The organism is Actinocorallia sp. API 0066 (assembly GCF_020991275.1).
GTDB lineage: Bacteria > Actinomycetota > Actinomycetes > Streptosporangiales > Streptosporangiaceae > Actinocorallia.
In genome coordinates, this window is record NZ_JAJLQY010000003.1 from 574949 (window position 1) to 679204 (window position 104256).

96 protein-coding genes, 1 pseudogene and 1 riboswitch (1 of these 98 running past the window's edge) are annotated in these 104256 nt (G+C 72.4%); of the genes and pseudogenes, 43 read left to right on the plus strand and 54 right to left on the minus strand.

Annotated elements, in window-relative coordinates:
• The 4 genes in view from LO762_RS10475 to LO762_RS10490 are tightly spaced (at most 10 nt apart) and all read right to left on the minus strand, a layout consistent with a single transcriptional unit that may run on beyond the window.
• Window positions 1-945, minus strand: the 5' portion of a protein-coding gene (locus LO762_RS10475) for an ABC transporter ATP-binding protein (protein ID WP_230614371.1). It extends 90 nt beyond the left edge of the window; 945 of the gene's 1035 nt are visible here — the first part of the coding sequence; the start codon lies at window positions 943-945; its stop codon lies beyond the left edge, outside the window.
• Between the two features lie 10 nt (window positions 946-955).
• Window positions 956-1726 carry an ABC transporter permease gene (locus tag LO762_RS10480; protein ID WP_230614372.1) on the minus strand — a complete coding sequence of 257 codons (771 nt, stop codon included), beginning with the start codon at window positions 1724-1726 and terminating at the stop codon, window positions 956-958.
• A complete protein-coding gene (locus LO762_RS10485) occupies window positions 1719-2591 on the minus strand; it encodes an ABC transporter permease (protein WP_230614373.1) in 873 nt (290 codons plus the stop codon). Before LO762_RS10485 ends, LO762_RS10480 begins: the two co-directional genes overlap by 8 nt.
• Window positions 2588-3679 carry a spermidine/putrescine ABC transporter substrate-binding protein gene (locus LO762_RS10490; RefSeq protein WP_230614374.1) on the minus strand — a complete coding sequence of 364 codons (1092 nt, stop codon included), beginning with the start codon at window positions 3677-3679 and terminating at the stop codon, window positions 2588-2590. Before LO762_RS10490 ends, LO762_RS10485 begins: the two co-directional genes overlap by 4 nt.
• A gap of 134 nt (window positions 3680-3813) precedes the next feature.
• Here LO762_RS10490 and LO762_RS10495 point away from each other — a divergent pair, with 134 nt between their 5' ends.
• Together LO762_RS10495 and LO762_RS10500 are read left to right on the plus strand one after the other, a co-directional pair.
• Window positions 3814-4803 (plus strand): hypothetical protein, encoded by a 990-nt coding sequence (locus LO762_RS10495; protein WP_230614375.1) that lies wholly within the window; start codon window positions 3814-3816, stop codon window positions 4801-4803.
• Window positions 4803-5732 (plus strand): SIS domain-containing protein, encoded by a 930-nt coding sequence (locus LO762_RS10500; protein ID WP_230614376.1) that lies wholly within the window; start codon window positions 4803-4805, stop codon window positions 5730-5732. Before LO762_RS10495 ends, LO762_RS10500 begins: the two co-directional genes overlap by 1 nt.
• 80 nt (window positions 5733-5812) lie before the next feature.
• Here LO762_RS10500 and LO762_RS10505 read toward each other — a convergent pair whose 3' ends face one another.
• Window positions 5813-6484: a TetR/AcrR family transcriptional regulator gene (locus tag LO762_RS10505; RefSeq protein ID WP_230614377.1), complete on the minus strand. Its 672-nt coding sequence runs from the start codon at window positions 6482-6484 to the stop codon at window positions 5813-5815.
• 97 nt (window positions 6485-6581) lie between these two features.
• Here LO762_RS10505 and LO762_RS10510 point away from each other — a divergent pair, with 97 nt between their 5' ends.
• Genes LO762_RS10510 through LO762_RS10520 form a run of 3 tightly spaced genes read left to right on the plus strand, consistent with a single transcriptional unit; the run spans window position 6582 to window position 10683 of the window.
• Window positions 6582-7880, plus strand: a complete 1299-nt coding sequence (locus LO762_RS10510; protein ID WP_230614378.1) for a glycosyltransferase — start codon at window positions 6582-6584, stop codon at window positions 7878-7880.
• Window positions 7877-9259, plus strand: coding sequence for an FAD-binding oxidoreductase (locus tag LO762_RS10515; RefSeq protein ID WP_230614379.1), 1383 nt, complete (start codon window positions 7877-7879; stop codon window positions 9257-9259). The genes LO762_RS10510 and LO762_RS10515 overlap by 4 nt, the downstream gene beginning before the upstream one ends.
• Window positions 9260-9276: 17 nt before the next feature.
• Window positions 9277-10683 (plus strand): aminobutyraldehyde dehydrogenase, encoded by a 1407-nt coding sequence (locus LO762_RS10520; RefSeq protein ID WP_230614380.1) that lies wholly within the window; start codon window positions 9277-9279, stop codon window positions 10681-10683.
• Between the two features lie 26 nt (window positions 10684-10709).
• Here LO762_RS10520 and LO762_RS10525 read toward each other — a convergent pair whose 3' ends face one another.
• On the minus strand, window positions 10710-13364 hold the full coding sequence (locus LO762_RS10525; RefSeq protein WP_230614381.1) for an HAD-IC family P-type ATPase: 2655 nt from the start codon (window positions 13362-13364) through the stop codon (window positions 10710-10712).
• A gap of 96 nt (window positions 13365-13460) precedes the next feature.
• Window positions 13461-13979: a gluconokinase gene (locus tag LO762_RS10530; protein ID WP_230614382.1), complete on the minus strand. Its 519-nt coding sequence runs from the start codon at window positions 13977-13979 to the stop codon at window positions 13461-13463.
• A gap of 272 nt (window positions 13980-14251) precedes the next feature.
• Here LO762_RS10530 and LO762_RS10535 point away from each other — a divergent pair, with 272 nt between their 5' ends.
• The gene (locus LO762_RS10535) at window positions 14252-15094 is read left to right on the plus strand and encodes an undecaprenyl-diphosphate phosphatase (RefSeq protein WP_230614383.1); all 843 of its coding nucleotides are present in this window, start codon (window positions 14252-14254) and stop codon (window positions 15092-15094) included.
• Window positions 15095-15208: 114 nt separating this feature from the next.
• Here the strand turns inward: LO762_RS10535 and LO762_RS10540 are convergent, their stop codons facing one another.
• The 3 genes from LO762_RS10540 to LO762_RS10550 all read right to left on the minus strand — a co-directional run bounded on the left by LO762_RS10540 (window position 15209) and on the right by LO762_RS10550 (window position 16704).
• Window positions 15209-15745: a TetR/AcrR family transcriptional regulator gene (locus tag LO762_RS10540; protein ID WP_230614384.1), complete on the minus strand. Its 537-nt coding sequence runs from the start codon at window positions 15743-15745 to the stop codon at window positions 15209-15211.
• Window positions 15742-16068: a multidrug efflux SMR transporter gene (locus LO762_RS10545; protein ID WP_255685334.1), complete on the minus strand. Its 327-nt coding sequence runs from the start codon at window positions 16066-16068 to the stop codon at window positions 15742-15744. Before LO762_RS10545 ends, LO762_RS10540 begins: the two co-directional genes overlap by 4 nt.
• A gap of 114 nt (window positions 16069-16182) precedes the next feature.
• Window positions 16183-16704 carry a TetR/AcrR family transcriptional regulator gene (locus LO762_RS10550; RefSeq protein WP_230614385.1) on the minus strand — a complete coding sequence of 174 codons (522 nt, stop codon included), beginning with the start codon at window positions 16702-16704 and terminating at the stop codon, window positions 16183-16185.
• A gap of 52 nt (window positions 16705-16756) precedes the next feature.
• On the opposite strand from LO762_RS10550, the gene LO762_RS10555 reads away from it, so the two are divergent.
• From LO762_RS10555 to LO762_RS10580, 6 genes are all read left to right on the plus strand, one after another.
• Complete coding sequence (locus LO762_RS10555; protein WP_230614386.1) at window positions 16757-19096, plus strand: beta-glucosidase; 2340 nt, start codon at window positions 16757-16759, stop codon at window positions 19094-19096.
• Window positions 19097-19293: 197 nt separating this feature from the next.
• A complete protein-coding gene (locus LO762_RS10560) occupies window positions 19294-19887 on the plus strand; it encodes a histidine phosphatase family protein (protein WP_230614387.1) in 594 nt (197 codons plus the stop codon).
• Between the two features lie 244 nt (window positions 19888-20131).
• On the plus strand, window positions 20132-20656 hold the full coding sequence (locus LO762_RS10565; RefSeq protein ID WP_230614388.1) for a copper chaperone PCu(A)C: 525 nt from the start codon (window positions 20132-20134) through the stop codon (window positions 20654-20656).
• A gap of 61 nt (window positions 20657-20717) precedes the next feature.
• Window positions 20718-21323 (plus strand): TetR/AcrR family transcriptional regulator, encoded by a 606-nt coding sequence (locus LO762_RS10570; protein WP_230614389.1) that lies wholly within the window; start codon window positions 20718-20720, stop codon window positions 21321-21323.
• Window positions 21298-21855: a TetR/AcrR family transcriptional regulator gene (locus LO762_RS10575; protein ID WP_230614390.1), complete on the plus strand. Its 558-nt coding sequence runs from the start codon at window positions 21298-21300 to the stop codon at window positions 21853-21855. The genes LO762_RS10570 and LO762_RS10575 overlap by 26 nt, the downstream gene beginning before the upstream one ends.
• Before the next feature lie 80 nt (window positions 21856-21935).
• On the plus strand, window positions 21936-23315 hold the full coding sequence (locus LO762_RS10580) for an FAD-binding oxidoreductase (protein WP_230614391.1): 1380 nt from the start codon (window positions 21936-21938) through the stop codon (window positions 23313-23315).
• Window positions 23316-23386: 71 nt separating this feature from the next.
• Here LO762_RS10580 and LO762_RS10585 read toward each other — a convergent pair whose 3' ends face one another.
• On the minus strand, window positions 23387-23599 hold the full coding sequence (locus LO762_RS10585) for a hypothetical protein (RefSeq protein WP_230614392.1): 213 nt from the start codon (window positions 23597-23599) through the stop codon (window positions 23387-23389).
• A 225-nt stretch (window positions 23600-23824) separates the two neighbouring features.
• Here LO762_RS10585 and LO762_RS10590 point away from each other — a divergent pair, with 225 nt between their 5' ends.
• Window positions 23825-25078, plus strand: coding sequence for a cytochrome P450 (locus LO762_RS10590; RefSeq protein ID WP_230614393.1), 1254 nt, complete (start codon window positions 23825-23827; stop codon window positions 25076-25078).
• On the opposite strand, the gene LO762_RS10595 is transcribed toward LO762_RS10590, so the two are convergent.
• Window positions 25063-25290, minus strand: a complete 228-nt coding sequence (locus LO762_RS10595) for a hypothetical protein (RefSeq protein WP_374201545.1) — start codon at window positions 25288-25290, stop codon at window positions 25063-25065. The genes LO762_RS10590 and LO762_RS10595 overlap by 16 nt on opposite strands.
• Window positions 25291-25330: 40 nt before the next feature.
• On the opposite strand from LO762_RS10595, the gene LO762_RS10600 reads away from it, so the two are divergent.
• The 4 genes from LO762_RS10600 to LO762_RS10610 all read left to right on the plus strand — a co-directional run bounded on the left by LO762_RS10600 (window position 25331) and on the right by LO762_RS10610 (window position 27725).
• Window positions 25331-25627, plus strand: a complete 297-nt coding sequence (locus LO762_RS10600; RefSeq protein ID WP_230614394.1) for a hypothetical protein — start codon at window positions 25331-25333, stop codon at window positions 25625-25627.
• A gap of 37 nt (window positions 25628-25664) precedes the next feature.
• The gene (locus tag LO762_RS33425; protein ID WP_308103671.1) at window positions 25665-25868 is read left to right on the plus strand and encodes a hypothetical protein; all 204 of its coding nucleotides are present in this window, start codon (window positions 25665-25667) and stop codon (window positions 25866-25868) included.
• A 62-nt stretch (window positions 25869-25930) separates the two neighbouring features.
• Window positions 25931-26887: a hypothetical protein gene (locus tag LO762_RS33430; protein WP_308103673.1), complete on the plus strand. Its 957-nt coding sequence runs from the start codon at window positions 25931-25933 to the stop codon at window positions 26885-26887.
• Between the two features lie 37 nt (window positions 26888-26924).
• Window positions 26925-27725 (plus strand): MBL fold metallo-hydrolase, encoded by an 801-nt coding sequence (locus tag LO762_RS10610; protein WP_230614395.1) that lies wholly within the window; start codon window positions 26925-26927, stop codon window positions 27723-27725.
• Here the strand turns inward: LO762_RS10610 and LO762_RS10615 are convergent.
• A complete protein-coding gene (locus LO762_RS10615) occupies window positions 27701-28873 on the minus strand; it encodes an alkane 1-monooxygenase (RefSeq protein WP_230614396.1) in 1173 nt (390 codons plus the stop codon). The genes LO762_RS10610 and LO762_RS10615 overlap by 25 nt on opposite strands.
• Window positions 28874-29001: 128 nt before the next feature.
• On the opposite strand from LO762_RS10615, the gene LO762_RS10620 reads away from it, so the two are divergent.
• Entirely contained in the window at window positions 29002-29886 is an 885-nt protein-coding gene (locus tag LO762_RS10620) for a LysR family transcriptional regulator (RefSeq protein ID WP_230614397.1), read from the plus strand.
• On the opposite strand, the gene LO762_RS10625 is transcribed toward LO762_RS10620, so the two are convergent.
• Entirely contained in the window at window positions 29883-30758 is an 876-nt protein-coding gene (locus LO762_RS10625; protein ID WP_230614398.1) for a LysR family transcriptional regulator, read from the minus strand. The genes LO762_RS10620 and LO762_RS10625 overlap by 4 nt on opposite strands.
• Before the next feature lie 87 nt (window positions 30759-30845).
• On the opposite strand from LO762_RS10625, the gene LO762_RS10630 reads away from it, so the two are divergent.
• Window positions 30846-31937 carry an aromatic acid exporter family protein gene (locus tag LO762_RS10630; protein ID WP_230614399.1) on the plus strand — a complete coding sequence of 364 codons (1092 nt, stop codon included), beginning with the start codon at window positions 30846-30848 and terminating at the stop codon, window positions 31935-31937.
• Between the two features lie 168 nt (window positions 31938-32105).
• Window positions 32106-32711 (plus strand): annotated as a pseudogene (locus tag LO762_RS10635) (MBL fold metallo-hydrolase); the annotation flags it as partial.
• Window positions 32712-33124: 413 nt separating this feature from the next.
• On the opposite strand, the gene LO762_RS10640 reads toward LO762_RS10635, so the two are convergent.
• From LO762_RS10640 to LO762_RS10650, 3 genes are all read right to left on the minus strand, one after another.
• Window positions 33125-34120 carry an LLM class flavin-dependent oxidoreductase gene (locus tag LO762_RS10640; protein ID WP_230614400.1) on the minus strand — a complete coding sequence of 332 codons (996 nt, stop codon included), beginning with the start codon at window positions 34118-34120 and terminating at the stop codon, window positions 33125-33127.
• A gap of 170 nt (window positions 34121-34290) precedes the next feature.
• Window positions 34291-36426 carry an ABC transporter permease gene (locus LO762_RS33435; protein ID WP_230614401.1) on the minus strand — a complete coding sequence of 712 codons (2136 nt, stop codon included), beginning with the start codon at window positions 36424-36426 and terminating at the stop codon, window positions 34291-34293.
• Window positions 36423-37025, minus strand: a complete 603-nt coding sequence (locus LO762_RS10650) for an ABC transporter ATP-binding protein (RefSeq protein ID WP_308103702.1) — start codon at window positions 37023-37025, stop codon at window positions 36423-36425. The genes LO762_RS33435 and LO762_RS10650 overlap by 4 nt, the downstream gene beginning before the upstream one ends.
• 5 nt (window positions 37026-37030) lie before the next feature.
• On the opposite strand from LO762_RS10650, the gene LO762_RS10655 reads away from it, so the two are divergent.
• Window positions 37031-38794 carry a recombinase family protein gene (locus LO762_RS10655; protein WP_230614403.1) on the plus strand — a complete coding sequence of 588 codons (1764 nt, stop codon included), beginning with the start codon at window positions 37031-37033 and terminating at the stop codon, window positions 38792-38794.
• A gap of 52 nt (window positions 38795-38846) precedes the next feature.
• On the opposite strand, the gene LO762_RS10660 is transcribed toward LO762_RS10655, so the two are convergent.
• The 8 genes from LO762_RS10660 to LO762_RS10690 form a co-directional block, all read right to left on the minus strand.
• Window positions 38847-39065, minus strand: coding sequence for a hypothetical protein (locus LO762_RS10660; RefSeq protein WP_230614404.1), 219 nt, complete (start codon window positions 39063-39065; stop codon window positions 38847-38849).
• Complete coding sequence (locus LO762_RS33885; RefSeq protein ID WP_374201546.1) at window positions 39056-39724, minus strand: DUF4282 domain-containing protein; 669 nt, start codon at window positions 39722-39724, stop codon at window positions 39056-39058. The genes LO762_RS10660 and LO762_RS33885 overlap by 10 nt, the downstream gene beginning before the upstream one ends.
• Window positions 39718-39912, minus strand: coding sequence for a hypothetical protein (locus LO762_RS10665; RefSeq protein ID WP_230614405.1), 195 nt, complete (start codon window positions 39910-39912; stop codon window positions 39718-39720). The genes LO762_RS33885 and LO762_RS10665 overlap by 7 nt, the downstream gene beginning before the upstream one ends.
• Window positions 39906-41315, minus strand: coding sequence for a replication initiator (locus tag LO762_RS10670; protein ID WP_308103703.1), 1410 nt, complete (start codon window positions 41313-41315; stop codon window positions 39906-39908). Before LO762_RS10670 ends, LO762_RS10665 begins: the two co-directional genes overlap by 7 nt.
• Window positions 41316-41344: 29 nt before the next feature.
• Window positions 41345-41608 (minus strand): hypothetical protein, encoded by a 264-nt coding sequence (locus LO762_RS10675; protein WP_230614407.1) that lies wholly within the window; start codon window positions 41606-41608, stop codon window positions 41345-41347.
• Between the two features lie 200 nt (window positions 41609-41808).
• Window positions 41809-43182, minus strand: a complete 1374-nt coding sequence (locus tag LO762_RS33440; RefSeq protein WP_230614408.1) for an FtsK/SpoIIIE domain-containing protein — start codon at window positions 43180-43182, stop codon at window positions 41809-41811.
• On the minus strand, window positions 43179-43640 hold the full coding sequence (locus tag LO762_RS10685) for a hypothetical protein (protein ID WP_230614409.1): 462 nt from the start codon (window positions 43638-43640) through the stop codon (window positions 43179-43181). The genes LO762_RS33440 and LO762_RS10685 overlap by 4 nt, the downstream gene beginning before the upstream one ends.
• Entirely contained in the window at window positions 43640-44005 is a 366-nt protein-coding gene (locus LO762_RS10690; RefSeq protein ID WP_230614410.1) for a hypothetical protein, read from the minus strand. Before LO762_RS10690 ends, LO762_RS10685 begins: the two co-directional genes overlap by 1 nt.
• A 351-nt stretch (window positions 44006-44356) precedes the next feature.
• On the opposite strand from LO762_RS10690, the gene LO762_RS10695 reads away from it, so the two are divergent.
• On the plus strand, window positions 44357-44812 hold the full coding sequence (locus LO762_RS10695) for a hypothetical protein (protein WP_230614411.1): 456 nt from the start codon (window positions 44357-44359) through the stop codon (window positions 44810-44812).
• A complete protein-coding gene (locus LO762_RS10700; protein WP_230614412.1) occupies window positions 44809-46749 on the plus strand; it encodes a serine/threonine-protein kinase in 1941 nt (646 codons plus the stop codon). Before LO762_RS10695 ends, LO762_RS10700 begins: the two co-directional genes overlap by 4 nt.
• A 107-nt stretch (window positions 46750-46856) precedes the next feature.
• On the opposite strand, the gene LO762_RS32465 is transcribed toward LO762_RS10700, so the two are convergent.
• From LO762_RS32465 to LO762_RS10710, 3 genes are all read right to left on the minus strand, one after another.
• Window positions 46857-46979 (minus strand): hypothetical protein, encoded by a 123-nt coding sequence (locus LO762_RS32465; protein ID WP_255685338.1) that lies wholly within the window; start codon window positions 46977-46979, stop codon window positions 46857-46859.
• A gap of 50 nt (window positions 46980-47029) precedes the next feature.
• Window positions 47030-48004, minus strand: coding sequence for a helix-turn-helix domain-containing protein (locus tag LO762_RS10705; protein ID WP_230614413.1), 975 nt, complete (start codon window positions 48002-48004; stop codon window positions 47030-47032).
• A gap of 182 nt (window positions 48005-48186) precedes the next feature.
• A complete protein-coding gene (locus tag LO762_RS10710) occupies window positions 48187-48525 on the minus strand; it encodes a hypothetical protein (protein ID WP_230614414.1) in 339 nt (112 codons plus the stop codon).
• A gap of 352 nt (window positions 48526-48877) precedes the next feature.
• Between LO762_RS10710 and LO762_RS10715 the strand changes: the two genes are divergently transcribed.
• The gene (locus LO762_RS10715) at window positions 48878-49729 is read left to right on the plus strand and encodes a helix-turn-helix transcriptional regulator (protein ID WP_230614415.1); all 852 of its coding nucleotides are present in this window, start codon (window positions 48878-48880) and stop codon (window positions 49727-49729) included.
• 14 nt (window positions 49730-49743) lie between these two features.
• Entirely contained in the window at window positions 49744-49938 is a 195-nt protein-coding gene (locus tag LO762_RS10720; RefSeq protein ID WP_230614416.1) for a DUF397 domain-containing protein, read from the plus strand.
• A gap of 223 nt (window positions 49939-50161) precedes the next feature.
• Here the strand turns inward: LO762_RS10720 and LO762_RS10725 are convergent, their stop codons facing one another.
• The 7 genes from LO762_RS10725 to LO762_RS10755 all read right to left on the minus strand — a co-directional run bounded on the left by LO762_RS10725 (window position 50162) and on the right by LO762_RS10755 (window position 54994).
• Window positions 50162-50524, minus strand: a complete 363-nt coding sequence (locus LO762_RS10725; protein ID WP_230614417.1) for a hypothetical protein — start codon at window positions 50522-50524, stop codon at window positions 50162-50164.
• Between the two features lie 687 nt (window positions 50525-51211).
• On the minus strand, window positions 51212-51379 hold the full coding sequence (locus tag LO762_RS10730; RefSeq protein ID WP_230614418.1) for a hypothetical protein: 168 nt from the start codon (window positions 51377-51379) through the stop codon (window positions 51212-51214).
• Entirely contained in the window at window positions 51376-51903 is a 528-nt protein-coding gene (locus tag LO762_RS10735; protein ID WP_230614419.1) for a PadR family transcriptional regulator, read from the minus strand. The genes LO762_RS10730 and LO762_RS10735 overlap by 4 nt, the downstream gene beginning before the upstream one ends.
• 122 nt (window positions 51904-52025) lie before the next feature.
• Complete coding sequence (locus tag LO762_RS10740; protein ID WP_230614420.1) at window positions 52026-52400, minus strand: hypothetical protein; 375 nt, start codon at window positions 52398-52400, stop codon at window positions 52026-52028.
• Between the two features lie 62 nt (window positions 52401-52462).
• Complete coding sequence (locus LO762_RS10745; RefSeq protein ID WP_230614421.1) at window positions 52463-53227, minus strand: sulfite exporter TauE/SafE family protein; 765 nt, start codon at window positions 53225-53227, stop codon at window positions 52463-52465.
• Between the two features lie 112 nt (window positions 53228-53339).
• Window positions 53340-54653 carry an MBL fold metallo-hydrolase gene (locus LO762_RS10750; protein ID WP_230614422.1) on the minus strand — a complete coding sequence of 438 codons (1314 nt, stop codon included), beginning with the start codon at window positions 54651-54653 and terminating at the stop codon, window positions 53340-53342.
• Between the two features lie 71 nt (window positions 54654-54724).
• Window positions 54725-54994, minus strand: a complete 270-nt coding sequence (locus LO762_RS10755; RefSeq protein WP_230614423.1) for a metal-sensitive transcriptional regulator — start codon at window positions 54992-54994, stop codon at window positions 54725-54727.
• A gap of 303 nt (window positions 54995-55297) precedes the next feature.
• Here LO762_RS10755 and LO762_RS33445 point away from each other — a divergent pair, with 303 nt between their 5' ends.
• The 3 genes from LO762_RS33445 to LO762_RS10770 are packed head-to-tail and all read left to right on the plus strand — an operon-like array spanning window position 55298 to window position 57591.
• Window positions 55298-55753, plus strand: coding sequence for a hypothetical protein (locus tag LO762_RS33445; RefSeq protein ID WP_230614424.1), 456 nt, complete (start codon window positions 55298-55300; stop codon window positions 55751-55753).
• A complete protein-coding gene (locus tag LO762_RS10765) occupies window positions 55750-56916 on the plus strand; it encodes a PrsW family intramembrane metalloprotease (protein ID WP_230614425.1) in 1167 nt (388 codons plus the stop codon). Before LO762_RS33445 ends, LO762_RS10765 begins: the two co-directional genes overlap by 4 nt.
• Window positions 56917-56955: 39 nt before the next feature.
• Window positions 56956-57591 carry a TetR/AcrR family transcriptional regulator gene (locus LO762_RS10770; RefSeq protein ID WP_230614426.1) on the plus strand — a complete coding sequence of 212 codons (636 nt, stop codon included), beginning with the start codon at window positions 56956-56958 and terminating at the stop codon, window positions 57589-57591.
• Window positions 57592-57600: 9 nt separating this feature from the next.
• Here LO762_RS10770 and LO762_RS10775 read toward each other — a convergent pair whose 3' ends face one another.
• From LO762_RS10775 to LO762_RS10795, 5 genes are all read right to left on the minus strand, one after another.
• Window positions 57601-59220: a bifunctional 3-(3-hydroxy-phenyl)propionate/3-hydroxycinnamic acid hydroxylase gene (locus tag LO762_RS10775; protein WP_230614427.1), complete on the minus strand. Its 1620-nt coding sequence runs from the start codon at window positions 59218-59220 to the stop codon at window positions 57601-57603.
• Complete coding sequence (locus LO762_RS10780; RefSeq protein ID WP_230614428.1) at window positions 59217-61094, minus strand: acyl-CoA synthetase; 1878 nt, start codon at window positions 61092-61094, stop codon at window positions 59217-59219. Before LO762_RS10780 ends, LO762_RS10775 begins: the two co-directional genes overlap by 4 nt.
• An 18-nt stretch (window positions 61095-61112) precedes the next feature.
• The gene (locus tag LO762_RS10785; RefSeq protein ID WP_230614429.1) at window positions 61113-62225 is read right to left on the minus strand and encodes a VOC family protein; all 1113 of its coding nucleotides are present in this window, start codon (window positions 62223-62225) and stop codon (window positions 61113-61115) included.
• Between the two features lie 18 nt (window positions 62226-62243).
• Window positions 62244-63149 carry a fumarylacetoacetate hydrolase family protein gene (locus LO762_RS10790; protein WP_230614430.1) on the minus strand — a complete coding sequence of 302 codons (906 nt, stop codon included), beginning with the start codon at window positions 63147-63149 and terminating at the stop codon, window positions 62244-62246.
• A 229-nt stretch (window positions 63150-63378) separates the two neighbouring features.
• Window positions 63379-64638 carry an ABC transporter ATP-binding protein gene (locus tag LO762_RS10795; RefSeq protein ID WP_230614431.1) on the minus strand — a complete coding sequence of 420 codons (1260 nt, stop codon included), beginning with the start codon at window positions 64636-64638 and terminating at the stop codon, window positions 63379-63381.
• 258 nt (window positions 64639-64896) lie between these two features.
• On the opposite strand from LO762_RS10795, the gene LO762_RS10800 reads away from it, so the two are divergent.
• From LO762_RS10800 to LO762_RS10835, 8 genes are all read left to right on the plus strand, one after another.
• Entirely contained in the window at window positions 64897-65526 is a 630-nt protein-coding gene (locus LO762_RS10800; protein ID WP_230614432.1) for a class II aldolase/adducin family protein, read from the plus strand.
• The gene (locus LO762_RS10805) at window positions 65523-66461 is read left to right on the plus strand and encodes a carbohydrate kinase family protein (RefSeq protein WP_230614433.1); all 939 of its coding nucleotides are present in this window, start codon (window positions 65523-65525) and stop codon (window positions 66459-66461) included. Before LO762_RS10800 ends, LO762_RS10805 begins: the two co-directional genes overlap by 4 nt.
• A 46-nt stretch (window positions 66462-66507) precedes the next feature.
• Window positions 66508-67095 (plus strand): GNAT family N-acetyltransferase, encoded by a 588-nt coding sequence (locus LO762_RS10810; RefSeq protein ID WP_230614434.1) that lies wholly within the window; start codon window positions 66508-66510, stop codon window positions 67093-67095.
• A 109-nt stretch (window positions 67096-67204) separates the two neighbouring features.
• Complete coding sequence (locus LO762_RS10815; protein ID WP_230614435.1) at window positions 67205-68248, plus strand: LacI family DNA-binding transcriptional regulator; 1044 nt, start codon at window positions 67205-67207, stop codon at window positions 68246-68248.
• A 191-nt stretch (window positions 68249-68439) separates the two neighbouring features.
• Complete coding sequence (locus LO762_RS10820; protein ID WP_230614436.1) at window positions 68440-69837, plus strand: ABC transporter substrate-binding protein; 1398 nt, start codon at window positions 68440-68442, stop codon at window positions 69835-69837.
• 66 nt (window positions 69838-69903) lie between these two features.
• Window positions 69904-70818 carry a carbohydrate ABC transporter permease gene (locus tag LO762_RS10825; protein ID WP_230614437.1) on the plus strand — a complete coding sequence of 305 codons (915 nt, stop codon included), beginning with the start codon at window positions 69904-69906 and terminating at the stop codon, window positions 70816-70818.
• Complete coding sequence (locus tag LO762_RS10830; RefSeq protein ID WP_230614438.1) at window positions 70815-71774, plus strand: carbohydrate ABC transporter permease; 960 nt, start codon at window positions 70815-70817, stop codon at window positions 71772-71774. The genes LO762_RS10825 and LO762_RS10830 overlap by 4 nt, the downstream gene beginning before the upstream one ends.
• Before the next feature lie 55 nt (window positions 71775-71829).
• A complete protein-coding gene (locus LO762_RS10835) occupies window positions 71830-73374 on the plus strand; it encodes a glycoside hydrolase family 13 protein (RefSeq protein WP_230614439.1) in 1545 nt (514 codons plus the stop codon).
• Between the two features lie 51 nt (window positions 73375-73425).
• On the opposite strand, the gene LO762_RS10840 is transcribed toward LO762_RS10835, so the two are convergent.
• Window positions 73426-74256 carry an SAM-dependent methyltransferase gene (locus tag LO762_RS10840; RefSeq protein WP_230614440.1) on the minus strand — a complete coding sequence of 277 codons (831 nt, stop codon included), beginning with the start codon at window positions 74254-74256 and terminating at the stop codon, window positions 73426-73428.
• Between the two features lie 260 nt (window positions 74257-74516).
• A complete protein-coding gene (locus tag LO762_RS10845) occupies window positions 74517-75710 on the minus strand; it encodes a cytochrome P450 (RefSeq protein ID WP_230614441.1) in 1194 nt (397 codons plus the stop codon).
• A gap of 231 nt (window positions 75711-75941) precedes the next feature.
• Between LO762_RS10845 and mftR the strand changes: the two genes are divergently transcribed.
• On the plus strand, window positions 75942-76553 hold the full coding sequence (gene mftR / locus LO762_RS10850; protein ID WP_230614442.1) for a mycofactocin system transcriptional regulator: 612 nt from the start codon (window positions 75942-75944) through the stop codon (window positions 76551-76553).
• A gap of 21 nt (window positions 76554-76574) precedes the next feature.
• Here mftR and LO762_RS10855 read toward each other — a convergent pair whose 3' ends face one another.
• The gene (locus LO762_RS10855; RefSeq protein ID WP_230614443.1) at window positions 76575-77381 is read right to left on the minus strand and encodes a mycofactocin-coupled SDR family oxidoreductase; all 807 of its coding nucleotides are present in this window, start codon (window positions 77379-77381) and stop codon (window positions 76575-76577) included.
• Between the two features lie 156 nt (window positions 77382-77537).
• On the opposite strand from LO762_RS10855, the gene LO762_RS10860 reads away from it, so the two are divergent.
• Both LO762_RS10860 and LO762_RS10865 read left to right on the plus strand, forming a co-directional pair.
• Window positions 77538-77858, plus strand: coding sequence for a CATRA system-associated protein (locus LO762_RS10860; RefSeq protein WP_230614444.1), 321 nt, complete (start codon window positions 77538-77540; stop codon window positions 77856-77858).
• Entirely contained in the window at window positions 77848-79347 is a 1500-nt protein-coding gene (locus LO762_RS10865; RefSeq protein WP_230614445.1) for a CATRA conflict system CASPASE/TPR repeat-associated protein, read from the plus strand. Before LO762_RS10860 ends, LO762_RS10865 begins: the two co-directional genes overlap by 11 nt.
• Here LO762_RS10865 and LO762_RS10870 read toward each other — a convergent pair.
• The 4 genes from LO762_RS10870 to LO762_RS10885 form a co-directional block, all read right to left on the minus strand.
• A complete protein-coding gene (locus tag LO762_RS10870; RefSeq protein WP_230614446.1) occupies window positions 79313-83740 on the minus strand; it encodes a CHAT domain-containing protein in 4428 nt (1475 codons plus the stop codon). The genes LO762_RS10865 and LO762_RS10870 overlap by 35 nt on opposite strands.
• Before the next feature lie 100 nt (window positions 83741-83840).
• Window positions 83841-85259 (minus strand): NAD(P)/FAD-dependent oxidoreductase, encoded by a 1419-nt coding sequence (locus LO762_RS10875; protein ID WP_230614447.1) that lies wholly within the window; start codon window positions 85257-85259, stop codon window positions 83841-83843.
• A 25-nt stretch (window positions 85260-85284) separates the two neighbouring features.
• Window positions 85285-87069, minus strand: a complete 1785-nt coding sequence (locus tag LO762_RS10880) for a DUF3556 domain-containing protein (RefSeq protein WP_230614448.1) — start codon at window positions 87067-87069, stop codon at window positions 85285-85287.
• A gap of 41 nt (window positions 87070-87110) precedes the next feature.
• Entirely contained in the window at window positions 87111-88556 is a 1446-nt protein-coding gene (locus LO762_RS10885; RefSeq protein ID WP_230614449.1) for a class I adenylate-forming enzyme family protein, read from the minus strand.
• A gap of 151 nt (window positions 88557-88707) precedes the next feature.
• Between LO762_RS10885 and LO762_RS10890 the strand changes: the two genes are divergently transcribed.
• Window positions 88708-89919 (plus strand): CdaR family transcriptional regulator, encoded by a 1212-nt coding sequence (locus LO762_RS10890; protein WP_230614450.1) that lies wholly within the window; start codon window positions 88708-88710, stop codon window positions 89917-89919.
• 118 nt (window positions 89920-90037) lie between these two features.
• Here the strand turns inward: LO762_RS10890 and LO762_RS10895 are convergent, their stop codons facing one another.
• The 3 genes from LO762_RS10895 to metE all read right to left on the minus strand — a co-directional run bounded on the left by LO762_RS10895 (window position 90038) and on the right by metE (window position 93854).
• Window positions 90038-90634, minus strand: coding sequence for a superoxide dismutase (locus tag LO762_RS10895; protein WP_230614451.1), 597 nt, complete (start codon window positions 90632-90634; stop codon window positions 90038-90040).
• 91 nt (window positions 90635-90725) lie between these two features.
• Complete coding sequence (locus tag LO762_RS10900) at window positions 90726-91478, minus strand: (2Fe-2S)-binding protein (protein ID WP_230614452.1); 753 nt, start codon at window positions 91476-91478, stop codon at window positions 90726-90728.
• Window positions 91479-91616: 138 nt separating this feature from the next.
• On the minus strand, window positions 91617-93854 hold the full coding sequence (gene metE, locus LO762_RS10905; protein ID WP_230614453.1) for a 5-methyltetrahydropteroyltriglutamate--homocysteine S-methyltransferase: 2238 nt from the start codon (window positions 93852-93854) through the stop codon (window positions 91617-91619).
• A 142-nt stretch (window positions 93855-93996) separates the two neighbouring features.
• A riboswitch (cobalamin riboswitch) is annotated at window positions 93997-94177 on the minus strand.
• A gap of 177 nt (window positions 94178-94354) precedes the next feature.
• On the opposite strand from metE, the gene LO762_RS10910 reads away from it, so the two are divergent.
• Complete coding sequence (locus LO762_RS10910; RefSeq protein ID WP_230614454.1) at window positions 94355-96004, plus strand: hypothetical protein; 1650 nt, start codon at window positions 94355-94357, stop codon at window positions 96002-96004.
• Window position 96005: 1 nt separating this feature from the next.
• Here LO762_RS10910 and LO762_RS10915 read toward each other — a convergent pair whose 3' ends face one another.
• Window positions 96006-97193: an MFS transporter gene (locus tag LO762_RS10915; protein WP_230614455.1), complete on the minus strand. Its 1188-nt coding sequence runs from the start codon at window positions 97191-97193 to the stop codon at window positions 96006-96008.
• 41 nt (window positions 97194-97234) lie between these two features.
• Entirely contained in the window at window positions 97235-97687 is a 453-nt protein-coding gene (locus LO762_RS10920; RefSeq protein WP_230614456.1) for a carboxymuconolactone decarboxylase family protein, read from the minus strand.
• A gap of 46 nt (window positions 97688-97733) precedes the next feature.
• Here LO762_RS10920 and LO762_RS10925 point away from each other — a divergent pair, with 46 nt between their 5' ends.
• The gene (locus tag LO762_RS10925; protein ID WP_230614457.1) at window positions 97734-99161 is read left to right on the plus strand and encodes a PLP-dependent aminotransferase family protein; all 1428 of its coding nucleotides are present in this window, start codon (window positions 97734-97736) and stop codon (window positions 99159-99161) included.
• Window positions 99162-99355: 194 nt separating this feature from the next.
• Here LO762_RS10925 and LO762_RS10930 read toward each other — a convergent pair whose 3' ends face one another.
• Entirely contained in the window at window positions 99356-101443 is a 2088-nt protein-coding gene (locus LO762_RS10930) for an NB-ARC domain-containing protein (RefSeq protein ID WP_230614458.1), read from the minus strand.
• 276 nt (window positions 101444-101719) lie between these two features.
• Window positions 101720-103774, minus strand: coding sequence for a tetratricopeptide repeat protein (locus tag LO762_RS10935; protein ID WP_230614459.1), 2055 nt, complete (start codon window positions 103772-103774; stop codon window positions 101720-101722).
• Between the two features lie 107 nt (window positions 103775-103881).
• On the opposite strand from LO762_RS10935, the gene LO762_RS10940 reads away from it, so the two are divergent.
• Window positions 103882-104199 (plus strand): hypothetical protein, encoded by a 318-nt coding sequence (locus tag LO762_RS10940; protein ID WP_230614460.1) that lies wholly within the window; start codon window positions 103882-103884, stop codon window positions 104197-104199.
• Window positions 104200-104256: the final 57 nt, after the last annotated feature.

The following is a 104256-nucleotide window of genomic DNA, read 5'->3' on the forward strand; positions in this document are numbered from 1 at the left end:
GACGGGCTGGGCGACGCCGGGGACGGCGATCGAGACACGGGACTGGCCGCCGTAGAAGCTGGTGTCCAGGACGGTGCCGCGCAGCACCCCGGCGTCGGTGAAGGCGATGTTCTCGGGCCGGACCGCGAGATCGACGGCGGTGCCGAGCGCGGCGTCCGCCGGGACGTCGCAGGGCAGCAGCCCGACGCCCGCGACCTCGACGCCCTGGGCCCGCAGGGTGCCGTGGAACAGGTTGTTCGCGCCCACGAAGTCGGCGGTGAACCGGGTCCTGGGCCGCTCGTAGAGGGCGACGGGCGGGTCGACCTGCTCGACGCCGCCGCCGTGCAGCACGGCGATCCGGTCGGCGAGCGACATCGCCTCCTCCTGGTCGTGGGTGACCACCACAAAGGTGATCCCGACCTCGTGCTGGAGCCGCTTCAGTTCGAGCTGCATCTCGGCGCGCACCTTCTTGTCGAGCGCGGACAGCGGCTCGTCCAGCAGGAGCAGGCGGGGCCGCTTGACGATCGCGCGGGCCAGCGCGACCCGCTGCCGCTGCCCGCCCGAAAGCTGGTCGGGACGGCGTCGCGCGGCGCCGCCCAGCCCGATCGTCTCCAGCACCTCGGCGACCCGCTCGCGGATCTCGGCCTTGGCCAGCCGTTCCCGCTCCAGCCCGTAGGCGATGTTCTTCTCGACGCTCAGGTGCGGGAACAGGGCGTAGCTCTGGAACATCAGGTTGACGGGCCTGCGGTGCGGGGGCAGCGCGAGCAGGTCGGCGCCGTCCAGCAGCACCTCGCCGGAGTCGGGCCGCTCGAACCCGGCGAGGATGCGCAGGAGCGTCGTCTTGCCGCACCCGGACGGGCCGAGCAGCGCGAAGAACTCGCCCTGCTCGATGTCGAGGGAGACGTCGTCGAGCGCGGTGACCTCACCGAACCGGCGGGTCACGCCGCGGACGCTGACGAGGGTCATCGTGGCTCCTTTAGCGCAGGGAATCGGTGAGGCGGGTGACCCGCTGGACGAGGATCACCGCGGTGAAGCTGACCGCGAGCAGCACGGTGGCGAGCGCGTTGATCTCGGGCGTGACGCCGAAGCGGACCATCGAGTAGATGACGATCGGCAGCGTCGGGTCCTTGGGGCCCGCGGTGAAGAAGGCGATCACAAATTCGTCGATCGAGAGGGTGAAGGCCAGGAGGGCGCCCGCGACGATGCCCGGCATCAGGCCGGGGAGGGTGATCCGCACGAACGTGGTGAAGGCGCCCGCTCCCAGGTCGCGTGACGCCTCCTCCAGGGAGAGGTCGGCGTGGGTGAGCCGGGTGCGGACGACGGTCGCGACGAACGCCATGCCGAAGACGGTGTGCGCGGCCAGCACCGAGTGGAGGCCGAGCGTCGCCTGGATCGCCGAGTAGAACGCCAGCAGGCCGATCGCGAGGACGAGGTCGGGCAGGATCGCGGGGAGCGTCGCGAGGGCGCCGAGCACCTTGGAGCGGGTGTACCGGGCCATGCCGACGGCGAGCAGCGTCCCGAGCACGGTGGCCAGGACCGTCGAGCCGGTCGCGACGATCAGCGTGTTGACGAGCCCCTCGCGGATCTTCGTGTCGGACGCCAGCTCGCCGTACCAGTGGGTGGAGAACCCGCCCCAGGTGTAGGGGGTGTCGGCGGCGTTGAACGACATGACGACGAGCACCGCGATCGGCGCGTACAGGAACAGGTAGGTCAGCCAGAACGGCGCGAACGCCCAGCGGCTACGCACGGTCGCCCTCCCCGGAGAAGCGGCGCGCGGCCCACGCCTGCGCCATGAGCAGCAGCACCAGCACCGCGATGAGGGTGAGCGCGAGGACGGAGCCGAAAGGCCAGTCGCGCGCCTTGAGGAACTGGTCGCGGACGAGGTTGCCGACCATCACCGAGTGGCCGCCGCCGAGCAGCTCGGGGATGACGAAGTTGCCGAGGCTCGGCACGAACACGAACACGCAGCCGGTGAGGACGCCGGGCAGCGTCAGCGGCAGGGTGACCGACAGGAACGTCCGGACCGGCCCCGCGCCGAGGTTCGCGGACGCCTCGCCCAGCTGCGGGTCGAGGCGCTCGATCGCCGAGTACAGCGGCAGGACCATGAGCGGCAGGTAGGCGTACAGCAGGCCGATGACGATGGCGCCGTCGGTGTACAGCAGTTGGAGTGGCTCGTCGATGAGGCCGAGGTCGCCGAGCGCGGAGTTGACGACGCCCTGGGAGTTGAGCAGGACGATCCACGCGTAGGTCCGGATGAGGAAGTTCGTCCAGAACGGGAGGACGACGGCGATGAGCGCCAGGGTCTTCCACTTCGCCGGGAGTTTGGCGATCACGTAGGCCGTCGGGTAGCCGAGGGCGAGCGCGAGCAGTGTGGTGATCCCGGCGATCTTGACCGAGTGGAGGAGGACGTCGAGGTAGAGGGGGTCGGCGACGCGTGTGAAGTTCTCCGCTGTCGCCTCGTAGACGATCCCGCCGAACCGTCCCCGCTGGAAGACCGTGTAGCTGAGGACCAGGCCGAGCGGGACCACCAGGAAGACGAGCAGGTAGGCCAGCCCGGGGCCGAGCAGCACGAGCGGCTCGACCCGGAGACGGCGTCGGCGGGTGGTTCTCACTGCGCGGTGACCTCGGTGACGATCCGGGTGTAGGCCGGGGCGGCTTCTCCCAGATCGACCAGGCTCTCCTGCTTGAGCAGGTCGGCCGGGCTCATCCCCAGGTGCGGGTAGTCCTTGACGAGCGCGGCGTCGAGCGACTCCATCGCCGCCTGGTTCGGGACCTTGTACATGATGTTCTGCGCCGCCCAGGCGTGCACCTCGGGGTCGAGGATGTAGTTGATCAGGGCGTGCGCGGCCTCCTTGTTCTTGGAGGACTTGAGGACGACCATCGTGTCCACCCAGAGGTCGCTGCCCTCCTTCGGCACGGTGAAGGCGATGTTCTTCTCGGTGGTCGGGCACCAGCCGTCCCACGCCTCCACCAGCGCCGCCTCGCCGGACTTCAGGCGGTCGCCGAAGGTGGTGTCGTCGAAGGCGAGCAGGTTCGGCTTGGCCTTGACCAGGGCTTCCTTGGCCTTGGCCAGTTCGCCCTCATCCTGGGTGTTGGCGGAGAAGCCGAGCGCCTTCTGGGCCGGGAGCAGCATCCAGCGCTCGGTGCCCAGCATGGTGATCTTCTTCTTGAGCGCGGGCCTCGGGGTGAGGATGTCGTTCCAGCTGTCGGGCTCGTAGCCGGTGAGGTCCTTGCGGTAGCACAGGCCGGTGGTGCCCCAGGTGTAGGGCACGGAGACCTTGTTGCCCGGGTCGTAGGCGAGTTCGGTCGCCTCGGGGTAGAGGTTCTTGAGGTTCGGGACCAGGTCCGCGTGGACGGGTTCCAGCAGGCCCTGCTCGCCGAGCGCCTGGGCGAACTGGCCGGACACGAACGCGACGTCGATGCCGCTGTCGCCGCCCGCGGTGAGCTTGGCGATGATCTCCTCGTTGGTGGCGTGCTCGGTGATCGTCACCGCGGCGCCGGTCCGCGCCTTGAACTTCGCGGGCAGGTCCTCGGGCATGTAGCCCGCCCAGTTGGAGAGGGTGAGGGTCTGCTTGCTCAGGTCCGCTGCCGGATCGAGGGTGTCGGGTTCGGCCTTTCCGTCGGCGGCGCCGCCACCGCAGGCGGCCAGGGAGAACAGGGCGAGGGCGGCGGAGACCGCCACGGCCGACATGCGCAGCATGCCGCACCACCTTCCGGTCGGGGGCATCGGATGGGCGCCGAGTCTTGCATCTGAACTCAACATGGACAAGACTCAAAGTCGCCAGATGACGTTTAATTCTTGTTACGGATCTGAAGTTGGATTCAGTAGAACTGATGAAGCGGCTCGGCCTCACCGGGCCCTTCACGACCACCGACTTCGCCGCGCTGCCCACGCTCGCGGACCTCACCGAGCGGGCGATCACCGTCGACCAGACCAACCGCTCGGTCGTGGTGGGCGAGCGGCTCGTCGTCAAGTGGTTCACGCCGCCCGCGCCGCCGCCGCAGCGCGGGCTTGAGGTGCTGCGCCAACTCGCTGAGGCGGGGTTCACCGAGACGGCACGGCCCTACACCGCCGTGTTCGACGGCGCCGGGGCGCTGCTCGCCCTGGTCATGGACTACCTGCCGGACGCCCTGGACGGCTGGGACTGGTGTGTGGACGCGGCCGTCGCCGGGGAGCCCGTCGGGGCCCTGCTGGGCGGGCTGGTCGCCGACCTGCACGCCGCGCTGGCCACCCCCACCGCCTCGATGCCGGAGCCGCTCACCGTCGGCGTCCCTGCGGGCCTGCACGCGCGCGCGCTCGCGGCGCTGGAGGAGGCCCGCTCGCTGACGGGCGAAGACTGGCCGTCGTCTTGGACGTCGCGCCTTCGGGCCGCCTTTGAGCCGCTGGCCTCACCGGGCGAGACGGTGCTCATGAGGGTGCACGGCGACCTGCACGTCGGGCAGGTGCTGCGCTGGCGGGACGGGCACGCGGTGATCGACTTCGACGGCAACCCCGTCGTCGCGCCGGACGGCGGAATCGGACATCCCGTCGCCCGGGACGTCGCCCAGTTCCTCATGAGCCTCGAACACGTCGGGCAGGTCGCCTCCTATCGGCGTGGGCACGACGCCTCGGCCTGGGTACGGGACGCCGTACGGGACTTCCGCGCCGCATACACCGCCCGCCTTGCCTCGCTCGGCAAGGCGGAGATCTTCGACGAGCGGCTGGTCGCGCCGTTCGCCGCCGAGCAGGAGTGCCGCGAGCTCGTCTACGCGGCGCGGTTCCTGCCCCGCTGGCGGTACGCCCCGATGGGCGTGCTGCGTTCCTGGTTTTCCGAAGGAGACTGATGTACCCCGACAGGTTCCGCGCCGACCTTGAGGCCAAGCCCGCCGCGCTGGCCGGGCTCGCCGCGGCGCTGCGGAAGGAGAACCCCTTCGCGGGCCTGCCCGACGTGCGCCGCGTCGTCTTCCTCGGCATGGGCAGCTCGCGGTACGCGGCCGGGGTGGCGGCGCTGCGGCTGCGCGGGCAGGGCATCGACGCGGTGGCCGAGTACGCCTCGGCCGTCCCCTACCGGCCCGCGCCGGGCACGCTCGTCGTGGCGATCTCGGCGACGGGCGGCAGCCGGGAGGTGATCGACGCGCTCGCCTCGCACGAGGGGCACATCGCGCTGACGAACGTGGAGGGCTCCCCGGTGACGGAGGGGGCGGGCCTCGTCGTGCCGATGCTGGCGGGTCCGGAGGAGGGCGGGGTGGCGTGCCGGTCGTTCCAGCACACCCTCGCCCTGCTGCTGAGCCTTGAGGAACACCTGACGGGACGGCCCCTGGGCGTCCCCGAGCTGGTGCTGCGGGCCGCGGACGCCTCGGCCGCGCTGCTGGCGCGGCGCTGGCTGGACGGCGCCCTGGAGCTCCTGGACGGCCCGGACGGGCTGTACACGATCGCGCCCGCCGAGCGGCTGTCGTCGGCCGAGCAGTCGGCGCTGATGGTCAGGGAGGGGCCGCGCCGGGTCGCGGACGCCTGCGAGACGGGCGACTGGGCCCACGTGGACGTCTACCTGACCAAGACGCGGGACTACCGGGCGCTGCTGTTCCCCGGCTCGCGGTACGACGCGCAGGCGATGGAGTGGGTCGTGCGGCGGGGTTCGACGGTGCTGGCGGTCGGCGGGGAGGTCGAGGGGGCCAGGGCGTCGGTGCGGTATCCGGGCGATTCCGACCCGGACGTGGCGCTGCTGACCGAGACGCTCGTGGCGGAGCTCGTCGCGTCCTCCTGGTGGACGTGACGTCAGCTCCGAGCGGAAACACCGCGGCCCGCCCCTTGTCCGGGGGCGGGCCGTTAAGTTCTCGTTAATTGAATTTGCCTTCAGACAGTGTCCGGTTTGGCTTTCGGGGCCGGGCGGCGGCGCCGGGGCGCGGGGGCGGCGCCCAGGGACGTCGGCAGGGGGTGCCCGGTCACTTTGCGCGCGTAGTCGAGGATCAGCTCGATGGCCTCGTCCGTCCCGATCATGGGGTGGCGGGCCACGATCCGGTAGCCGTAGGCGTCCTCCAGGGCCACCAGGTTGCGCGAGATGGTCTGGGAGTCGCCGTCCAGGGTGAAGACGCCCTGGGCCGCGCCCGTCTCCAGGATGAGCTGGTACATCGTCACCTGGCGGTCGAACAGCGTGGTCAGCAGCGTGGCGTAGACGCGGTTGCGGCCCGCGGAGCCGCCCAGTTCGCACAGGAGCCGCACGTCGGCGTCGTCCGGGCCGGACGGCAGCCCCGAGCGCACCGTGACGACGAGTTTCTCGGCCGGGTCGGCGATCCCGGCGATCTTCCGCATGCGCTGGTCGTAGAAGCGCTCCATGCCCGCGTGGTGCGCCTCCAGGAGCAGATCGCTCAACTCCGGGTAGTGGTAGAGCACGGCGCCCGACGTCAGGCCGGCCTCCTCGGCCACCTGGCTGAGGTGGACCGCGTCGGTGCCGTACTGGACCATCGCCCTCCTGGCGGCCTCGATGAGGTCCAGCCGGCGCTCGGTCTTCCTCTTACGCGTGACCATGGTCCTCATTCTGGGTCGTCCCGGGTGTTGACGGACTACCCCGAATGCTATTTGAATCGTCCTTCAGAAAACACCCTCCGTCTCCCAGGGAGTCGCCATGGCCGAGAACACCGGGACAGCGAAGAAGCTAACGGTCCTGTTCATGCCGGAGAGCGCCTACGGGCCCACCAACAACTGCATCGGCATCGGCGACGTGCTGCGCGGGCGGGGCCACCGCGTGGTCTTCGCCGCCGAGGCGTCCTGGCGCGGCAAGCTGACCCCGCTCGGCTTCGAGGAGGACCTCGTGGACCTCGCGCCCCCGCCGGAGGAGGAGGTCGAGCTGGACGCCGGGCAGTTCTGGAAGGACTTCATCCGCGCCTCCGCGCCCGAGTTCCGCAAGAGCACCCTGGAGCAGCTCGACACGTCCGTCAGGCCCATCTGGGAGGAGCTGATCGCGGGCGTCAGGTACTGCGAGCCGCAGCTCAGGGAGATCATCGCCCGGGTCAGGCCGGACATCATCGTGGAGGACAACGTGATCACGTTCCCCGCGTTGGAGACCGCGGGCGTCCCCTTCATCAGGATCGTGTCGTGCAACCCGCTGGAGATCCCCGACGCGGGGATCGCGCCGGTCTTCTCCGGCCTCCCCCAGGACGACAGCTCCGAGTGGGCGGCCTTCCGCGCCGAGTACGACCGCACCCACCGGGCCGTGTGGGAGGAGTTCAACGCCTGGGTGGTCGAGCAGGGCGCCGCGCCGCTGCCGGACCTGGAGTTCGTCCACGAGGGCGCGCTGAACCTGTACGTCTACCCGGAGATCGCCGACTACCCGCGCGCGCTCGGCCCGACGTGGCACCGCCTGGACTCGTCCGTCCGGGGCACCGACGAGCCCTTCGAGCTGCCGGAGACCCTGAGGGACGGCGAAGGCTCCCTGATCTACTTCTCGCTCGGCTCGCTCGGCAGCGCCGACGTGGAGCTGATGCGCCGGGTGATCTCCGTGCTGGGGCGGACCCCGCACCGCTACATCGTCTCCAAGGGCCCGCTGCACGCCGAGATCGAACTCGCCGACAACATGTGGGGCGCGGAGTTCGTCCCGCAGACCAAGGTCATCCCCTTGGTCGACCTGGTGATCACGCATGGCGGCAACAACACCACGACCGAAAGCCTTCACTTCGGCAAGCCGATGATCCTGCTGCCGCTGTTCTGGGACCAGTACGACAACGCCCAGCGCGTCCACGAGCTCGGCCTCGGCGTCCGGCTGGACACCTACCGGTTCACCGACGCGGAGCTGACCGGCGCGATCGAGCGGCTGCTGGGCGACGCCGCGCTGCGCGCCCGCCTCGACGCCGCGGGCGCGGAGATCCGCCGCCGCGACGGCCTCACCCTCGCCGCCGACCTCATCGAACGCACGGCCCTGGCATGACCGTCACCGACCTCGCCCCCGCCGTCTTCTGGACCGACCGCCCGGGACGTCCAGGGCCGTTCCCCGCCCTGTCCGGGCCCGTCTCCGCCGACCTGGTGATCGTCGGAGGCGGGTACACCGGCCTGTGGGCGGCGATCCTGGCCAAGGAGGAGAACCCCGGCTGCGACGTCCTCCTCCTGGAGGCCGCCTCGATCGGCTTCGGCGGCAGCGGCCGCAACGGCGGCTTCATCTCCGACTCCTTGACGCACGGGCTGTCACACGGCGTCTCCCTGTGGGAGAAGGAGATGCCGGAACTCGTGCGCCTGGGCCGGGAGAACCTGCGGGACTTCGCTTCCACGCTGGAGCGGCACAAGATAGACGCGGGCCTCCAACTCAACGGGAAGACGACGATCGCGCTCGCCCCGCACCAGGTGCGCGAACTACGGGAGCTGGAGAAGCTGCACCTGGAGTTCGGCGACGACGCCTGCTGGCTCGACGCCGACGAGATGCGCGCCGACGTCGACTCCCCCACCTACCTGGGCGGGCTGCGGGTCCGCTCCACCGGCGGGATCGTCGACCCCGGGCTGCTCGTGGACGGGCTCACCGAGATCGCCTTCCGGCTCGGCGTCCGGATCCACGAGGGAACGGCCGTAAGCGGCTTCACCCGGACGCCGTACGGGGTGGCCGTCACAACGTCCGGGGGCGAGGTGATGGCCGGACAGGCGCTCATCGCCACCAACGCCTACCCCGCGCCACTGCGCAGGCTCCGCCACCTGGTCCTGCCCGTCTGGGACTACGTGCTCGTCACCGAGCCTCTGACGGCGTCGCAACTGGCGTCCCTGGGCTGGCGTGAGCGGCAGGGCCTCACCGACGCGGGCAACCAGTTCCACTACTACCGGCTCACCTCCGACGACCGGATACTTTGGGGCGGGTACGACGCCATCTACTACCGAGGCGGCGGCACCGGAGACGAACTCGTCCGGCGGGACTCCTCCCACGCGCTGCTCGCGCGGCAGTTCCACACGACCTTCCCCCAGCTCGACGGGCTCCGGTTCACCCACCGCTGGGGCGGCGCGATCGACTCCACCAGCCGGTTCACCGCCACGTTCGGCACCGCGTTGGGCGGACGGGTCGGCTACGCGGTCGGGTACACCGGCCTCGGCGTCGGCGCGTCGCGGTTCGGCGCGGCCACCGCCCTGGACCTGCTGGCCCGCCGCGACACACCGCGGACCCGGCTGGAGATGGTGCGCCGCCCGCCCCTCCCGTTCCCGCCCGAACCGCTGCGCTGGCCCGTCGTGGAGTTCACCCGGCGGCAGATCGCCAAGGCCGACGACCGGGAGGGCAGGCGCGGCCCGTGGCTCGCGCTGCTCGACCGGTTCGGCGTCGGCTTCAACTCCTGACCTGAGAGACATCCACTGTGCGTACCCTGATCAACCCCGCGACCGGCAAGGCCGTCGCCGAACTCGCCGACACCCCCGTCGCGGACGTCCCCGCGATCGTCCGCCGCGCGCGGGCCGCCTTCGAGGTGTGGCGGGACAAGACGCCCGGAGAGCGGGCGCTCGTCCTCCTTCGCCTGGCGGACCTGCTGGAGGCCGACGCGGAAGAGCTGACGCGGCTGGAGGTGGAGGACACCGGCAAGCCCTCCCCCGTCTTCGGCGAGGGCGAGCTGCCGTTCGCCGCCGACAACCTGCGGTTCTTCGCCGGGGCCGCCCGCTCGCTCGACGGCACCGGCGCGGGCGTGTTCAGCGCGGGCTACACCTCGATGCTGGTCCGGCGGCCGGTCGGCGTCGTCGCGTCGATCTCGCCGTGGAACTTCCCGCTGGTCATGGCGGTGTGGAAGCTCGGCCCGGCGCTCGCCGCGGGCAACGCGGTGGTCATCAAGCCCGCGCCCGCGACACCCCGAAGCACGCTGCGGCTCGCTGAGCTGGTCGCTCGGGCGGGCGCGCCCGCGGACCTGGTCCAGGTGGTGCTGGGCGACGCCGAGGTCGGCACGGCGCTCGTCAGCGACGCGGGCGTGGACATGGTGAGCGTCACCGGCTCGACCGCGACCGGCAAGGCCGTCATGCGCGGGGCCGTGGAGGGCGTCAAGCGGGTCCACCTGGAACTCGGCGGCAAGGCCCCCGGCCTGGTCTTCCCCGACGCCGACCTCACCCAGATGGCGCACGGGCTCGCGATGGGCACCACGTACAACACCGGGCAGGACTGCACGGCGGCCACCCGCGTGTACGCGCACCGCGACGTCTACGACCAGGCCGTGGACGCGCTGCGGGCCGCGATGGAGTCGGTGCGTCCCGGCGACCCGTGGGACCCCTCGACCGACATCGGGCCGCTCATCTCCGGCGAACACCGGGACCGGGTGCACGGGTTCGTCACGCGGGCCGTGGCGGAGGGCGCGCAGGTGCTCACCGGAGGCACGCCGCTGGACGGGCCCGGATTCTTCTACCGGCCCACCCTCGTCGTCGGGGCTGAGCAGTCGAGCGAACTCGTGCAGGGCGAGGTCTTCGGCCCGGTGCTCGTCGTGCTGCCCTTCGACGACGAGGACCACGCCGTCCGCCTCGCCAACGACACCCCCTACGGCCTCGCCTCGTCGGTGTGGACCGGCGACGTCTCCCGCGCCCTCCGCGTCTCCCACCGCCTCGACGTCGGCGTCACCTGGATCAACGACCACCTCCCGATCGCCTCGGAGGCCCCCCACGGCGGCGTCAAGGCCAGCGGCTTCGGCAAGGACATGAGCCAGGAGTCCCTGGCCGACTACGCCGTCACCCGCCACATCATGATCAAACACACACCTCCCGAACCCCACACCTCCTTCCGCCCAGCCTGACCCCTCCGCGTTCGGCGTGAAGCCCCTCAGTCTCCCGGCTCGTCGGGGACGGACGGCTTCGGCCGTTGGAAGACCTTGAGGAGTTCCACGGTGGTGTAGGCGGCGAGGGACACGATGACGGCGTGGAGCCATTGGTCGGGGGTCAGGGGGGCGGAGTCGAAGAGGGTGTTCATGAAGGGGGTGTAGGTGTAGAAGAGCTGGATCGCGATGAGGGAGAGGGCGCCTACGCCGACCCAGGGGTTGCGGCGGACGCCCTGCCAGAGGACGGGGTGGGTCAGGGACAGGCAGGTGAAGAGGTAGGTCAGGAGCGTCAGGGCGAAGACGTTCACGACGACCGTCTGGGCGACGGCGGTGGCGGCGCCCTGGGCGCGCTCGTAGTGGAAGAGGCCGTAGGAGCCCGCGAGCAGGATCAGGGAGACGAGGAGGATCCGGAGGACGTACGGGCGGGCGATGAGCGGGGCCGTCGGAGGGCGCGGAGGGCGGCGCATCACGTCGGGGTCGCGGGGCTCGACCGCGAAGGGCAGGCCGAGGATCAGGACGGCCGTCATGTTCAGCCAGAGCACCTGGAGGGGCTGGATAGGGAGGCCGGTGCCCAGGAGGACCGCCGCGACGAGGAGGAGGCCGAGCCCCAGATTGGCGGGCAGCGCCCAGATGATGAACTTCACGAGGTTGTCGAAGACGCCCCTGCCCTCCTCCACCGCCGCCTCGACCGTCGCGAAGTCGTCGTCGGTGAGGATCATGTCGGCCGCCTCCTTGGCCACCTCCGTCCCGGTGATCCCCATCGCGACGCCGATGTCGGCCTGCTTCAGCGCGGGCGCGTCGTTGACGCCGTCGCCCGTCATGGCCACCACGTGGTCCCCGGCGCGCAGCGCGTTGACGAGGCGGAGCTTGTCCTCTGGCGAGACCCTGGCGAACACCGAGGCGTGCTCGGCCAGGCGGGGCAGGTCGGTGTCGGCGCAGGCGGCGAGTTCGGCGCCGCGCACGGCCGGGCCGCCGCCCAGGCCGATCTCGCCGCCGATGGCGCGGGCCGTCGCCAGATGGTCGCCGGTGATCATCTTCACCGCGACACCCGCCGTCTGGCAGGCCGCGACCGCCTGGACGGCCTCCGGGCGCGGCGGGTCCTGCATGCCCTGGACGCCGAGGAACGTCAGCGGGGGCAGTTCCTCGAGCGGGCCCTGGACGTCCTCCGCGCGAGCGAAAGCAAGGACACGCAGGGCCCGTTCACCCAGGCGGGCCGCGAGTTCCTCCAGGGCTTCGCGATCGAGGGGAAGGGGCTTGCCTTCGGTGTCGAGGGCGTCGGCGCAGCGGTCGAGGACGCGTTCGGCGGAGCCCTTCACGTAGAGGGTGCCGTCGGCGTGGAGGGTGGCCATGTACTGGGCGCGGGAGGAGAACGGGATGACGTCGGTGCGTTCGGCGGCCTCCGGGACGCCCGCCTTGGCGGCGCTCACCAGGAGGGCGCCTTCGGTGGGGTCGCCTAGGACGTGCCAGACCCCGTCGTCGTCCTGTACCAGGCCCGCGTCGTTGCAGGCGGCGCCCGCCGTGAAGACCGCTTGGAGGGCGGGGAGGGCTGCCGCTTCTACCGGGTCGCCTGCCTCGTCGAGGACCCTTCCGTCAGGGTCGTAGCCGCCGCCGGTGAGCGTGTAAGCGGCACCACCCGCGACGGCGGTGACGACCGTCATCTCGTTGCGGGTGAGGGTTCCCGTCTTGTCCGTGCAGATGACGGTGGTGCCGCCCAGGGTCTCCACGGCGGGGAGCCTGCGCACGATCGCGCCGCGCGCCGCCATCCGCGACACGCCGAACGCGAGCGTCACCGTGACGATGGCGGGCAGGCCCTCGGGGATCGCGCCGACCGCGAGCGCGACGGCCGTCGTCACCATCTCCGCGACGCTCTGGCCGCGCAGCACGCCGACGGCGAAGGTGAGGACGGCAAGGGCGAGGATCGCGACCGTCACCACCTTGGTGAACCTGTCGATCTTGCGCGTGAGCGGAGTGCGGACGGCGGTCGCGGCGCCGACGAGCCGGTTGACCCGGCCGAGCTCGGTGGCGTCGCCGGTGGCGGTGACGACCCCGCCGCCGCTGCCCGCCGTCACCAGGGTGCCGGAGTAGGCCATGTTCCTGCGGTCGCCGAGCGCCTCGCCGGGAGGCGCGTCCCTGTCCTTGGTGACGGGCACGGACTCTCCGGTGAGCGCGGATTCGTCGATGGCCAGGCGGCGGGCTTCCACCAGGCGGAGGTCGGCGGGGACCTTGTCGCCCTCGCCGAGCACCACGAGGTCGCCGCGCACCAGCGCCGCGGCCGTGACGCGCAGCCGCTCGCCGTCGCGGACCACCACCGCCTCGTCGGCCGCCATCGCGGCGAGCGCGGCCAGCGCCCGCTCCGCGCGTGACTCCTGGAGGTAGCCGACGACCGCGTTGGCCAGCACCACGGCGCAGATCACCGCGGTGTCGACCAGCTCGCCGAGCAGCGCGGTGACGGCGGCCGACACCAGCAGCACGTAGATGAGCGCGTTGTTGAACTGACCGAGGAACCGGCGCAGCGCGGACGGGCCGCGCTCGGCCGACAGCGTGTTCGGCCCGTCCGCCGCGAGCCGCCGCGCCGCCTCCGGCCCGCTCAGCCCGAGCGCCGCGTCACTGCCCAGCCCGCCGACGACATCGACCACCCCGTACCGGTAGGCGTCGTCCATATCCCCCTCCCCCGGTGTCGATTCCACCGGCGGCCGTCCCTCAGCCCCAAGCCCGGGAAAAGCCTGCCGGGTAGGGCCGCGCGCGCAGGGCGGGGGTCAGGGGTGGGCGGGGGTGAGGTTGAGGGCGACCAGTGCGTGGTGGGTGAGGGTCGAAGGGTTGGGGCCGATGGTGAGGGTCGCGCCGTCCTCGTCGGGCTGGAGGGGTTCGAGGACGGCGAGCTGGGAGTCCAGCAGGGAGGGCGGCATGAAGTGGGGGGCGCGGTCCTGCACGCGCGAGGTGAGCAGTTCCGTCGGGCCGTGGAGGTGCACAAAGCGGGCGCGCGGGGCGTAGGAGCGCAGCCTGTCCCGATAGGCGCGCTTGAGGGCGGAGCAGGACAGGACGCCGCCCCGGCGGTCGTGGTCCTTCAGCCAGTGGCCGAGTTCGTCGAGCCAGGGTTCGCGGTCGGCGTCGGTGAGCGGCCTGCCGGAGAGCATCTTGCTGATGTTGGACCAGGGGTGGAACGCGTCGCCCTCGGCGAACGGCACGTCGAGGACCTCGGCGAGGAGCCTGCCGACCGTGGTCTTCCCTGAGCCGGAGACGCCCATGACGACGAGGAGCGGAGCGGGTTGGTCCATGGTCCCAGCCTGGGGCCGCAGGACGTCGAGGACAAGGAACCCGCGGCGCGGTTCGCCCGGAGCCGGGCCCGCGACCTCAGGACACATGCGGCGGTTCCCTTGTTTTCCGACACAACACGAAAATCAGGTCGAACACTCGTTGAATCTCAGGTGAACGCGGAGGAAGGACGACGTATCGACACGGCGTACGGAGTAACATTCCGGCGGGCGAGGTCATGATCGGCTTCGCGGTCGTCCTCCCCTGTCGGTGCCCGATTCGGAGCCCTTGATCCATGTCCTGGCTTGAAGCCGTCGTCCTCGGCCTGATCCAGGGACTCACCGAGTTCCTGCCCGTCTCCTCCAGCGCGCACCTGCGGGTGTTCTCCGCCCTGTTCGGATGGAACGACCCCGGCGCCGCCTTCACCGCGGTCACCCAACTGGGCACCGAGACGGCGGTGCTCATCTACTTCCGCAAGGACATCGTCTCGATCGTCCGCGCCTGGGTGCGCGCGCTGTTCTGGAAGGACCAGCGCGGCGACCCGAACGCCCGGATGGGCTGGTACATCATCGCCGGGTCGCTGCCGATCTGCGTGCTCGGCCTGGCCTTCCAGCACCAGATCGAGACGACGCTGCGCGACCTGCGCATCGTCGCGACGACGCTCATCGTCTTCGGCGTCATCCTCGCCCTGGCCGACCGGACGCGGCTGCACAACCCCGGCAAGCCGATCAGCGACCTGACCCTCCCGCACGCGGTCGGCTTCGGCCTCGCCCAGTCCCTCGCGCTCATCCCGGGCGTGTCCCGCTCCGGCGGCACGATCAGCGCGGGCCTGTTCCTCGGCTACAGCCGCGAGGCGGCGGCCCGGTTCTCGTTCCTGCTCGCGATCCCCGCGGTGCTCGCCTCGGGCGTGCTGGAGCTGTTCGACATCGGCGAGGGGCCCGCGCCGTCGTGGGGGCCGACGATCGTCGCGACGGTCATCGCGTTCGTGGTCGGCTACGCGGCGGTCGCGTGGTTCCTCAAGTTCATCACCACGCACACCTTCATGCCGTTCGTCGTCTACCGGATCGCGCTGGGCCTGTTCATCTTCGTGCTCCTCGCGCTCGGTGTGCTGGCCCCGGGCGCGGGCGGGGTCGGGTAGCGCCGGAGCCGCCGCTGGACGGGCGTCGGACGGGCGCCGCCGGAGAATGTCAGTGCCGCCGCTTAACGTGGCGGCATGACTACCGAACGGGAAGTACCGAAGTGGCGGCGGGGCTCAGCGGCGCATGAGGGCGGTGAGCGCGTCGGCGAGCGGCGGCTCGTCGGGCGGCGTGCCGGTGATGAGCGTCCGCAACAGCACCCCGTCGAGGAACACGGCGATCGTGCGGGCCCGCGCCGCCCCCGCGTACGGGGTGAGGACGTCGGTGAGCCCGTCGGTCCACAGCCGGGCCAGCGGGCGCAGTTCGGGCCGGTGCGCGGCGGCGAGGTACAGCTCGTTGGCGGTGCGGAACCGCTCGGGCTCGGCGAGGTAGGCGCGGGTGCGCCGGGCCAGCTCGGCGGGCGGGTCGGCGGAGGCGGCGAGCGCCTCGCCGAGCGCGGCGAGCAGTTCCCGGGAGGCGCCCGCGGTGTCCTCGAACGCGGCGGTGATGAGCTCGCTCAGCCCGGTGAAGTAGTAGGTGGTGGCGCCCAGCGGCACCCCCGCCTCGGCGGCCGCCTTGCGGTGGGTGAGGCCGCCGACGCCCTCCCGCGCGATGACGCGGCCCGCCGCGTCGATGATCGCCTGCCGCCGCCCCTCGGGGTCGCGGCGCGTCAATGCCCGCCCGCCAGGTTCAGCGTGACGACACCGCCGATCACCAGCGCGACCCCGGCGACCTTCGCGGCGGTCACCGGCTCGTGCAGGAACAGCACGCCGATCGTGGCGATGAGCGCCGTGCCCACCCCCGACCAGATCGCGTACGCCAGGCCCACCTGTAGTCCGCGGTTGATCCCCTGCGCCAGCAGCAGGAACGACACCGTGTACCCGATGAGGCACAGTGCCGTGGGCAGCGGCCTGGTGAACCCCTCGGTGCTCTTCAGCAGGCTCGTCGCCGTCACCTCGGCCAGGATCGCCCCGGCCAGATACAGGTACACCACCATGTCCGCCCTCTTCCTGTACATCCGTACTAGTACGAACGTACAGGAATGCCCGTCGCCGTTGAAAGCCTTACCCGGCGAGGCTTTCCCCGGTCGGCGAGGCGTAGGCGGCGGCCGTCAGGGGGTGTCGGGGCGGAGCAGGGCGAGGAAGGCCCGGAAGAGGGCGGGCATGTCGATGGAGTCGGGCGAGAGGAGCCACTGGAGCTGGAGGCCGTCCATGACGGCGAAGAGGAGAGGGGCCGCCTGTTCGGGGGTGACGCCGCCGGGCAGGGCGTCGCCGAGTTCGGCGCGGATGACGTCGGCCATCCAGGCGCGGGCGCCGCCGTACCGCTCACGGAAGAAGTCGGCGGCCGGATGGCCCTCGATCACGCTCTCGGCCGACAGGACGGTGAAGGACTGGACGATGCCGCGCCGCTCGGTGTTCCACTCGACGATCGAGGCGACGGTGTCGAGGGTGATGCCGCCCTTCCCGCCGGGCAGCGCGATGACGTCAAGACCGCGTTCGTCGCGCAGCCGCAGCACCTCGGCGAGCAGCCGGTCCTTGCTGGGGAAGTAGTGCAGCACGCCCTGCTGGCTGAGCCCGACCCGCTGGGCGACGGCGGCGATCGACGCGCCGGTGTAGCCACGCTCGGCGAACATAACGGCGTGTACGCGCGCCGTCCACCCGTCGCCGTCACCCGAGGAGCACCGTATGAGCGCACACGAGGACGAACTGCTGGAGGCCAGAGCGCGGATGCTGGCCGGGCACGACATGTGGTCGCTGGCCGCCGAGCCCGCGCTGGGCTTCCCCGGCCTGACGATGTCGGACGGGCCGATCGGGGTGCGCGGCGTGCACTGGTCCGGCGACCCCTCGGTGGCGCTGCCGAGCCCGACGGCGCTCGCCGCGACGTGGGACACCGCGCTGGCCCGCCGGGTAGGCGCGCTGCTCGCCCAGGAGGCGCGGCGCAAGGGCGTCCAGGTGCTGCTGGCGCCCACGGTGAACCTCCAGCGCTCCCCGCTCGGCGGCCGGCACTTCGAGTGCCTCTCCGAGGACCCCCTGCTCACCGGGAGACTCGCCGCCCAGTACGTCGCGGGCGTCCAGGAGGGCGGGGTCGCGGTGACGGTCAAGCACTTCGTCGCCAACGACTTCGAGACCGAGCGGATGACGGCCGACGTCGTCGTCTCCGAGCGGGCGCTGCGCGAGCTGTACCTCCTGCCGTTCGAGATCGTGGTGAAGGAGGCGGCGCCCTGGGGCGTCATGGCCGCCTACAACGGCGTCAACGGCACGGCGATGAGCGAGCACGGCGAGCTGGTCAACGGCGTGCTGCGCGGCGAGTGGGGTTTTGACGGGTTCGTCGTCTCCGACTGGTTCGGCGCCCGCGACACGGTGGGGGCCGCGCTGGGCGGGCTCGACGTGGCGATGCCGGGGCCGCACACCGTCTACGGGCCCGCCCTCGCCGAGGCCGTGCGCGCCGGGAAGGTGCCCGAGGAGGTGCTGGCGGAGCACGTCGCGCGGGTCGGCACACTGGCGGAGCGCACCGCGAACCCGCCGTCGCCCGCCCCGGTGGACGGCGCCGCGCTGGCCCGCGAGGTCGCCGCCCGCTCGGTGACGCTGCTGCGCAACGACGGGGTGCTCCCGCTGGCGGGCGCACCGCGGATCGCGCTCATCGGCGGGCTCGCCAAGGACGCGCGGGTGATGGGCGGCGGCAGCGCCCAGGTGACGCCGGAGCGCGTCGTGTCCGCGTGGGACGGCCTGCGCGCGGCGGACCTCGACGTGGTGTACGCGCGCGGCGCCGACCCGAGCGACCGGCTGCCCGCGCTCGCCGCCCCGATGCGCGCGGTCGCGCTCGCCGAGGACGGCACCGTGCTCGGCGAGTTCCCGACGCCGGACGGCGCCCTCATGTGGGTGGGCCGGTTGCCCGGCGGCATCGACCCCGAGCGGCTCCACACGGTCGTGCTGCGCGGGACGTTCACGCCGGAGGTGTCGGGTGCGCACCTGATCGCGGCGGAGGGCGTCGGGGAGTTCCGGCTCACCGTGGACGGCGAGGCGCTCCTGGACGGCGCCGTCGCGCCGGAGGGCGACGACCCGTTCGCCGCCCTGTTCTTCCCCGCGCAGACCGCGTTCCCACGGGTGTGGGAGGCGGGCGAGGCGGTCTCGGTGGAGCTGGCGCACCGCGTGCGGGGAGGCGGACCCATCCCCTTCGTCGGATTCGCCGTGGCGCACCGTGACCCGAGGGCCGACGCCGACGCGCTCATCGACGAGGCCGTCGCCGCCGCGGCCGTGGCGGACGCCGCGGTGGTGGTGGTCGGCACGTCGAAGGAGGTCGAGAGCGAGGGGTTCGACCGGACGTCGCTGCGGCTGCCCGGACGGCAGGACGAGCTGGTCGCGCGGGTCGCCGCCGCCAACCCGCGCACGATCGTCGTGGTGAACGCCGGGTCGCCGGTGGAGATGCCGTGGCGGGAGGACGTCGCCGCGCTGCTGCTCACCTGGTTCCCCGGCCAGGAGGGCGGCCACGCCCTCGCCGACGTGCTCACCGGCGCGGCGGAGCCCGGCGGGCGGCTGCCCACCACCTGGCCCGCCGTGCTCGCCGACTGCCCGGTGGTGGACGTGACGCCGGTGGACGGCACGCTCCGCTACGACGAGGGTGTCTTCGTCGGCTACCCGGCCTGGCAGAAGGCGGGCACGGCGCCCGCGTTCGAGTTCGGCTCCGGACTCGGCTACACGACATGGGCCTACGAGTCGGCCGCGCACGCCGACAGCGCCCTCGCCGTCACGGTCCGCAACACCGGGACCCGGCGGGGCCGCGAGGTCGTCCAGGTCTACCTCTCCCCCGCCGCCCCCGACCCCGACAGCCCGGCCCGCCGCCTGGCAGGCTTCGCCGTCGCCGAAGCCGACCCGGGCGCCACGGCCACCGTCACGATCCCCGTCCCCGACCGGGCCTACGCCCGCTGGCGCGACGGCGCCTGGCACACGCCTCCGGGCGACTACCTCCTGCACACCGGCCGCTCTCTCACCCGCACCCCCCTCACGACCCCGGTCCACCGCCCCTGACCCCACGTACGGCGGGGTCGCCCGGCCCCGCCGTACGGCACCCGGCGGCGGCCATCCGGGGTGGGGCCTTCATCAAAAGGTTGTGTTTCGGCTTCCGGGATCCGCTCGGCGCGGCGGTCGGCGGTGAGATCATCTTGGCGGGCGGCGCGACCCGCGGCCGCCACCGCGACCGGGTGCGCGCACGAAAGAAACACACGATGACCGACCTTGTCCTCGTCCGGCACGGGCAGACCGTCTGGCACGCCGAGAACCGCTACGCGGGCGTCACCGACGTCGCGCTGACCGACGAGGGGATGCGGCAGGCCGAGCGGCTCGCCGTCTGGGCCAAGGGCGCCGGGCTCGACGCCGTCTGGTCCTCGACCCTGAGCCGCGCCCGGATCACCGCCCGGGCCAGCGCCGACGCGGCGGGCCTCGACCTGCGGGTGGACGCCCGGCTGCGCGAGCTCGACTTCGGCCGTGCCGAGGGCCTCACCGGGGCCGAGCAGCGGGCCCGCTTCCCGGCCGCACGCGCCGCGTTCGAGGCCGACCCCGCCGCGCACCCCCTGCCGGGCGGGGAGGACCCGCACGCGGCCGCTGAGCGCTTCCTGGCGTGCCTCGCGGAGATCGAGGGCGGCCGGATCCTCGTCGTCGCGCACACCACGGCCATCCGGCTGGCGCTGTGCCGCCTGCTCGGCGTCCCACTCGGCGAGTACCGGCGGCTGCTGCCACGGCTGGACAACGGCGCACTCACCGAGATCCGCCTACGCGCCGGACACGCGGCACTCCTGCAGTACAACGCTCCAACCCCATGACGGAACAGGCGGCGCCACATCCGGGTACGGTCCGGCTTGGCCCCCGCCCGGCCGCTAACGACCTGCGCTCGCTCGGGTTGGACCGGCTTCCCGCGTTCACCACCACGACCGTCTCCCACGTGCGGATGGCCTTCCACGACGCGGTCACCCTCGCCTGGCCCCTTTGCGGTCGCATGGGACGAATGGTGTTTTGCCGGGATCGATTTACTGGGAGGAGGACAAAGAGGGACAGGCAGGGGGGACGATGAGGATCGCTTCGATCGCGGCGGCGACGGCGCTCGGCGGGCTGCTCCTGGCCGGATGCGACACGCAGGGGCCCGAGCCGGGGTCGGTGTCGCCCGAGGCGGGGGTGGACGGCCAGGTCGGCAAGGTCGACCTGCGCGACGTGTTCGTGCTCGGCGGCGACAACGGCGCCGACGTCCCCGCGGGCGGATCCGCGCCGGTCTACCTGACCCTGGTCAACTACCCGGCGGGCGGCGAGACCGACGGCACGTCGGGCACCCAAGGCGAGGCGGACACGCTGCAGTCGGTGACGTCGCCCGCCGCCCAGTCCGCGGAGATCATCGGCGGCCCGATCCCGTTGCCGCCGGGCGAGGACGTCAGGATCGGCCCGGCGGCCAGGATCGTCCTCAAGGGCCTCACCGCGCCCCTGGCGGAGGGCACGAACGTCCAGCTCACGTTCACGTTCGAGAAGGCGGGCCAGGGCACGATGAGCGTGCCCGTCCAGTCCCGGCAGGAGAGCCTCAGCACTTACTCACCCGCGCCCTGACCTTGGCCCGCGTCACGGTGCCCCGAGATAGCCTGGAAGTCGGTCGTGGGGGCGAGGAGCCATGGGATGTGACCAGTCCACCCGGGAACGGGTACTCGACATCGCTACCCGGCTGTTCGCCGAACTCGGCTACGACGAGACGTCGCTCGGACTCGTCGCGGACGCGGTGGGGCTGTCCGTCGCGGAGATCGACGAGGAGTTCGGGGGCAAGCGCGGGCTCTACCTCAACGTGTACCGGCACCTGCACGAACAGGAGCTCGACGTCGTCGACGCGCTGGGCGAGGTCGCCGACCACGACTCGATGCACCGCTTCGTCGACGTCTACCTGGCGCACCTGAAGGCGCGTCCGGAGCGGGCCGCCCTGTGGCTGCAGCGCAGGCTGCACGACGCGGCCGACATCCGCGAGGTCGAGCGGACGTACCTGAGCCCGCAGGTGGAACGGGCGGTGAAGGCGGCGGAGAACCTCTTCCGGCCGGGCATCGACCCCGAGCTGGCGCTGTGGACCGTCGCGTGGACGGCGCAGGCGTACACGCTCGCGTCGGTGCCGGGCGAGCCCGCCGATGCGGAGGAGACGCACGAGCGCATCCTCGCCCATCTGCACCGCTTCGCGGACCTGCTGATGGAGCGGCGGGAGGAGGGCCATGGCCACGGCGCGAGCGCCCCGTGAGGCGCTGCTGGAGACGGCCGCGCGGCTGTTCGCCGACCTCGGCTACGACCAGACGACGAGCGCGCTGATCGCCGTCTCCGCCGGGGTCCCGGTGAAGACGATCACCGAGGAGTTCGGCGGGAGGCGCGGCCTGTACAGGGCCGTCTACCAGCGGTTGCAGGAGTGGGAGTTCGAACTCGTCGAGACGTACTTCCGCGAGGGCATGACGCTGGAGGAGCTGCACCGGTTCGCCGACATCCACCTCGACCTCCTCGACGAGAAGCCGCACGTGGCGGCGCTGCGGGTGCAGCGGTGGATGCACGACGCGGTGGACACCGAGATCGAAGGGGACTTCGTACGTCCGCAGGCCGACCGGGTGATAGCCGCGCTCACCCCGCTGTGCCGGGAGGGCGTCGATCCGACCCTCGCCATGTGGATGCTCTCCTGGATGGCGCAGCTGCACACGCTCGGCGGCATCCCCGGCGAACGCCCGGGACCCCGCTTCCGGCGGCACGCCCACGCGATGATCGACACGCTGATGCGGCAGCCGTAAGCCGGAAGATCTAACCGGACAGGACCGATTCGTCCACCAAATGGGGGGCTAGCCCCAGGGGAACCGGGGATGGCTCCTTCATGACGTCGTTCACCGACCTGCGCTCCGCGCTGCGGGGCGAGCTGGTCCTGCCCGGAGATCCCGACTACGACCGGGCGCGCGCCGTCTACAACGGCATGATCGACCGCTATCCGGCCGCCGTGGCACGGTGCCGTGACGTCGCCGACGTGATCACCTGCGTCCGGTTCGGCCGCGCGCAGGGTGTGCCGCTCGCGGTGCGCGGCGGCGGGCACAACGCCGGTGGCCTCGGCGTGTGGGACGACGCGCTCGTCATCGACCTGGGGGCGCAGCGCAGCACCACCGTCGACCCGCTGGCCAGGACCGTCCGGGTGGACGGCGGCTGCACCTGGGGCGACGTCGACCACGCCACGTCGGCGTTCGGCATGGCGACCCCGTCGGGGATCATCTCCACGACGGGCGTCGGCGGGCTGACGCTCGGCGGCGGCATCGGCAACCTGACGCGCAGGTACGGGCTCACCGTGGACAACCTGCTTTCGGCCGACGTCGTGCTCGCGGACGGCGCGCTGATCAGGACGGCGCCCGACTCGCACGACGACCTGTTCTGGGCGCTGCGCGGCGGCGGAGGCAACTTCGGCGTAGTCACGTCCTTCACCTTCCACTGCCATCCCATCGGCAAGGAGGGGATCATCGTGGGCGGGCCCGTCCTGTACCCGCTGGAGGACCTCGAAGACGTCCTGCGCTGGTACCGGGCGATCCTTCCGACGCTGCCGGAGGACCTGAACGGCTGGTTCGCGCTCGTCACCGTGCCGCCCGTCGCGCCGTTCCCGGAGGCGCTCTGGGGGCGCAGGACGTGTGGCGTCGTGTGGTGCTACTCCGGGCCACGCGATCTTGCCGACGAGGTGCTCGCGCCGGTCAGGGAGTTCGGATCGCCCCTGCTCACGGGTCTGGCGACGATGCCGTTCACCGCGCTGCAGACCGCGTTCGACGAGCTCTACCCGCCGGGCCTGCAGTGGTACTGGCGCGCCGACTTCTTCAACGAGATCACCGACGAGGCGATCGCGGTGCACCGGGAGTTCGCCGAGCGGCTGCCCACCCCGCACTCGACGATGCACCTCTACCCGATCGACGGCGCGGCCGCGCGGGTCCCGTCGGACGCGACGGCCTTCGCCTACCGGGACGGCGGCTGGGCGGGCGTCATCGTCGGCGTCGATCCCGACCCGGCGAACGCGCCGCTGCTCAGGGAGTGGGCGCGCGCCTACTGGGACGCCCTGCACGCGACGTCGGCGGGCGGCGCCTACGTGAACTTCCTGATGGACGAGGGCCAGGACAGGATCCAGGCCGCCTATCGGGGCAACTACGCGCGGCTGGCAGCCGTGAAGGCCGCTTACGACCCCGAGAACGTCTTCCACATCAACCAGAACATCCTCCCCGTCCCATGAGGAGCACCGGGGGCGGGGCCCGACACGACGGTGCCCGGGGCCTTGACGGCTCCGGGCACGGTCAACGGGGCTCACCAGTGAAGTTCGGTCTCCGCCGCCACGACGGCGTCCTCGGTGCCGGCGACGACGGGGTCGTCCACGGGCGTGTGCGTCGCGTCGGGCGCGGCGGGCCCGATGAGGGCGGCGGGCACGCCCGTCGCGATCAGGCCCGCCACCACGGCCAGCGCCCTCGGGACCGTCAGGGCGCGACGGCGCGGTCGGGAGAGCGGGAAGCTGCGGTTCACGGAACGCTCCTTCCGTCCTCCGGCGGGACTCCGCCGGACCGGCAGGTCGGCGGCGTCCGGGCGGAGCCGCCACCACTCTATGTATCCGTTTTCCGACAATAAGTAACATCTCTCAGGAAACCCCCGGAAGAATCCCACGAGTGGTCACCTCGGAAGCGGTGACGCCGGGTGCCCGGGGTGTTACAAAGGATCGGCAACGGCGGCGAGCTCCCCACGGAGGCGCACATGGGTTCCGAACTGACGATCGAGACGGCGGGCCTCGCGCTGGCCGACGCGCGCGCATACGCCGACGAGCCTCGCCTGCACGCGGCGCTCACCCTCCTGCGCCGCGAGTCCCCGGTGACGTGGGTGGAGCCCGAGGGCTACAACCCGTTCTGGGCGGTGACCAAGCACGCCGACGTCACGGAGATCGAGCGCGCCCACGACGTCTTCCTCAACGCCCCGCGCGCCCTGCTGTCCACCGCCGCGATGGACGCGCTCCAGAACGAGCAGCGGGCCAAGGGCATGGGCCTGCGCACGCTCGTCCACATGGACGACCCGCAGCACCGCGTCGTCCGCGCCATCGGCGCCGACTGGTTCCGGCCACGGGCGATGCGCGCGCTCCAGGAGCGGGTGGACGCGCTCGCGCACAGGTACGTCGAGCGGATGGCCGAACTGGGCGGTGAATGCGACTTCGTCCAGCGGATCGCCACGCACTACCCGCTGTACGTCATCCTGTCGCTGCTCGGCCTGCCCGAGTCCGACTTCCCCCGGATGCTGCGGCTCACCCAGGAGCTGTTCGGCGGCCAGGACGCCGAGCTGCGGCGCGGCGAGAGCGAGGCCGAGCAGCTGGAGACGCTGCTGGACTTCTTCGCCTACTTCAACGGCATCACCGCGGCCCGCCGCGCGCACCCGACCGACGACATGGCCTCCGCGATCGCCAACGCCTCGGTGGACGGCGCGCGCCTGTCGGACGCGGACACGGCCTCCTACTACGTGATCATCGCGACCGCCGGGCACGACACCACCAGCTCCACCATCGCCGGGGGCCTGCACGCGCTCATCGAGCACCCGGCGGAGCTGGCCAGGCTGCGCGCGGACCTCTCGCTGCTGCCGACCGCGACGGACGAGATGATCCGCTGGGTCACCCCGGTCAAGGAGTTCATGCGCACCGCCGCGCGCGACACCGAGGTGCGCGGCGTGCCCGTCGCCAAGGGACAGGCGGTGCTGCTGTCCTACCCGTCGGCCAACCGGGATGAGGAGGTGTTCGACGAGCCGTTCCGGTTCGACGTCGGCCGCGACCCGAACCGGCACCTCGCGTTCGGGGTCGGCGTGCACTACTGCCTGGGGGCGGCGCTGGCCAGGATGGAGATCCAGGCGCTGTACGCCGCCCTGCTGCCCCGGCTGCGGTCGGTGGAGCTGGCGGGCGAGCCCGAGTGGACGGCCACCACGTTCGTCGGCGGGCTGAAGCGGCTGCCGATCCGCTACACGCTCGACTGAGCGAGCGCGTCCGGCAGCGGCTCGGCGTGCACCACGGTGAGGGTCGAGACGGCGCGGGTCAGCACGACGTACAGGCGGGCGAGGCCGCGCGGCTCGGCGGCGGCGATCGCGGCGGGCTCTACGACGACCACGTTGTCGTACTCCAGGCCCTTGGCAGCAGGCGGGCCGCGTAGTCGAGCACCTCGCGCGGTAGCGGCGGGCGCCGCCGTCACCTACCCTGTACTGAGAGCCCCTCACGCCCAGGAGACACGCATGACGCACTCCGGCGGCCACGCACCCGGTGCCTTCGGCTACACGGGCGCACCCGTAGCACCCACCTGGACCTGCTGGTGGACCCCCCAGCAGGGGGGGCTGGTAGCCGAGAGCCAGTCCGTCAGGGACGCCTGGGACCAGATGCGCACCCGGACACGCACGACAGCCGCTCCCCCGCCCGCGCCCCAACTCCTGGAAGTCATCTGCGGCCAGTGCAGCGGCTCCAAGGGCTGGTGGGTAGGCGACGCCTACCACAAGTGCGGCACGTGCGGCGGCAAGGGAACCGTCACAAAGTAGCCGCCGTCGACCGCAGCCCTGACCGGCCTGCCTCGGGGTGAGCTTCGGCCACACCTGGTCGACCACCGCCTTCACCGGCCTGCCTCGGGTGACGGCGTCGTGCGTCCTGTCGTCGGGCGCCTCGCCGCGCCGCTCCATCTGGACGAGCACCCGGTGCGCCAGCCTGCGGGCGAGCGCCTCGCGGCCCGCGGCGTACCGCGTCGTCCCGCGCAGCTCGGAGACGAGTTCGCGCACCTCGTAATCCGGGATGCGGTAGCGTGCGGCGCCCTTGACGACGAGTAGGCCGTCCTCCGGACGGTTCAGATGCAGCCACAGCGCCTTGCGGAGCACGTCGGCCAGGCGCGGGTCGCCCTTGAGCGCGGCGCGCTCGACCGGCTCCGTCGCGGTGGGGCCGCCGAGCAGGTCCGCGACGGTCGCCTGGTCCACCTTGACCTCGCCCAAGGCGGGCAGCACGTCGCCGATGTAGGACAGGAAGGCCCGGTTCGGCCCGACGATGAGCACGCCCGACCGGCTCAGCCGCTCCCGGTGCGTGAACAGCAGATAGGCGGCCCGGTGAAGGCCGACCGCGGTCTTGCCGGTGCCGGGGGCGCCCTGGACGCAGACGGTACGGCCGAGTTCGGCCCTGACGATGACGTCCTGCTCCGGCTGGATCGTCGCGACGATGTCGCGCATCGGCCCGGTGCGCGGCCGCTCGATCTCCTCGGTGAGCAGCCGGGACGCGGCGAGGTCGCGACCGTCCAGGTGCTCGTCCTCGAACGCGGTGAGCGCGCCGCCCCGGAACCCGAAGCGGCGCCGCCGGGCGACGCCCATCGGGGTGCGCGGCCCGGCCTGGTAGAAGGCGCGCGAGACGGGCGCGCGCCAGTCCAGCACGAGGGCGGCGCCTTCGTCATCGTGGACGTGCCTGCGTCCGACGTAGACGGTTTCGGGAAGGTCGGACCCGTCGGCGTGGTCGAGCCGACCGAAGAACAGCGGGGTGTCGGGGTGGTCGGCCAGGGCCCTGATGCGCAGGTCGAGCAGGGATTCGAGGACCTGCTTGGAGACCCAGTCTCCCGCCGCGTCGGCCGACAGGGACGCGGCGTGCTCCCGCATCCGCCGCAGTGCCTCGCGCGCGCGGTCCAGGTGGGCGCGCTCGGCCATGAGCGTCCCCGTTACGTCGGCCTCTCCGGACATGCGTCAGCTCCTTGTCAAGATCCAGGCGAACTTTCGAGGCTACTCGCGCATTCTGGTGAGGGCGAACGGATTAAACCCGTCGTCCTGTGACAATCCGCGTGCCCTGGGGATCGGCGAGAATCCCGTCATGAAGGTCCATCACCTTAACTGCGGCACCCTGCGTGTGCCCGGCTCCCCGTTGGTCTGCCACGTGTTGCTCGTGGAGACCGACGACGCGGGGCTCGTCCTCGTGGACACCGGGTTCGGGCTCCAGGACGTCGCCTCCCCCCGGCGGCGGCTCGGCGCGCTCCGGCACGTCATCAGGCCGCTGCTCGACCCGGCGGAGACCGCGGCCCGGCAGGTCGAGCGGCTCGGGTTCCGGCGCTCGGACGTGCGGCACATCGTGCTCACCCACTTCGACCTCGACCACATCGGCGGGATCGCGGACTTCCCCGACGCCCAGATCCACGTCACGGCCGACGAGGCGCGCGGCGCGGTGCACGCCCCGTCCCGGCGCGAGCGGAGCCGCTACCGTGCCGCTCAGTGGGCGCACGGGCCCAGGCTGGTCGAGCACCCGGCCGAGGGCGAGCCGTGGCGCGGGTTCACCGCCGCGCGGGAGATCATCGCGCCGGGGCTGCTGCTCCTGCCGCTGCCCGGCCACACCCGTGGCCACGCGGCGGTGGCGGTGGACGCGGGCGGCCGGTGGGTCGTGCACTGCGGCGACGCCTTCTATTGGCGCGGCACCCTGGACGGCTCGGGCACCCCGTTCGCGCTGCGCGCCTCGGAGGCGGCCGTGGCGTTCGACCGCGCGCTGGTCCGGGCCAACCACACGCGGCTCGCCGCCCTGCACCGGCGCGGCGAGCCCGATCTTGTCCTCGTGTCCGCGCACGACCCCGTCCTGTTGGAGCGGGCGCGTCGGGCGGCTCAGGAGGGCGGCGTCACCCCGTAGGCGGCGTGCTTGCCCGGCTGGATGTGGGCCAGGGAGGCGTCGCCCCCGTAGTGCGCGATGACGCGCTTGTCCATGACGCGCCGCCACAGCGGCGGGACGTAGGCGAGGCGCGTCATCGCCGCGTAGCCGAGAGGCAGTTCGGGCGCCTCCGCCCAGCTGCGGAGCGTCTGGTAGCGCCGGACGGGATGGGCGTGGTGGTCGCTGTGCCTCTGGAGGTGGAACAGCAGGATGTTGGAGGCGATGGCGTCGCTGTTCCAGCTGTGCCTTGGCGCGCACCGCTCGTACCGTCCGGCGGGGGTCCGCTGCCGCAGTAGGCCGTAGTGCTCGATGTAGTTCACCACCTCCAGGGCGGCGAACCCGAAGACCGCCTGGACGAGCAGGTAGGGCAGGACGCCGATCCCGAAGACGGCCATGAGGGCGCCGTACAGGACGAGCGTGAGGGCCCATGCGTTGAGCACGTCGTTGCGGGGCGTCCAGGGGCCGCTCCCCAGCCGGGCCAGGCGGCGCCGCTCCAGCCCCCACGCGGAGCGGACGCTGCCGACGACGGTCCTGGGCAGGAAGCGGTAGAAGCTCTCGCCGAGCCGGGCGCTGGCGGGGTCCTCGGGGGTGGCGACCCGTACGTGGTGGCCCCGGTTGTGCTCGATGAAGAAGTGCCCGTAGGCGGTCTGGGCCAGTGCGATCTTCGCGAGCCTGCGTTCCAGCGCCTCCTTCTTGTGGCCGAGCTCGTGCGCCGCGTTGATGGCGACGCCGCCCACGACGCTGATGGAGAGCGTCAGGAGGATCTTCTCCCAGAGGGGGACGTCGCCTTGGGCCCAGATCCAGCAGGCGAGGACGAGCCCCGCGTACTGGAGCGGCAGGTAGGCCCACACGCACCAGCGGTAGTAGCGCTGGCCCTCAAGCCAGGCCAGGACGCTGTCGGGCGGGTTGTCGGAGTCCTTGCCGAAGAAGGCGTCGAGCGCGGGGCTGACGACGATGAGCAGGAACGGGCCGAGGGCCCAGAAGGCGCCCCAGCCGGTGGCCTCCACGAGGCCGTAGGAGACGAGTGGCGCTGCGGGGATCGCGAGCCCCAGCGGCCACAGGTATTTCTTCCGGTCCTTCCACTGCGCGGTCCCACCGGTGCCGTGCGCGGCGACCGTCTCGGCCGTCATGGCGCCCCCTCCGTACGTACGACCTAAGGTTGTTTACACCGTACGTACGGTCGCACGCGGGGCCGTTGGTGTCAACGCCCTGAAAGCTCTGCCTTATGGGGGATCCGGGCGGGCGTAAGGTGCCCGGTATGAGGCCCCGGCAGCTTGAGTACGTGGTGGCCGTCGCCGCCGAAGGGTCGTTCACCGACGGGGCGCGGGCCGCGCGGGTGAGCCAGCCCGCGCTCTCCCACCAGGTCAAGGCGCTGGAACAGGAGCTGGGGCGCGCCCTGTTCGTCAGGACCCCCGAGGGGGCGGTGCCGACGCCGGAGGGCGAACGGTTCCTGCCGCACGCGCGCGCCGCGCTCACCGCGTACCGGGCAGCGGCGGAGGCCGCGCGGGCCGCCGCCCGGCTGGAGGGCGGCGAACTGAGGGTGGCGGCGCTGCACTCGATGGCGATGGGCCTCGTGCCGCCCGCGCTCGGCGCGTGGCGGCGCGCGCATCCGGCGGTCCGGGTGGCGCTCACCGAGTACGCCCACATCGACCTGCTGGCCGAGGCGATGGCCGGGGGCGAGGCCGACATCGCCGTCGGGACCGACCCGGAGGGCTGGCCGGGGCCCCGGCACGTCCTGGGCGAGGAAGAGCTGTTGCTCGTCCTGCCCGCTGACGAGCCCCTGCTACGCCGTCCCGGAGGCGTGCCCCTGGCGCTGCTGGCCGACCGGCCCTGGGTGCTCTACGCGGCCGACTTCGGGCTGTCCCCGCTCGTCGCGCGGGCGTTCGCCCAGGCCGGGTTCGCGCCGCGGGCCGCCGCCCGGGTGCACCACACCGCGACGGCCGTCGAGCTCGCCGCCGCGGGCCTCGGCCCCGCCCTGGTGCCCGCCGACGTCATCGGCGCCCGGCACGCGGCGCACACCGCCCGTCCGGCGACGCCGGTGGTCCGCCGCCTCGTCGCCTTCACCCGTCCCGACCCCTCCCCCGCCGCCCTGGCGTTCACCGCCCTCCTCGCCGCCCAGACGGCCCGCCCCGTGACGTCCTAGGCGGGCGTCGTCAGCAGGGTCTCGATGAAGCTCGTGGCGGCCGGGGAGGGCGAGCCGGACAGGTAGGCGGCGAGGACACGGCGGACGGGCGGGATGGGCCGGAGGACGGCTACGGGCAGCTGTGGTTCGAGGACTCCGGCGGGGACGAGGGCGGGGCCGAGCCCTGCGGCGGCGAGCTGGAGGGCGGTGGCGCTGTGGTGGGTGCGGACCGCGGCGGTCGGCTCGAAGCCCGCCTCCGCGCAGGCCCCGGCGACGAGCGGGGCCAGCGCGTTGCCCGTGTCGTACAGGACCCAGGGCCGGTCGGCGAGCTCGCGCAGGGCGAGCCTCTCCCGCCCGGCGAGCGGGTCGCCCTCGGGCAGCACAAGGACGAGTTCCTCCTCGCCGAGCGGGTGCACGGGGCCGTCCCAGCGCGCGGGCAGGGGTCCGACGCCCAGGTCGGCGCCGCCCGCCGCCACGTGCCGTTCCAGGGCCGTCCCGGAGGCGAACTCGGCGACCTCCACCTCCGCGCCGGGGTGCCCGGCCAGCCAGACCCGGACGGCGGGCGGCACAACGCCGAGCGCGATCGAGTACATGGTCGCGATCCGCAGCACGACCGGGCCCGGCTCCCCCGCGCCCGTCCTACGGGCCAACCGGGCGCTGCGTAGGGCGGCGACGGCGTGCGGCAGGTACTCGCGGCCCATCGGGGTGAGCAGGACCCGGCCCGAACGGACGCGGCCCGCCGTCCGCTCCAGCAGAGGCACCCCCACGTCCTTCTCCAGCGCCCTGATCTGGTGCGAGAGCGTGGGTTGTGTCACCCCGAGCCGTTCGGCGGCCGCGCTGAACGAACCCTCCTCCACCACGGCGACCAGGTACTCCATCCTGCGGAAGCTCACCCTTCGAGCTTCCCATAAACATCTTCTATGGCTCTTGGTCACTCCGTGTCTTTGACGTATGGGCGGCGGGCGCCGATCGTTAGGGACATGACAGCGCTCGCAGAGAACCTGACCGCCCGGACCGAAAGGCTGCGCGCCATGGCGCTGCCGATCGTCCAGTGCGCGGTCGCGGCGGCGCTGGCGTGGCTCGTCGCGGCCGGGGCGCTCGGCCACGACCGGCCGTTCTTCGCGCCGATCGCCGTCGTGCTGTGCATCGGGGTCGGCCTGGGCACCCGGAGGCGGCGCGTGCTGGAACTCGTCGCCGGGGTCAGCGTGGGCGTCGGGGTGGGCGACCTGCTGATCTCGACGATAGGCGGCGGCGCGTGGCAGATCGCCCTTGTCGTCGCGCTCGCGATGGCCGTCTCGGTGCTGCTGGACGGCGGCGCCCTCATCTCGCTCCAGGCCGGATCGTCGGCCGTGCTCGTCGCCACGCTGCTGCCGCCGGGCGGCACGGGCGGCCTCGACCGGATGGTGGACGCGCTCGTCGGCGGGCTCATCGGGCTCGTCGTGATCGCGCTGCTGCCCGCCAACCCGTCGGGCCTGGCCGCCAAGGCGATCCGCGAACTGTTGGAGGAGGTCTCCGCCGCGCTGGAGGCGGCGGCGGCCGCGCTGCGCGAAGGCGACCCCGGGCGGGCCGCCGCGGCCCTGGACCGTGCCCGTGGCTCGCAGAAGGCGGTGGACGCCTACCGGGACACCCTGACCACCGCCCGCGAGATCGCCGCGCTGTCCCCGCTGCACCGGGGCCGCCGCGCCCGCCTCGACGCGTTCGCCACCGCCGCCGAACCCCTCGACCGCGCCCTGCGCAACACACGGGTGCTGCTCAGGCACACCGTCGCGATGATCGAGAAGGGTGAGAAGACGCCCGAGCTGCTCGCCGTCGGGATGGACGACCTCGCGCGGGAGGCGGCGCGGCTCAGCGAGGAGCTGGTGCGCGGCGAGACGCCCGTGCTCACCCGCAAGGCGCTGCGCCGGGCGGCGGCCCGCCTCGACCCGGTGCCTCTGCCGCCGCTCGGATTCTCCGCCCACGTCGTCCTCGCCCAGCTGCGCTCCCTCACCGTCGACCTCCTGGAGGCCACCGGCGAGGACCACGCCGGAGCGCTCGCCGCGTTCCCGCACCGGCCCGCCGCCCGCGCCTCCTGACCACTCCCGGCCCACGCCAGGTGTGGCGGAATGGGCGGTTTGAGAGGTTCGCTCGATCTCACCGGTGATCGCGCGGGCGTACGATGCTGTGATGCAGGTCTCAGCCACCCCCCGGAACCACGGCGGCGAGAGGGCAGCCGCATGAGGAGCCCGCTGGCCCGGCCCAGCATGACCCTGTACGCGGCGCTGGCGACCCCGGGGCCGCCGCCGGAGGGTCCCACGGCGTCGGGGGTGCGGGCGGTCTTCCTCGGCACGAGCACGCTGCTGCTGCGCGACGCCCGGCACACCATCCTGATCGACGGGTTCTTCAGCAGGCCGCCGCTGTGGCGGCTGGCGGCCCGGCCCATCGCCCCCGACGAGCGCACCATCGACGCGTGCCTGACGCGAGCCGGGGTGACGAAGCTCGACGCCGTGCTGTGCGCGCACTCCCACTACGACCACGCCCTCGACGCGCCCGTCATCGCCCGCAAGTACGGCGCCCGCCTCTACGGCTCCGACTCCACGGTGAACATCGGCCGGGGGTACGGGCTGCCGCAGGAACTCCTCGTGGAGGCGGGCGACGGAGCGGTGTTCGCCTTCGGGGACTTCAGGGTGACGTTCGTGCATGCGCTGCACAGCCCCGGAGACGTCGCCGAGGGGGCCGTCACGGAGCCGCTGACGCCGCCCGCCCCCTACCGGGCGTGGAAGTCGGGCCAGTGCTTCTCGTTCTTCGTCCGGCACCCGGCCGGTTCGCTGCTGGTGCACCCGAGCGCCAACCACGTCCCCGGCAAGCTCGCCGACTTCCACGCGGACACGGCCTACCTCAGCGTCGGCCGCCTGGGCGGGCAGCCTCCCGGGTGGCGCGAGGAGTACTGGCGCGAGACGGTCACCGCGACCGATCCCGCCACCGTCCTCCCGATCCACTGGGACGACTTCACCAGCCCACTCACCCGCCCCCTACGCGCGATGCCCTACTTCATGGACGACGTGGCGGCCGCCCTCGACTTCGTGGAGGAGCGCTGCCGCCGCGACCGCCGCACCCTCGTCCTGCCCACCGCCTGGCAGGAAGTGGACCCGTTCGGGAAATGGCGCTTACCCGAGCAGCCCGGCTCGGGGGTCGTGGCGGCCGTCCGGGTGGACGGCCGCACGGGCCTGGCGCGGCGTTCGGGACCCGGCGGGAGGATCTCCGATCTTGCGGAGGTAACGCGTTATACCGGGAGGGACATCGCGGCAGCGGTCAGCTCGACCGAGCGGAGGCGGTCGGGGAGGTTCTGGGCCGGGTGGGTGACGATGACCTCGTCGGCGGCCGTGGAGGCGGCGAAGTCTTCCAGGTAGGCGCGGACCTCGTCGGGGGTGCCGACCGCCGTGTAGCGCGTCATGTTGGTGAGCTGGCGGCCGTTCGGGGAGGCGAGGAACGCGTCGATCTCGGCGTCGCTGAAGTCGGCGCCGCCCATCGGGCCGCGCGCGATCATCATCCGGGCGCGGGCCCGGTAGGCGACGGTCTTCTGCTCGACGGCGGCGGCGTGGTCGGCGGCGGCGAAGACGTTCGCGGCGACGATCAGATGCGGCTCCGCGAGATGCTCGGACGGCTTGAAGGTGTCCCGGTACAGGCCGGACGCCTCGTGCAGGTGGTCGGGCGCGAAGTGGGACGCGAACGCGTAGGGCAGTCCGAGCCGCGCCGCGAGCTGCGCGCCGAACAGCGACGAGCCCAGGATGTACAGCGGCACCGCCTGGTCGGCCACCGGGACCGCCTCCACGCCCGGCACCAGCGACCTGCCCGCGAGGTAGCCCTGGAGCTCCAGGACGTCCTGGGGGAACGTGTCGGCTGAGGTGTTGTCGCGGCGCAGCGCCCGCATGGTCCGCTGGTCGGTGCCGGGGGCGCGGCCGAGGCCGAGGTCGATCCGGCCGGGGAACAGCGTCTCCAGGGTGCCGAACTGCTCGGCGATCACCAGCGGCGAGTGGTTCGGCAGCATGACCCCGCCGGAGCCCAGCCTGATCGTCTCGGTGCGCGCGGCGACGTACCCGATGAGCACGCTCGTCGCGGTCGAGGCGATCGCCCTCATGTTGTGGTGCTCGGCGTACCAGACGCGCCGGTAGCCGGTGCGCTCCGCGGTCCTGGCGAGCGCGACGCTGGCCTCGAAGCTCTCGCGGGGCCGCTGCCCCTTGGCCACGGGCGCGAGGTCCAGTATGGACAGTGCCGTCATCAGTCGCCTTCCTACGGTCGGGATCCCGTGGATCGCCGGGAGTTCAGGGGTGGGAAACCGTAGGAGGGACAACCTTCCGGGGCTTCGGCTTCTTCCCGGCGTCCCCGTGTGAGCCACGTCTCAGGACGCCCGCGCCCGCCCGGACGGCTCCCGGGCGGGCGTAGGGCGGTTCACTCGAAGCGGGTCGTGGTGAGGCCGGTGTTGCGGCGGACCAGGGACGTCGCGGCGTACGTCGCGGCGAGGGTGAGGGCGAGGCCCGCCGCCAGGGTGAGGAAGAACAGCGGGTCGGGCCAGCCCATGGTCAGCCGGTCGTTGCCGAGGCCCTCCAGGATCATCCAGGCGACCGTGAAGCCCGCGCCGAGCGACAGCAGGAGGACGGCCCCGAGCGGCACGGCCGTCTCGTAGACGATCGTCCTGCGCAGCACGGCGGGCGGCATCCCCATGAGCCGCATGAGGCCGAGGACGCGCCTCCGGTCCAGCATCGCCGAGGCCGTCGAGACGGCGAGGGAGACGCCCGCGATGAGGATCGCGACGAAGACGCCCGTGTAGGCGAGGCGCGCGAGGTTGCCGACGACGCCGCGCAGCCCCAGGTCGGCCAGGTCGGCGCGGGACAGGCCCGGCGTCGCGGCCACACCGGAGAGGCTGAGCGACGTCCTGGTCCGCTCGATCGCCGTCGCGCTTCCGTCCGTGAGGGCGAACAGCGCGGCCGGTTCGAGCCCTTGCGGGGCCGTCGTGGGGACTGCCTTCGCGGGCTCGTCAGGGGAGGCGTCGACGAACGCGGGCAGATCGAACCGGACGTGTCCCCGCGCAGGCAGGCCGGTGAAGCCGAGCGACCGTGCGTCGGCGACGGAGACGAAGACGGAGCCCCGCTCGTCGGGCCGGGCGTAGGCCACCACGACGCGCTCCGCCTCGATCCCCTTGAGCGCGCGCGGGGTGACCCGCTCCGGGTCCACGGAAGCGAACAGGCTGCCTACCGGGGACAGCCCTGGACCGGCGTCGGGGGTCGTCACCTGGTCGACCGAACTCGCCGACCCGGCGAAGACGGCGACGGTGAAGACCGCGACGACCATGCCGCTCGCCGCGCGGAACGTGGCGGCGGGCGTCGCCCGGATCCGGCCGCCCGCGATGACCGACGCCGCGCCGCCCGCGCGACGCTCCAGGAGCCGTCCGGCCAGCAGCGTCAGCCACGGGCCGACCACCACGATGCCCGCGATCGTCACGGCGAAGCCGCCGATCAGGAGCGGCTGCACCAGGTCGCCCGGCACGGGCGCGAGCGTGCCCGCCGCCATCACCGCCAGGCCCGCGAGCAGCGGCAGCGCGCGCGGCGCGGTGGGGACGCGCTCGCGGCGCTGCCGGGCCGCGCCGAGCGGGCCGATGTCGGCGCGGCGGATCCGCCAGGCGGCGGCGCCCGCCGCGCCCACCGCCATGACCGCGACGACGAGCGGCGCGAACCCCGGCGGCACCGCGAGGTCGGCGGCGTACAGCCTGCCGTCGCCGAGCGGCAGCAGCGCCGCGACGGGCCGCAGCGCCCACGCCAGGAGCGCCCCCGCGAGGCCCCCGGCGAGCGCGACGGCGCCCATCTCCCACGCGGCGAGGCGGGCCAGCGCGCCCGGGGTCGCGCCGATGAGGCGCAGCGTCGCGAACCGCTCGGCGCGGGCGGCGGCGCCGAGCCGGGTGGCGATCCCGACGAGCAGCAGCACCGGGAAGAAGATCGCGATGCCGCCCATGAGCATCACGGCCCGGATGGATCCGCCACGCGGCGTCGCCTTGTCGTCGAACCCCTTGACGGTGCTGACCGAGACGGCGGAGGCCGCCCGTTCAGGGGTCGTGCCCGCGACGACGACGAGGGCGTCCGGGCCGGGAAGAACGGATGCGGGGAGCGTGCCCACGGAGGTGCCGTAGCGGTCCCGGAGTTCGGCGTCAGGGGTCCGGTCGATGAGGCGCCGCATCGCGGGCGAGGCGTAGTAGGTGCCCTGCCTGGGCGGCGTCCCCACACCGGGAAGGGTGACCGTCGTGTCCTGCGTGACGGAGATGGTCCGCAGGAGGACGGGCGCGCCCCGGTGGTAGTCGGTGGACCACGCCCACAGCGCCTCGCCCTTACCGGGCCGGCCTGGCTCGCCCTCGGATTCCGTGCCCACGGTGTACAGCCACGCCGAGCGGTTCTCCCGTTCCTGGAGGCCGCCCCCGGCCCCCCACACCAGCAGGAAGGCGGCGACGCCCAGGGCCACGCCCACCCCGATGGCGACGAGGCGGCGCACGGACGACCGGCTGCCGAGCAGCGCAAGCCGGGCGGACGCGGCGTTCACACGACCACCGCGCCGATCCCGCCGTCCCGCACGATGACCTCGCGGTCGGCGTGCGCCGCGGTGCGCGGGTCGTGCGTGATGAGCACGACCGTCGTGCCGTCCGCGCGGACCAGGTCGAGCATCGCGGTGAGCACGCGCTCGGCCGCCAGTGAGTCGAGCGATCCCGTCGGCTCGTCCGCGAAGAGCACCTTGGGGCGGGTGACCAGCGCGCGCGCTATCGCGACCCGCTGGGCCTGGCCGCCGGACAGCTCCGTGGGGTACTTCGCCTCCGCGCCCGCAAGGTCGAGCCGCGCCAGCGCGGCGTAAGCGGCGGTGCGCGCCTTCGCCCGTGACGCCCCGGCCAGCAGGAGCGGGAGGGCGACGTTGTCGGCGGCGGTCAGCTCGGGCAGCAACTGGCCGAACTGGAACACAAACCCGAAGTCGGTGAGGCGCAGCCTGCTGCGGGCGTCCTCGTCGAGCGCGGAGATGGTGCGGCCCGCGAACTCGACGGTGCCCGCGTCCGGCGTGAGCACCCCGGCCAGGCAGTGCAGGAGCGTGGACTTGCCCGAGCACAGGACTTTGCACTTCTTTTCGGCCGACTTACGGGCCGAGAGGTACAGAGGGAATGAGCATCGCTGTCACTGCGGAAGCCCAGGTGAGCATGACCCATGAGTGCGCCGACCTGACCGCCGAAGCCGTCCGACTCGCCATGTACACCGACGCCCCCATGGTCATCGCCGGAGTCCCCGGACGATGGGTGGGAGGCGGAGACCGGTGGATTGCCGACGACCCGACCGGTACCGACACGATCATTCTTGCCCGTATCTCCTCAGCCGAAGGCGACGAGATCGACGGCGTTGCCCGTCAAGTGTCCGCCACAGCGTCCAAGGCCCTGTTCACCGGCGCGCGTCCCCGTCTCGTGTTGGTCGAGAACGACACGAGCGCGTTCAAGCGCAAGAAGATCAAGCTGCCCAACGGCAAGACGCAGCTTCGGACCATCCGGCCGAAGTTCCGGGAGGCCCTTGACCTGTTGGAGCGCCGTACCGGTCTGCGGACGTTCCTGGCGATGGACCTTGACCGGACGTTCCGCGACCCGCGCGACCTAGAAGACGCGATCGACGTGGTGGAGGCATCCAAGCCGCGCATCGTGTTCGACAGCGTCACGGGGAGCCTCAGGCTTGCCAGCGACGCCGATATCACTATGGCGCGCGTGTTGGTCGCGATGGCCAACAAGAGCAGCCGTGACACCGCCCGTCGCGTGTCAGACGCCCGTTTGGAGCAGGCCCAGGAGGGCCGCAACGGTGGCGGACGCCGTGCCTACGGGTGGGACGAGGAGGGTACGCCGATTCCCGCCGAACTCCGGTTCGTGCGCCGGGCGTTCAAGTGTGCCGAGGCCGGGGTTTCCATGAAGGAGCTTGCCCGTGATCTCAACGCCGCCGGTAGCCGCAAGGTCAACGGCAAGGAGTGGTGTTCGGTCTCCGTGCGCGACATGCTGTTGCGGCCCCGCAACGCGAATCTTTCCGTCCACCGCAAGGACGACGAGGACAACCGGACCCCCTACACCCGGGAAGACGTCGTTGGCCGCTACCCCGGCAGGGCCCCGGTCAGCGAAGCCCGCTACTGGGCCGTGGTCGCCCGCCTCACCGACCCCGCCCGCAGGACGACCCCCGGCAACGCCGTCCGCTGGTTCGGTGCCGGGATCTACCAGTGCCCGTGCGGAGCGCCGATGAAGGCTCACCAGAAGCACCGGAAGATCCAGCGCGACGGGCAGACGGTCAAGACGAAGGAGATGACCTACCGGTGCGCCGCCTACCGGGGAGGCGGTCATGTGCTGTCGCCCATGTTCACCCTTGACGCCCTGGTGATCGACACCCTGTTGACGCTCATCGCCAACTCCCAGCCCGAAGACATCATCGGCAAGCCGCAGACCGGACACATCGACCCCGCCGCCCTCATGGCCGAGATCGCCGAGCACCGCGCCCGGTTGAACGAGATCGCCGACGACTACGAGGAAGACCGGATCACCAAGGAGCAGCGCGACCGGACGACCGCCAAGCGACGGCTCAAGCTGGACATGGCCCAACAGCAGCTAGATTCCGTCCACAGCGCCATGCACCCCGCCGCTGTACTCGTGACCGCCGATGACATCCACGCCGCATGGAACGCCCTCACACTCGGAGAACAGCGCGAAATCGTCCGCCGTCTGCTGACCGTCACCATCCAGCCGGTGGGACGGGGCAAGCGACTGCCGATCCACGAGCGCGTCACCATCGAGCCCATCCCCCCGGCTACCGCGCCGGAGCCGACCCGCCAGCCCACGCCCATCGACAGCAAGCGCAAGGCCCGACGCACGACCCGCCGCCGCCCCGCCGCTGCGAAGGCCGCATAGCAACGATGCCGCCCCGCTCCGGTGCGATCCGGAACGGGGCGGCATCCCTGACTCAGCTACGCCGGAACACCCGCGCTAGCCACTCCCGGTGCGCGTCCGGCAGCGGCCCCCAGCCATCGACCAGGGCCACCACCCACGCGCGGGACTCCGCCGACAGGGACTCAATCACCGACGCCGGAACCGCCAGGCCAGGCCCCGGCTCATGCGGTCCGTCGAGCGCGGCCCCGGAGTCGGGGTCAAGATCACCACTGGTGCCCGTCGTCACGGCCATGTCGGCCCACCGCCGGGCTTTCCATCCCACAAGCCCCCGCCCTCCGCCCCTTGTTCTGGACCGCTTCGCGGTGCTGTGTCCCTAACCCCGGGGGCGCGCGTTCTCGGCGCACCATCCCCAGGCGTGCGCGGCGGGCTGTAATCGGTGGGCGGGCCTTCCCACAAGCCCCCGCCCGCCGCCCTTGGATCGACGCCTTGCGGCGACGCCTCTTTGGGTGCGACTCTCCGATCGCCAAATGCCTGCCCCTGTCGCGGGTACGGTCCGCTGCCGCTGCCGGTTCTCGAATGGACGCCCGAGGGCGACCGTTCTTCGTATGCGGCCCTCAGGTCTCCGGGCTTGCGTCCCTGTCGCAGGTCCGGCCGGGTTTCCTCGCTGTCCCGTCTCGGACTTGCCCGCATCCATCGGATGAGGACCAGCTCCAGACTGACCCGGACGACCAGGAGCATCCCCAGATGGCCACAGACAGTGGCCGGGATCATCACCCAGAACATCCAGCCGGCCCACGTCCCGAGCCAATACCACCACATCCCGAAGAAGGCGAGGGACGCGACACCGCCCCACAGGGCCAGCAGGTACAGGGTCCGGATCACCTGAGGTGTCACCCACAGGTCGAAGCGCGTATCCAGAAGCGCCCGCACAACGGGCCCGCGCTTCACCACACCTGGCCCGTCACCGCCGCCACCACGAACGTGATGACCGTCCCGACGATCAGGACCAGCAGCGTCGCTGCCATCCCCCCGCCGTAGCCCGCACGCCCGCCCCGCATCCGATACGGGTCCCGCAGCGTCCAGCCCGCCGCACGCGTGACCAGGTACAGCCCTAGCAGGGTCGCAAAGATGCTCACCATTCGGTTTCCTCCACTGCTTCTACGAGCCGACGAACGTCATGCACCTTGACCGCGCGCTTGTACGCCTCCTCTTCTCTGGCCATCCGCTCCGCCAAGAGCGCATCCCCGGGCCGGGCGTGACCGACGCCGACCAGCCGCCAGTCACCGACCACCGCCACATCGGCACCGGCCGCCGCCCACACATCCGCGCCCCGCTGCTCCGCCCGCCACGCCCGCCGCGCAGCCCCAAGCGCCCGCATCGTCGTCGAGTACAAGCGGGACTTCGACGCGTGGTGGCCCCGATAGCCGAAGGTGTGCACGAAGTCGGCCAGGCGCAGTCCCTCGCACTCCGGAGCCTCAGCCAGCCGCAGGCAGGTTCCCGCGAGCAGCAGGTAATGCCAGGAGACGCCTTTGCGCCTCAGCCGGTCGATCGTGAGCCGGTCGAACGTCCGCACCGGCAGCCCTGGCACGCTGTCCGATGCCGTCTTGGTGGCGTACTTGGCCAGGTAGGCCGCCGTCCGCGCGGGATCGGTGACCGCCCGCACGTGCACCTGACCGCCCCACCGGGCGATGCGCTCCCGCCCATCCGGCCACGGGCAGCCGACCCGCACCGCCGCAGCCGCTTCCTTCACCGCCGCCGCCAGCAGACCCGGCACCGCCACCCAGCCCGGAGGGTCGATCACCTCCCCGTCAGCGTCCCGCCCATCCAGGCGGACGACCGCGTGCAGGTGGATCGCGCCCCGCCGCTGCCACTCCGACACCTTGACGTAGGAGACCCGGACGGTCCGGCCGACCTCACGCGCCGTCCGGTGCGCCCCCGTCCGCTCCAGCGACAACCGCGCCAGCGCGCGGGGCAGCTCCACCGTGAACCGCCGCCACAGCTCCGGGACCGACGCATGCCACAGAATGTGACCGGTGTAGTCGTAGCACGACACGCACAACGCCGTCCCCAACTGCCCGTCGCCCCGCGCATGCCGCTTGTTGCAGTACTGCGGATTCCCATGCGCGCACACCGGCCGATCCGACGCCGCCCGGCACGAGCCGTCCGCCCGCCGACCATGCACCAGCCCGAACGAGGGAGCCGTCAGGGTGACGAACGCCGCAGGATGCCCCGCCACATCCGGCACATCCCGCGTAGCCGCCGACCGGCCCGACCCGCCCCCGCCCCCGCGCAACCCCGCCGACACCAGATGCCACAGGTCCGCCCGATAGGTCTCCGAGCACGGCGGACACACCACCGCACGCCGATCCCCACACGCCACCAGCAACGTCCCATCCGGCGCATCCGACGTCGAAAACCTGCTGACAACCTCACCCGTAGACGTGCTGACCGCCAGCGCCGACCCACTCAGCCGCACCGGCCGCACGCAGTGCCCCGACCGAACGACCTGACTAGCCCACTGCCGCCACGTCTGCGACATCATCCGCGTGAGCGCTTGGCCCTCAGCCCCGATCACCCGCCCACGCCCTCACGCACACCGCCGCCCGGACGCCCGACCGGAGCGCCCCACACGAACCTGAACAGCACCCACATAAGCGCGTTGCGGTCCAGGTCTTCCGGCCGGGGGAACCCGTGCGCGGCCAGCACGTCCCCGACCTCACGCACCAGCTCCGGCGTGAACTGCGCACCGCCCGGCAGCGGCCCCCGCTCCAGCGGGTACACCCGCCCCGGCACCCTCTTGACCACGCACAGGCATTCGGTCTTCTTCGCCGACATTGCGACCTCCCGCCCCCGCCCAACAGCGAGGGGTAGACCCGACAAGGGGCCAGCAGGTCAACCGCGATCAGGTGGAACCCCCGCCCGCCAAGCGGGCCGCTGGACCGGCAACGGAGTTGATCTTGGTACGGGGGGCGGTAGCCGGCACGCTCCCGCCGAACGGGACTTTCCGCAGGCAGCAGCCCCCACAGAAGCCAGGGCTAGCCGGTGCCGTGCACCCGGCGAAGCTCAGCGCCGCGTGCCGCAACACGCCGGATCTCCTCATCGGTCAGGTAGTACGACAGGAGCCGGACAGGTTCCGCCGACTCCTCCGCCAGCAGCAGACCCACCCCGCGCGTCGAGATGGGGATCGACGCCGCCGAGTAGCCCAGCGACGCCCAGCCCTGACCCAGGATCGTGTCACTCGCCGCGCGAGTGGTCGATCTCATCGCCCAGCGATAGGCGAACAGGTCCCGGAGAGACGTGCTCACCACGTCGTGGGAAGGCTTCTGAGTGGCCGCCGACACCGGCATCCCCGCCGCACGGCCACGGGCGACGAGGTCGATCAGCAGCATCGTGAACCGCGCCGCTTCCTGCTTGTCCGGGTGCGCGGTGTAGAAGCGGAGTTCGTCCACCACCAGGAGCAGCAGCCCGGCACCGTCCGGAACCTTGCGAAGACCCGCGCTCTCCAGAGCCCGATACCGCTGATCCATCTCCCCGATCAGCCACTCCAGAAGCTCGCACGCCTCACCGATGTCCGCATAGACGACCTCAGCCATGCACGGCCGCCAAAACGCCAGCTCCAATCTCTTCGCATCCAAACCGACGACCTTCGTCCAGGGGTCCAAGGCCGCACCCGCGAGGACCGTCGAGAGCGCCGCCGACTTGCCCGCGCCCGGCTCCCCGCCGAGCAGCAGATTGAAGCCCGGCAACCGCGCCGTGACCGGCTCCCCGTCTTCGGACAGGCCGACCGGCACGCCTTCCCACAGCCGAGCGGACGGCCGATCGAGCCACGGCCACATCAGCGGATCGGAGACCGCCAGCGGATCGCGCTGGACCAGATCGACCACCGCCAGATGCGCGCGGTCGGCATCGCGGCGCACCCGGACCTCACGCACCCGAAGGTCGGAGGCCAGATGCGCAGCCGCCGATTCGACGCCATCCACGATGAGCCCGCGCGGCACCCGCACCCGCAGGCGCAGCCCCACCGGCACCCGGCGAATCTTCCGGATACGCGGCACGCGGTCGTTCGACGTCGCCAGCCGCGCGAACCGGCATGCCCGGTCCCAGCGCCGACGCCACCGAGCCCGCGTCAGCCACCAGCCCAGCCACGGCCAGCCCGCAGCCGTCACCGGCACCAGCGCCGCCACGAACCCGACCGCCCCGAAGGTCCCGCCGAGCGACCAGCCCCAGCCCGCCAGCCCGCCGAGGACGGCCAGCACGAGCAGTTCCCGCCGCCACAGCCACGCCGGGCGAACCGTCCAAATGACCAGCCAGGCCGTCAGGGTCCGCCGCACCCGAACCGGGATGTCCGGCCGTTCGATGAGCGGAGGGAGCCCAGCCGGTTCCCCCTCCGCCATCCAGCCGCCGCTCACCGGCCGACACCCGATCCGGCCAGGGCCGCCGCGCGCCGCAGCTTCACGTGCCGCCACACCGCCGAGGGCACCAGCCGCCGCGCCGCCGCTTCCACCGGCCAGCCACCGACCGACCCCGAACCGTCCAGCGCGGCCCAGCGCTCACCGTCGCCGACCCTCAGCGACAGCCAACCGCCGTCCCCGTTCCGACCGCCCGCCGCGCCGAGTTCGCCGAGCAGACCCGCCGAGCGGACCCCCGCCCAGACCGAAGCCCGGTCCTCAGGCGAGATCGGCCAGCGGTGCCGCAGCGTCACCGCCACAGACGGCAGCCGGTAGTGCAGCAGCACCGGACCCGAGTCCCGGACCGTGAACAGCATCTCGGCAGCCGTCTCGGACTGCCAGCGGTCCGCCAGGCCGACCGACAGCACCCAGCCGCCCGGCACCAGCGAGCGCGCCGCCGCGTCCACGAGCGCCGTCATCACGCGGCACCCTTGCGGCCCGAGGCCGGAGCCGACGCACCGGAGGGAGCCGACGGCCCGCCCAGTGCGTCAAGCCGATCGACGGTCCACCAGAACATGGGGCCGCCCCCGCCCTGCCCCGGACGGTCCGTCAGGTTGAAGGCGAGCCCCACCGGATCGACCCACTGGGCCTGACCGATGCCCGGAGCCCCCGGCACCGAAAGGCGGATCTGCACCACCTCCGCGCCGTTCATCACGGCGACCGTCACCGTGTGGACCTGCTCACCTTCCTTGATCACCGGCTGCTTAGACTCGAAGTCCAGCTTCGCCCGGGGCTCAGCCATGACCATGAACGTCAAGCCCGTCTTGTCCACGGGGATCTTCATCTCTGCTCCCTCCCGCCGACGCCCGTTGCGCCGACACCGACAGGATGCGGCCAAAGGGGGTGCACATTTCTACGCCCGTCGCAACCCCAAATCCGCCCCACCACCGACACCACGAGGCCACCCACGAAAGAGTGCACGAAAGGGTGCACGAGTCCACCAACGAAAGCCAGATAAGCGCAGCTCAGAGCCCCATCAGATACCCCCTTGCCAGGCCATGTCCACATACGGCCGACCATTGCGGACGGCCCTGTCCTGGGCCGAAAAATGCGGCGTGAAGGTGCATCATCAGTCCCGGCAGCAACCGCCCGGACCGGCCGGATAGAGCCCGTAAACGCAAAAGGGAGAACCGCAATGGCGTACTTGCGAAAGCCCCGACTCGCGACCGTCAGAGGTCCGCGCCGTCTGGAGACGGCCAGCTTTGAGGAAGCCGTGCGCAGCTTGGTCCGCAGCGGAGCGCGCGCCGGTCAGCTCCTCGCGGACGAAGACCTCTTGCCCGTGGTGGACCTTCTCGTTCCCCCGTCCGACGAAGACACCCTCCGAGGCGGACAGCGCGCCATCCGCGCGCAGGAGATCATCACCCAGGCGATCGAGGGTGTCGGCGGCGAGTACGCCGAGATCATGCGCATCCTTTTGCAGATCGCGCCCGGCACCCCCGGAACCTCCATCCGTGACCGCAGGACCGCATGCGGCCAAGTCTTCTCTCCGCCGATCACCCACAAGACATTTGAGCGGAACCACGAGAAGAAGATCTTGCGATTGCTCGCAGTGGAAATCCTCGCCATCGTCAAGGAGGACGCCGCCGCATGATCGAGACGGAATGGAGAGTCCCCGGATACGAAGAAAACCGGGAGCTAGGTAAAGGCTCGCAAGGCCGCGTCGTTCTCGCAGAGCGCGAAATAGACGGCGAGCTAGTCGCCATCAAATACCTTGCGCCCGACGCGCTAGAAACGACCGAAGGTGCGCAATTCCGGCAGGAGGCGCAGATACTCGCGTCGCTGGAGACTCCATATATCGCAAAGCTTCACGAATTCATGGAATCGCCGGACGGCAGCGCGGCTATCGTCATGGAATACGTGCCCGGTGCCACCCTCAGGAAGGTACTCGACAGCAGCCCCGAAGGGTTGAAGCCGCAATCCGCGCTGCTCATCCTGAAAGGCTCTTTGCAGGGTCTTTCCGCCGCGCACTCTCGCGGGCTCGTGCACCGCGATTACAAGCCGCGCAACATCCTGGTCTCCGACGAGACCGGCGAAAGCAAACTGATTGATTTCGGCATCGCCGTTCTCGCGGGCGAATCGGGGCGCATCGGCACCCCCGCCTATATGGCCCCCGAGCAATGGCGAGGGGGCCCCGCCTCACCCGCGACCGACGTCTACGCCGCAACGTGCGTCTTCTTCGAGTGCGTCACCGGCCACCGCCCCTACACCACCCGAACAACCAGGTCAGGCACCGGCACCCTAGAAGCACAACACACCCGCGCCCGCATCCCCACCCGCAGAATCCCCCGACCGCTGCGCTCCCTGGTCACTGTCGGAATGGCCAAAACGCCAGCCAGCAGACCGACCGACGCAGACGCATTCCTAGAGCGGCTGGAAATCGTCGCGACCGCCGCCTACGGCCCCGATTGGGAAAAGGTCGGCAGGGCCGGACTCAGGATCGCCGCAGCAGCCGCCATTATGTCGATGCCCATTCTTGCCCCCCATGTCGTTGCCTCCATCGCAGCCCAGGGCGCGAAAACCGGCACAAAGGCGAAGGCCGCCGCCGCATCCGTCGCCGGAATCACGGTCGCCGCAGCCGTCATCGTCGCTCTGCAATATGGCGGTCCGGCCATCACACACGCCGAGGCCCGAGAGGTGATCCGGCGCTACGTCGCCATCACCAATTCTGCCGCCAGAACTCTCGATACCGGACGGCTAGGGCAGGTCCAGGCCGGACCCGAGTACGAAATCAACTCCGCCTACTTCGCATTCAACCGGAAATACGGCCTGGGACCGGCGGGAAAGGTGCAGATCCAGAACGCCGAACTCTTGATTCCGCGCGAGCCGGTCAACGCGCGAAAATGGTTCGCCGTCCGTGCAGGGAAGGGCAGCGTCACGCCGTGGATCTACCACGGCGGAATGCTCACTGACAATCCGCGCCCAGGACTCAGCAGGACATTCGAAGGCGAGACAATGATCTTCGCCTTGCAGCCGGACGGGGCATGGAAATCAGTGCTCACGGCCGGGGCACCGAAGACCGGCGACTTCCCCGACATCCCCCGCGACGAAGACGGCTACGTCGAGGAGGTCCGCGACGCCGACCCGGCATTCGCCATGCAGCCGCGAGCAATCCCAGCCGAGGCCGCCGCCGAAACCAACAAGACCCGATTCGGGGAAGGCCGTTGCACCACCCGCCGCAACCAGCCCAAGAATCCCACCCCGGTCCCCGCGAGCAGCCAGACCGGCTGGACCCACGTGGTAAAGCGGACGCCCAGCGGGCACCCCGTCTACGCGCTGCGCGCCGAGAAATCCGCAGTGGTGTGGATAGCCGTCCGCGCCAAGACCACCAGCACCAAGACCAGCAAGGCCAGCGGATGGAAGTTCGGGCCGGGCTTCGCCGGACTACAGCAGACAGACCAGATGTTCAAGCGCTCGCTGATCACCGATATGTACTACACCAACGTGATCAACGACCCCGCCAAGCCCAGCACGGACAAGCCCGCCGACATCGGATGCGCCGTCGGACTCCTCAGCTACACCGGCACCTGACCGCCCCAGCCAGTACCCGCCGCAGCACGACGCCGCTGGGACCGGCCACCTCAGCCAGCACCATAGTGATCTTGGCGCAGGGTGAGGTGGCCGGCGCGCTCCCTCTATCACGCATCCAACCCGCCTTTTTCTGTCGCGGCGAGACGCCGCACCCGGCCCACGTGCCGCATCCACCACGCGCCGATCAGGAAGCCCGCCGCCACGCTGGCGAAGGCGACCAGCAACACCACGAGGGCTTCGCAGACAACAATCCGTAATTGGGTCGCACAGGATGGGGTGTTTATGGGGTGTCTGGTGGGGGGCCGGGTGTGTTGCTGCTGGCAGGGGGCGGGGTTCCGCCGGGGGCGCGCCGGGGGATTCCCACGCGTTTGAGGCGGTTGGTGATGACCGAGCGGGAGACTCCCAGTGCCTGGGCGATGGTGTAGGTGGACTCTCCCTGGGCGTAGCGGCGGGCGATGTCGTCGGTGTCCACGTCGATCCGCCGCGCCGCGATGAGGGAGTTGCGGGGGCGGCGCGGGATGCCCGCCTGGACCATGCGCTTATGCACCGTCATCGGCTTGAGGCCCATCGCTTCGGCAATCGTCGCGATGCTCTGCCCGCGTGCGTAACGTTCGCGGATCTCCTCCTGCCCTGGCACCGGCACCGAAGCCGACTGCCCCGCCAGTTCCAGCGCGCGCCGCCGCGCCCGCAGGCGCAAGAAGTACGTGACCGAATGCCGGGCGTCACCACCACGCCGCCCCTTCCCGTACACCGTGGAAGGCACCTCACCGTCATGCCACAGCACCAGGAACCGTCCCCTGGCCCGCCTCACCCGATCCATGAACACCGCCCGCTCCATCCCCAGCGCCCGCGCCGCCGCACCGGCGTCCCCATCGGCCCTGGCCAGCTCCACCAGCACCGCCCGGTCCCCCTCCGCCAGCAAAGGCCAGATCTGCACCACCGCCCGCCACTCCACCACCCGATCCTCAAACCCCCCCTCCCCACCCGCCACCGACGACCAATACCGCTGGAACCCCCGCGACCGCTCACCAGGCCGCCGCTGATCCTTGCCGAAGAACCGCCGATTCTTCTCCCACCGCGCCGATAGCGCCCGCCACGAGGCCGCCAGCAACTCCGACGCCTCCGGAGCCTCCCGGCACCCATACAGGTACTCCACCGCAGCCCCGAACGCCACCTCCACCTGATCACTCGACCACCCAGGCGAATACCCCACCCGCCGCACCGCCGTCAGCGCCAGCCGCCGCACATCCGACACCCACCACCCGAACCGCAACGGCCCATCGGCCACCGGCAACGAAGCCCAAGGACTCCCCGAAAACTCCGCAGACACCGACACGACCCCTCTCAACGAAAGCCCCCACCGGGGCGGTACAGGAAAAGACCGGCGAACCCCTCCGCCACCGGCCGTGGCCGCGATCGCCCCCGACAACCCGCCCATCACCGGCCCCCACAACCACACCCGTGCGACCACACCGACACCAACGACGGCCCGTGCGCCTCCTGCACGAAGTTCTTTGTCAGGGCCTCCACCACCAGCAGGCCCCGCCCCGACTCCGCCAGATCCACCGGAGCGTCACCGTCCCCCAACAGTGCCGCCCGCTCATCAACCGCCACCCCCGACACCGCCACCTCCCCACCCCGGTAGGCGTGCCGCAACTCCGCCTGCACCATCCCCAAGCCATGCCGCACCAGCAGCTCCACCACAACAACCTCCACCCCGCCATACCGCACCGCGTTCCCCACCAACTCCGACACCACCACCTGACAGTCATCCACCGCCCCACACCCCGCCAACAGCCCCCGCACCCACCGCCGCACCACCCCCAGCCTCAACCCCTCCGGGTGAAGCTCAACGCGCAACCTCTCCCAGCCCTCCGCGCTCAAGCGCGCACCAACGGCCGTAACATGACCCATGGTCGGAACCTCACTTTCCGGTCAAGACCCCGGACCCGGTGCGCCATCACCGACCGGGGTCGTCTGCGTTTGAGCGCGGAGACTCCACCACTATTCGTGTTTGGGTGAGTTCGCTCCGCCTAACTGCCATGCTTAGGCCCTAGCATGTATCAGCCCGCAGGGAGGATGCAAGGTTTATGCATAAGTTGAATCTCTGCATTTAGGAAGGATCTTGATGCCAGCACGACCGCAACCGACCATCCGCCTGCGGAGACTGGCCGGACGCCTACGACGTCGGCGCGATGACCTGAAGCTGAGCAGGGAGTACGTAGCCGAGCACACCGGCATCAACCCCACCACGCTCTACCGCATCGAGATGTTCAAGGTCAGACCGCAGGCCCGGACCCTGAAGGCGCTGCTAGACCTGTACGAGGTGGAGCCCGAGGAGCGCGCGGCCCTGGTCCAGCTCCTCAAGGACTCCGGCAAGAAGGGCTTGCTGGAGCCATACCAGGAGGGCTTGCCCGAGGAGTACAGCGCGTACATCGAGTTCGAGGACGAGGCCCGCAGCATCTGGAACTACGAGTCCCTGTATGTGCCCGGATTGCTCCAGACTGAGGCTTATGCACGACATGTCATCCCTGACGGAATGCCGACCCTGACCGCCGATGAGGTTGAGCGGCGGGTTCTGGCACGAGTAAGCCGCCAAGCGGTCCTCACCCGCGACGCACCCTTGCATCTTTGGGCCATCTTCGACGAAGCGGCGCTCCACCGGCTCGTCGGCGGCGCCCGAGTCATGCGCGAGCAGATCCTTCACCTCATCGACTCCGCCCAGACGCCCAACATCACCGTCCAGGTGATCCCTTTCGACGTCGGTGGCCACCCGGGGATGCTCGGTTCCTTCGTCGTGATGGCGTTCGCCGCCCAACCCACCACGATTTACATCGACAGCGTGGCGGGGGACCTCTTCCTTGAGGAAGAGCCCGATGTACGCCGGTATAGTGCCATGTACGAGCACCTACGGGCCGTTGCTCTCAGCCCTGCTGCATCTGTGGAGCTGATGAGACGTAGGGCCGCAAGTCTGGAGTGAGGGGAGGGCGCGCGATGAGCCTTGGAAACGCTCCGTGGCGCAAGAGCAGCAGGTCCAGTTCCAATGGGCAGTGTGTAGAGGTGGCGGCTCTCACTCAGACGATCGGGGTCCGGGACAGCAAGCAGCCCGAATCACCCCACCTCAGCGTCAACGCTCGGGGGTTCCGGAGCCTGCTCATCGGCGTCAAGGCTGGTCACCACGACCTCTGACCGCCGTGTGAGGCTTTCCCCTACAGGATCAAGGTTGGGGGTCTTGACGGGCCTACGGAGGCTTCCGGGCCCGATCGGCCTGCTCACTAGCAGCGGTGGGTACGCGTCCGGCCGCTTCGCTTGCCGGACGCTCCCACCTCGCCGTGAGGCCGCCTCTCGGACCGTCAGCCAGCCATTCACGGCCCGTTGACGACCCCTTGCGCTTTCTCTGTGGGAATCGGCCTTACCCGAGCTTGCCCCGGCTCCGAAGCTTCCTGACCCGGCTCTGAATCGCGCCCAAGCGCCGATCGAACACCGGGACGAGGTCCACGGCCTTCGCGCCGCCCGTCACCAGGGCCGCCCGCTCGTCATCCTCCGCAGTCCACGGCCGGTAAGCGTTCGGCCGCGCCGTCCGCACCACATCCACGTAGCTGCCCGGCAGGTTGCCCGCCGTCAGCATCACCAGGTCATCGGCCACCACATCCGCCACGATCTCACCCGACGGCCCCAGCAGCACGACCCGTGCCACCTCTATCTCCCCCTGCCGGACCGCCCCCGGCTCCCCTTTGGCCTGCCGACCGCGCGCCATGATCCGAAGCTGCACCATCACGGTTCCTTTCGCTCAGGATGACTGACCCGCAGGTGATCCACGAACGAAAGAGCATCAGCGACGAGGAAGCCGCACCGCCGAGCGCGCACCGCCGCCGACCGCCACGGGGACCGACGCCCCAGCAGGCCGTGAGCACGCGCTAGGAGTATGCACCGCCCCGAGCCCGTCAAACCTCCCACCCGCCACAGAACCCAGGGCTGACCGAGATCATCGCCGGGGGCTAGCCGCCCCCAGTCCCCCGCCACCGCTGCACATGTCCGCGCGAACCTCTCTGTCACACCCCCCACCGTTCGCGCGGACATGCACAGCGACCGAACCCCAAGCCGCTAGCCCGCAGGCGACCGCCACCGCACCCGACACCGACCAACGCACCGCCACCAGGCCGCCCCCCTTCAGCCCCTCAGCCATGCGACCACTAGCGGGGGCTCCCGCCCCCACACCCCCGGTTCCCCACGCCTACCGGCCCGCCTACCGCCGCCGACCACGGGCGCGCGACCCTCTGACCACACACGCGCCAACCAGCGCGCCCACCTGACGCCACCCCCTCACACCCCGATTCAGGCGCGCGACCCTCACCGCACCAACGCGCCAAACCCCGCCCCCACCGACCCACCGCATAAGAGTTCGCCTTCTGACCAGGGCAAACACCTTGGCTCAGCAGCCCCAAGATGCGATAATGAAGGCTCAAGAGAAAAGAAGTGCGCTAACCCCCCGCTCCGGGTTGCCTGAGCCGGACGGGCCCATGACGGCGAGCACCTCGCCCTGCCTGACGTCCAGGTCGACGCCGCGCAGCGCGTCGGTCCTACCGAAGGACTTGCGCAGCGCGCGGGCGGACAGCACAGGGGCGGTCATCGGGAGATCTCCTCCTTGAGGGCGTCGAGGCGGGCCGCCGCCATGTCGATCCAGCGCAGGTCGGCCTCCAGGTGGAAAAGGGCGTGGTCGCAGGCGAGGACCTCGATGAGCGGCGCGTCCCTGCGCGCGCGCGTCAACTCCCGCATACGGGCCAGATGGGCGGTGCGCTGCACGTCGAGGAGCCGCTGGGCGTCCTCGTCGACGAGCAGCGCGACGACGGTCTTGGCGAACAGGTCGCGCCGGGCGGCGGGGGCGGGCGGCTCGGCGGTGAACATCCAGCCGAGCAGCGCCTCACGCCCGACTTGGGTGATCCGGTACTTCTTGCGGTCGGGCGCGTCGCCCGTCGACTCCTCCCCGACCAGCACGATCAGGCCGTCCCTGAGCATCCGTGCCAGCACCGCGTAGACCTGCCCGAAGGCGAGGGGCTTCTCCGCCCCGAAATACCTGTCGAACGAGTGCTTCAGGTCGTAGCCGTAGCTCGGCTCCCGACTCAGCAACCCGAGCAACGTCCTTCCGTTGTCCATGGTCGGCGACTATACGCACGGTGTATAGCAACGCGGATCGCTCGCTCGGCCGAGCCCGCCTCCCCCACAGGAGTGACGCCGCCCCCCACCCACGGCCTACCACCCGGGCGGGGCGGCCATGGTCAGTCGGGCCCGTCGAACCTGATGCCGGTGTTGGCGGTGCCGTCGTCGCCCGCCTCGGCGTCACCGGTATCGGCGGCGCTCACGTGGTCGGGGCGGGCGGTGGCGGGGCCTGTCACGCCGGTGTTGGCGGTGCCGCCGCGGCCCACGGTCGCCTTGCCCGTCCGGGTGGCCCGCGCCTCGGAGCCCTGCGCCTGCGCGCCGCGCGCGGCGCGCAACTGGAGGCTCGCCGCCACGAGGATCGCGACGACGGCGGTGCCGAACCACAGCGCCTGTGCCCACCAGGCGCCTTCGACGCGGTTGGTCGCCACCCCGCCGATCGCCGCCACGACGGCCCCGCCGAAGGTGAGAAGCCGCGTCCGCGCCTCAGTGCCCATCCCGGCATAAAACCCCACCGAGCCCCTTCCTTTCCACCGGAACGGGGAGGTTCGGCGGGGATTCAGACGGCGGTGAGCGCCATGCAGGGGGCCAGGGCGAGGACGGTCCAGGCGAACGTGCGGCGGACGCGCTCGGGCGGGACGCGGCGGGCCAGGCGCCCCGTGAGGGTCGAGGCGGCGATGGCGGTGGCGGCGAAGGACACGATGAGGGGCAGGCTCAGATGGGCGCCCAGGTGCCCGGCGAGGCCCGCCGCGGAGTTGACGGCGATGACGACGAGGGACGTCGCGGCGGCCTCGGCGGCGGTGAGGCCCAGCAGGAGCGTCAGGGCGGGGACGACAGCGAAGCCACCGCCTACGCCGAACACACCGGTCAGCGCGCCCGTGCCCGCGCCCGCGCCGAGCGCCTTGGGCAGGCAGCGCCGCCGCTCGGGACGGGCCGCCCCCGACGTCCGGCAGGCGGTGCCGAGCGGGCGGGCGTCGCGCAGCATCCGGACCGCGACGACGGCCATGAGCAGCGCGAACACCGGCATCAGGACCCGTTCCGGCAGCGCCGCTCCGATCCGCGCGCCCATCAGCGCCGCAGGCACACCGCCCACCGCGAACACGGCGGCGACCGGCCACCTGACGACGCCGGAGCGCAGCCGTGGCAGCAGCGCCCCGAGCGACGACAGCAGGACGACCACCAGCGCCGTCGGTATCGCGACCTGCACGGGCTGCCCCGCCAAGAACACCAGGACGGGCACCGCGAGGATCGACCCTCCCGCGCCGAGCAGCCCGAGCGTCACGCCGACGGCGGCCGCGCCCAGCAGGGTCAGCAGCAGGCTCACCGGCGGTGCGGCGCGTGCACGCCCGAGACGACGACGGGCCGTCCCGCCGCCTTCAGCCGGGCGCTGTCGAGGACGTGCATGACCGTTTCTCCTTGCGCTAGGGGGCCGCGCGTCACGCCAGGGCGGGGGCGGGGGCGTCGTTGAGGACGGACACTGTGTGGCCCGCGTTGGTGAGGAGGACCGCCGCGATGGTGGCGCGGCGGCCGGAGCCGCACGCGATGAGGACGGGCTCGGCGGGCGTCAGATCGTCCGGGAGGCCCTGGCTGAGGAGTTCGGGCAGGAAGCGCGCCGCGGCTCCGGCGAGGGGCGCTGCGACCCGCTCGTGGTCCATCCGGACGTCGAGGACCCGCGTGGTCGCGGCGGCGGCGCGGGCCTCGGCGAGGTCGAGGAGGGCGAAGCGGGCGGTGGCCAGGTCGGCGAGGTCGTGCACGACGCCGCGCACGTCGTCGAACCCGAGGCGGGCGAGCTGGGCGCGGGCCTCGGCGACGTCCTGGCCGGGGTCGGCGACGAGCACGACGGGGGCGCCCTGCGGCAGGAGCCATGCCGTCCAGCTACCGAAGTCGGCGCCCAGCTCGACGCCGAGCGATCCGGGCACGAAGCCCTCGGCCTGGCGGGCGCGGGGCCGCATGTCGACGAGGTGGACGCCGTCCAGAGCGAGCGCGTCCGCCACGGCCAGCTCCGGGAGCTCCGTGGACGGCGGCGCGGAGGCGCCCCGGACGTTGCCGGGCCCCATGTGCGCGTAGAAGGCCGGGATGGGAAGGCGGGTCGCCAGAAGCCGGTCGGCGAACTCCTCGGGCCCCGGCAGCGCGAGCAGGGGGTTGCCGTCCTGCTCCGCCCCGATCGTCGAGGTGTACTTGCCAGCGCCGCTGACGCTGCAGAAGGAGCCCTCCCCGTGCGTCGGGTACAGGGCGACGTCACGGGGCAGCCCCGCGAGCCGGTGGACCGATCCGTACTGGAGGCGCGCCAGCGTACGGGCGCGCTCGGGGCCGAGCAGATCGGTCCGTCCCGCTGACGCGACGAGGAGGCTCCCGCCGGAGAAGACCGTCACCGGCTCGCCGTCAAGCAGGATCACGTAGCTGGTGTGCTCAGGGGTGTGTCCCGGCGTGTGCACCGGTCTGATCGTCAGGCCGTCCGGCCCAGGCAGGTCCTCCAGGTGGAACGCCGGGGTGTGCGGGTAGGCGGGCGCCGCGCCCGCCGGCATGACGAGCTCGGCGCCCGCGCGCGCGGCGGCGACCGGGCCGCCGGACAGGTAGTCGTTGTGCAGGTGGGTCTCCAGCACGAACCGCACCTCCAGGTCGCGGGCCGCCGCCGCGTCGAGGAACCTCCCGACGTCGCGCTGTGGATCGACCAGCACCGCCTTCCCCTCGTGCGCCAGCAGGTACGACTGGTCGCCCAGCCCTTCGGTACGGAACTCGATGATCTCCATCAGATACCCCCCGGGGTATGTAGAGCCCAGAAAGAAGGCCCGCTCGCGCCGGGCCCGCGGGGGCGCGGCCGTCAGGCCAGCGCCAGGAACAGCTTCTCCAGGTCGGCGATCTCCATCGGCGCCTCCTCGCCCCGCTCGGCCGCCGCCTGGCAGTGCCGCAGCCCCGTCGCCACCAGCTTGAACCCGGCCCGGTCCAGCGCCTTCGACACCGCCGCGAGCTGTGTCAGCACCTTCGCACAGTCCTCCCCCTCCTCGATCATCGCGATCACCCCGGCCAACTGCCCGCTGGCCCGCCGCAACCGCACCAGCGCCTCCCCCGCCAACTCCTCATCCATCCACATCCCCCCAACATACCCCCAGGGGTATCCCTCTTCCACCACCCGACCCCCCGCGCCCTCCGGCACAGGCGGCGCTCAGCCCGGTTCCCGGGGGTCGGGGGAAAATGCGAGGAGTGTCGAAAAGTAGCGTGATACTCACCATGGGTAACCGATCGGGGAAGGGGCGCGGTGGTGATTGGCGGGGGGACGGGGGTGGGGGTGGGGGTTGTGCCGTCGCGGGAGAGGTATGGGACGTGGAAGGGGTCGGTGTTGGTGTTGGGGTTTGTTTGTCTTTGGGAGGGGTTCTGGCTGGGGTGGGACGCGTTGGTGCCGGGGCGGGAGGAGGTGCCGCCGGGGCGGGCGGTGTATGTGTCGGCGTCGGTGTCGTTCACGCCCGCGGCCGCGTGGTCGCTCTCCAGGGCCCGGACGACGCCCGGGACGCTGGCGACCGTTACCCGGCGGTCCAGCGCCTTCAGCGTGCGGCTGGCGGCCTGGACGGAGCGGTTGGACGGGAAGGTCATCCAGGAGCGGCGGATCCTCAGGAAGGCGTCCGGGGCGCGGGTGTTCGGCGGCGACCAGTCCTTCCACACCGGCAACGGGCTGGGCGGCGTGCGGTTCTACTACTCGGGCGTCAACGGCGAGGGGCTCGTCTGGATGGGCTGGGAGCCCAGGGCGCGGACCGTCATCACACTGCGGGCCGAGAGCGCCCACGGCGCCCTGCTGCGGCATCTGCCGGAGTTCCAGCGCATGGTGGACAGCGTCAGGATCGGAGAGAAGGCGTGAGTTCCGCCGTCGGGCCTCCCGTCGCCGTGGACGGGTTCTTCCAGCCGCGCAGGGCCGCCTTCTGGCTCCTGGTGTTCTTCCTCGTCATCGGGGCGTTCTCCACGCTGTCGAAGATCCATCTGAGCTACGAGATCGTGCCTACGTCGGTGCTGGTAGGGACGCTGGTGTGGAGCCTGTACACGGTGCCGTTCCTGCTGTTCCTGCGCGCCCTGGACGTCTTCGAGCAGCACTCGCCTCTGGGCTTCGCCCTCGCGTTCGCGTGGGGCGGGTTCGGCGCCGTCTACCTGGTGATCCCGGTGAACGGCGCGGTGGAGTCGCTGGCGGCCAAGCTGGGCGGCCCGGAGTTCGCCGCGCGGTGGGGTCCGGCCCTGGCCGCGCCGACGAACGAGGAGATCTTCAAGTACCTCGGCGTCGTCCTCCTCGTGATGATCGCGCGCACGCAGTTCCCGACGATCCTGTCCGTCGTCGTCATGGGCGCGATGGTGGGGCTCGGCTTCCAGGTGATGGAGGACCTCGTCTACACGGCGAACACGGCCATCCAGTTCCCCAGCAGCGACCAGGTGGCCCCCGTCATCGTCATGCTCATCGTGCGCGGCCTCCTGGGCGGGCTGTGGAGCCACGCCCTGTACACGTCGATCGCGTGCTTCGGCCTCGGCTATCTGGTGGCCCGGCCGGAGCACCCCTTGCCGCGTCGCCTCGCGGTGGCCGCCTTGTTCTTCCTCCTGGCGTGGTCCGCGCACTTCTTCTGGGACTCGCCGTGGTTGCAGGGCCTTGACGGCGGTGTCTTCACGCTCGCGCTGGTGAAGGGCGTGCCCGTGCTCGTCGTGGGGTTCGCCGTCTGGTACCTGGCGAGCCGCGAGCAGTACTGCCGGGTCCGTGCCATCACCGACGCCTACCTGGACCGCACCCTTGTCACGCCGGAGGAGATCCCCGCGCTTGCGTCGTTCTCCGAGCGCCGCCGCGCGCGGAAGCATCTACGGTTCCGCCACGGGCGTCCGGCGGCGCGCACCCTCCGACGGCTCCAGCGCGCCCAGTTGCACCTGTTGCGGGTCTGCTCCCAGTCGGGGCCCTCGCCGCAGGCGTGGCGCGCGGCACAGGAGGTCCGCGCGCTCCGCGCCCACCTGGACGAACTCACCGAGGACCCTTCGACGCGCTCCGAGTGATGGTTTTATCAGTGCTGATGGGTTCGATAGGTTCGGGGGGTGGACGCTGGGCGGGATACGACGGTCAACCGGGGCGAGCGGCGCAAGGCGCGCACGCGGGCGGCGCTGGTGGCCGCCGCGCAGGGCGTCCTCGCGGCGCGGCGGCAGGGCGAGGTGAGCATCCAGCAGATCACCGACGCGGCGGATGTCGGGTTCGGCACGTTCTACAACCATTTCACCAGCAAGCAGGAGCTGTTCGAGGCCGCCATCGCGGCGACGCTGGAGGAGCACGGAAGGCTCGTGGCCGAGGCGACCCGGGGCCTCGACGACCCGGCCGAGGTGTTCGCGGCGGGCATCAGGCTCACCGGGCGCCTCCGCGAGACGCACCCGCAGATCGCCAGGATCGTGCTGAACACGGGGCTCCGCTACCTCGACACCGCGTCCGGCCTGGGCGCGTACGCGCTGCGCGACCTGCGGGCCGCCGCCGACGCGGGACGGCTGGAGATCGACGACCCGCACGTGGCCGTCGCGTGCGCGGGCGGCTCCCTGCTCGGTCTGCTCCACTACCTGGAGGCGCGGCCCGAGGTGGACGCCGCCCGCGCCACCGACGACCTGGCCGCGCAGTTGCTGCGCATGTTCGGCCTGCCCCGCACCGAGGCCCGCCGGATCGCCTCCCTGCCGCTCCCCGCGCCCTGACGGCGGCCGTCAGGACGGCAGCGCCCGCCAGGCCGCGTCGGCGAGGACCGCGCGGTCGGGGCGGACCAGCACCGTCGTCGCGCGCCCGCGCCGCAGCCAGCCCGCCAGGGCTCCCCCGTCGGAGGCGGTGACGGCGCCGTCGGGCAGGTGCAGGACGACGCGGTCGGGACCGGCGTGCACGACGACGGCGTCGAAGCGGGCCGCGAGCGCGGTCACCTCCGGCGTCGGGGCGGCGCGCGTCACCACCGCCCAGCCGGGCCCCAGCGGCTCGTCAAGGAGCGCGGAGCCGTTTCCCCAGGCCACCCTCGGCTGGGGCAGCGGCGTGCCCGAGAGGCGGTCTCGGCGGCGTCCGGCGGCGAGCGGGCCGCGCGGCAGGCGCGGGGCGACGCCGCGCAGCATCAGCGCGGCGAACCCGGGCAGCCGGGCGAGCGCGCCGAACAGCCCGCGCCGCAGCACCGCTGCGGCGTCCTGGCCGCCCGTCATCACCCACCCGGTGGTGACGGCGAGCCGGATCATCCGGGTCGCCTGCGGCCGCCGCTCCGCCTCGTAGGTGGCGAGGAGCCTGTCGTACGCCACCGGGTCGGGATGGCCCTTCGCGCCGGTGCCGGTGCCCGCCGCGTCGAAGGGCGCGGGGAGGGCGCCCGCCGAGGCGGCGAGTTTCCAGGCGAGGTTCGCCGCGTCGCGCAGTCCCGCGCCCATGCCCTGGCCGATGAACGGGGGCGTGAGGTGGGCTGCGTCGCCCAGGAGGAACAGCCTTCCGGCGCGCCACCTGTCGGCGACGCGCGCCTTGAACGTGTAGGAGGCGCTACGGATGACGGTCACCTCCGCCATGGGCACGTCACGCAGCCACGGCGCGAGGAGACGGGCGAGGGCGGCGTCGGAGGTGAGCGCCTCAGGGGTCTCGTCCGGGAGCATGCGGAACTCCCACCGGTACCTGTCGTCGCCCACGCGCAGGAACGTGGCGGCGCGGGCCGGGTCGCACACCTGGTCCACGCCGTCCCAGAGGTCGAGGCGGCGGGCGCAGCGGACGTCCACGACGAGCCAGCGCTCGGTGAACCGCAGGTCCCGCATCCGGGCGCCGACGGCGGTGCGCACGAGGCTGCCCGCGCCGTCACAGCCGAGCACCACGGGCGCGGTGACGGTCCGGACGTCGCCCGTCTTCAGGCAGCGGACCCGGACGGAGGCAGGCCGCAGCGCGTCCCCCGGCGCGACGTGCTCGACCTCGACCCCCGTGCGCAGTGTGACGCGCGGCCGGTGCGCGAGCCCGGCGCGCAGCAGCCCTTCCAGGTCGGGCTGGTCGAACAGGTTCGCCTGCGGCCAGCCGTGGACGCCGGAGGCGCTGTCGCGGCGGAACTCGGCGATGGTCCGCAGCCGCCCGTCCACGAGGCGCATGCCCTGCGCGGGACGGCTTACGCGGGCGAACCCCTCGGCGGCCCCGACGCGTTGGAGGAGGCGGAACACCTCGTCGTCCAGGTGGACGGCGCGGGGCAGCGGATAGACGTCCTCGTGCCTTTCCAGGACCAGGCTGTCCACCCCGTACAGGTCGAGCAGGGACGCGCAGGTGAGCCCGGTGGGCCCGGCCCCCACAACGAGGACCGGGACCTCCTCGGGCAGGTCGGACAGCGTCATGGGGCGATCTCGTGGGTGAACGCGTAGCGGTCGAGCTCGGACGCCAACGCGGAGGCGTCCCCTTGCAGGGCGATGACCGCGTGCGGCCGCCCGTCCTTGAGGTCCACCTCGACGGACGCGCTCAGCCCCGCCCTGTCGAGTTCGGCCAGCACGACCCGGCGTACGGCGTCCTGCACGAGCGCGGGCTTGTAGACCTTGCCTATGAGCGTCGTGGGCAGCCGGTCCACGAAGTGCACGGAACGCGGCGCGGCGGCGGGCTCGGGGGCGTGCTCGCGCCCCCACCCGCGCAGGTCCTCCTCCGTCGCGCGCGCTCCTTGCGCGACCACCAGGTAGGCGACGGGCACCTCGCCCGCGTGCGCGTCGGGCGCCCCCACGACGGCGGCCGCGACGACCTCCGGATGGGCCATCAGCGACTCCTCGACGAGAATGGGGTCGATGTTGTGGCCGCCCCGGATGATGAGGTCCTTGGCACGTCCGGTGAGGTACACGTAGCCGTCGGCGTCCACCCTGCCGAGGTCGCCGGTGAGCAGCCATCCGTCGAAGATCTTGCCGGACGGGTCGGGCGCGGGCCGTCCGTCGGGGCCGGGCCGCAGGTAGCCGGGGAACACGCTCGGCCCCTTGATCGCGAGTACCCCCTGGACGTCGGGCGGGCAGTCGCCTATCGGGCGCTCCTCCGCGTCCACGGTGACCGCCTTGACGTCCTGGTAGGGCAGCCGCAGCCCTACCGAGCCCGCGCGGGGCGCGAACGCGGGGGTGGCCGCCGTCGCGCAGGTCGCCTCGGTGAGCCCGTACCCTTCGAGCAGCGCGACCTTGGCGTTGGCCTCGAACGACTCCCTGACCTTGCCGGGCAGCGGCGCCGCCCCGACGGCGCCCGCGCGCAGGCACGACAGGTCGAGGCCGTCGGGCACGGGCGGCAGCCCCGCGTAGACGGTGGGGACGCCGGAGAAGCTCGACACCCGGAAGTGCGCGATGACGTGCCAGAACTCGGCGATGAGTGCCTTGTCGCGGTAGCCGAGCGGCCCCAGCGAGACGACGGGCACGCCGTGCATGAACGGGCCCAGCCCCGTGACGTGCACGGCGTTGACGTGGAAGAGCGGCAGCCCTGACATGCCGACGGAGCCGTCCAGGTAGGCGCCCGAACAGCCGAGCGCCCACGCCATGTACACCTCCATCGCGTGGGTGTGCGGCGCCACCTTCGGCACGCCCGTCGTGCCGCCGGTGTGGAAGTAGGCGGCGAGGTCGTCCGGCGCGGGGCGGCGGTCGGTGAGGAGGCGGTCTCCGGGCTGGTCGGAGGTCAGCGCGTCGAAGTCGACGGCGTCGCTGTCCTCCGGGCCGGGCGGGGAGCCGACCGCCACGAGCGCGCGCAGGCGCGGCAGCCGCGCGGCGATCCGCCGCGCCTTCGCCCACTGCTCGGGAGACAGGCCGGGGCCCGGCGCCAGGAGCAGTTCCGCCCCGGTGAGCGTAAGGATCTGCACCAGGTGGTCCTCGGCGAGCACCGGGTTCACGGGGTTGACGATCCCGACGGCCTGGGCGCCGAGCAGCGCCGCGTAGGTGGCGCCGAGGTTCGGCAGCATCAGCGCGACGACGCCGCCCTCGGCGAGCCCGAGCGCGAGGAACGCGTTCGCCGCCTTGTGGACGCGTTCCAGGAGCGTCCCGTACGTCCACGACGGTGCGTCCCGCCACGGGACGCCGCCTTCGCCGAGCAGATACAGGGCCGTCCTGTCGGGGTGGGCGCCTGCGGTCCGCTCCAGCAGCGCGTAGGTGCTCGCCGGAAGCGGGCGTTCGTGCAAGGGGACGGCTTCGATCGCGGGCAGGTCCTCGGGGAGCAGGACCAGGGGACGGTCGCCCAGGGTGTGCGACGGGGTGGGGGCCATCGGGGGTCTCCTCAGGGGTCAGGCACTCATGGCCTTGGCCAGCGCGAGCAGGCGGGGGATGTCGATCTCGGTGTCGCCGCGCAGCGCCGCCACGGCGTCGCGCAGCAGGGCGGGGGAAGGACGGCTGCCGAGGAAGTCGGCGGTGGCGGGCGGACCCCACTGGGCCAGCCCGGACGACGACATGGCGGCCCACCCCGGCTCGACGGACGCGTCGAACAGGTCGCCGTCGGTGAAGTGCTCAAGGAGGAGCCGATCCGGGTCGCGCCAGTAGTCGAAGATCTGGCTTCCCTGGATGTGCCTACCTATGCCCCAGGACCGCCGGTAGCCGCGTTCCTTCAGGTACTCCCCTCCGGCGGCGAGCGCGTCGAGGTCGGCGACCTGGTAGGCGGAGTGCACGTAGCCGAGGTGGGGGCCGAGGTGCAGGGCCAGGGTGTGGTGGTCGGCCGGCTCCGCTCCCCTGTCGCAGCGGAGGAACGCCATCGTGGGGCCGCGCTCGCGCTGGCCGTCCAGGTGGAGGAAGTCGCTGACGATCAGGCCGAGGTGCTCCAGGAACCAGTCGAGGTCGCGCCGGAACACGCGGGTCGAGAGCACGACGTGGCCGAGCCGCTCGACCGTCGCGGGCGCGCGCGGCGGGCGCTGCCCCGCGTTGGTCCTGGTGACGAGCCCGCCGGTGTTGAGGCCGAGCGGCGGCTGGAGCTCCAGGCCGCCGTAAGCGGGCGCGCCGTGGACGACGCCCACCTCCAGCCCGGAAGGGGTGCGTGCCGTGACGCGGCGGCCTCCTCCGTCGACGTCCTGCACAACGCCGCCTGTGGCGCGCGCGAGGCGGTCGAGGTCGGCGGAGGCGGCGGCCTGGAAGACGGGCCCCGCGAAGCCCGGGCGGGGCCCTCCGCGGACGCGTAGGCAGTCCGTGCCGGGCAGCGCGCCGCGCAGCCGCAGTTCGTCCGGTGTGCGGACGGTGACGGCGAACCCGAAGTCCCGGGCGAACCGCTCGGCCCGGTCGAGATCGGGCTTGACGAACTCCAGCCAGGCGAGGTCGACGACCTTGATGACCGGGTCGGCGGCCCGGCCGGGGTGCTCGCCGCGCAGGGCGCCCCGCTCGCTGTGCGAATCCTGGTGCGGATCGGTGCGCATGACGTCCTCCTCCTCGCGTCAGCCGACGGGTGTGCGTTGCTCGCCGAGGTCGAGCCGCCCGTCGGGGGTGCGGATGCGGGCGGTGACCACGTCGCCGTCCCTGAGATACGCGGGGTTGGCCTCCTGGCGTTTGAAGAACGTCCGCCACTTGACGTGCGCGGGCAGCAGCGCGCCGACCTTCTCCGCCAGCGCGCCGGGCGAGCGCAGCGCCGTCCCGCCGGGGGTGCCGGTGAGCAGCACGTCGCCCGGCGCGAGCTCCTGGAAGCGCGTCAGCAGGCCCAGGGCGCGCGCGGGCGGCACGATCATGTCAGTGGCCGGCATGTCCTGTCTGATCTTCCCGTTGACGGCCAGGGTGAGCCGCAGATCGCCGATTCCGGCCAGTTCCGCCGCGTCGGCGAGCAGCAGCCGGGGGCCGAGCGGCGTGAACGTCGGGTAGGACTTGCTCTCGTAGAACTGGGTCTTCGGCAGTTGGAGGTCCCGCGCGCTAACGTCGTTGGCGATGACGAGCCCCGCGACGACGTCGGCGAGGTCCGCCTCGGTGATCCGGCTACCGACCGGCAGCGGCGTCCCGATGACAAGGCCGAGTTCCACCTCGTAGTCCAGCAGGCGGACGCCCTCCGGCCTGCGGATCTCCCCGTACGGCCCGGTGACCGACCCCGAGGACTTGCGGAAGAACGCGGGCGGCAGCGTGTCCGGATCCAGCCCGGAGTCCTTGGCGTGCGACCTGTAGTTGACCATCTGGGCGACCACCCTGCACGGCGCCGTCACGGGCGAAAGCAGGGCGACATCCTCACGCGGCACCAGCGCGGCCCCGCCTTCGCTCGCCGCCTTGACGGCCGCTTCCACGGCGCTCCGATCGGCCAACAGGTCGGCCGTGGTGGCCGCGGAGGTCTCCACGGCCGCGAGGCCCCCGGGCGTCTCCACCCACCAACCCTCACGACTTCTGACGACGGCGACAGCCATCCGCGTCCACCTCCCGAGACGAGACCACAACTGATGACAGCATCAACTTTGATACCAGCCTGCGTCAATGCTCATCAGAACTGATGCTTTCATCAGTTCTGATGATTCATCAGTTGCCGGGGAGACAGGGGAAAGCCGACGCCCGTCGCCTGCGGTGCAGGGACGGGCGTCGAGGGGGGTGGGAGGGATGTCAGCGGTGAAGCGGGTCGATCCGGCGGCCGTCACGGGCGAAGAAGAGCGCGCGGTCGAGATCGACGGCGAGGTGCACGGTCGAGCCGCCGCTCATGCTCCGGGCGGGGCCCGCGCGGAACAGCAGGTCGGTGCGGCGGCGGTGGCCGACGTGCCGGGGCTCGGCGACCGGCTCGGGCCTGCGGCGGCCCAGGAGGGCGCCGAGGAAGCCCCCGGACGCGCGGCCGTCCTCGGCGCGCGGACGCGGCCGGGCGCCGATCTCGTCCGGGTCGACGCCGGGGATGTTGACCTCGGCGAACGCCATCCACTCGTGCCCGTGGAACTCCGCGGCGCGCAGCCGCGCGCTGAGCACCGGCCCGCCGGTCGGCTCCGTGACGGGCGTGAGCGTGTCCGGGCGCAGCCCCACGATGACCGGCTCGCCGTGGTGCGGGACGAACGAGGCGGCGCGCGGGTCGCGCCACGGCAGGGTGAGGCGCTGCTCGCCGAGCCCGATGACGATGCCCTCGTCGCGGACGGCCCACGCCGTCCCGGCCAGCAGGTTGAGCTGCGGGCTCGACAGGAACGCGGCGACGAACACCGTCGCCGGGTCGTCGTAGAGCTGCTGCGGGGTGCCGACGTCCTGGAGGACGCCGTCACGCATCACGCCGATCCGGTCGGCGAGGGTGAGCGCCTCGATCTGGTCGTGCGTGACGTACACGGTGGTCGCGCCGAGCGAGCGGACCATGCCGCCGATCTCCATCCGCAGCTCAGTGCGCAGGCCCGCGTCGAGGCTGGACAGCGGCTCGTCCATGAGGAAGACGCTGGGCTCGCGGACCATCGCCCTGCCCATCGCGACGCGCTGCCGCTGGCCGCCGGAGAGCGTCGCGGGCTTGCGGCCGAGCATCTCGTCCAGGCCGAGCGCGCGGGCCATCTCGGTGACCTTCTCGGACGTCTCGTCGGGGGCCTCGCCGGCGAGCTTGAGCGGGAAGCCGATGTTGTCGCGGACGCTGAGGTGCGGGTAGAGCGCGCCGCTCTGGAAGATCATCGCGACGTCGCGGTCGCGGGGTTCGAGGTCGTTGGCGTGCACGCCGTCCAGCCACAGGTCGCCGGTGGTGATCTCCTCGAGGCCGGCGATCATCCGCAGCACCGTGGACTTGCCGCAGCCCGACGGACCGAGCAGGACAAAAAGCTCGCCGTCCCGGATCCGCAGCCGCAGGTCGTCGACGACCCGCTCCCCGACCGCGTAGGACTTGCTCACCCCGTCGAGCACGATCTCGGCCATACCGCTTCCGCCTTACCCGCGAACCGCCTGTTAGCTGCATCACAACCTAGGGCGCGCCCCGACAAAAGGGAAGATCGTCCACCTCTCAGGCTCCGAAGGACCGCTCCAAACCACACTTTCCGCCCCCAAACGCCGCCTGACGCGCTCCGGTCCCGCGTCATGCCGCCAGTCGGGGGCTGGGAGCGGCATGGGACACCGGTCTAGACTCGGTGCCCGTTTTCCGATCTTCACTGGCGGAGTGCCGGGAATGTGGTGCTGATGACGGAACCGGACGGACCCCGGGCCGCCGTGGCGGGCGCGGCGCGGCGGCTCGCCGCGGGCGGGCTGCTGGTCGGGACGGCGGGCAACGTGAGCGCGCGCGTCGGCGACGCGGTGTGGGCGACGGCGAGCGGCGTGGTGCTCGCGGAGTGCGGCGCGGACGACGTGGTGCGCGTCGGCGACGGCACCGGGACGCCCACCTCCGAGATCGACCTCCACCTCGGCGTCTACGCCGACACCGGGGCGGGCGCGGTGGTGCACACCCACGCGCCCTGGTCCACCGCGGTCGCCTGTGTGCTCCCGGAGCTGCCCGTCCTGCACTACCAGCAGCTCCTGCTGGGCGGCGCGATACGTGTCGCGCCTTACGCGACGTTCGGGACGCCCGCCCTCGCCCGGCACGTACGCGAGGCGCTCGCGGGGCGTCAGGCTGCGCTGATGGCCAACCACGGGTCCGTCGCGATCGGAGCGACGCTCGACAAGGCGGTGGAGAACGCGTTCCTCCTGGAGTGGCTCGCCGCCCTGCACGCCCGCGCCAGCGCGCTGGGCGCCCCCCGCTTCCTCACCGAGGAGGAGCAGACCGACGTGATCACGCAGGCGCTGACGCGCGGATACGGAGAGAAGCAGCCATGACCGACACGACGGACATGACGGTCGCCGCCGTCGGCGTGCACGTGCTCGACACCCACGTCGTCGGCGTCACCGGGATCCCCGACGGGTCGGACGGGCAGCTCGTCGACACGATCCGGCTCTCGGCGGCGGGCACCGCGGGCGGCACGGCGCTGGTGCTGGCCCGGCTCGGCGCCTCGGTGCGCTCGTTCGGCGCGGTCGGCGCCGACCCGATCGGCGCGACCCTCGTGTCGCTGCTGGCCGCCGAGGGCGTCGACGTGCGCGGCCTGGTCCGCAAGGACGGGCACCAGACGTCGGCGTCGGTGATCCCGGTGCGGCCCAACGGCGACCGTCCCGCGTGGCACTGCGTCGGCGCGAACGGCGCCTTCACGCTGGACGACCTCGACCTCGCCGCCCTCGCGGGCGTCACGCACCTGCACCTGGGCGGCCCGGAGTTCCTGGGCGGCCCGGCCGCCGCCGAACTGCTCGCGCACGCCCGCTCCCTGGGCGCGACGACCTCCGTCGACGTGCTCGCGCCCGGCGACCCCGGTCTGCTCGACTGGATCGCCGACGCCCTCCCGCACACCGACTACCTCCTCCCCAACGACGAGCAGGCGCTCGGCTTCACCGGCGCCCCCGATCTCGCCGCTGCGGCCCGCGCCCTCCTCGCCCACGGCGCGGGCTGCGTCGCCGTCACCCAGGGCGCCAGGGGCGCTCTGGTGGCCACCCCGGACGCCCTCTTCGAGGTGGCCGCCCACCCGATCCCGCCGGACGAGCTGGTCGACACCACCGGCTGCGGCGACGCCTTCTCCGCCGGTTTCCTGCGCGGCCTCTCCCTCGGCCACCCCCTTCCGGAAGCCGCCCGCCTGGGCTGCGCCACCGCCTCCCTGGTGGCCCGCTCCCTGGGCACCGACGGCGGCGCCTACTCCCTGGCCACCGCCCTCGCCGTCACCTCCTGACCCCGACCGCCGTGCGGCGGGTATGGGTACCAAGGGGGTGAGGCCCGTGCGGGGCGAGGTCTGGGAGATCGGGGAGGACGCGGCGCTGCTGCCGCGCGGCCCCGAGATGGCGGAGGAGTTCCACGGGCTGCTGGTGCGCAACCGGGAGCGGCTGCGGCGGTGGGACCCCGGCGCGTGCCCGGAGCCGCTGACGCGCGCGCAGGTCCGCGAACGGCTGGTCAGGGACGCGCGGGCGCTCGCGGCCGGGACGCGGGTGCCGCTGGCCGTCGCCGTCCTGGAGGGCGCCGAGCGGCGGCTGGTCGGCGGTTTGTCGCTGCGGCTGGGACGGCGCGGGACCGGCGAGATCGGCTACTGGCTCGACGCCGCCTACGAGGGACGCGGCCTGGCCACCCGAGCCGTCGCCGCCCTCCTGGACCACGCCTTCACCCGCCGCTCCCTGCACCGCGTCGATCTGTCCACCTCGTCCGACAACCTCCCCAGCCGTGCCCTCGCCGAACGTCTGGGCTTCACCCCCGCCCCTTCCCCGGACACCCCCGAACCCCCGACCGATCCCCTACGCGCTCTCCACCCCCGCGAACTCACCTACACCATGCCCGCCTCCCGCTGGCTCTCCCGCCCGGCCCACTCCCGCTGAGCCGCCTTGCGGGGTTGTGTCGGTTTCTTGCGTGGATTGATGCAAGGATTTCGTGGGCGGACCGCAGGGATTGTCGGTATTTTGCGTGATCTCGGGCTATGTTTGCGGGATGGGTCAGCCATCAGGAGAGTCTGCGAAGACTCGGCGCCTCGCGGAGGTCGCCAAGAAGGTCGGGGTCAGCGAGGCGACGGTGAGCCGGGTGCTCAACGGGCGGCCCGGCGTGTCGGAGGCGACGCGCGCGGCGGTGCTCACCGCGCTCGACGTGCTCGGCTACGAGCGGCCCACCCAGCTGCGCGGCGAGCGGGCCAGGCTCGTCGGCCTCGTGCTGCCGGAGCTGGGGAACCCGATCTTCCCCGCGCTCGCCGAGGTGATCGGCGGGGCCCTCGCCCAGCGCGGGTTCACCCCCGTCCTGTGCACGCGGACGGCGGGCGGCCTGTCGGAGTCCGACTACGTGGACATGCTCGTGGACCAGCACGTGTCCGGCATGGTGTTCGCGGGCGGGCACTACGCCGAACTCGACTCCCCGCACGAGCACTACTTCCGGCTCATGGAACTCGGCCTGCCCGTCGTGCTCGTCAACGGGGCCGTCCCCGAGCTGGCGTTCCCCCGGGTGTCCACGGACGACGCGGTGGCCGTCGAGCAGGCGTTCACGCACCTGACGTCGCTGGGGCACGAGCGGATCGCGCTGCTGCTCGGGCCGGAGGACCACATCCCGTCCCAGCGCAAGCTCGCCGCGTTCCGGGCGGTGGCCGGGGCGGCGGGCGTCGAGGTGGCGCCGGACGCGGTCAGGCACGCGATGTTCTCGATCGAGGGCGGCCACTCGGTGACGGCGCGGATCATCGCGGCGGGGTTCACCGGCGTCATCTGCGCGTCCGACGTGCTGGCGCTCGGCGCGATCCGGGCGGTGCGGCGGGCGGGCCTGTCGGCGCCGGAGGACCTTTCGGTGGTCGGCTTCGACGACTCGGCTTTCATCAACTGCACGCATCCGCCGCTGACGACGGTCCGCCAGCCGATCGAGGCGATGGGCAGGGCGGCGGTGACGATGCTGGTCAGCCAGATGGAGCGCGGCTCCGTCCCGGCCGAGGAGCTGCTGTACGAGCCCGAGCTCGTTGTGCGCGGCTCCACGGCGCCCGCGCGTTCGCCCGTTACGTGATTGTGACGTCTGGTTTCCGCGTCCACTGAAGGCCGTCGACCCGCTGTGGTCGGCGGCCTTCAGTGCTTCCCACCTGCGAGAATCCGCCTCCGCGCGCTGTACTGTCGCAAATTTGCAGAGTTCTGCACAGATATTGCCATGTGATGCCCGTCTCTGTATGTTCCTCGCAATCACCCCCCAGGAGGAACCAGATGAGACCACGTCAGGTGGCGGCGCTGCTCACCGTCGCGGCCCTCGCCCTGTCCGGCACCGCGTGCGGCGCGAAGTCCAGCAAGGACGACAAGCCGTCGGCCAACGGCACCGCGGGCGCGGCGGCCGAGCCGCTCGACCCCAACACCAAGGTCACCATCTCGGTGGGCTGCCAGCCGCCGAAGACCGCCAAGGAGTTCCGGGCCGACTGGGACGCGGACGTGGCGGCGTTCCAGGCCAAGTACCCGAACATCACGATCGAGAGCAAGGACGCGTTCCCCTGCATCGTCCCCGAGACGTTCCAGGCCAAGCTCGCCAGCGGCGAGATGGAGAACGTGTACTACGTCTACTACACCGACGCGCAGGGCATCATCAGGAACAAGCAGGCCGCCGACATCACCGACTACGTCAGCGGCGTCAAGAACGTGGCGGACGTCAACCCGCTGTTCCTCCAGACGCTCAAGGACGAGGGCGGCCGCCTGTACGGGCTGCCGCGCAAGGCGTACACGATGGGCCTCGTCTACAACCGCAAGCTGTTCGCGCGGGCCGGGCTCGACCCCGACAAGCCCCCGACGACCTGGGCCGAGGTCCGCGACCACGCCAAGAAGATCTCCGCGCTCGGCGACGGCACCGTCGGGTACGGCGAGTACAGCGCGGGCAACACCGGCGGCTGGCACTTCACCTCGCTCCTGTACGGGGCGGGCGGCTCCGTCGTCGGCCCGGACGGCAAGACCGCCGCCTTCAACACCCCCGAGGCCAGGAACTTCCTCCAGCTGCTCAAGGACATGCGCTGGACCGACAACTCGATGGGCACCAAGCAGGGCCACCGCTGGGAGGACCTCATGCGGCTGCTCGGCTCCGGCAAGCTCGGCATGATGATCGGCGCGCCCGACGTCGTCACCGAGGCGTTCAACAACTTCGGCGCCAAGGCCGAGGACCTCGGCACCGCGGCGCTGCCCGAGGCGAAGTCCTCGCTGCTCGGCGGCGACGGCTACATGATCAACCCCAGGTCCACCCCGGACCAGATCAAGGCGGCGATCCTGTGGCTGTCCTTCCATGAGCTGACGATCGGCGAAGGCCAGTTCAACTACGCGCGCAACAAGGAGAGCGGCCGCCCTGTCGGCATCCCCGAGAACATCCTGTGGGGCGACAACGACTCCGGCAAGCGCGAGAAGGAACTGCGGGCCCGGTACTCGACGGTCCCGACCGGCAACTTCGCCCACTACGACCAGGGTTCGGCGTCCATCCCGCCGAAGGTCGAGCCGCCGAACGCGCAGGCCGTCTACGCCCTCCTCGACACCGTGATGTCGGCGATCCTCACCCGTAAGGACGCCAACATCGACGACCTGCTGGCGGAGGCGGAGAAGAAGGTCAACGCCGTCCTCTCCCGCACCAAGTAGGCACCCCGTCCGCCTGCCGGAGGCGTCCCCGACCGGGACGCCTCCGGCCCCACGCAAGGAATGACCATGGCCGTAGCGCAGCGCACCCCTCGCGGCGCCCGGTGGGGCCCGGCGGTCCGGCGCAACCTCACCGCCTACGGGTTCCTGAGCGGAGCGCTCCTCTGCTTCGCGTTCTTCTCCTGGTATCCGATGATCCGGGGCTTCATCCTCAGCCTCCAAAGCAACAACTTCGTGGACCCGCCCACATGGGTCGGCCTCGACAACTACCGGACGATCTTCGCGGACCCGGTGTTCCAGACGGCCTGGGTGAACACCGTGGTGTTCACGGTCCTCGCGCTGCTGTGCGGCTACGTCGTCCCGTTCTGCACCGCGCTGGTGCTCAACGAGCTGCGGCACGCGCGCGGCTACCTCAGGTTCGTGGTGTACCTGCCGGTCATGCTGCCCCCGGCCGTCGCGGTGCTGCTGTTCAAGTGGTTCTACGACCCGGGCCCCGGCCTGTTCAACCAGGTCCTCGGGCTCGTCGGGCTGCCCGGCCTGAGCTGGCTGGACGCGTCCTCGACGGCGCTGATCTCGCTCGTCCTCGTCTCGACGTGGATGAACCTCGGGACGGGCACGCTCATCTACCTCGCCGCGCTCCAGAGCGTCCCCGGCGAGCTGTACGAGGCGGCCGAACTGGACGGCGCGGGATTCTTCCGCCGCGTCTGGCACGTGACGATCCCGCAGACCCGGCTGATCCTGCTCGTCATGCTGCTCCTGCAGATCATCGCGACGATGCAGGTGTTCATCGAGCCTTACCTGCTCACCGGAGGCGGTCCGGAGGACTCCACCATGACCGTCGTCTACCTGATGTACCAGTACGCCTTCACCTACAAGGACTTCGGCGCGGGCAGCGCCCTGGGCGTCATGCTCATGCTCGTCCTGATGGTGTTCTCCGCGGCCTACCTGCGCTTCTCGCGCGACGACACCCAGGAGCGGTCATGAGCCTCACCGCCACCCGTCCCCCGGCGGCGCCGAAGACCGCGCCCGCCAAGGCCCGTCGTAGGCCGCGCCGCATCTTCACCTCCGAGCACCGCACCGTCGTCTCCCCCCACCACCTGAACACGCTGTGGGGGCGGCGGATCTACTGGGCCGTCCTCGCGCTCGTGCTCGTGGTGTTCACGTTCGTCTTCCTCTTCCCGCTGTACTGGATGGTCACGGGGGCGATGAAGACGCAGGAGGAGTTCCTCAGGCTGCCGCCCACCTACTTCCCGTCCAGTTGGACGCTCGACAGCTACCACGAGGCGTGGGAGCTGATGGGCCTCGGAAAGTTCCTGCTCAACACGTTCCAGTACGCGTTCGGGGCTCTGGCGTTCACGCTGGCGTTCGACGTCGCCGCCGCCTACGCGCTGTCCAAGCTCCGCCCGGCCTTCGGCAACGTGGTGCTGCTCGCCATGCTCGCCACCCTGATGATCCCGCCCACGGTGATCCTGCTTCCGGCGTACCTGACGGTCAAGGACATGCCGATCGTCCAGCTCGACCTGTTGAACACACCGTGGGCGATCTGGCTGCCCGCCGTCGCCAACGGGTTCACCATCTTCCTGCTGAAGCGGTTCTTCGACGCGATCCCGCGCGAACTGCTCGAAGCCGCGCAGATCGACGGCGCGTCGGCGTGGCGGATCCTGCGCTCGATCATCCTGCCGGTCTCCCGGCCGATCCTCGGTGTCGTCTCGATCCTCACCGTCACCAACGTCTGGCGGGACTTCGTCTGGCCCCTCCTCGTCCTGCCCGACCCCGAACGGATGACCATCAGCGTCGGCATCGCCTCACTGCGGTTCAACATGCCGCAGACGACGATGACGGCGGCGCTCGTCATCGCCAGCATCCCCACGATCGTGGTGTTCCTGGCGTTCCAGCGGCACATCATGGCGGGACTCACCGCCGGCGGCCTCAAGGGCTGACCACCCACTCATCTCAGCGTCCAGCAGAAGCGTCAGCAGATTGGAAGGCGTCAGCATGCCCGAAACGTGGTGGCGGGGAGCCGCGATCTACCAGGTCTACCCGCGCAGTTTCGCCGACGGCAACGGCGACGGCGTGGGCGACCTGGCCGGGTTGCGCACCCGCCTCGACCACCTCGCCGACCTGGGGATCGACGCCATCTGGCTCAACCCCTGGTACCCGTCCCCGATGGCCGACGGCGGCTACGACGTCGCGGACTACCGGGACATCGAACCGGTTTTCGGCACCCTTGCCGAGGCCGAGGCGCTCATCGCCGAAGCGCACGAACGCGGCATCCGGATCATCGTGGACGTGGTGCCCAACCACACGTCCGTGGCGAGCGCCTGGTTCAAGGCCGCTCTCGCGGCCGGGCCCGGCTCACCCGAGCGCGCGCGCTTCTGGTTCCGTCCCGGCGTGGCCGGAGGGCCGCCCAACGACTGGCGGTCCATCTTCGGCGGCCCCGCGTGGACCCAGGTCCCGGACGGCGAGTGGTACCTCCACCTGTTCGCGCCCGAACAGCCCGACTTCAACTGGACGCACCCCGACGTGCGCGTCGACTTCCTCGACGTGCTGCGGTTCTGGTTCGACAGGGGCGTCGACGGCATCCGGATCGACTCCGCCGCCGTCCTGGTGAAGGACCCCGACGCCGAACCCGACGGCCTCGACCCGTACACCGACCGGGACGGCTGCCACGACATCTACCGGGAGTGGCGGAGGCTCACCGACACCTACCCGGACCGGATGCTCGTCGGCGAGGTGTGGCTCCCGGACGCCGAAAGGCTCGCCCGCTACCTACGGCCCGACGAGCTGCACACGGTCTTCAACTTCCCGTTCCTCGGCGCGCCCTGGAACGCTCCCGCCCTGCGCGCCGTCATCGACGACACGTTCACCGCCCTGGGTGACGCGCCCGCGACGTGGGTGCTGTCGAACCACGACGTGACGAGGCCCGTCACCCGGTACGGGCGGCCCGACACGTCGTTCGACCACGCCGACCGCAAGCACGGCATGGCCACCGACCCGTCCCTCGGGCTCCGCCGTGCGCGCGCGGCCGCCCTGCTGGCTCTCGCGCTTCCTGGCTCGGTGTACATCTACCAGGGCGAGGAACTCGGGCTGCCCGAGGTGGAGGACCTGCCCGACGAGGTGCTCCAGGACCCGATCTGGACCCGTTCGGGCCACACCGACAGGGGCCGCGACGGCTGCCGTGTCCCGCTCCCCTGGTCCGGCACGTCGCCCCCGTTCGGGTTCGGGACCGGCACCCCCTGGCTGCCGCAGCCCCCCGAATGGAAGACCCTCACCGTCGAGGCCCAGTCCACCGACCCCGACTCGATGCTCTCCCTCTACCGCACCGCCCTCCACCTCCGCCGCACCCACCTGGGCGACGGCACCCTCACCTGGCACGACACCCACCCCGACGTCCTCTCCTTCACCCGAGACACCGGCCTCACCTGCGTCACCAACCTCAGCCCCACCCCCGTCCCCCTCCCCACCGGCACCCTCCTCCTCTCCAGCTCCCCCCTCCCCCACAACCTCCTCCCCCCCGACACCACCGCCTGGCTCCTCTAACCCACCCCCAACGCCCGGCCCGCCACAACGGCGAGCCGGGCGTTCGGCAGTTCAGGGGAGGTGGGCGAGGATGCCCGCGATGAGGGGGACCGTGTGGGTTTTGGTGGGGGTGAGGAGGGAGGGGAGGGTGGGCCAGGAGGTGGGGGTGGTCTGGGAGAGGGGGAGGGTGCCGGACATGAGGTCGAGGGTCCAGCCGGCGGTGGTGATGAGGGAGGCGACCTCGGCGGTGGTGCGGAGGTGGATGGCGGCGGAGGCCGGTTGGAAGGGCGGGTCGGCGTGCTGGAGGATCGCCTCGGCGGCGGCGCGCTTGTCGGCGGGCATGCCGTCGGCGCAGGCGTGCGTCATGATGAGGGCCGAGCCCGAGGGCAGGAGGGCGGCCCAGCGGCGGAGCTGCTCGGGCAGGCGGTCCACGAAGTGCCCGGCCAGCACGATCGCGATCGGCTCCGCCGGGTCGAGCAGGCGGCCGAGCCGCTGGTCGGCGAGGATCGCGGCCGGGTCGAACGGCGACGTCCGCACGACGGCGCTGCGGTCGCCGTCGTCGAGGAGGGCGACGGCGTACGCGACGAGGATCTTCTCGTCCGTCACATAGGCGACGCGCACGTCGGGGGCGCAGTGGTGCAGTCCGGGCTCCAGCGGGATGCCCACGTCGAGCCGGATGGCCTGCCGGACGCCCCGCGCGGCCAGGCCGGGCAGCGCGCGGCCGGGGAAGGCGGCCGCCGCGGGCGACAGCTTCGGCAGGTCGGGGAAGAGCTCGGCGAGCCGCTCGGCGAGGACCCGGTCGGGCTCGAAGTTGTCCTTGCCGCCGAACAGGAAGTTCGCGACGCGCGCCGTGGCCGCCGATCCCGAGGGTTCGGCGGGACTGCTGCCTTGCGGGGTGGTCATGGCGTGCTCTCCGCTGCGAGGGGTGAAGCGTCGGCCAGTCGCCGATGATAGTGAGAAATCACCGGAGACGGTGCCAGGCCACCGTAAACGCACTTTCCCGTCCTGCAGTTACCGCGCCGAGATCGGCAGAATACCGAGGTCGCGGCCCAAAACCCCGCACTGACATTTTTCGCATTACGGAAACTGCGGTTAGTACCGTGTGAAAACGGACGCCCGAGCCGCATCGAACACAACACGTGCCCGATGCGGCCCGGAGGGCGTCAGGACAGGTGCACCCACAGCCGCTCGGGCCTGCGCGCGCCCGAGCGCTTGCGCCACTGGAGCGGGTCGCCGGTCAGCCTCAGGTCCGGGTGCCGGGTCGTCAGCGCCGCCAGCACCTCCTCCAGGACGGCGACGGCCAGCCACTTGCCGAGGCAGATGTGCGGTCCGGCGCCGAACGCGAAGTGGTCGTCGGCGTTGGCCCGCTCGAAGTCGACATCGCGCGGCGCGGGGAACACGTCGGGGTCGGCGCTCGCCCCGTACTTGCCGAGGATGAGGATGCTCCCGGCCGGGATCTGGACCCCACCGAGCTCGGTGTCGCGGGCGGCGATGCGCGGCGGGCCGTCGTCGCCGCTGGCCGGACGGGTCCGCAGCAGCTCCTGGACGGCGCCGGGGATCAGCGCGGGCTCGTCGATGAGGCGCCGCCACTGCTCGGGGTGGGTGAGCAGGTAGTAGACCATCGCGGTGATCATCGTGGTGGTGGTCTCCCATCCGCCCGCGATGACGTTCGCGCCCACCATGACGGCCTCCTGCCTGGTCACCTCCTTGCCGCGGCCCTCGATGTAGGCGGACAGCATGTCCCCGCGCGTCCCGTTCTGCTCGCGTTCGACGAGCTGTCCGCCAATGTATCCGCACATCTCCATGACGGCGGCGCGGGCGTCGGCGGGGTCGGCGAAGTTGAGGAACCGGTCGCCCCAGCCGATGAAGAGCGGGAGGGCCTCCTCCGGGACGCCCAGCGTCTCGCCGAGGACCTCCAGGGTGAGCGGGATCGCGAAGTCGGCGACGAGGTCCACCCGCTCCTGCCCGGCGAGCCCGTCGAGCTTGGCGGCGACCTGCCCGGCGAGCCGCTCGCGCCGCGTGTTGACGGCGCCGCGGGTGAACTGCCGGGTCGCGGGGCGGCGCACCCGCAGGTGGTCCTCGCCCTGCATGGCCAGGAGGCTGCCCTGGAGGGGCACGACGCCGGGGATGGGCTGAACGGGCTGGTGGAACAGGTCGGGGGTCTCGAACACGTGCTTGAGGAGCGCGTGGCCGTTGACGAGGAAGGCGGGACGGTCCGCGAGGTCCATCCAGATCGGCCAGACACCGGGTCCGAGCTCAAAATAGATCGGGTTCAGCTCCGCGGTTGACTCGCCTTTGTCGAAGGGGTACCTCGGGCTCCCGTCATAGGGGCATGCGGGGGCTTCGGCCTTCACCATGGTGACGTACTCCGGGGGATTCGAGGGGCGATCGCTACTGGCGCGTCAAAGATCGTAAACATTCCCACCAGAGGTGATCAAGGGCAGTATTTCCGCCGCCACGCACCATCACCTCTTCTGTCGGTGTTCCGGCCCGGAAACGGCACGTTTTCGGGCGCGCGTTCGCGGTGGCCGGACGGCCGTGGGAGCCTGGTCCGCGCAGGGGTGGAGCCGAGCGGGCGGTGCTTGACGATGACGAGGCGGCGGGTGACCTCGCGGGACGCGGTGGAGCGCACGGCTTTCGCGCTGTTCGCGGCACGGGGCTTCGACGGCACCACCGTCGACGACATCGCGACGGCGGCCGGGATAGGCCGCCGGACGTTCTTCCGTTACTTCCCGTCCAAGAACGACCTTGTCTGGGGCGATTTTGAGAGCCGTCTCACGGCGTTCCGCGCGCTGCTGGCGGCGGCCGACGGGGACGAGCCGCTCATCGCGGTGCTGCGGCACGCGGTGCTGGAGTTCAACCGCTTCCCCGACCGCGAGGAGCCGTGGCACCGGCAGCGGATGCTGCTGATCCTGCGGGTGCCGACGCTGCAGGGCGACGCGACGCTCCGGTACACGGCGTGGCGCGCCGTCATCACCGACTATGTGGCGGAACGCACCGGAGCGTCCGCGACGTCGCTGTTGCCGCTGCTCGCGGGCAACGTGCTGCTGGCCGCGTCGGTGTCGGCTTACGAGGCGTGGCTCGCCGAGGACGCCACCGAGCCGCTGCTGACGCTGCTGGACCGCGCGCTGCGGCACGCGGCCGAGGGGCTGGACGTGGCGCTGGCGGAACACACGGGGGAGCGCCTCCCCCGGGAGTAGGGAAGGCGCTCAGGGCGGTGGTCAGCGATTGAGCGCGCCGAGGTCGACGGGGAGCTGGGCGCCGGTGATGTACTTGCCTTCGTCGGAGGCGAGGAACGCGACGATGTTCGCGATGTCCTCGGGCTCGACCATCTGGTAGGGCAGGGTCGGCATGTAGATCGGGCCGAGCAGGGGCGACGAGGCGAGGAGGTCGCCCATCGACATGTCGGTCATGCCGGTCCGCACGCCGTGGGGGTGCACGGTGTTGACGCGGATGTCGTGCTCGCCGAGTTCGTTGGCCAGCACCTTGGCGAGGCCGACGACGCCGTGCTTGGAGCTGGCGTAGTGGGCGAGGAAGGGCAGCCCCTTCAGGCCCGCGACGGAGCTGGTGATGATGACCGACCCTCCACGGCCCTGCTCGATGAGCACCGGGACGGTCGCCTTCACCGTCTTCCACACGCCCGTGAGGTTGGTGTCGATGACGTCCTGCCACTGCTCCTCGTCGAGCTCCCACGTCCTGCCGTAGTTCACGATCCCGGCGTTGGCGACGACGACGTCGAGCCCGCCGAACGCCGCGACGCCCTCCGCCACGACGGCCTGGAGCGCGGCGAGGTCCCGCACGTCGGCCTTGCGGGCGATGATCCGGCGGCCCCGCTCCTCGACGAGCTTGGCCGTCTCGTCCAGGTCGTCCTGGGTCGCGGCGGCGTAGCCGACGAACGTGCTCGCGGCGGCCACGAGGTCGACCGCGATGATGTCCGCGCCCTCGGCGGCGAGCCTGACGGCCTCCGCCCTGCCCTGCCCGCGCGCCGCACCGGTGATGAAGGCGACTCTGCCTTCCAGACGTCCCATGGAACCTCTCCTCTCGATCAGGCCCCGCCCCCGGCGGCCCGCCCAGGTCAAAGCCTGCTGCCGCCATGATGACACCCGGTGCCATTTCCCGGCAAGACCACACCGACAATCCCTTTTCACCCGATGTGACACGGGCCCGCCGCATAGAATCGCGGCGTGGGCCACGGGGTGACGGCGGAGCAGCGCGAGCGTGTCCTGTTCTTCCTGCCCGACATCGCCGACTGGCCGCTGCCGGAAGCGTCCTGGGAGCGCGTGAACGGGCTCCTCGCGGCGCTGGAGGACGCCGCGCTGTCCGACGACGGCGCGGAGTTCGGCAGGCTCACCCGCGCGCTGGAGGCCGTCTCGCCGCCCCGCGCGCACGCCCGGGTGTCCGAGCAGCGGGCCGAGCCGCCCGCGCCGGTGCGCGAACGGCTGAACCGGCTGCGGGAGATCCTCGCGGGCGCGCCGGAGGAGGAGCCGGGAGACGATGCTGGGTGACCCTTCGCTCGTCGTCCACCTGTGCGCCGTCGCGCGCGCCGCGTCCCACCCCCCGCTGCGCGCCGCGTGGACGGCGCTGCGCGACGCCCACGGCCTGACCGAGGTCGCCGGTTCCCTCACCGCCCTCGACGCGGGCGCCTCCGGCCTCGTCGTCGCCGCCGAGAGCGCGGACGGCTCCGTGCAGAGCGTCCTGCGCCGCCGCCACGACCTCCTGTACTGGTCGGTCGCCCTCCCCGCCGCGCAGGGCTGGGACGCCGCCGACCGCGCCTGGCACGCCCTCACCCACCCCCAGGAACCCTTTGACGGCCCGGACGAACCCGTCGGAGGACGGGAAGCCGCTCCGGCGTGGGCGGTGGGCGAGAGCCGGGTGTTCGTCGCGCATGCGGGAGACACCGACGATCCCGGGCTGACAGCCGCCGTCCGCCAGCAGCTCCCCGGCCCCGCCGAGGAGGTGGCCGTCAGCGCGTGGGAAACCCCCGACCTCCTGGTGTGCGAGGCCCCCGGACCCGACGACCGCTCCCTACGCCGGATCGCCGTCGTCGCCGGGCCGCCGGGACAGGGCGCGCAGGCCGACGCGTGGCTGTGGAGCGACAGCCGGGACGTGCCGCCGCCCCTCGCCCGCCACCTCGCGCACGCCGCCAAGGTCAGGCACCAGATCCGGGTGCACGCGGCGGCCGGGCCCGCCCCCGACGCCGGGGCCGCCGCCGACCGGGCGCTGGCCGACGCGTCCGGCGCGGGCCTGGACGCGCTCGTGGACGCGCGGGAGGCGCTGCTGGCCCGCCTCACCGGCCTGGACGGGCTGAACCGGCGGCTCCTCGGGCTCCGGGAGATGGGCAGGACCGTCGCGATCGCCGCCGCCAACCTGGAGTCCGCCGCGGGAGGCAGGACCGGCCCCTTCGCCGACGACCTCGCACTCGCCCGCTGGTTCGGCGACGTCATCGCCGACGAGACCGCCTACCTCGACCTGGACCGCGAACGGGTCAGGGACACCCTCGACCTCCTCACCGCCCGGTTCGACGCCGCCCTCCAGCGGGACAGGCAGCGCCTGGACACGGCGGAGGAGGCCCGGCGGCGGCGCGGCGAGCGCGTCACGCTGCTCCAGACAGCGCTCGTAGGCGCGGCGCTGATGGTGCTCGCCGCCGTGCAGGCGTTCGAGTACCGGGTGGACTTCCTGCCCGCCTCGACCATGCCCGCCGTCATCGCCCTCCTCGGCGCGCTCTCCCTCAGCCTGGCGACGCTCGTCCTCGCCGTCTCCTCGGCGGGCGCCGGATACGAACTCCTCGTCCGCTTCTTCGGCGGCCTCGCCACCGCCTCGGCCGGATGGGTCGCCCTCGACCTCCTCTACCAGGCCGCCGCCGACCGGGCAGCCCCCGCACCCGTCATCTGGGCCGTGATGGTGCTCCTCCTGCCCGTCGGCTGGGCGACCGTCCGGTGGCTCGCCTCGGAACACGGCCTCAGGCTCCGACGTGCAGATACGCCGCCCACGTGAACGGATTCCCCGGATCCTCCTCCCGCGCCTTCAACACCGCCTCCCGAAGCGCGTAAGCCGCCCGCGCCGTCTCCGGCGGCCGTGTGCCTCCGTGGGTGAGGTCGCGGTAGAAGGCGATCGCCAGGAGGGCGGCGGGCACGTCCGCGACGGGCCACAGCGTCCCCACCACCTGCCGGTACCCGGCCGTGAGGAACCCGCCGGTGATGTGCAGGGACTCGTCCACCTCGCCCCGGACGGGATCGGTGCTGCTGCACGCGGACAGGAACGCCAGGTCCGCGTGCAGCCGCAGCCGGGCGAGCGCCTCGACCGTCAGCGGCTCGGCGAGGTGGTCGTGCAGCAGCAGCCGGGACGGCCCGCTGAGGTCGTCGCCCACCCCGTGGCAGGCGAAGTGGCCGACGGGGTGCCGCGCGACCTCCGCGAGCACCGCCGCCCGCGTCGCCTCCGCGCCCCGCAGGCACCGCGCGTCCGGCACGAGCCGAGAGATCGCCTCCGCCTCCCGCGCGACCCCGCGCAGCGGCGCGGCTCCGGGCGTCTCCGGCTGCGCCACCACGAGGACGCCGGGCGCGGCCACGGGCTCCCGCCCCAGGACCTCGCCCAGCATCCGGAGCGTCGGAACGGCGGACGACACGGCGCGGTCGAGCGCGCTCCGCCGGGCGTCGCCCGGATGCCCGGCCGCGTGCAGCGGCAGATACGCCACGTTCCCGACGGGGCACCACCGCACCCGGCGCGGGCCAGGCCCGGCGGGCGGCCGCGCGTCGAGGGCGTCCAGGACGGGCCCGACGGCGGCGTCCCACGTCCAGCGCAGCCGGTCCGCCAGCGCCTCCGCCGACCGCGACCAGACCGCCGCCCGCAGCGCGTTCGCCTCGGCCTCGACGGCCTCCCCCGTGAGCGCGGGCAGCGGGAGCGTCTCGACCCCCTCCCGCGAGACGACGAGGGCGTGTCCGCCGTCGTCGCCCGCGACGAGCATGACGACGGGGACGTCGTCCAGGAGCGCGATGAGCCGGGCGAACGACGGGGGCCGCAGGAAGTCCGCGAAGCCCGGCGCCGCCCGGACCCGGCCCAGCAGTTCCGCCCACGCGTCCCTCAGCTCCGCCCGTTCGCGCCGCGCCCGCTCGCCGGGCGCCTGGGCCGTCCCGTCGGCCGCCGGGCCCGCGGCGAGCGGCTCAGCGCTGTCCAGGAGGCGCGTGCGGACGCGCAGCGCCCGGTACGCGGCGGCGGCCTCGGGCAGCCGCTCGTCCAGCGCCGCGAGGTCCTCGCGCAGGTCGTGCCCGTCGGCGAGCAGCACCCCCCGGGTCCGCTCCAGCAGCTCCACCGCGCGCCGCGGATCGCCCGCGCGCAGCGCCGCCCGCGCGGCGCGCGCGCCGAGCCCCGACAGGTGCCTGAGCCGCATCCTGCGGTCGGTCCAGCCCATCGCCAGCGGGGCGAGCGACGACAGCAGGTCGGCCGCCTCCCCGTAGGCGCGGACCGCCGCGTCCGGGTCGGGTCCCGCGGCGGCGACGTCAGCGAACCCGCACGCGGCGGTGAACCGGGACACGGGGTCGGCGTCCGGGTCCGCGCCGACCGCCGCGAACAGGGCGCGGGCCTCCGGCAGCGCGCCCGGACGCCCGGTCCGCCCGTGGACCAGGACGAGGACGCCGCCGAGCAACGCCAGGTAGCTGGTCCGGTGCTCCCCCGCGTCCGGCGCGTCGGCCAGCGCGCGGCGGGCGCTGTCCTCGGCGGCCAGCAGGGGCGCGGTCTCGCCGGTCCGCTCGGCGAGCCGGAGGCGGGTTGCGCAGAGGTTGGCGAAGAGGGGTCCGGTCAGGGCGGGGTCGGTGCCCGGCGACCCGGTGACGGCGACCAACAGGCGCTCGGCCTCCACGAGCGGGGCGGGATCGCCGTACAGCTCAGCCTGCCGGGTGAGCAGCACGGCGAGCGCGTTGTTCACGGCGGGGCGCCGGAAGTCGCCGTCGGGGACGCGGCCGAGGGCCCAGCGCGCCGCGCCGATCGCGCTTGCCAGGAGCGCGGCGTCGCGGTGCCGCTCGAACAGCGCGTAGTGCAGATGGCAGAAGGTGCTGAGGATGTTCGGGGCGTGCTGCGCGTCCTCGGTCAGGGTCCGCATGACCTCCGCCGTCAACTCCTGCGCCTCGGCGAGCGCGAAGCCGTCCTCCTCGTGGTCGTGGCGGGTGAGCAGGCCGGTCGCGAGGTTCATCAGGTAGAACGCGCGGTCCACGTGCCCGTCAGGGGTGCGCGCCACCGCGTGCCGCAGCTGCTCGACCGCCTCGTCGAGCCGTGCGGCGTCGCCGGTCCTGACATGGGCGAGGCGCAGCAGGCTGCTGAGGTTGTTGCGGGCGCGCGCGCTGTCGGGCGCGGCGGCGACGGCCGCACGCGCCACCGCGAGCGCCTCGGTGAGCGACTCCTCTTTGAAGTCGCGCACACAGGCCGCGTGCAGGACGTAGGCGAGGCTCGCCAGGGCCTCCGGGACCGACTCCGGGTGCGCCGCCCCGCTCACCGCGACGGCCTCCCGCGCGAGTGTGACGGCCTCGTCCAGGAAGGCGTCCCGGCCCGTCGCCTCGAACAGCGCGCAGAGCACCTGCCCCCTGAGGTCCGGAAGGCGCGCCGCGTACTTCCAGTCCGACTCCACCGCCTCGGACGCGCGGCGCAGGACCGCGGCGGCCTCCACGAGCCCGTCCGCCGAGCCCTCGGCGACGGCGCAGTGGAAGAGGACGTCTCCGGCGACCAGCAGCCGGTAGGCGCGGGTCTGCGGGTCCAGCCCCGGAGCGTCCGGCTTGTACCGCTCGCCCTCCAGCGCGCTCCTCGCCTCGCCGATCAGCGCGCGCTCACCCGTCGCCACGTGCAGGTCGCGCAGGCACATCGCCAGAAGGAGGACGGCGTTGGCGTCCGGCCGCTCCCCCTCGGCGTGCGGCCGGAGCAGGGCCGCGCAGTCCGCCAGGACGGACGGGTCGGTGCGGCCGCCGGGCGCGATCGCCAGCCCGGCGACCATCCTGCCGGTCTCCAGCGCCTCGGGCCCGCCCGGGTCCAGGCCGTCCAGGACGGGGCGCAGCAGCGGCGCGGCGAGCTCCACGATCCGCCGCCGGGCGCGGAAGAGGTACGCCTCGTGGAGGAGGACGACGGCGTAGCGCAGCTCCCCGGGGTCGCCAGCGGCGGCCAGGTCGAGCGCCCGCCGGATCCAACGGCCGATCGCGGACTCTCCTCGCGGGGTGGGCGACCGCGCGTACTCGAAGAACGCGACACCGCGCGCGAGCACGTCCCAGTCGCCCTCCTCGTCGCCGTCCGGCAGCCCGTCGAGCAGCTCCGCCGCCTCCCTGACCAGATCCTCGTCCGCCGCGTCGCCGTCCGCGCGGAACAGCCGGACCAGCCGGGCGGCGAGCCCGGCCCGCCAGCGCGGCGTGGCGGCGGCCCGCTCGGGGTGCGCGGCGATCAGCCCGCGCAGGGCCGCCACCACACGTGCGGTCCAGACGGGCTCGCTCGTCTCCTCGTGCATCACCTCGCAGCCCAGGACGACCCTGAGCCTCGCCTCGACGGCGTCGTCCTCGTCCAGCGGGCCCGGCAGCGCCGCGGCGAGCCGGACCACCGCCGGGCCGAGCCGCACGGTGTCCCGCTCCAGCACGTGCAGCTTCACCGCGATGAAAGCCGTCCACACCGCCACGAACGAGCGCGGGGTCTCGGCGGCGTCGAAGCGCGCGAGCAACGCGTCCGCCTCCGCCGTGGCCCGCAGCGCCGCCCGGTACCGCGCGGGGTCGGCGCTCCGCTCGCCGTCGCCGTGCAGGAGGCGCGACAGGTCGAGCAGCGTGTTCACCCGTGACTCCGCCTCGACCGGACGGACGGGGACGTCCGCCGGGCCGGGCGTCCGCAGCCAGATGAGCGCCAGGAGCCGCAGGGCGTCCTCCCGCAGGGGTTCGGGGACCCCGCCCGCCGCCAGCCGCAGGAGGGCGGCACCGAGCCGGTCGAGCAGCTCCACGTCCTCGATCTCGTGGATCTCGTCCAGCGCCTTGTCCCGCGCGGCGGCGGGGTCGCGGTCGTGCGCGCCGACGAAGAACAGGATGTCGAACAGCCAGGTGAGGTCGTCCGGGAGTTCGTCGGTGTGGCGCAGCACCGGAAGCAGGCACGTGATCGCGGCGTCGAGGTCCGCGCGGTCCGTGCCGGGGCCCGCGCTCTGCCGGGCGAGGTGGTAGCGGGCGACCAGGATCCGGGTCTCCGGCGTCTCCCGGCGCCGCGCCGCGCGGGCCACCAGGACGGCGTCGTCGGACAGCAGCGGCCGCGCGTCGCCCGTGCGCGCCCAGTGCGCCAGGACCTCCCCGAGTTCCCCGTTCCCGCGCCGCGCCAGCCTCCGGTCGACGGCCACGGGCAGCCAGGCCAGCAGCAGGGTCGTGACGAGCACCGCCGTCAACAGCATGCGTCCAGCAAAGCACCCGGAAGCCCGGCGTCACCGCTGACCACCGGAAACGACCTGACCCGGACACCCTTTCTGCGGCACAGGACACATGCGCCCGGTTTCAGGCGCGGGAGAGGTGGTGGAGGGCTCGGGTCGCGGCGTGGCTGCCGCACATGCCGTGGGCGCCGGGGCCCGGAGGGGTCGCGGCGGAGCAGAGGTAGTGGCCGGGGAGTCCGGTGTCGTAGGGGTGGAGGGTGGGACGCGGGCCGAAGACCAGTTGGGGGAGGTTCTTCGCGCCGGTCATGATGTTGCCGCCGACGTAGTTGGGGTTGTGGTCGGCGAAGCCCTCCGGGGTGCGCACGGTGTGGCCGTAGACGCGGTCACGGAAGCCGGGGGCGTAGCGTTCGATCTGGCTGATGATGGCCTCGGTGGCGTCGCCCGTGTAGCCGTGGGGGACGTGCGCGTAGGTCCAGACGGGGTGGATGTCCCCCACCGAGCGGGACGGGTCGGCGAGGTACTGCTGGCCGACGAGGACGAACGGCCGGTCCGGCATACGTCCGGCGTACACGGCCCGCTCCCCGGCGGCGATCTCCGCGAACGTGCCGCCCAGGTGGACGGTTCCCGCGCGCCGGGCCGCCTCCGACGTCCAGGGCACCCCCTCCGCGACGGCGAAGTCCACCTTGAAGGCGGCGGGCCCGTACTTGAACCTCCGGTAGGCCCGGGAGACGCGTCGAGGCAGCCGGTCGCCCAGGAGGTCGGCCACGGCCGTCGGAGCCAGGTCGTACAGGGTGACGTCCGAGGACGGCAGGTCGGAAACGGAACGGACGTGCGCGCCCGTCTCGATCCGGCCCCCCAGGTCGAGCAGGAGCGCGCCGAGCGCGTCGGCGATCCGCTGCGAGCCGCCCTCGGCGACGGCCCAGCCGTGCCGGTGGCCCGCGGTGAGGATGCCGAGGCCGATGCTGGAGCTGAGCGGGCGCTCCAACGGGTGGAACGCGTGCGCCGCCACTCCCCCGAACAGCGCGCGCGCCTCCTCCGTCCGGAAGAGACGGGCGAGGAGGGCCGCCGGGGCCAGCGCGGGAAGGCCGAACCGGGCAAGGCGCAGCGGGTGCTTCGGGACGCGCAGGAGAGGGCCCAGGATGTCCTCGCTGAGCGCGTCATAGCCTTGCGACGGCCCGGAGAACAGCGCCTTCCAGCGTGCTCCGTCCGGCCCGAGCCCGGCGGCCGTCTCCTCGACGGACCTGTACAGCGCCCCGGCCGTCCCGCCTTCGAGGGGATGCGCGCAGTCCACCTCCGGCAGCCTCCAGCGCAGCCCGTACTTGTCCAGGCCCAGACGGCGGAGGAAGGACGAGCCGACGGCCATCGGGTGGATCGCCGAGCAGTGGTCGTGCAGCAGTCCCGGCACGATCGCCTCGCCGCTCCTGGTGCCGCCGCCGATCCGGTCGGCGGCCTCCAGCACGGTGACGCGCACCCCGGCCTCAGCGAGCGCCACGGCGGCCGCCAGCCCGTTCGGGCCCGCGCCCACCACGGTGGCTGTGCTCATCCCTCCTCCTTTCGTCGTGGCGTCGTCAGCGGGTCTCGGCGGCGACGGCGCCGTGTTCCGCCGTCCAGGTGACGTCGAGCGGGATCGGCCCGTTCGGCAGCCACGGCTGCTCGCGCACCGCGTCGGCCACCTTCCAGGTGCCGCGCTCGATGACGCCAAGCGCCGCGTCGATCACCTGGTAGTGCTGCACGCTCCGGTGCACCGGCTGTGACTCCACCCAGACGATGATCCACTCTCCGGGCGCGAATCCGACGCGCGCCTGGACGGCGGCGATGAAGTCGGGTCCGTGCAGGTGCCCGTCGCCGAAGTTGAACCCGAGGATCGAGTTCGTGCCGAACTCCGACTCGCGGACGGTGCGCTGGTCGAGGTCGGGCAGGTTCTTCAGCAGCACGGACAGCAGCCCGCGGCCCTGGCTGTGCATCGACCGCCACGCGACGGGCTGCTGCATGGTGATCTCGGCGACGGCGGGCGGGTAGCCCATCGCCTGGAGCTGGTCGACCTGGTTCACGGTCGGCCGGGGCCTCAGCGTGTTCAGCTTGGCCTCGGCGCCCGGCGCGAACGCCCACGTCGCCGACGCCCAGTTGCCCGCGTACTGCCGCATGGACGGCAGGAACGACACGAGGTCGGGCCGCAGGTTGCCGAGCACGGGGAAGAACAGGAGGGCGGCGGCTATCCCCAGCGTCAGCCAGGGCGAGGACATGTCTCCGACGCCGTAGCCGTCCCACGCGGGGAACCCGGCGAACAGGAACACCGCGAGATAGGCGAACAGGACGTTCCACTCCAACGGGACGGCGAGCGGGAACGTGGACAGGATGAACAGGTGGAAGACCACCATCAGCCCGACCGCGGCGAGCGTCAGTGTCCGGTTCGTCGAGAACAGCAGCACGAGCGGCGTGATGATCTCGACGGTGGTGCCGCCGACGTGCGCGAGGAACGACGCGACGCGCGAGGGCCGCAGGTCGCGCGGGAAGTCGCGGTAGTGCAGCCGCTTCACCCACCGGCTCGGGACGCTCGGGCTGTTCGACACCATCGGCGGGATGACGTTGGTGAAGTGCCTGCCGAACTTGGAGAAGCCCGCGCCGATCCAGACGACGACGATGAGCAGCTTGGCCGCGACGATCATGTCGGTGAACGGAAGCACGGCGAAGAAGACGAGCGCGGGCAGGTACTGCTCCCCACGCGCCGCCAGGAAGATCGTCTTGTCGCGCAGGCCGAGCAGGATCCACAGGGCGATCGGTGCGATCAGGAGCGCGGGACGGACAAGGCCGCCTTCGGCGTCCGGTAGCACCTCACTGAGGGACGTGCTGGAGACGCCGGGCAGGACGATCCCCGCAAGGAGGCTCGCCAAGAACGCGACGTACAGGCCGACGTCGGCGAGCGTGCGGCTGTCGCCGTTCGTGAACGGCACCCTCCGCCACGGGCGTAGGCGGATCGTGCCGGGCCGGGCCCAGAACAGGAGGCCGCCCGTCATCGGCTTGAACTTGCCCGCGAGCGGCCCCCACGAGCCGCCGATGCCGACCGCCTCGACGAGCACCGTCCACAGGATGAGCTTCTGGTAGACGACGGGCGCGTCCCACCAGGAGGCGACGTCCCAGAAGGGGCCGACGCCGGAGGTCCAGGTCGCCAGGGCGGGGCCGCCGACGACGTAGAAGAGCAGGAGTTTGGCGATGTAGATGGTGTGGATCATCTTCGGAGAGCCGAAGCCGTACTCGACCCAGTGCAGGGCGAGGATCCTGAGCCGGTCGCGGAGGGGTCGGGAGAGGAACTCGTCGGGGTCGACGGGAGGGAAGTCGCCCTGGGTGAAGCCCATGCGTCGCCTGCTTTCGCGGGTGGGGGGACGGGGGGTGTGGGTCAGGGGCGGGCGGCGAGCGTCCGCAGGGTCGGCTTGTCGATCTTTCCGACCGGGTTTCTCGGGAGTGCGTCGGTGAGGGTCAGCGCCACGGGCACCTTGATCCGGGCGAGGTATACCCGGCAGTGCGCCAGCAATTCTCCGGGCGTCACCTTCTCCCCCGGCAGCAGGACGACGTAAGCGACGGGCACCTCTCCCATGACGGGATCGGGCGCGCCGACGACCGCCGCCTCCAGCACCGAGGGGTGCGCGTGCAGGACGTTCTCGATCTCCTTGGGGTAGAGGTTCTCGCCGCCCCTGATGATCATGTCCTTGATGCGGTCGACCAGGACGAGGTAGCCGTCCTCGTCGAAGCGGCCGATGTCGCCGGTGCGCAGCCAGCCGTCCACGAGGGTCGCGGCCGTCGCCTCGGGCCGGTTGAGGTAGCCGCGCATGATGTTGGGGCCCTTGATGACGACCTCGCCCGGTGAGCCGTCCTGGACGAGGCGGCCCTCGGCGTCCCTGACGGCGACCGTCTGGCCGGGCAGCGGAAGCCCGACGGTGCCGGGCTTGCGGAGGCCGCCCGGCGGGTTGAGCGTGGACGCGCAGGTGCCCTCGGACAGCCCGTAGCCCTCGATCACCGGGACGCCGAAGCGCTCCTCGAACCTTGCGATGAGCCCGGCGGGCATGGGAGCCGCGCCGCAGATCACCCGGCGCAGGGACGAGGCATCCGGGACGACCTCGGGCGGCAGCGACACGAGCATCGCGTAGATGGCGGGAACGCCTGAGAAGTACGTGGGCCGGACCCGTTCCACGGTGTCGAAGAACGTCGCCGCCTGGAAGCGTCCCGCGATCGTCGCCCTACCGCCCGCCAGGAGCGGCGACAGAACGCTGACGGTGATCCCGTTGACGTGGAACAGGGGCAGCACGAGCAGGCTGTGGTCGTCAGGGCCGAGGTTGATCCCCTGGACGATCATGTCGCACATCGCGGCGACGTTGGCGTGGTCGAGCATCACGCCCTTGGGCTTTCCCGTGGTGCCGCTCGTGTAGATGATGAGGGCGAGGCCGTCGGACGGCTCCGGGGACACGTCGGCGGGGTCGCCCTGCGCGAGTTCGTCCACGGCGAGGGTGCCGAGCGGGTGGCCTGCCTCCTCGGTGATCACGGCCTTCGCGGCGGCGTCCTCGATCTGGTAGCGGGCCTCGCCCTCGGTGAGGGCCGGGTTGACCGGCGTGACGGTCGCGCCCAGCCGCCACGCGGCGAACATCGCGACGACGAGGTCGAGCCGGTTCGGCAGGACGAGCGCGACGATGTCGCCGGAACCGACTCCGCGCGACCGCAGGACGGCCGCAGCGGCCCGCACCCGGTCGCGGAAGGCTCGGTTGTCCAACCGTGCGGTGTCGTCGGCGAGGCAGGGGCCTGAGGGGTCGCGCGCGGCCCTGGCGTCGGGCAGTTCGGCGAGGTGGGGCATGGGATCCCTCCCGGAACGGCGTGATCGGGGTCACACACGAACGTAGGCAGGGCGTTCCCGGCGTGCCATGGGCTCGCGTCCCAGGGTGGCGCCGCCGACTTGTACCGGCGTCACAAAGTCACGGCGTCCAGCGACCGGGTACTGTCCGGACATGTCCGACAGCGTGGAGTCGACGGTGCGGGTCGTGGCGCGCCGTATCGAGGCCGACCTGTCCGTGCTCACGACCGAGATGACGGCGATGTTCGTGGAGACCATCCCGGAGTTCCGCCACGACGACGCGGTACGGCAGATCATGGTGGCCAGCACCGCTTCCAACCTGACGGCTATCGTCGACCTGCTCGCGCTGGGCATCTCCCTCGACGACATCACGGTGCCCCCGGCCGCCGCCGAGTACGCGCGGCGGTTCGCCCAGCACGACCTGCCCGTGGAGGGCCTGCTCCGCGCCTACCACCTCGGGGAGCACATGCTCCTCCAGTGGGCGATGTACATCCTCGCCGACCTGCGCCTGCCGACCGGCGACACGCTGGCGGCGGTGAGCCGGATCGCGATGGCCACCAACGGCTACATCGACCGCGTCACCGAGGCGCTGATCGCCATCTACGAGAGCGAGCGCAACCAGTGGGACACCCGCTCGGACGCCGCCCGCGCCGCCCGCGTCCGCGCCGTCCTCACCGGCGACGGCCTCGACCTGGCGGCGGCGGAGCAGATGCTCGGCGTCCCGCTGCGGGGCTGGCACCTGGCCGCGATCCTGTGGATCGCCCCCGGCACGCCCGAGCCCGCCGAAGGCGCGCTGCGCACCGGCGTCTCCCTGCTGGCCACCGCGACGCGCCGCACCCCGTTCGTCACCTCCGCCGACGAACAGACCCTGTGGGCGTGGGTCTCCTCCACCGCCCGGCCTTCCGTGGACCTCGCCTCGCTCGCGGAGGAACTCCGTACCCGTCCCGCCCTACGCGTCGCGCTGGGCGAACCCGCTTCCGGCCTCGACGGGTTCCGCAGGACCTTCCACGACGCCCAGCAGACCCGTACGGTCGCCGTCCACGGCACCGCCCAGCTGACCCGCTACTCGGACGTCTCCCTTGCCGCGCTGGTAGCCGACGACTCTTCTGAAGCCCTCGCCTGGGCCCGCCGCACCCTGGGCGACCTGGCTTCCCCCGACCCCGCGATGACCCGCCTACGCGAGACCGTCCGCGTCTTCCTCGACGCCCGGGGCTCCTACACCGACGCGGCCGCCCGCCTCCACGTCCACAAGAACACCATCCACTACCGCATCCGCAAGGCCGAGCAGATCCTCGGCCACCCCCTCACCCAGCACCGCCTCCCCACCGAGGCCGCCCTCCACCTCCACCAACACCTCACCCCCTGACGTCGGGAGGTGGCCGACGTCAGGGGGCGGGAGAGGGTGCGGCGCCGGGGGAGGTCTCGTCAGGGTGCAAGATCCGATCCGACCCGCCCGGGTCCGGCGCCGCGGTCTTCGGGGCGGGTCAGCCGCGCGCGCCGTCGAAGCGCCGGGTCACGTCGGTCCAGTTGACGAGGTCCCACAGCTTGGCGACGTAGTCGGGGCGGACGTTCTTGTACTGGAGGTAGTAGGCGTGCTCCCAGGCGTCGAAGACAAGGAGCGGGGTGGAGCCGATACCGACGTTGCCGTGGTGGTCGTACACCTGGGTCACGATCAGCTTGCGGCCCACCGGCTCCCACGCCAGGACGCCCCAGCCGGAGCCCTGGACGGTCTGCGTGGCCAGCGTGAGCTGCTTCTGGAAGCCCTCGAAGGAGCCGAACTGGTCGTCGATCGCAGCCGCCAGCTCGCCCTCGGGACGATCCCCGCCGTCGGGAGACAGGTTGTCCCAGAAGATCGAGTGCAGGATGTGGCCGGACAGGTTGAAGGCGAGGGTCTTCTCCAACCCGACCAGGCCCCCGAACTGCTCCTTGGCGCGGGCCTCCTCCAACTGCTCCAGCGTGTCGTTCGCCCCCTTGACGTAAGCGGCGTGGTGCTTGTCGTGGTGCAGCTCCAGGATTTCGCCCGTGATCGCGGGCTCCAGAGCGGCGTAGTCGTAAGGCAGGTCTGGGAGTGCGTACGTCATGCACCCCACTATTGCGAACTACTTGCAACTACTGCAACTCACAAGAACAACTGAAGAGCAATAACTGCGCAGCGGGTGACGACAGTGCGGGTCAAGGGTTCTCCTTCGCCACGCGCCCGGCTCGGGCGCGCCGGGTCCTGGACGGGGTGAGCAGCACGCAGTCCCCGCACTTGCCCGCGTGCGGGACGCGGTAGTACAGGCAGCAGGTCGTCCGCCGGAACGCGGGCCCCGGCTCGAAGTCGCCGGTACCGCGCAGCTCCCCGAGGTCGAGGAGCGCCTCGCCCAGGGCGAGGGCGTCGTCGGCGCGCTCAGGGCGGGCGCGGGCCAGCGCGCGCACGGCACCGCCCAGGGCCGACGCCGCGTTCCCCCACAGGAGGCGCCGGGGCAGCTTCACCTGGCCTCGCACGAGATCGTTCAACGGTTCGACGAGCGCGGAAACCGCCTCGTACAGAGGGACGGCCGCGGAGACGACGTCAGGCAGCGGGCGCCCTACCGGGGTGCGTAGCCGCAGCGGAAGCGGCCCGCCCAGGGCGTCCTTCCACTCCAGCGCGTCGGCGGTCCACTCCAGCAGCACCCCGTGCCCGGCCGCCGCGCCGACCACCGGCGACCACAGCCGCGCCGCGACGCCCAGGTGCAGGATCGACGCGGCGACCCTGGGCTCGTCGGTGCCTATCCGCTCGGCCGCCACCGCCACCCGCGCGGCCCACGCCGCACCGTCGCCGAACAGCGCCGAGAGCGGCCGCCACGGGCCCGGCGGGGCGTCGTCGGTGTAAAGGTGGAAATAGCCGCTCACGTCGGCGAGGTCGGCGAGCAGCGGGGCCAGCCGGTCGGAGTCCATCGTCATGCCTCCACGATGACGCCTGGGCCGGACGCGCGCTCACGGACGCACCCGGCGGGCGCGTGACGGGAGGGCGGGCCGCCCAGCAGGAGGCCCGCCCTGTCGGGGGATGAGAGGGCCGCCCACGAGGGACGGCCCTCCGGGTCAGTTCAGCGCGGCGCGGACGCGGCGGGCCGCCTCCACGAGGTTGCGCAGCGACGCCTCCGTCTCCGGGTAGGCGCGGGTCTTCAGGCCGCAGTCGGGGTTCACCCACAGCAGGGCCGGATCGACGGCCTGCAGGGCGCGGCGCAGGTTCTCCTCCACCTCCGTGACGTCCGGGACGCGCGGAGAGTGGATGTCGTAGACGCCGGGGCCGATCCCGTTGACGTAGCCCGCGTCGCGCAGGTCCGCGATGAACTCCATCCGGGAACGGGCCGCCTCCACGCTCGTGACGTCGGCGTCCAGGTCGGCGATGGCGCCGAGGATCGCGCCGAACTCCGAGTAGCACATGTGCGTGTGGATCTGCGTGCCGTCGGCCGCGCCCGAGGTCGCCAGCCGGAACGCGCCCACCGCCCACTCCAGATAGGCGGCGTGGTCGGTCGCGCGCAGCGGAAGCAACTCGCGCAAGGCGGGCTCGTCCACCTGGATGACGCGGATGCCCGCCTCCTCCAGGTCGCGGATCTCGTCGCGCAGGGCGAGCGCCACCTGGCGGGCCGTCTCGGCGAGCGGCTGGTCGTCGCGGACGAACGACCACGCCAGCATCGTCACCGGGCCGGTCAGCATGCCCTTCACCGGCCGGTCCGTGAGCGACTGCGCGTACTGCGCCCACGCCACCGTCATCGGGCGCGGCCGGGAGACGTCGCCGTGCAGGATCGGCGGGCGCACGCACCGCGTCCCGTACGACTGGACCCAGCCGTGCCCGGTCGCCGCGTACCCGTCGAGCCGCTCGGCGAAGTACTGGACCATGTCGTTGCGCTCGGCCTCGCCGTGGACGAGGACGTCGATCCCGATCTCCTCCTGGAGTTCGATGACGCGCGCTATCTCCTCCTTCATGGCCTGCTCGTAGGCGGCGTCGTCCAGGCGGCCCGCCTTGTGCTCGGCGCGGGCGCGGCGGATGGCGTCGGTCTGCGGGAACGACCCGATGGTCGTCGTGGGCAGCACGGGCAGGCCGAGCGCCGCACGCTGGGCCCGGACGCGGGCCTCCCGATCGCTGCGGCGCGCGTCCGTCAGCTCGGCCAGCCGCGCGCGCACGTCCGTGTCCGCAGGCGGGGTGCTCAGGGGTGCGGGGAGTGGATCCTCCTCCTTGAGCGCTTTGCCGATCGCCACCACCTCGGCGACCTTCTGCCGGGCGAAGGCGAGCCGGTCCCTCACGTTCCCGGGCAGGTCATGCTCGGCGGCGAGGTCCACCGGGACGTGCAGGAGCGAGCACGACGTGCTCAGCTCGACCCGCCCGGCCAGGCCCAGCAGGACGGCGTAGGCGGCCTTGGCGCGGCGCACGTCGGCCCGCCAGACGTTGCGGCCGTCCACCACGCCCGCGACGACCGTCCGGTCGCGAAGGCCGCCGGTGGAGGCGAGGACGTCGAGGTTGCCCGTCCCGGCGACCAGGTCGAGACCGAAGCCCTCCACGCGGGTGGAAGCCAGCGCCTTCAGGGCGTCGGCGTCCACCGCGCCGAAGTAGGTGGCGACGAGCAGCCGGGGACGGCTCGGCAGCCCCGCGAGCCGGTGGTAGGCGCGCTCCACCGCCTCGACGGCGGCGGGCGGAAGATCACCGACCAGGGACGGCTCGTCCAGCTGCACCCACTGGGCGCCCGCCCCCGCCAGCCGCTCCAGCAGCTCCGCGTACACCTCGACGAGGCCGTCCAGGAGGTCGAGCGGCGCGAACCCGGCGGGAGCGTCGGCGGCCGCCTTGGACAGCAGCAGGTACGTGACCGGCCCAATGAGCACCGGACGCGTCTCGATACCCAGGGCCTTGGCCTCCAGGTACTCCGCGACGGGCTTGGCACGCGCCCCGTCCGCGAGCCGGAACCGCGTCGTGGGCGCCAGCTCGGGCACGAGGTAGTGGTAGTTCGTGTCGAACCACTTCGTCATCTCCAGGGCGGGCACGTCCTGCACGCCCCTGGCCATGGCGAAGTAGCGGTCGAGCCCACTGAGGGCCCGGTAGCGGTCCGGGACCGCGTCGACCATGACGGTGGTGTCGAGCACCTGGTCGTAGTAGGAGAACGTGTTGGACGGGACCGCGTCCAAGCCCGCGTCACGCAGCTCGGCCCACATACCGGCGCGCAGCCCGGCGGCGGTCTTCTCCAGGGCGTCGGCGCCGATCCGGCCCGCCCAGTAGTCCTCGACCGCGAACTTCAGTTCACGGCGCGCACCGATCCGGGGATACCCGAGGATCGTCGTTCGCATGGCAGCTTCCCTCGCTCAGCCATAACGGCGACCACGGGGAGCTCACGCGGATGCGCGCGGCGACGGACTACCCCTCCCGCGAGCGTCCCCTGACCCTCCCACGGGGTCGCGGACCACACGCGCGCCGGTCGGCGCGCGGGCGGAGGGCAGGTCTTCGGACTCGTGGGCCCGGCACTCGCGCGCCACCTACCGGCCGTCGCTTCCCAGGCCCTTCGGCCCAGTGCTTCATGACGGCTTTCGTTCCCACTCACCGCTGCGGGGCAGTCCCGGACTCACACCGGGTTCCCTCTCACGTCACCCGACCGGCCGCCGGGTGAACCTTCCGCACCCCCAGCCTAGCCCGTCCACCCCGCGCCGGGGAGTGGCGTGTTCGATGGGCCCCGGGCCGGGGTGGGGGTGCCGGGGAGGGTCGGTTAAGCTCGGGCGGCGGCGCCACGGCGATGCGCCGGGCGAGATGTCGGACCCGGGTGGGGAGACGGGACGGCTTGAGGAGACCTGTGGTGAGGCACGGGCGGAGGGCGCCGCGCCGCTGGTCCCGTGAGTGGTTCGAGCGGTGGCGGTCGGCGCCGGTGTCGCGGGTCGTGCTCGCGCTCGCCCGGACGACGACCTCGGCCATCAGGCTCCTGGACGTCCTCCCCGTCTTCGAGGGCACCGACGTGCTCGTGGTCTTCGCGTTCGACGGCGACTCGGCCTTCTCCGGCGGCGCCGAAGCCGTCGTGCGGGCCGCGGGATGGCCCGTGGTGCCCTGGCGCGAACTGCGCCACCTCGACCACGACCTCGTGCTCACCGCGAGCGAGAACACCGATCTGAGGCCCGCGCGGGCGCCCGTGGTGGTCCTGCCGCACGGAATCGGGTTCCACAAGCTCGTCCCGGACTCCGGCTCGGCCGGGCACCGGATCTCCGGGCTCGTCCCGGGCCGGATCCTCGGGCGGCGCGAGGTGTCCCTCGTCGTCTCGCACGCCGCCCAGCGCGACCAGGTGGCGGCGCTCGACGAGCGGATGGGCGCGCGGTGCGTCGTCACCGGCGACCCGACGCTCGACCGGCTCGCGGCCAGCCTGCCCTACCGGGGACGCTACCGGGCCCGGCTCGGCGTGGGACGTGAGCAGCGGCTCGTCACCGTGACGTCCACCTGGGCGCCCGACGGGGTGTACGGGGCCAACGGAGCCCTGTACCGACGGCTCCTGGCGGAGCTCCCCGCTGACGAGTACCGGGTCGCGGCAGTCCTGCACCCGAACATCCCCACCTTCGAGGGCCCCGCGCGCTTCGCCCAACTGCACGGCGACGCGCTGGACTCCGGGCTCATCCAGGTGCCGCAGGACGAAGGCTGGCACGGCGCCGTCGTCGCGTCCGACCTCGTCGTCGGGGACCACGGGTCGGTCGGGCTGTACGCGGTCGGCCTCGGCATCCCGTTCGTCCTGGGCTCGCGCGGACGGTCCGTGGTGCCCGGCACGCCGCCCGACGACCTCGCGCGGCTCGCGCCCCGGCTCCGTCCCGACCTCGGGTTGCGGGCCCAGGTCGAGGAGGCGATCGACGACCACAAGCCCGACGCGCACAGGCTTCTCGCCGAGCGGATGTTCGCGTTCCGGGGCGAGGCCGCCGACCGTCTCCGCGCCCACCTCCTCGACCTGCTCGGGCTGCCCGTCCCTGAACGTCCGGCCCTGCGCCACCGCGTGCCCGACCCGCACGCCACCGTCCGGGGCCCGTTCTCCCACCGCGTCCACTCCCGGAGGACGGGCCCTCGCGCGGTCGAGCTCGTCCGCTATCCGCTTCCGGCGGCCTGGACGCGCCGTGACCCGCCACCCGGCTATCTGGACCACGCCTGCTGGTCGGAGGACGACCCCGGCCTACCGCCCGCCGACGGCAACTTCTCCGTCGCGGTCCGCACCCACCCGTCGTCCCGGCCCGACGTCGAGGCCTGGATGGGCGACCGCTTCCTCTCCGGCGCCGTGGTGGCCGCCGCCCCCACCCCCGAAGGCTGCCTCGTCGCCACCCGCTCCGGCACCCTCCTCCACACCCCGCTCCCCCACCCGGAGCCGTCCCTCCTGGCCTCCGCCGTCTACACCCTCCTCCGCGCGAACACCCCCCTCCCCGGAGCCCTGACCGTCCACACCGGCCCGCACACGCACACCACCACCCTGTGCCCGCCGTGACTCAGCCACGGGCCGGGGCGGGGGTCCGGAGGGCCATGAGGAGGGCCGTGAGGGTCAGGAGGGCGCCCGCCCACAGGACGGACGACGGGCCTGGGCCGTCCACCGCGAACCCGCCCAGCAGGGCGCCCAGCGCGATCGAGAGGTTGAAGACGGACACGTAGAGGGAACTCGCCGCCTCGGGGGCGTCGGGCGCGGCCCGCAGCGTCCATGTCTGGAGGGTGACGGGGACCGCGCCGTAGCCGAGCCCCCACAGGACGAGGAGGGCGGCGGCCGTCCAGGGCGTCGTGTCCACCAGTGCGACGGCGGCCATCGCGGCGGTCAGCACCACCGCGATCCCGGCGACCGTCGCGCGGAGCCGCCCGGCCACCAGGGCGCCCGCGACGAAGTTGCCGCAGATCCCGGCGGCGCCGAAGACGAGCAGCAGCACCCCGACGAGCCCGCCGTCCACCCCGTCGTCCTGGAGCACCGGCCGCAGGAACGTGTACGCGGTGAAGTGCCCGGTGATGACGAGCGCCGCGAGGACCAGCCCCGCGCGGACGGCGCCACCGCCGCGCACCACCCGTGGCAGATCACCCAGCCTGAGGACGCGCAGCGGCGGCACCGCAGGCATGAGCAGGACCATGCACACGAGCGAGATCAGGCCAAGGACGCCGACCGCAGCGAAGGCCATCCGCCAGCCGCCGTGGTCGCCGAGGAGCGTGCCGAGCGGGACGCCCAGCACCGACGCCGTCTCGACCCCGCCGAAGATGAGCGCGGTGGCCCTGGCGACGTGGTGCGGAGGCACCAGCCGTAGCGCGATGCCCCCGGCCAGCGACCAGAACCCGCCGACGCCGACGCCGATGAGGAAGCGGGCGGCGAGCACCACCGCGAAGTCCGTCGCGGCGGCGGAGACGAGGTTGGCCGCGCCGACGACGCCGACGAGCACCGCGAGCACGAGCCTGCGGTCGAACCGGCCCGTCGCCACCGTGACGAGCGGGGCCGAGACGGCGGCGACGAGACCGGGCACCGTCACCATGAGGCCCGCCGTGCCGGGTGAGACGCCCAGGTCGCCGCCGACCGGCGTGAGCAGGCCGACGGGCAGGAGTTCGGACGTCATGAGGGCGAAGATGCCGAGGGTCACCGCCAGGACCGCGAGCCACCCGCGCGTGGGCGCGTGCTCGGGGGCCCGCTGCGCGGGGAGCGCGGTCACGGGTAAGTCCCTGCCTTTCTTTCGGTGGATCAGGCGGCGCGTCAGAGGGTGCCGGGGGTCTTGCGGGTCGTCGTGTTCATCCGGTTCCACGTGTTGACGGTGAAGATGAGCGCGATGAGCTGGGCCAGTTCCTTCTCCGCGAACTCCTCGGCGGCCTCCTCCCACACGGCGTCCGGTACACCCTCGGGCAGCCGGGTGACGGCCTCGGTGAGGGCGAGCGCGGCCCGCTCCCTGACCGTGTACAGGCTGGACTCCTCCCACGCGCTCAGCTGGTAGATCCGCCCCTCGGTCTCACCCGCCTTGCGCACCGCCGTCGTGTGGTAGTCGATGCAGTAGGCGCATCGGTTGATCTGGGACGCCCTGATCTGCACCAGCTCGACCAGCACCGGGTCGAGGCCCTCGCGTGCCGCCGCGTCCAGCGCGAGCACCGCCTTGAACACCTTGGGGGCGACCTCGCCGAAATTCATCCGCTCAGGGATCCGCATCGCTGTCATGCCTCCAACCTAGGAGGCGGGTTGACCCCGGATAGGGTGCATTTCCATGGAAGATCCTTGGGTCACTTCGCCTGCGCCGGAGGCCGCGCGGACGGGCGGCGCCGGGGCCGACCTGCATCTTGAGCTGGCCGGACCCGGCGGCGTCCGGGTACGGCTGATGCGGGCGCTGCGGGAGGCGGTCAGGTCCGGACGGCTCGCGCCGGGGACACGGCTGCCGTCGTACCGGGTGCTCGCCGCCGACCTGGGGGTCGCGCGGAACACCGTCGCGGAGGCGTACGCGGAACTGGTGGCGGAGGGCTGGCTGACGGCCCGTCAGGGGTCGGGCACCCGGGTGGCGTCCAGGGCCGAGCCTCTTCCCCTGGCGCGGCGCAGCCCCGCGCCGCGCTCACGGAAGCCCGTTCACGACCTCGCGCCGAGCTCGCCCGACGCGGCGGCGTTCCCGCGCGCGGCGTGGCTGGCGTCGGCGCGGCGGGCCCTCGCCGTCGCGCCGAGCGAGGCGTTCGGGGTGGGCGACCCGCGCGGCCGGCCGGAGCTGCGCGAGGCGCTCGCGGAGTATCTGACGCGGGCGCGCGGGGTGCGCGCCGACGCCGAGCGGATCGTGGTCTGTCCGGGCTTCGCGAACGCGGTGCGGATCCTCGGCCCGCTCCTTCCCGGCACGGTCGCGGTCGAGTCCTACGGGCTGCCGTTCCACCGGGAGCTGATAGCCGCGTCCGGCGCCGCGACCGCCCCGCTGGTCGTCGACGAGCACGGCGCGCGGGTCGCCGACCTGCCCGCGACCGGGGCGGGCGCGGTGCTGCTCACGCCGGCGCACCAGTACCCGATGGGCGGCCCACTGGAGGCCGGGCGGCGCGCCGCCGTCGTGGACTGGGCGCGCACGACCGGCGGAACGGTCCTGGAGGACGACTACGACGGCGAGTTCCGCTACGACAGGCAGCCTGTCGGCGCCGTCCAGGGGCTCGACCCCGACCGCGTCGTCTATCTGGGGTCGGCGAGCAAGGGCCTGTCGCCCGCGCTGCGGCTCGGCTGGATGGTGCTGCCCGACCGGCTCGTGGACGACGTGCTCGCGGTGAAGGGCGCGCGGGAGTCCTGGTCGGGCGTGACGGACCAGCTCGTCCTCGCCGACTTCATCGCGCGCGGCGCCTATGACCGGCATCTGCGCCGGATGCGCGGCATCTACCGGCGCCGCCGCGACCGCCTCGTCGAGACGCTCGCCGCCCACGCCCCGCACATCACCGTCCGGGGTATCGCGGCGGGCCTGCACGCCGTCCTCGACCTGCCGCCGGGCACCGAACCCAGCACCCTCGCCGCCGCCCGCCGCCTCTCCCTGGCCGTCGACGGCCTGACCCCCTACCGCCACCCCAACAGCCCCATGCCACCCCTCGACGGCCTGGTCGTCGGCTACGGCACCCCCGCCGAACACGCCTTCCCCACCGCCCTCAACACCCTCCTCGCCACCCTCCCCCCACCCCCATAACACAAAGCCACCGCCCGCCCTACGCCATCCGCCTCCCCGCAGCCCCGGCGCCCACCTCCACACCAACACCCCCACCCGTGCCTCCTGACCTCCACCCTCTACGCCTTCCTCCGCACCACCACCCCTCTCCCGGCCCCTCACCATCCAAGCCGGTCCACGGCCTTACGCCGTCACGTTTCGCACCTGCTGGGCGGCTATCCCCGGCCTGCGCGGTTCCGTCCCGGCCTGGGTGCTTCGAGGAGAGCGCTCAGCTCCCGCGCGCGCGGGTGGCCCTCGTCCGCGTAGACCTTGAGGGCGGCCCGCAGATGGGCCTCCGCGTCCGCGCCGTCACGGGCGAGGGCGGCGAGCAGTTCCCGTGCCTCTGCCTCGTAGTGGGTGCCGCCCAGCTCCATCAGGGCGGCGTCCAGCAGCGCCGCAGCCTCCCGCCGCTCCCCGAGGCGCAGGAGCAGGCGGGCGAGCGCGATGAGCGCCCGCGCCGCCATCCGGTCGTCGCCCAGCGCGCGGAACCCCGCGAGCGCCTCCTCCACCTGGCTCCGCGCCTCGCCCGGCCGTCCGAGCGACACCAGCGGATCCGCCCCGAACAGCAGCGCCAGCGCCCGGCCCCGCCGCTCCCCCGCGCGCTCGTTGAGCTCCCGCGACGTGCCGAACGCGGCGAGCGCCGCGGCGGGGTCGCGCTCCCGCAGGACCCGGCCGCGGTGCTCCCAGACGGACGCGGCGAGCGCCAGGTCGCGCGGGGCGCGCCCGACCTGGTCCGCGTCGGCGGCCGCGAGCGCCGCCGCCCGCTCCGTCTCCGCCCACGCCAGGTCGGGTTCGCCCCGCGTCATGAAGACGCGCGACGCCGCCAGCCGCAACCTGGCCTCCGCCCGCCGCGCGCCCGTCGCCCGCGCCGCCGCCAACCCCAGCTCACACACGGTCGCCCATTCGGCCAGGTACCTGTGGTTCAGGTAGAACGCGACGAGCGCCTCGGCGAGCTGCCAGACCTCGGTGTGCAGGCCGACACCCTGCGCCGCGCGCATCAGCGCGGGCAGGTTCGCCCGCTCGGCCCGCAGCCACGCCACCGCCTCCCGGCGATCCGCGAACGGGTCGACGGCCCCGGTGAGCAGCTCCGCGTGCGAGGCGGCGCGCTGGCGCTCCCCCATCAGCCGGCGGTCCGCGAACGCCGCCTTCCGCACGTCGTGGCGCACCGCGCGGGCCAGCGCCGCCCGGCGCTCCTCCGGCGCGTCCCCGGCGGCGAGCCCTGCCGCGTGCACCCTGACCAGCCCGGAGAACGCGAACCGTCCGCCCGGCTCCCGCCGGAGCAGATGCGCGTCCGCGAGTACTCCGAGCGCCCTCCTGGCCTCCGTCATGGACGTGTCCGCCAGGGCCGCCACCCTGTCGGCGGTGAAATGCGGGCCGGGAAGCAGCGTAAGCAGCCGGTAGAGGCGGCGCGCTCCGGGATCGAGCCGCCGGTACACGACGGTGAACGACGCGGACACTCCCGTGCCCCGGCTCGGGCTGAGCGCGCGCAGTCTCCGCCGCTCGTCCTCCATCTGCGCCGCGAACTCCACGATGGACGTCTCGTGCAGGTCCCTGACCTGGCTTCCGAGCAGTCTGAGCGCGTGCGGATGCCCCTCGCAGAAGCGGACCAGATGGGCCGCCTCCCGATGGGGGTCGCCCGCGACCTTCGCGAACAGGAGCCCGCTGTGCTCCGGATCGAGCTCCCGCAGCTCCAGATGCTCCGCGCCGTCGAGCTGGAGGCCCCTGAGCGAGCGCGAGGCGGTCACGAGGACGACGCTCCCCGGAGCGTTCGGGGCCAGTTCACGGATGTGTAGCGCCTCGGACACCCCGTCGAGCAGCACAAGGCACGGGTCTTCCGAAGTCATGCTGCGGTACAGGTCGCGCCTTCCCTCGACGTCCTCAGGCTGGTGCCTGTCGGCCACGCCCAGGCGTTCCAGGAGCGCGCCCAGCATGGAGAACAGGCCGGGCTCGCCACGCTCGTGGGCTGCCCCGCGAACCATGAGGCTGCCTCCGGGGAACCGTCCCTGTTCCATCTTGGCGAGCGCGCGGGCCAGGAGTGTCTTGCCGATGCCCGGCGGTCCCGTGATCACCAGGGTGCGGATGCCGACGGCGGCCTCTGCGCAGCGCTCGCGCAGCCAGCGCAGCGGGTCGTCCCTGTCGGTGAAATCCCAGGGCGGGATCGGGATCCCCCTGGGGACGGGCCACGGTCTCCGGCCCGCGTGCACCCCGCCGTGCACGTGCTGGGCCTGGACGACGATCTTCGCCTCACCGGAAAAGCGGTTCACTCTCGCCCCAAGCGCGCGATCGACACCGGCATACGCCGCCAAACAATCGCTTTTACGGTACAGGTGGGTGACTCGTGGCCTCCATCCCCTTTTTCGGGATTGCGGAAATGGCGGCATTTCCGGCGATAATTCATGGGGGAATCGGTCGGCGAAAAAATGGCGCGGGACGGGTTTGCGGAGCTCCGGCGCGGGCATGCAGAGCGGCACATGGCGGCGGTGTGCCGCCCGGTGTTCGAGTGTTGTGGCGGGTGGTGTCGGATGTTTCGGCGTTGGATTTCAGGCGGGATTCGGGCGGTTCGTGAGGTCGTCCGCGCGCGGGTCGCCTTCGCGGAGGTAGATCTCGGCGGCGCGCTGGAGGTGGGCGCGGGCGGCGGCCGGGTCGTCGGTGAGCGCGGCGAGGAGCTCGCGGGCTTCGGCCTCGTAGTGGGTGTCGGCGAGTTCGGTGAGCGCGGTCTCCAGCAGGGGACGGGCCTCGCCGCCGCCGTCGGAGGTGGAAAGGAGACGCGCCAGCGAGATCAGGGCGCGGGCCGCCATGCGCGAGTCGTCGAGGGCGCGGAAGCGGGCCAGCGCGTCCTCGAGCTGGGCCCTGGCCTCGGCGTCCCGGCCCAGGGCGGCCCGGGTCTCGGCCTGGAAGTAGAGGGTGAGCGCGACGCCGCGGTGTTCGCCGGCCCGCTCGTTGAGGGCGCGGGCGCGGTCGTAGGCGCGGAGCGCGGCCTCCGGGTCGCGGGCGTCGAGGACACGGGCGCGGTGCTCCCAGACGGACGCCGCGAGCACGAGGTCGGCGGTGGGGCGTCCGTCGAGGTCGGCGTCGGCGTCCGCGATGGCGGCGGCCCGCTCCAGCTCCGCCCAGGCACGGCGCGCGTCGCGCAGGCCCATGTGCGCGCGGGAGGCGCCGATGCGCAGCCGCGCCTCAGCGCGCGGCTCACCCGCCGCGAGCGCGGCGGCGGCGCCCAGCTCACCCACGACCACCCAGTCGGTGAGGTAGCGGTAGTTCAGATAGAAGGCGACGAGGGCTTCGGCGAGCTGCCACGTCTCGGTGTGGAAACCGGCGTCATGCGCGGCGCGGACCACGACGGGCAGGTTGCCGCGCTCGGCCTGGAACCAGGCGCGGGCGGCGTCCTTGCCACCGAACGGGTCGGGGACGTCGGCGAGCAGCACCGCGTGGTCGGCGATCCGGGAGCGGGCGCCCATCACCGTCCGGTCCGCGTGCGCCGCCCACCGCAGGTAGTGGCCGACGACCTGGGCGAGCGCCGCCTCGCGCTGCTCGGCCGGGTCGGCCTCCGCGAGTTCGCGCGCGTGCGCCTTCACCAGGCCGTGGAACCTGAACCTCCCGCCGGACGCGCGCTGCACCAGGTGGACGTCCGAGAGCACGCCGAGCATGGCGCGCGCCTCCGCCAGCAGCGCGCCGGAGACGGCGGCGGCGGTGTCCACCGTGAAGTCCACGGTCGGCAGGAGGGCGAGCCTCCGGTAGAGGTGTCGGGTGGGGGCGGGCAGGCGGTCGTAAGAGACGGTGAACTGCGCGGACACTCTTCGTCCTCCCAGGGAGAGCGCGTGCAGGCGGCGCCGTTCGTCGGCGAGTTCCCTGCCGAGATCGGCGACGGTCAGGTCGTGCAGGCCGCGGACGCGTCCGGCGAGCACGAGGATCGCCAGCGGATGCCCGCCGCAGTAGCCGACGAGGTCGGCGGCGTCGCCGTCACCGGCGGTCATCGTGAACAGGTCGCGGCTGTTGCCCTCGTCGAGCTCGCGGAGCTCGTGGAACTCCGCGCCGTCGAGGAACAGTTCGCTGAGGTCGGCCGAGGCCGTCACCAGGACGACGCTGCCCGGCGCGTTCGGCACCAGCGGCCGGACCTGCGCGGCCTCCGTCGCGCCGTCCACCAGGACGAGGAAAGGCGCGTCGGCCGTCCTGCTGCGGAACAGCTTCACCTTGTCGGCGAGCGTGGCGGGCTGGCGCTCGGCGGCGACGCCCAGCGCGCTCAGGCACGAGCCGACCATCGCGGTGACGTCGACAAGCCCGTCGTCGGTGGGGTGGTCGGTGCAGGCCGCGAGAAGCTGGCCGCCGGTGAAGTGGTCGCGGTGATGTTCGGCGAACCTGCGCGCGAGCGTGCTCTTGCCCACGCCGGGCAGGCCGGTGAGGACGAGGATGCGGGTCGGGCCGGTCGCGTCGGCGCACTGCTGGAGCAGCCACTCCAGCGCCTGCTCGCGGTCGACGAACGCGCTGGTCACCGCCTGGATCTCGCGGGGCACCGGGCGGGCCGGGCCGCGGAGGACGAAGTCCCCATGCAGGGCGCCGATCTGCACGACGTTCTCGGCGTCACCGGTGAACTCGTTCACACCGCCCCCGCATCCAAGATCAAAGGCCGACGGCACCGACGTTACACCGCTTCCGGTCGTCGGCGTTCCATGATGAACTCGAGATTCCCGACCCCGGAGGAAGATCCATGGATCCGATCACGCTGGCCATCGCGGGCGCCGTCGCCACCGGCATGGCGGCGGGCGCGGGCGAGTCCGCGGGCACCGCGCTGGCCACACTCGTCGGCCGGATACGCGAGCGCTTCAGCGGCCGCCCCGCCGCCCTGGAAACCGAGGAAAGCACCGCGGCCGCCCTCGACGCGGAGTTCACCGCCGACCCCGAGTTCCGCAGCGCCTGCGCCGACCTGTGGCGCGAAGCCTCCGGCGACGTCACCAACACCTTCACCGGCCAGGCCCGCACCGTCATCCAAGCCCGCGACATCCACGGCGGCCTCACCATCAACTGACCGTTCAGAGAACCTCAGTGATTCTCTTTCCTGTTTCACTGGCACCCGCCTTGGCTA

Bases quoted from the DNA above. Each gene is read 5' to 3' on its own strand.
- LO762_RS10750 (WP_230614422.1), bottom strand. From the start codon at position 54,653: ATGGAGATCATCGAGTTCCGTACCGAAGGGCTGGGCGACCAGTCGTAC.
- LO762_RS10570 (WP_230614389.1), top strand. From the start codon at position 20,718: ATGGGATGTGACCAGTCCACCCGGGAACGGGTACTCGACATCGCTACC.
- LO762_RS10815 (WP_230614435.1), top strand. From the start codon at position 67,205: ATGGGTCAGCCATCAGGAGAGTCTGCGAAGACTCGGCGCCTCGCGGAG.
- LO762_RS10550 (WP_230614385.1), bottom strand. From the start codon at position 16,704: ATGTTCGCCGAGCGTGGCTACACCGGCGCGTCGATCGCCGCCGTCGCC.
- metE (WP_230614453.1), bottom strand. From the start codon at position 93,854: ATGCGAACGACGATCCTCGGGTATCCCCGGATCGGTGCGCGCCGTGAA.
- LO762_RS10500 (WP_230614376.1), top strand. From the start codon at position 4,803: ATGTACCCCGACAGGTTCCGCGCCGACCTTGAGGCCAAGCCCGCCGCG.
- LO762_RS10580 (WP_230614391.1), top strand. From the start codon at position 21,936: ATGACGTCGTTCACCGACCTGCGCTCCGCGCTGCGGGGCGAGCTGGTC.
- LO762_RS10690 (WP_230614410.1), bottom strand. From the start codon at position 44,005: ATGAAGATCCCCGTGGACAAGACGGGCTTGACGTTCATGGTCATGGCT.
- LO762_RS10660 (WP_230614404.1), bottom strand. From the start codon at position 39,065: ATGGCCGTGACGACGGGCACCAGTGGTGATCTTGACCCCGACTCCGGG.
- LO762_RS10560 (WP_230614387.1), top strand. From the start codon at position 19,294: ATGACCGACCTTGTCCTCGTCCGGCACGGGCAGACCGTCTGGCACGCC.
- LO762_RS10830 (WP_230614438.1), top strand. From the start codon at position 70,815: ATGAGCCTCACCGCCACCCGTCCCCCGGCGGCGCCGAAGACCGCGCCC.
- LO762_RS10840 (WP_230614440.1), bottom strand. From the start codon at position 74,256: ATGACCACCCCGCAAGGCAGCAGTCCCGCCGAACCCTCGGGATCGGCG.
- LO762_RS10875 (WP_230614447.1), bottom strand. From the start codon at position 85,259: ATGAGCACAGCCACCGTGGTGGGCGCGGGCCCGAACGGGCTGGCGGCC.
- LO762_RS10670 (WP_308103703.1), bottom strand. From the start codon at position 41,315: ATGATGTCGCAGACGTGGCGGCAGTGGGCTAGTCAGGTCGTTCGGTCG.
- LO762_RS10530 (WP_230614382.1), bottom strand. From the start codon at position 13,979: ATGGACCAACCCGCTCCGCTCCTCGTCGTCATGGGCGTCTCCGGCTCA.
- LO762_RS10545 (WP_255685334.1), bottom strand. From the start codon at position 16,068: ATGGTGGTGTACCTGTATCTGGCCGGGGCGATCCTGGCCGAGGTGACG.
- LO762_RS10785 (WP_230614429.1), bottom strand. From the start codon at position 62,225: ATGCGCACCGATCCGCACCAGGATTCGCACAGCGAGCGGGGCGCCCTG.
- LO762_RS10610 (WP_230614395.1), top strand. From the start codon at position 26,925: ATGAAGGTCCATCACCTTAACTGCGGCACCCTGCGTGTGCCCGGCTCC.
- LO762_RS10515 (WP_230614379.1), top strand. From the start codon at position 7,877: ATGACCGTCACCGACCTCGCCCCCGCCGTCTTCTGGACCGACCGCCCG.
- LO762_RS10885 (WP_230614449.1), bottom strand. From the start codon at position 88,556: ATGCCCCACCTCGCCGAACTGCCCGACGCCAGGGCCGCGCGCGACCCC.
- LO762_RS10555 (WP_230614386.1), top strand. From the start codon at position 16,757: ATGAGCGCACACGAGGACGAACTGCTGGAGGCCAGAGCGCGGATGCTG.
- LO762_RS10925 (WP_230614457.1), top strand. From the start codon at position 97,734: ATGGAAGATCCTTGGGTCACTTCGCCTGCGCCGGAGGCCGCGCGGACG.
- LO762_RS10870 (WP_230614446.1), bottom strand. From the start codon at position 83,740: ATGCTGTTGACGGCGGTGCTCGTCACGACCCTGCTGCTGGCCTGGCTG.
- LO762_RS10590 (WP_230614393.1), top strand. From the start codon at position 23,825: ATGGGTTCCGAACTGACGATCGAGACGGCGGGCCTCGCGCTGGCCGAC.
- LO762_RS10780 (WP_230614428.1), bottom strand. From the start codon at position 61,094: ATGGCCCCCACCCCGTCGCACACCCTGGGCGACCGTCCCCTGGTCCTG.
- LO762_RS10865 (WP_230614445.1), top strand. From the start codon at position 77,848: ATGCTGGGTGACCCTTCGCTCGTCGTCCACCTGTGCGCCGTCGCGCGC.
- LO762_RS10940 (WP_230614460.1), top strand. From the start codon at position 103,882: ATGGATCCGATCACGCTGGCCATCGCGGGCGCCGTCGCCACCGGCATG.
- LO762_RS10685 (WP_230614409.1), bottom strand. From the start codon at position 43,640: ATGACGGCGCTCGTGGACGCGGCGGCGCGCTCGCTGGTGCCGGGCGGC.
- LO762_RS10725 (WP_230614417.1), bottom strand. From the start codon at position 50,524: ATGGTGCAGCTTCGGATCATGGCGCGCGGTCGGCAGGCCAAAGGGGAG.
- LO762_RS10845 (WP_230614441.1), bottom strand. From the start codon at position 75,710: ATGGTGAAGGCCGAAGCCCCCGCATGCCCCTATGACGGGAGCCCGAGG.
- LO762_RS10730 (WP_230614418.1), bottom strand. From the start codon at position 51,379: ATGACCGCCCCTGTGCTGTCCGCCCGCGCGCTGCGCAAGTCCTTCGGT.
- LO762_RS10535 (WP_230614383.1), top strand. From the start codon at position 14,252: ATGTCCTGGCTTGAAGCCGTCGTCCTCGGCCTGATCCAGGGACTCACC.
- LO762_RS10735 (WP_230614419.1), bottom strand. From the start codon at position 51,903: ATGGACAACGGAAGGACGTTGCTCGGGTTGCTGAGTCGGGAGCCGAGC.
- LO762_RS10615 (WP_230614396.1), bottom strand. From the start codon at position 28,873: ATGACGGCCGAGACGGTCGCCGCGCACGGCACCGGTGGGACCGCGCAG.
- LO762_RS10510 (WP_230614378.1), top strand. From the start codon at position 6,582: ATGGCCGAGAACACCGGGACAGCGAAGAAGCTAACGGTCCTGTTCATG.
- LO762_RS10820 (WP_230614436.1), top strand. From the start codon at position 68,440: ATGAGACCACGTCAGGTGGCGGCGCTGCTCACCGTCGCGGCCCTCGCC.
- LO762_RS10640 (WP_230614400.1), bottom strand. From the start codon at position 34,120: ATGACGGCACTGTCCATACTGGACCTCGCGCCCGTGGCCAAGGGGCAG.
- LO762_RS10495 (WP_230614375.1), top strand. From the start codon at position 3,814: ATGAAGCGGCTCGGCCTCACCGGGCCCTTCACGACCACCGACTTCGCC.
- LO762_RS10700 (WP_230614412.1), top strand. From the start codon at position 44,809: ATGATCGAGACGGAATGGAGAGTCCCCGGATACGAAGAAAACCGGGAG.
- LO762_RS10620 (WP_230614397.1), top strand. From the start codon at position 29,002: ATGAGGCCCCGGCAGCTTGAGTACGTGGTGGCCGTCGCCGCCGAAGGG.
- LO762_RS10920 (WP_230614456.1), bottom strand. From the start codon at position 97,687: ATGACAGCGATGCGGATCCCTGAGCGGATGAATTTCGGCGAGGTCGCC.
- LO762_RS10825 (WP_230614437.1), top strand. From the start codon at position 69,904: ATGGCCGTAGCGCAGCGCACCCCTCGCGGCGCCCGGTGGGGCCCGGCG.
- LO762_RS10490 (WP_230614374.1), bottom strand. From the start codon at position 3,679: ATGCTGCGCATGTCGGCCGTGGCGGTCTCCGCCGCCCTCGCCCTGTTC.
- LO762_RS10675 (WP_230614407.1), bottom strand. From the start codon at position 41,608: ATGTCGGCGAAGAAGACCGAATGCCTGTGCGTGGTCAAGAGGGTGCCG.
- LO762_RS10855 (WP_230614443.1), bottom strand. From the start codon at position 77,381: ATGGGACGTCTGGAAGGCAGAGTCGCCTTCATCACCGGTGCGGCGCGC.
- LO762_RS10630 (WP_230614399.1), top strand. From the start codon at position 30,846: ATGACAGCGCTCGCAGAGAACCTGACCGCCCGGACCGAAAGGCTGCGC.
- LO762_RS10835 (WP_230614439.1), top strand. From the start codon at position 71,830: ATGCCCGAAACGTGGTGGCGGGGAGCCGCGATCTACCAGGTCTACCCG.
- LO762_RS10895 (WP_230614451.1), bottom strand. From the start codon at position 90,634: ATGACGTACGCACTCCCAGACCTGCCTTACGACTACGCCGCTCTGGAG.
- LO762_RS10505 (WP_230614377.1), bottom strand. From the start codon at position 6,484: ATGGTCACGCGTAAGAGGAAGACCGAGCGCCGGCTGGACCTCATCGAG.
- LO762_RS10805 (WP_230614433.1), top strand. From the start codon at position 65,523: ATGACCGACACGACGGACATGACGGTCGCCGCCGTCGGCGTGCACGTG.
- mftR (WP_230614442.1), top strand. From the start codon at position 75,942: ATGACGAGGCGGCGGGTGACCTCGCGGGACGCGGTGGAGCGCACGGCT.
- LO762_RS10740 (WP_230614420.1), bottom strand. From the start codon at position 52,400: ATGGGCACTGAGGCGCGGACGCGGCTTCTCACCTTCGGCGGGGCCGTC.
- LO762_RS10890 (WP_230614450.1), top strand. From the start codon at position 88,708: ATGTCCGACAGCGTGGAGTCGACGGTGCGGGTCGTGGCGCGCCGTATC.
- LO762_RS33430 (WP_308103673.1), top strand. From the start codon at position 25,931: ATGCAGCCACAGCGCCTTGCGGAGCACGTCGGCCAGGCGCGGGTCGCC.
- LO762_RS10795 (WP_230614431.1), bottom strand. From the start codon at position 64,638: ATGGCCGAGATCGTGCTCGACGGGGTGAGCAAGTCCTACGCGGTCGGG.
- LO762_RS10575 (WP_230614390.1), top strand. From the start codon at position 21,298: ATGGCCACGGCGCGAGCGCCCCGTGAGGCGCTGCTGGAGACGGCCGCG.
- LO762_RS10800 (WP_230614432.1), top strand. From the start codon at position 64,897: ATGACGGAACCGGACGGACCCCGGGCCGCCGTGGCGGGCGCGGCGCGG.
- LO762_RS10900 (WP_230614452.1), bottom strand. From the start codon at position 91,478: ATGACGATGGACTCCGACCGGCTGGCCCCGCTGCTCGCCGACCTCGCC.
- LO762_RS10565 (WP_230614388.1), top strand. From the start codon at position 20,132: ATGAGGATCGCTTCGATCGCGGCGGCGACGGCGCTCGGCGGGCTGCTC.
- LO762_RS10715 (WP_230614415.1), top strand. From the start codon at position 48,878: ATGCCAGCACGACCGCAACCGACCATCCGCCTGCGGAGACTGGCCGGA.
- LO762_RS10720 (WP_230614416.1), top strand. From the start codon at position 49,744: ATGAGCCTTGGAAACGCTCCGTGGCGCAAGAGCAGCAGGTCCAGTTCC.
- LO762_RS10655 (WP_230614403.1), top strand. From the start codon at position 37,031: ATGAGCATCGCTGTCACTGCGGAAGCCCAGGTGAGCATGACCCATGAG.
- LO762_RS10880 (WP_230614448.1), bottom strand. From the start codon at position 87,069: ATGGGCTTCACCCAGGGCGACTTCCCTCCCGTCGACCCCGACGAGTTC.
- LO762_RS10695 (WP_230614411.1), top strand. From the start codon at position 44,357: ATGGCGTACTTGCGAAAGCCCCGACTCGCGACCGTCAGAGGTCCGCGC.
- LO762_RS10755 (WP_230614423.1), bottom strand. From the start codon at position 54,994: ATGTGGATGGATGAGGAGTTGGCGGGGGAGGCGCTGGTGCGGTTGCGG.
- LO762_RS10665 (WP_230614405.1), bottom strand. From the start codon at position 39,912: ATGGTGAGCATCTTTGCGACCCTGCTAGGGCTGTACCTGGTCACGCGT.
- LO762_RS10775 (WP_230614427.1), bottom strand. From the start codon at position 59,220: ATGACGCTGTCCGACCTGCCCGAGGAGGTCCCGGTCCTCGTTGTGGGG.
- LO762_RS10525 (WP_230614381.1), bottom strand. From the start codon at position 13,364: ATGGACGACGCCTACCGGTACGGGGTGGTCGATGTCGTCGGCGGGCTG.
- LO762_RS10600 (WP_230614394.1), top strand. From the start codon at position 25,331: ATGACGCACTCCGGCGGCCACGCACCCGGTGCCTTCGGCTACACGGGC.